This is a genomic window from Flavobacterium seoulense (genome assembly GCF_000695795.1).
Classification (GTDB): domain Bacteria; phylum Bacteroidota; class Bacteroidia; order Flavobacteriales; family Flavobacteriaceae; genus Flavobacterium; species Flavobacterium seoulense.
Genome location: NZ_JNCA01000021.1, coordinates 1 through 115,343 on the forward strand (window position 1 = coordinate 1; position 115,343 = coordinate 115,343).

The 115,343-nt window shown below is 32.9% G+C and carries 105 protein-coding genes; 72 read left to right on the forward strand and 33 right to left on the reverse strand.

Features of this window, described 5'->3' with window-relative positions; all coding sequences use genetic code 11:
• Nucleotides 1–200: 200 nt before the first annotated feature.
• Complete coding sequence (locus FEM21_RS11055) at nt 201–869, reverse strand: TrmH family RNA methyltransferase (RefSeq protein ID WP_035660432.1); 669 nt, start codon at nt 867–869, stop codon at nt 201–203.
• A gap of 180 nt (nt 870–1,049) precedes the next feature.
• Between FEM21_RS11055 and FEM21_RS11060 the strand changes: the two genes are divergently transcribed.
• The 26 genes from FEM21_RS11060 (at nt 1,050) to FEM21_RS11180 (ending at nt 25,478) form a co-directional block, all read left to right on the forward strand.
• The gene (locus FEM21_RS11060; protein WP_035660433.1) at nt 1,050–1,745 is read left to right on the forward strand and encodes an SIR2 family NAD-dependent protein deacylase; all 696 of its coding nucleotides are present in this window, start codon (nt 1,050–1,052) and stop codon (nt 1,743–1,745) included.
• Nucleotides 1,746–1,847: 102 nt separating this feature from the next.
• Complete coding sequence (gene purB, locus FEM21_RS11065; protein WP_035660434.1) at nt 1,848–3,194, forward strand: adenylosuccinate lyase; 1,347 nt, start codon at nt 1,848–1,850, stop codon at nt 3,192–3,194.
• Between the two features lie 139 nt (nt 3,195–3,333).
• Nucleotides 3,334–5,571: a cation:proton antiporter domain-containing protein gene (locus FEM21_RS11070; RefSeq protein WP_035660435.1), complete on the forward strand. Its 2,238-nt coding sequence runs from the start codon at nt 3,334–3,336 to the stop codon at nt 5,569–5,571.
• A gap of 205 nt (nt 5,572–5,776) precedes the next feature.
• Nucleotides 5,777–6,676, forward strand: a complete 900-nt coding sequence (locus FEM21_RS11075; RefSeq protein WP_035660436.1) for a DnaJ C-terminal domain-containing protein — start codon at nt 5,777–5,779, stop codon at nt 6,674–6,676.
• Nucleotides 6,673–6,966, forward strand: coding sequence for a chaperone modulator CbpM (locus FEM21_RS11080; protein ID WP_201448293.1), 294 nt, complete (start codon nt 6,673–6,675; stop codon nt 6,964–6,966). The genes FEM21_RS11075 and FEM21_RS11080 overlap by 4 nt, the downstream gene beginning before the upstream one ends.
• Nucleotides 6,967–7,052: 86 nt before the next feature.
• On the forward strand, nt 7,053–9,773 hold the full coding sequence (locus FEM21_RS11085; RefSeq protein WP_035660442.1) for a family 78 glycoside hydrolase catalytic domain: 2,721 nt from the start codon (nt 7,053–7,055) through the stop codon (nt 9,771–9,773).
• 37 nt (nt 9,774–9,810) lie between these two features.
• On the forward strand, nt 9,811–10,773 hold the full coding sequence (locus FEM21_RS11090) for an alpha/beta hydrolase (RefSeq protein ID WP_051627577.1): 963 nt from the start codon (nt 9,811–9,813) through the stop codon (nt 10,771–10,773).
• 154 nt (nt 10,774–10,927) lie between these two features.
• Nucleotides 10,928–11,383, forward strand: a complete 456-nt coding sequence (locus FEM21_RS11095) for a MarR family winged helix-turn-helix transcriptional regulator (protein WP_035660574.1) — start codon at nt 10,928–10,930, stop codon at nt 11,381–11,383.
• A 4-nt stretch (nt 11,384–11,387) separates the two neighbouring features.
• Nucleotides 11,388–12,020 carry an NAD(P)H-dependent oxidoreductase gene (locus tag FEM21_RS11100; protein ID WP_035660443.1) on the forward strand — a complete coding sequence of 211 codons (633 nt, stop codon included), beginning with the start codon at nt 11,388–11,390 and terminating at the stop codon, nt 12,018–12,020.
• Nucleotides 12,021–12,048: 28 nt separating this feature from the next.
• Nucleotides 12,049–12,615, forward strand: coding sequence for a YceI family protein (locus FEM21_RS11105; protein ID WP_035660444.1), 567 nt, complete (start codon nt 12,049–12,051; stop codon nt 12,613–12,615).
• A 316-nt stretch (nt 12,616–12,931) separates the two neighbouring features.
• Nucleotides 12,932–14,332: an anthranilate synthase component I family protein gene (locus FEM21_RS11110; protein ID WP_035660445.1), complete on the forward strand. Its 1,401-nt coding sequence runs from the start codon at nt 12,932–12,934 to the stop codon at nt 14,330–14,332.
• Nucleotides 14,333–14,536: 204 nt separating this feature from the next.
• Nucleotides 14,537–15,103 carry an anthranilate synthase component II gene (locus tag FEM21_RS11115; RefSeq protein WP_035660446.1) on the forward strand — a complete coding sequence of 189 codons (567 nt, stop codon included), beginning with the start codon at nt 14,537–14,539 and terminating at the stop codon, nt 15,101–15,103.
• A gap of 83 nt (nt 15,104–15,186) precedes the next feature.
• Nucleotides 15,187–16,179, forward strand: a complete 993-nt coding sequence (trpD, locus tag FEM21_RS11120) for an anthranilate phosphoribosyltransferase (RefSeq protein ID WP_035660447.1) — start codon at nt 15,187–15,189, stop codon at nt 16,177–16,179.
• 42 nt (nt 16,180–16,221) lie between these two features.
• A complete protein-coding gene (locus FEM21_RS11125; protein WP_035660448.1) occupies nt 16,222–16,590 on the forward strand; it encodes a four helix bundle protein in 369 nt (122 codons plus the stop codon).
• Between the two features lie 59 nt (nt 16,591–16,649).
• Nucleotides 16,650–17,441, forward strand: coding sequence for an indole-3-glycerol phosphate synthase TrpC (gene trpC, locus FEM21_RS11130; protein WP_035660449.1), 792 nt, complete (start codon nt 16,650–16,652; stop codon nt 17,439–17,441).
• Nucleotides 17,442–17,560: 119 nt separating this feature from the next.
• Nucleotides 17,561–18,187, forward strand: a complete 627-nt coding sequence (locus FEM21_RS11135) for a phosphoribosylanthranilate isomerase (protein WP_449404111.1) — start codon at nt 17,561–17,563, stop codon at nt 18,185–18,187.
• Between the two features lie 10 nt (nt 18,188–18,197).
• Entirely contained in the window at nt 18,198–19,379 is a 1,182-nt protein-coding gene (gene trpB, locus FEM21_RS11140) for a tryptophan synthase subunit beta (protein ID WP_035660451.1), read from the forward strand.
• A 53-nt stretch (nt 19,380–19,432) separates the two neighbouring features.
• Nucleotides 19,433–19,753 (forward strand): gamma-glutamylcyclotransferase family protein, encoded by a 321-nt coding sequence (locus tag FEM21_RS11145; RefSeq protein WP_035660452.1) that lies wholly within the window; start codon nt 19,433–19,435, stop codon nt 19,751–19,753.
• A 126-nt stretch (nt 19,754–19,879) separates the two neighbouring features.
• Nucleotides 19,880–20,641 carry a tryptophan synthase subunit alpha gene (trpA, locus tag FEM21_RS11150; RefSeq protein ID WP_035660454.1) on the forward strand — a complete coding sequence of 254 codons (762 nt, stop codon included), beginning with the start codon at nt 19,880–19,882 and terminating at the stop codon, nt 20,639–20,641.
• A gap of 228 nt (nt 20,642–20,869) precedes the next feature.
• The gene (locus FEM21_RS11155) at nt 20,870–22,099 is read left to right on the forward strand and encodes a PQQ-dependent sugar dehydrogenase (protein ID WP_035660455.1); all 1,230 of its coding nucleotides are present in this window, start codon (nt 20,870–20,872) and stop codon (nt 22,097–22,099) included.
• A 337-nt stretch (nt 22,100–22,436) separates the two neighbouring features.
• Nucleotides 22,437–22,961 (forward strand): hypothetical protein, encoded by a 525-nt coding sequence (locus tag FEM21_RS11160; RefSeq protein ID WP_035660456.1) that lies wholly within the window; start codon nt 22,437–22,439, stop codon nt 22,959–22,961.
• Between the two features lie 43 nt (nt 22,962–23,004).
• Nucleotides 23,005–23,397, forward strand: coding sequence for a VOC family protein (locus tag FEM21_RS11165; protein ID WP_035660457.1), 393 nt, complete (start codon nt 23,005–23,007; stop codon nt 23,395–23,397).
• A gap of 156 nt (nt 23,398–23,553) precedes the next feature.
• Entirely contained in the window at nt 23,554–23,679 is a 126-nt protein-coding gene (locus tag FEM21_RS16615) for a class I SAM-dependent methyltransferase (RefSeq protein WP_201448294.1), read from the forward strand.
• Between the two features lie 611 nt (nt 23,680–24,290).
• On the forward strand, nt 24,291–24,524 hold the full coding sequence (locus FEM21_RS11170) for a thioredoxin domain-containing protein (RefSeq protein ID WP_035660458.1): 234 nt from the start codon (nt 24,291–24,293) through the stop codon (nt 24,522–24,524).
• A 71-nt stretch (nt 24,525–24,595) separates the two neighbouring features.
• Nucleotides 24,596–24,859 (forward strand): DUF2024 family protein, encoded by a 264-nt coding sequence (locus FEM21_RS11175; protein WP_035660460.1) that lies wholly within the window; start codon nt 24,596–24,598, stop codon nt 24,857–24,859.
• 7 nt (nt 24,860–24,866) lie between these two features.
• Nucleotides 24,867–25,478 carry a MarR family winged helix-turn-helix transcriptional regulator gene (locus FEM21_RS11180; protein WP_035660462.1) on the forward strand — a complete coding sequence of 204 codons (612 nt, stop codon included), beginning with the start codon at nt 24,867–24,869 and terminating at the stop codon, nt 25,476–25,478.
• Nucleotides 25,479–25,567: 89 nt separating this feature from the next.
• On the opposite strand, the gene FEM21_RS11185 is transcribed toward FEM21_RS11180, so the two are convergent.
• From FEM21_RS11185 to FEM21_RS11205, 5 genes are all read right to left on the reverse strand, one after another.
• Nucleotides 25,568–26,101 (reverse strand): hypothetical protein, encoded by a 534-nt coding sequence (locus FEM21_RS11185; protein WP_035660463.1) that lies wholly within the window; start codon nt 26,099–26,101, stop codon nt 25,568–25,570.
• A gap of 3 nt (nt 26,102–26,104) precedes the next feature.
• Nucleotides 26,105–26,443, reverse strand: coding sequence for a hypothetical protein (locus FEM21_RS11190; RefSeq protein WP_035660464.1), 339 nt, complete (start codon nt 26,441–26,443; stop codon nt 26,105–26,107).
• Nucleotides 26,430–26,819 (reverse strand): hypothetical protein, encoded by a 390-nt coding sequence (locus FEM21_RS11195; protein ID WP_035660465.1) that lies wholly within the window; start codon nt 26,817–26,819, stop codon nt 26,430–26,432. The genes FEM21_RS11190 and FEM21_RS11195 overlap by 14 nt, the downstream gene beginning before the upstream one ends.
• Before the next feature lies 1 nt (nt 26,820).
• Nucleotides 26,821–27,132 (reverse strand): YtxH domain-containing protein, encoded by a 312-nt coding sequence (locus FEM21_RS11200; RefSeq protein WP_035660467.1) that lies wholly within the window; start codon nt 27,130–27,132, stop codon nt 26,821–26,823.
• Between the two features lie 314 nt (nt 27,133–27,446).
• Entirely contained in the window at nt 27,447–27,872 is a 426-nt protein-coding gene (locus FEM21_RS11205) for an OsmC family protein (RefSeq protein ID WP_035660468.1), read from the reverse strand.
• A 329-nt stretch (nt 27,873–28,201) separates the two neighbouring features.
• Here FEM21_RS11205 and FEM21_RS16560 point away from each other — a divergent pair, with 329 nt between their 5' ends.
• The 5 genes from FEM21_RS16560 to FEM21_RS16445 all read left to right on the forward strand — a co-directional run bounded on the left by FEM21_RS16560 (nt 28,202) and on the right by FEM21_RS16445 (nt 32,262).
• Nucleotides 28,202–28,357, forward strand: a complete 156-nt coding sequence (locus FEM21_RS16560) for a hypothetical protein (RefSeq protein WP_160171315.1) — start codon at nt 28,202–28,204, stop codon at nt 28,355–28,357.
• A 52-nt stretch (nt 28,358–28,409) separates the two neighbouring features.
• Complete coding sequence (locus tag FEM21_RS11210) at nt 28,410–29,432, forward strand: helix-turn-helix domain-containing protein (RefSeq protein ID WP_035660469.1); 1,023 nt, start codon at nt 28,410–28,412, stop codon at nt 29,430–29,432.
• Between the two features lie 123 nt (nt 29,433–29,555).
• A complete protein-coding gene (locus tag FEM21_RS11215) occupies nt 29,556–31,373 on the forward strand; it encodes an FAD/NAD(P)-binding protein (protein WP_035660470.1) in 1,818 nt (605 codons plus the stop codon).
• A 186-nt stretch (nt 31,374–31,559) separates the two neighbouring features.
• Nucleotides 31,560–32,033 carry a ferritin-like domain-containing protein gene (locus FEM21_RS11220; RefSeq protein ID WP_035660472.1) on the forward strand — a complete coding sequence of 158 codons (474 nt, stop codon included), beginning with the start codon at nt 31,560–31,562 and terminating at the stop codon, nt 32,031–32,033.
• 67 nt (nt 32,034–32,100) lie between these two features.
• On the forward strand, nt 32,101–32,262 hold the full coding sequence (locus tag FEM21_RS16445) for a DUF1328 family protein (RefSeq protein WP_081824689.1): 162 nt from the start codon (nt 32,101–32,103) through the stop codon (nt 32,260–32,262).
• Between the two features lie 131 nt (nt 32,263–32,393).
• On the opposite strand, the gene FEM21_RS11225 is transcribed toward FEM21_RS16445, so the two are convergent.
• Nucleotides 32,394–33,467, reverse strand: coding sequence for a DNA topoisomerase IB (locus FEM21_RS11225; protein WP_035660473.1), 1,074 nt, complete (start codon nt 33,465–33,467; stop codon nt 32,394–32,396).
• 365 nt (nt 33,468–33,832) lie between these two features.
• Between FEM21_RS11225 and FEM21_RS11230 the strand changes: the two genes are divergently transcribed.
• Complete coding sequence (locus FEM21_RS11230; RefSeq protein ID WP_035660474.1) at nt 33,833–35,293, forward strand: glycoside hydrolase family 130 protein; 1,461 nt, start codon at nt 33,833–33,835, stop codon at nt 35,291–35,293.
• A gap of 83 nt (nt 35,294–35,376) precedes the next feature.
• Here FEM21_RS11230 and FEM21_RS11235 read toward each other — a convergent pair whose 3' ends face one another.
• From FEM21_RS11235 to FEM21_RS11275, 9 genes are all read right to left on the reverse strand, one after another.
• Nucleotides 35,377–37,689 carry a glycosyltransferase gene (locus tag FEM21_RS11235; protein WP_081824690.1) on the reverse strand — a complete coding sequence of 771 codons (2,313 nt, stop codon included), beginning with the start codon at nt 37,687–37,689 and terminating at the stop codon, nt 35,377–35,379.
• 169 nt (nt 37,690–37,858) lie between these two features.
• Nucleotides 37,859–39,427, reverse strand: coding sequence for an AsmA family protein (locus FEM21_RS11240; protein WP_035660476.1), 1,569 nt, complete (start codon nt 39,425–39,427; stop codon nt 37,859–37,861).
• Nucleotides 39,428–39,480: 53 nt separating this feature from the next.
• Nucleotides 39,481–39,822, reverse strand: a complete 342-nt coding sequence (locus FEM21_RS11245) for a hypothetical protein (protein ID WP_035660478.1) — start codon at nt 39,820–39,822, stop codon at nt 39,481–39,483.
• 20 nt (nt 39,823–39,842) lie between these two features.
• Nucleotides 39,843–40,889: an AI-2E family transporter gene (locus tag FEM21_RS11250; protein WP_035660577.1), complete on the reverse strand. Its 1,047-nt coding sequence runs from the start codon at nt 40,887–40,889 to the stop codon at nt 39,843–39,845.
• Between the two features lie 27 nt (nt 40,890–40,916).
• On the reverse strand, nt 40,917–41,708 hold the full coding sequence (locus FEM21_RS11255) for an MlaD family protein (protein ID WP_035660479.1): 792 nt from the start codon (nt 41,706–41,708) through the stop codon (nt 40,917–40,919).
• A 6-nt stretch (nt 41,709–41,714) separates the two neighbouring features.
• The gene (locus FEM21_RS11260) at nt 41,715–42,458 is read right to left on the reverse strand and encodes an ABC transporter ATP-binding protein (RefSeq protein ID WP_035660480.1); all 744 of its coding nucleotides are present in this window, start codon (nt 42,456–42,458) and stop codon (nt 41,715–41,717) included.
• Complete coding sequence (locus FEM21_RS11265) at nt 42,458–43,180, reverse strand: MlaE family ABC transporter permease (RefSeq protein WP_152547399.1); 723 nt, start codon at nt 43,178–43,180, stop codon at nt 42,458–42,460. The genes FEM21_RS11260 and FEM21_RS11265 overlap by 1 nt, the downstream gene beginning before the upstream one ends.
• Before the next feature lie 216 nt (nt 43,181–43,396).
• Nucleotides 43,397–45,688, reverse strand: coding sequence for a translocation and assembly module lipoprotein TamL (gene tamL, locus FEM21_RS11270; protein WP_035660579.1), 2,292 nt, complete (start codon nt 45,686–45,688; stop codon nt 43,397–43,399).
• Nucleotides 45,675–50,666, reverse strand: coding sequence for a translocation/assembly module TamB domain-containing protein (locus FEM21_RS11275; protein WP_035660481.1), 4,992 nt, complete (start codon nt 50,664–50,666; stop codon nt 45,675–45,677). Before FEM21_RS11275 ends, tamL begins: the two co-directional genes overlap by 14 nt.
• A 339-nt stretch (nt 50,667–51,005) precedes the next feature.
• Between FEM21_RS11275 and FEM21_RS11280 the strand changes: the two genes are divergently transcribed.
• From FEM21_RS11280 to FEM21_RS11310, 7 genes are all read left to right on the forward strand, one after another.
• Nucleotides 51,006–51,584: a TetR/AcrR family transcriptional regulator gene (locus FEM21_RS11280; protein WP_035660482.1), complete on the forward strand. Its 579-nt coding sequence runs from the start codon at nt 51,006–51,008 to the stop codon at nt 51,582–51,584.
• A 214-nt stretch (nt 51,585–51,798) separates the two neighbouring features.
• A complete protein-coding gene (locus FEM21_RS11285; RefSeq protein ID WP_236353618.1) occupies nt 51,799–52,929 on the forward strand; it encodes an efflux RND transporter periplasmic adaptor subunit in 1,131 nt (376 codons plus the stop codon).
• 25 nt (nt 52,930–52,954) lie between these two features.
• Nucleotides 52,955–56,119, forward strand: a complete 3,165-nt coding sequence (locus FEM21_RS11290) for an efflux RND transporter permease subunit (protein ID WP_035660484.1) — start codon at nt 52,955–52,957, stop codon at nt 56,117–56,119.
• Nucleotides 56,120–56,248: 129 nt separating this feature from the next.
• Complete coding sequence (locus FEM21_RS11295; protein WP_035660485.1) at nt 56,249–57,667, forward strand: TolC family protein; 1,419 nt, start codon at nt 56,249–56,251, stop codon at nt 57,665–57,667.
• Between the two features lie 254 nt (nt 57,668–57,921).
• The gene (locus FEM21_RS11300; RefSeq protein WP_035660486.1) at nt 57,922–59,025 is read left to right on the forward strand and encodes an NADH:flavin oxidoreductase; all 1,104 of its coding nucleotides are present in this window, start codon (nt 57,922–57,924) and stop codon (nt 59,023–59,025) included.
• A 285-nt stretch (nt 59,026–59,310) separates the two neighbouring features.
• Nucleotides 59,311–60,234, forward strand: a complete 924-nt coding sequence (locus FEM21_RS11305) for a type II restriction endonuclease (protein ID WP_035660488.1) — start codon at nt 59,311–59,313, stop codon at nt 60,232–60,234.
• On the forward strand, nt 60,231–61,154 hold the full coding sequence (locus FEM21_RS11310; protein ID WP_035660489.1) for a DNA adenine methylase: 924 nt from the start codon (nt 60,231–60,233) through the stop codon (nt 61,152–61,154). The genes FEM21_RS11305 and FEM21_RS11310 overlap by 4 nt, the downstream gene beginning before the upstream one ends.
• 166 nt (nt 61,155–61,320) lie before the next feature.
• Here the strand turns inward: FEM21_RS11310 and FEM21_RS11315 are convergent, their stop codons facing one another.
• Both FEM21_RS11315 and FEM21_RS11320 read right to left on the reverse strand, forming a co-directional pair.
• Entirely contained in the window at nt 61,321–61,599 is a 279-nt protein-coding gene (locus FEM21_RS11315; RefSeq protein ID WP_051627579.1) for a putative quinol monooxygenase, read from the reverse strand.
• A 69-nt stretch (nt 61,600–61,668) separates the two neighbouring features.
• On the reverse strand, nt 61,669–62,568 hold the full coding sequence (locus FEM21_RS11320) for a carbohydrate kinase family protein (protein WP_035660491.1): 900 nt from the start codon (nt 62,566–62,568) through the stop codon (nt 61,669–61,671).
• A 240-nt stretch (nt 62,569–62,808) separates the two neighbouring features.
• Here FEM21_RS11320 and FEM21_RS11325 point away from each other — a divergent pair, with 240 nt between their 5' ends.
• A complete protein-coding gene (locus FEM21_RS11325) occupies nt 62,809–63,120 on the forward strand; it encodes a DUF3861 domain-containing protein (protein ID WP_035660492.1) in 312 nt (103 codons plus the stop codon).
• A 79-nt stretch (nt 63,121–63,199) separates the two neighbouring features.
• On the opposite strand, the gene FEM21_RS11330 is transcribed toward FEM21_RS11325, so the two are convergent.
• The 6 genes from FEM21_RS11330 to FEM21_RS11355 all read right to left on the reverse strand — a co-directional run bounded on the left by FEM21_RS11330 (nt 63,200) and on the right by FEM21_RS11355 (nt 72,221).
• Nucleotides 63,200–64,837 (reverse strand): sodium/sugar symporter, encoded by a 1,638-nt coding sequence (locus FEM21_RS11330; protein WP_035660493.1) that lies wholly within the window; start codon nt 64,835–64,837, stop codon nt 63,200–63,202.
• A 498-nt stretch (nt 64,838–65,335) separates the two neighbouring features.
• Nucleotides 65,336–66,190, reverse strand: coding sequence for a fumarylacetoacetate hydrolase family protein (locus FEM21_RS11335; protein WP_035660494.1), 855 nt, complete (start codon nt 66,188–66,190; stop codon nt 65,336–65,338).
• Between the two features lie 142 nt (nt 66,191–66,332).
• Nucleotides 66,333–67,097: an SDR family NAD(P)-dependent oxidoreductase gene (locus tag FEM21_RS11340; protein WP_035660495.1), complete on the reverse strand. Its 765-nt coding sequence runs from the start codon at nt 67,095–67,097 to the stop codon at nt 66,333–66,335.
• A 91-nt stretch (nt 67,098–67,188) separates the two neighbouring features.
• A complete protein-coding gene (locus FEM21_RS11345; protein ID WP_035660497.1) occupies nt 67,189–68,883 on the reverse strand; it encodes a GH39 family glycosyl hydrolase in 1,695 nt (564 codons plus the stop codon).
• A gap of 165 nt (nt 68,884–69,048) precedes the next feature.
• Complete coding sequence (locus tag FEM21_RS11350; protein WP_035660498.1) at nt 69,049–70,089, reverse strand: PLP-dependent cysteine synthase family protein; 1,041 nt, start codon at nt 70,087–70,089, stop codon at nt 69,049–69,051.
• 71 nt (nt 70,090–70,160) lie between these two features.
• Nucleotides 70,161–72,221: a S9 family peptidase gene (locus tag FEM21_RS11355; RefSeq protein ID WP_035660499.1), complete on the reverse strand. Its 2,061-nt coding sequence runs from the start codon at nt 72,219–72,221 to the stop codon at nt 70,161–70,163.
• Between the two features lie 147 nt (nt 72,222–72,368).
• Between FEM21_RS11355 and FEM21_RS11360 the strand changes: the two genes are divergently transcribed.
• On the forward strand, nt 72,369–72,689 hold the full coding sequence (locus FEM21_RS11360; RefSeq protein ID WP_035660580.1) for a YbaB/EbfC family nucleoid-associated protein: 321 nt from the start codon (nt 72,369–72,371) through the stop codon (nt 72,687–72,689).
• A gap of 58 nt (nt 72,690–72,747) precedes the next feature.
• On the opposite strand, the gene FEM21_RS11365 is transcribed toward FEM21_RS11360, so the two are convergent.
• On the reverse strand, nt 72,748–73,767 hold the full coding sequence (locus tag FEM21_RS11365) for a threonine aldolase family protein (RefSeq protein WP_035660500.1): 1,020 nt from the start codon (nt 73,765–73,767) through the stop codon (nt 72,748–72,750).
• Nucleotides 73,768–73,851: 84 nt separating this feature from the next.
• On the opposite strand from FEM21_RS11365, the gene prfB reads away from it, so the two are divergent.
• The 8 genes from prfB (at nt 73,852) to FEM21_RS11405 (ending at nt 82,893) form a co-directional block, all read left to right on the forward strand.
• A protein-coding gene (gene prfB, locus FEM21_RS11370) for a peptide chain release factor 2 (protein ID WP_152547398.1) occupies nt 73,852–74,950 on the forward strand; the annotation gives its coding sequence in 2 pieces (ribosomal slippage) (nt 73,852–73,914 and nt 73,916–74,950; 1,098 coding nt in all).
• Nucleotides 74,951–75,372: 422 nt separating this feature from the next.
• Complete coding sequence (locus tag FEM21_RS11375; protein ID WP_035660502.1) at nt 75,373–76,998, forward strand: DUF4139 domain-containing protein; 1,626 nt, start codon at nt 75,373–75,375, stop codon at nt 76,996–76,998.
• 155 nt (nt 76,999–77,153) lie between these two features.
• On the forward strand, nt 77,154–77,723 hold the full coding sequence (locus FEM21_RS11380) for a pentapeptide repeat-containing protein (RefSeq protein ID WP_035660504.1): 570 nt from the start codon (nt 77,154–77,156) through the stop codon (nt 77,721–77,723).
• A gap of 163 nt (nt 77,724–77,886) precedes the next feature.
• Nucleotides 77,887–78,756 carry a hypothetical protein gene (locus FEM21_RS11385; RefSeq protein WP_035660505.1) on the forward strand — a complete coding sequence of 290 codons (870 nt, stop codon included), beginning with the start codon at nt 77,887–77,889 and terminating at the stop codon, nt 78,754–78,756.
• 160 nt (nt 78,757–78,916) lie between these two features.
• Nucleotides 78,917–79,714, forward strand: a complete 798-nt coding sequence (locus FEM21_RS11390; RefSeq protein WP_035660506.1) for a hypothetical protein — start codon at nt 78,917–78,919, stop codon at nt 79,712–79,714.
• A 179-nt stretch (nt 79,715–79,893) separates the two neighbouring features.
• Entirely contained in the window at nt 79,894–80,640 is a 747-nt protein-coding gene (locus FEM21_RS11395) for a hypothetical protein (protein ID WP_035660507.1), read from the forward strand.
• A 492-nt stretch (nt 80,641–81,132) separates the two neighbouring features.
• The gene (locus FEM21_RS16300) at nt 81,133–82,029 is read left to right on the forward strand and encodes an AraC family transcriptional regulator (protein ID WP_051627581.1); all 897 of its coding nucleotides are present in this window, start codon (nt 81,133–81,135) and stop codon (nt 82,027–82,029) included.
• A gap of 123 nt (nt 82,030–82,152) precedes the next feature.
• Nucleotides 82,153–82,893, forward strand: a complete 741-nt coding sequence (locus FEM21_RS11405; protein WP_035660508.1) for an SDR family oxidoreductase — start codon at nt 82,153–82,155, stop codon at nt 82,891–82,893.
• 147 nt (nt 82,894–83,040) lie between these two features.
• Here FEM21_RS11405 and FEM21_RS11410 read toward each other — a convergent pair whose 3' ends face one another.
• Together FEM21_RS11410 and FEM21_RS11415 are read right to left on the reverse strand one after the other, a co-directional pair.
• On the reverse strand, nt 83,041–84,234 hold the full coding sequence (locus FEM21_RS11410; protein ID WP_035660509.1) for a multidrug effflux MFS transporter: 1,194 nt from the start codon (nt 84,232–84,234) through the stop codon (nt 83,041–83,043).
• Between the two features lie 309 nt (nt 84,235–84,543).
• Nucleotides 84,544–84,825, reverse strand: coding sequence for a hypothetical protein (locus FEM21_RS11415; RefSeq protein WP_035660510.1), 282 nt, complete (start codon nt 84,823–84,825; stop codon nt 84,544–84,546).
• A gap of 335 nt (nt 84,826–85,160) precedes the next feature.
• On the opposite strand from FEM21_RS11415, the gene ccsA reads away from it, so the two are divergent.
• The 11 genes from ccsA (at nt 85,161) to lpxD (ending at nt 97,325) form a co-directional block, all read left to right on the forward strand.
• Nucleotides 85,161–88,427, forward strand: coding sequence for a cytochrome c biogenesis protein CcsA (gene ccsA / locus FEM21_RS11420; protein WP_035660511.1), 3,267 nt, complete (start codon nt 85,161–85,163; stop codon nt 88,425–88,427).
• 169 nt (nt 88,428–88,596) lie between these two features.
• The gene (locus FEM21_RS11425; protein ID WP_035660512.1) at nt 88,597–89,370 is read left to right on the forward strand and encodes a Rossmann-like and DUF2520 domain-containing protein; all 774 of its coding nucleotides are present in this window, start codon (nt 88,597–88,599) and stop codon (nt 89,368–89,370) included.
• Nucleotides 89,354–89,881, forward strand: a complete 528-nt coding sequence (locus FEM21_RS11430) for a KdsC family phosphatase (RefSeq protein WP_035660513.1) — start codon at nt 89,354–89,356, stop codon at nt 89,879–89,881. The genes FEM21_RS11425 and FEM21_RS11430 overlap by 17 nt, the downstream gene beginning before the upstream one ends.
• 103 nt (nt 89,882–89,984) lie before the next feature.
• Nucleotides 89,985–90,905 carry a geranylgeranylglycerol-phosphate geranylgeranyltransferase gene (locus tag FEM21_RS11435; protein ID WP_081824692.1) on the forward strand — a complete coding sequence of 307 codons (921 nt, stop codon included), beginning with the start codon at nt 89,985–89,987 and terminating at the stop codon, nt 90,903–90,905.
• A complete protein-coding gene (locus FEM21_RS11440) occupies nt 90,898–91,482 on the forward strand; it encodes a Maf-like protein (protein WP_035660515.1) in 585 nt (194 codons plus the stop codon). Before FEM21_RS11435 ends, FEM21_RS11440 begins: the two co-directional genes overlap by 8 nt.
• A 10-nt stretch (nt 91,483–91,492) precedes the next feature.
• Complete coding sequence (locus FEM21_RS11445; protein ID WP_035660516.1) at nt 91,493–92,023, forward strand: mechanosensitive ion channel domain-containing protein; 531 nt, start codon at nt 91,493–91,495, stop codon at nt 92,021–92,023.
• 89 nt (nt 92,024–92,112) lie between these two features.
• Nucleotides 92,113–93,957, forward strand: a complete 1,845-nt coding sequence (locus FEM21_RS11450; protein WP_035660517.1) for a hypothetical protein — start codon at nt 92,113–92,115, stop codon at nt 93,955–93,957.
• Nucleotides 93,958–94,041: 84 nt separating this feature from the next.
• On the forward strand, nt 94,042–94,350 hold the full coding sequence (locus FEM21_RS11455; RefSeq protein ID WP_035660518.1) for a hypothetical protein: 309 nt from the start codon (nt 94,042–94,044) through the stop codon (nt 94,348–94,350).
• A gap of 154 nt (nt 94,351–94,504) precedes the next feature.
• Nucleotides 94,505–95,008 (forward strand): hypothetical protein, encoded by a 504-nt coding sequence (locus FEM21_RS11460; protein WP_035660520.1) that lies wholly within the window; start codon nt 94,505–94,507, stop codon nt 95,006–95,008.
• A gap of 628 nt (nt 95,009–95,636) precedes the next feature.
• Nucleotides 95,637–96,128, forward strand: a complete 492-nt coding sequence (locus FEM21_RS11465) for a hypothetical protein (protein ID WP_035660521.1) — start codon at nt 95,637–95,639, stop codon at nt 96,126–96,128.
• Nucleotides 96,129–96,326: 198 nt separating this feature from the next.
• Nucleotides 96,327–97,325, forward strand: a complete 999-nt coding sequence (gene lpxD, locus FEM21_RS11470; RefSeq protein ID WP_035660522.1) for a UDP-3-O-(3-hydroxymyristoyl)glucosamine N-acyltransferase — start codon at nt 96,327–96,329, stop codon at nt 97,323–97,325.
• A gap of 52 nt (nt 97,326–97,377) precedes the next feature.
• On the opposite strand, the gene FEM21_RS11475 is transcribed toward lpxD, so the two are convergent.
• The 4 genes from FEM21_RS11475 to FEM21_RS11490 form a co-directional block, all read right to left on the reverse strand.
• A complete protein-coding gene (locus FEM21_RS11475; RefSeq protein ID WP_035660523.1) occupies nt 97,378–97,584 on the reverse strand; it encodes a hypothetical protein in 207 nt (68 codons plus the stop codon).
• Nucleotides 97,585–97,599: 15 nt separating this feature from the next.
• A complete protein-coding gene (locus FEM21_RS11480; RefSeq protein WP_035660524.1) occupies nt 97,600–97,908 on the reverse strand; it encodes a DUF3817 domain-containing protein in 309 nt (102 codons plus the stop codon).
• 2 nt (nt 97,909–97,910) lie between these two features.
• A complete protein-coding gene (locus tag FEM21_RS11485; protein ID WP_035660525.1) occupies nt 97,911–98,369 on the reverse strand; it encodes a hypothetical protein in 459 nt (152 codons plus the stop codon).
• A gap of 69 nt (nt 98,370–98,438) precedes the next feature.
• A complete protein-coding gene (locus FEM21_RS11490; RefSeq protein ID WP_035660527.1) occupies nt 98,439–99,029 on the reverse strand; it encodes a TetR/AcrR family transcriptional regulator in 591 nt (196 codons plus the stop codon).
• 149 nt (nt 99,030–99,178) lie between these two features.
• Here FEM21_RS11490 and FEM21_RS11495 point away from each other — a divergent pair, with 149 nt between their 5' ends.
• Both FEM21_RS11495 and FEM21_RS11500 read left to right on the forward strand, forming a co-directional pair.
• Nucleotides 99,179–100,807: an acyl-CoA carboxylase subunit beta gene (locus tag FEM21_RS11495; protein ID WP_035660528.1), complete on the forward strand. Its 1,629-nt coding sequence runs from the start codon at nt 99,179–99,181 to the stop codon at nt 100,805–100,807.
• 105 nt (nt 100,808–100,912) lie between these two features.
• The gene (locus FEM21_RS11500) at nt 100,913–101,902 is read left to right on the forward strand and encodes a bile acid:sodium symporter family protein (RefSeq protein ID WP_035660530.1); all 990 of its coding nucleotides are present in this window, start codon (nt 100,913–100,915) and stop codon (nt 101,900–101,902) included.
• Between the two features lie 88 nt (nt 101,903–101,990).
• On the opposite strand, the gene FEM21_RS11505 is transcribed toward FEM21_RS11500, so the two are convergent.
• Nucleotides 101,991–102,545, reverse strand: a complete 555-nt coding sequence (locus tag FEM21_RS11505) for a DUF4494 domain-containing protein (RefSeq protein WP_035660584.1) — start codon at nt 102,543–102,545, stop codon at nt 101,991–101,993.
• A gap of 181 nt (nt 102,546–102,726) precedes the next feature.
• On the opposite strand from FEM21_RS11505, the gene FEM21_RS11510 reads away from it, so the two are divergent.
• From FEM21_RS11510 to FEM21_RS11530, 5 genes are all read left to right on the forward strand, one after another.
• Nucleotides 102,727–103,407, forward strand: coding sequence for a 2'-5' RNA ligase family protein (locus tag FEM21_RS11510; RefSeq protein ID WP_035660531.1), 681 nt, complete (start codon nt 102,727–102,729; stop codon nt 103,405–103,407).
• Nucleotides 103,408–103,619: 212 nt separating this feature from the next.
• Nucleotides 103,620–104,246: a TetR/AcrR family transcriptional regulator gene (locus FEM21_RS11515; protein WP_035660532.1), complete on the forward strand. Its 627-nt coding sequence runs from the start codon at nt 103,620–103,622 to the stop codon at nt 104,244–104,246.
• On the forward strand, nt 104,236–105,573 hold the full coding sequence (locus tag FEM21_RS11520) for a TolC family protein (RefSeq protein WP_035660533.1): 1,338 nt from the start codon (nt 104,236–104,238) through the stop codon (nt 105,571–105,573). The genes FEM21_RS11515 and FEM21_RS11520 overlap by 11 nt, the downstream gene beginning before the upstream one ends.
• Before the next feature lie 12 nt (nt 105,574–105,585).
• Complete coding sequence (locus tag FEM21_RS11525) at nt 105,586–106,665, forward strand: HlyD family secretion protein (RefSeq protein ID WP_035660534.1); 1,080 nt, start codon at nt 105,586–105,588, stop codon at nt 106,663–106,665.
• A gap of 1 nt (nt 106,666) precedes the next feature.
• The gene (locus FEM21_RS11530) at nt 106,667–108,247 is read left to right on the forward strand and encodes an MDR family MFS transporter (RefSeq protein ID WP_035660535.1); all 1,581 of its coding nucleotides are present in this window, start codon (nt 106,667–106,669) and stop codon (nt 108,245–108,247) included.
• Nucleotides 108,248–108,381: 134 nt separating this feature from the next.
• Here the strand turns inward: FEM21_RS11530 and yaaA are convergent, their stop codons facing one another.
• Nucleotides 108,382–109,140, reverse strand: a complete 759-nt coding sequence (gene yaaA / locus FEM21_RS11535; RefSeq protein WP_035660536.1) for a peroxide stress protein YaaA — start codon at nt 109,138–109,140, stop codon at nt 108,382–108,384.
• Between the two features lie 172 nt (nt 109,141–109,312).
• Between yaaA and nhaA the strand changes: the two genes are divergently transcribed.
• The 5 genes from nhaA (at nt 109,313) to FEM21_RS11560 (ending at nt 115,309) form a co-directional block, all read left to right on the forward strand.
• On the forward strand, nt 109,313–110,482 hold the full coding sequence (gene nhaA, locus FEM21_RS11540) for a Na+/H+ antiporter NhaA (RefSeq protein WP_035660538.1): 1,170 nt from the start codon (nt 109,313–109,315) through the stop codon (nt 110,480–110,482).
• Nucleotides 110,469–111,077, forward strand: coding sequence for an alpha-ketoglutarate-dependent dioxygenase AlkB family protein (locus FEM21_RS11545; RefSeq protein ID WP_035660539.1), 609 nt, complete (start codon nt 110,469–110,471; stop codon nt 111,075–111,077). The genes nhaA and FEM21_RS11545 overlap by 14 nt, the downstream gene beginning before the upstream one ends.
• A 149-nt stretch (nt 111,078–111,226) precedes the next feature.
• A complete protein-coding gene (locus tag FEM21_RS11550) occupies nt 111,227–113,191 on the forward strand; it encodes a DUF349 domain-containing protein (RefSeq protein ID WP_035660540.1) in 1,965 nt (654 codons plus the stop codon).
• Between the two features lie 243 nt (nt 113,192–113,434).
• Nucleotides 113,435–114,799 carry an oxygen-independent coproporphyrinogen III oxidase gene (gene hemN / locus FEM21_RS11555; RefSeq protein WP_035660585.1) on the forward strand — a complete coding sequence of 455 codons (1,365 nt, stop codon included), beginning with the start codon at nt 113,435–113,437 and terminating at the stop codon, nt 114,797–114,799.
• Nucleotides 114,800–114,901: 102 nt separating this feature from the next.
• The gene (locus tag FEM21_RS11560) at nt 114,902–115,309 is read left to right on the forward strand and encodes a VOC family protein (protein ID WP_035660541.1); all 408 of its coding nucleotides are present in this window, start codon (nt 114,902–114,904) and stop codon (nt 115,307–115,309) included.
• The last annotated feature ends 34 nt before the right edge of the window (nt 115,310–115,343 follow it).

A 115,343-nucleotide genomic window follows, 5' to 3' on the forward strand; every position in this document is an offset into this window, starting at 1 on the left:
TGCTTTTTAGCACAGTTCATTACGAGTCCCGACACTTCGGGACGAAGTAATCACACTAAGATTAGAGAGATAATACCAATCTTAATTCTTAATTCTTAATTCTTAATTCTTAATTCTTAATTCTTAATTCTTAATTCTTAATTCTTAATTCTTAATTCTTAATTCTTAATTCTTAATTCTTAATTCTTAATTCTTAATTCTTAATTCTTTTTAGGATTTTCTTCATAATAACGTGCTTCAATTCGTTTAATATCTTTAATCGAATTTCTAGCCCAATCCAAACGTTTTTCTAAAATTTCAGCATCGGTCAATTGCCAGTTAATATCTGATCGTCGCAATCTGTTCGTTAAATCCTGAATAATAATGGCTGCCGAAACCGAAATATTTAAACTCTCGGTAAAACCTACCATTGGAATTTTAAGAAATCCATCGGCGTTTTTCATCACTTCTTCCGACAAACCTTCTTTTTCAGTCCCAAAAAACAAAGCGCTGGGTTTAGTAATATCAAACTTTTCTACCGTACAATCCATTTCGTGCGGCGTAGTGGCTATAATTTGGTAACCCTGATTTTTTAACGAACTAATACATCCTGAAACCGAATCGTGTCTTTTAATATCAACCCATTTTTGAGCACCTAATGCAATTTGCTTGTCGATGCGTTTACCAAAACGTTCTTCGATTACATTCAATTCCTGAATTCCAAAAACCTCACAGCTACGCATCACTGCCGAGGTATTGTGCAACTGAAAAACATCTTCAACAGCTACAGTAAAATGCTTGGTTCTGTTTTTTAAAACTTCTAAAAAACGTTCTTTACGGTTATCAGTCAGTATATTTTCAAGAAATGCGAGGTAATCTAAATCAATCATTTTTATTTGTATTTGGCGCAAAAATAGTAAAAAGAAAAAAAAGCCACGAATGGACTGATTTCTTTATCGAAATTCAATCACAAATTACATGAATTAGCACTTATTAATTTGTGTGAATTTGTGTAATTTGCGGTGATTCTTTTCTTGTAATAAAAAAATCATATAATCCCTCAAATCAATATGAAGAAAAAATTAGTCGTTTTAACAGGAGCCGGAATCAGTGCCGAAAGTGGTTTAAAAACTTTTAGAGACAGCGACGGACTCTGGGAAGGACACAATGTAATGGACGTAGCTTCGCCGGAAGGATGGCGAAAAAACCCCGAATTGGTTTTGGATTTTTACAATCAAAGAAGACGCCAACTCAAAGAAGTAAAACCTAATTTGGGACATCGGGAATTAGCCCAGCTTCAAATTCATTTTGATGTGCATATTATTACACAAAATGTAGATGATTTGCATGAACGCGCCGGCAGCAAAAAAGTATTACATCTGCATGGTGAACTCTTAAAAGTAAGAAGTACGAAGAACACTAAGTTTATTCTGGAATGGGAAGGTGATTTGAATTTAGGCGATGTCGATAGTCAAAAAAATCAATTGCGTCCGCATATTGTTTGGTTTGGCGAGTCAGTTCCTGCTTTTGATGAAGCCATTACTATTACTGAAACCGCCGATTATTTTGCTGTTATTGGTACTTCCTTACAAGTGTATCCCGCTGCCGGTTTAATCGCTTTTGTACCTCAAAATATTCCTGTTTTTTATATCGATCCAAATCCTATCCAGATTCCGGATTTGAGAAATCCTTTAGAAACTATTCCGCTAAATGCCAGCGAAGGCGTTCCGTATTTAAAAAATAGCTTATTGGCCCAATTTCAATAAAAGAAGAAAAAAATAACTCAAACAAGTAAAAAACTTCTAACTTCTAACGGCTAGCTTCTAACTTCTCATTATATTTGTGCCTTTCGAAAAAATATCAAAACAATGACGACTTTAAACGAATTGAATGCTATCTCTCCTATCGATGGAAGATATAGAAATAAAACTCAAAACTTAGCTCCTTTTTTCTCAGAAGAAGCTTTAATCAAATACCGTGTATTAGTAGAAGTTGAATATTTTATCTCTTTATGCGAAGTACCTTTGCCACAGTTAAAAAACGTAGATTCTAATTTATTTGAAAGTTTACGTGCTATTTATAAAAATTTCTCTACTGAAGATGCGCTTTGGATTAAAGAAACTGAAAAAGTAACTAATCACGATGTTAAAGCCGTTGAATATTTTATCAAAGATGCTTTTGAAAAATTAGGTTTATCAGAATACAAAGAATTCATCCATTTTGGGTTGACTTCTCAGGATATCAACAATACCGCTATTCCGCTTTCGACAAAAGAAGCTTTTGAGCAGGTGTATATGCCTACACTAGTTACTTTAATTTCTAAATTAAAAGAATTAAGCGCAGAATGGAAGGATGTACCAATGCTTGCCCGCACTCACGGACAACCGGCTTCTCCTACCCGTTTAGGTAAAGAAATTGCAGTTTTTGTAGAGCGTATCGAAGAGCAAATGCGTTTGTTATTCAACACTCCGTTTGCAGCTAAATTTGGTGGAGCAACCGGAAATTACAATGCGCATCACGTGGCTTATCCACAAATTGACTGGAAACAATTCGGGACTAAATTTGTTGAAGAAAACCTTGGATTACACCATTCGTTCCCAACAACCCAAATTGAGCACTACGATCATTTTGCAGCATTTTTTGATGCTTTAAAGAGAATCAACAATATTATTATCGATTTAGACCGTGATATCTGGACGTATGTGTCGATGGAATATTTCAAACAAAAAATCAAAGCGGGAGAAATTGGTTCATCGGCTATGCCACATAAAGTAAATCCAATTGATTTTGAAAATTCAGAAGGAAACTTAGGAATTGCTAACGCTATTTTCGAGCATTTATCGGCTAAATTACCTATTTCAAGATTGCAGCGCGATTTGACTGACAGTACTGTTTTAAGAAATGTGGGGGTACCAATGGGACATACTATCATTGCATTTGAAGCTACTTTGAAAGGATTAAACAAATTGTTGTTGAACGAGTCTAAATTCCACGAAGATTTAGAAAACAACTGGGCTGTTGTTGCCGAAGCTATCCAGACAATTTTACGTCGTGAGGCTTATCCAAATCCTTATGAGGCTTTAAAAGGCTTGACCAGAACAAACGAAGCGATTACTAAAAAATCAATGCATGAGTTCATTGGAACATTAGAAGTTTCGGATGAAATTAAAGCCGAATTATTAAAAATAACACCAAGTAACTTTTTAGGAATCTAATTAGAAAAACATATTTATTTTTAAAAAGCTATCCTAATCGATAGCTTTTTTTGTAAAACCATATTAATTATACAATAAAATTGCATAACAAAAGTCGTTTTATTATATTTAGCAGAATTGTAAAAACACCGAATACTATATGAGTACAGTCTCCGCAGTTGCTGAAGCATCACATCATTTAAAACCCTTAATCAGCGATTTAGGATTAATCCTTATGACTGCAGGAATTGCAGTATTGTTGTTTAAGAAAATGAAGCAACCCTTAGTTTTAGGATACTTAATTGCCGGATTTTTAGCTGGAAACCACTTTGATTTTTTCCCTTCCATAAGAGATATGCGAAGTGTTGAAGTCTGGGCCGAAATTGGGGTTATTTTTCTTCTTTTTAGTTTGGGACTCGAATTTAGTTTTAAGAAACTGATGAAAGTGGGCGGTACCTCCTCTATCACGGCGATTACCCAAATCGTTTTTATGACCATTATAGGTTACTGTGTAGGACAATGGATGGGCTGGGACAATATGGATAGTATTTTCCTGGGTGCAACACTTTCAATTTCATCAACAACCATTATTATCAGGGCATTTGACGAACTGGGTGTTAAAGGGAAAAAATTCGTCGGAATCGTATTTGGAGCCTTAATTGTCGAAGATATTGTCGCTATTTTAATGCTAGTTTTATTGTCTACTATTGCCGTAAGTAATCAGGTTTCGGGAGGCGAATTAATACAATCGGTATTAAAATTAATTTTCTTTTTAATCATCTGGTTCTTAGGAGGAATTTTTATTATTCCAACAATCCTGAAAAAAGCAAAACACCTTTTGACCGACGAGATGCTGCTTATTATTTCGGTAGCACTTTGTTTGATGATGGTGATGTTTGCTGCCAATGTTGGTTTTTCTCCTGCTTTGGGTGCTTTTATTATGGGATCCATTATTGCTGAAACTACGCAGGCTGAAAAAATCGAACATTTAATACAGCCTGTAAAAGATTTATTTGGAGCCGTTTTCTTTGTATCTGTGGGAATGTTAATTAATCCTGACACTTTAATTACTTATGCCTTACCTGTTGCTTTAATTACCTTAGTAACTGTTTTTGGAAAAGCATTAAGTTCCTCCGCCGGAGCTTTAATTTCGGGACAACCTTTAAAACAATCTGTACAAACCGGAATGAGTCTGGCGCAAATTGGAGAGTTTTCTTTTATCATTGCAACTCTTGGAATGACCTTAAAAGTAACCAGTGAGTTTTTATATCCAATAATCGTTGCCGTATCAGCAATTACTACTTTTACGACTCCTTTTTTAATTAAATATGCCGAACCTTTCTCTGAAAAATTAGAACAAAAACTACCCCGAAGATGGGTAAGACGAATTGATCGTTATAGTGCTAATGCACAGGCTATTCAATCAGTAAGTACATGGCAGGTGGTTATTAGAGCCCATGTGGTACAAATTATACTGCATGCTATTATTATCACTTCTATCATCTTGATGTCTTCAAAATTTGTGATGCCATTAGTCGAAAATTCGAGATTTGGAAACGCTATTGCTGCATTAATCACCATGATTGCTATTTCTCCTTTTTTATGGGCGCTTTCATTACGCAGAGTCGCCGTAAAAGAAGTCGATCAGTTATTTGAAGAACGAAAATACCGAGGTCCTATTTTGATGCTTTTCTTTTTCAGAATGGGATTAGCTGTATTTTACATTGGATTTTTATTAAATATCTTTTTCTCACCTGTAACAGCCTTTTTTGCTCTGGTATTTGCTATTGTTATTTATTTGTTTTTTCCGAAAAAACTACACGAGCAATACCACAAAATTGAAAATCATTTCCTTACCAATCTCAACGACAGAGAAGAAAAGAAAATCGACCGACGCTATGCTAATTTACATCCCTGGGACGGACACATGACTACTTTTGAAATTTCAAAAGAATCTAATTTGGCAGGAAAAACATTGCGTGAAATAAAAATGAGAGAATTGGTAGGTGTTAATATTGCTTATATTAAACGTGGCGAACTTATTATTCAAATTCCTAACAAATTAGAGCGTTTGTTTCCTGGTGATGAAATATGTGTGATAGGAACTGACGCACAGGTAAAAGAATTTTCTAATTTCCTTACTCAAAATGAGGTTGCTATCCCAAGAAAAGTCACAGAACAAATTATATTACGCCAAATTGAATTAACTAACGAAGAATTCATAGGAAAATCAGTAGGACAATCTAAGTTAAGAGAACGCACACATGGCTTATTAGTAGGCGTTGAACGAAAAGGGCAGCGTATTCTTAACCCGGAATCGAATATTATTTTAGAAAAAAATGATTTGATATGGCTGGTAGGTGAGAAACGATTAATGGCTGAGATATTTAAAGAGTAATTTTCATTTTAAATACAATCAAAAATACCTGAACGATTTGTTCAGGTATTTTTGATTGTTTTCGTTCTAAAAATAAAGCCTTTAGAGCTATTTTTTCAATTGAATTTTAAGTAAATTTATAGTATCAAGATATAATTATCCTGCAATTTCCTCTAGGAAATTCTATAAGAGCACTAACTAAATACTAATTGAAAAACTATTTAAAATGGCATTTATAGATTATTACAAAGTATTAGAAGTAGACAAAAAGGCTACGGAAGCGGAGATTAAAAAAGCCTTCCGGAAATTAGCTCGTAAATACCATCCCGACATTAACCCCAATGATAAAGATGCTGAAAAGAAATTCAAAGAAATCAATGAGGCTAATGAAGTTTTAGGCAACGCTGAAAAAAGAAAAAAATACGATGCCTACGGTGAAAACTGGCAACACGCCGCCGAATTTGAAAAAGCCAATCAGCGGCAAACGTATTACGGCAAAACGGGTTCTCATGAAGAATTTAATTCTTACGGAAGAGATGGCGATGATTATTCTGATTTCTTCGAATCTTTATTTGGCAACAGTGGTCGAAATCGTGGCAGAAGCCAACAATTTAAAGGAAGTGATTTTAGTACTGAACTACATCTTGACCTAGCAGAAGTATATACTACTCAAAAAAAGACCGTTAGTGTTAACGGGAAGAATATTCGTTTTACCATTCCTGCCGGTGTTGAAAACGGACAAACCATTAAAATTTCAGGACATGGCGGAGACGGTATTGGCGGCGGACCAAAAGGTGATTTGTACATTACTTTTTCGATAGAAAACCATCCTGATTTTAAAAGAGATAAAAACAATTTATACACTACCGCAACCATCGATTTGTATAAAGCTGTTTTAGGTGGCGAGATTACTGTGCCCACTTTTGACGGGAAAGTAAAACTAAAAATTACACCGGGAACCCAAAACGGAACGCAAGTAAAATTGAAAGGAAAAGGATTCCCTGTTTACAAAAACGAAGGTCATTTTGGCGATTTATACATTACTTTTCAGGTAAAAATCCCAACAAATCTCACTAACAAAGAACTGGAATTATTTACTGAACTATCTAAATTAAGAGCATCATGAGTACCGAAAACTTTATTCCCCTAACCACATTATGCCTGCATTATAAACTCGAAATTAGTTTTTTTAATACTCTAAATGAGAATGGCTTAATCGAAATTCAATTTGTCGATAACATTCAATATGTACACAAGGAATCTATATATGAGATCGAAAAAATAGTGCGAATGCATCAGGATCTTGAAGTAAATATTGAAGGAATTGATGTGGTGCTTAATTTACTTCAAAAAATTGATGCGCTACAAACTGAACTATTACAAGTAAGAAACCGATTGTTGCTGTATGAAAACTAACTCCATGACTATAAAACAAGTAGGAAATCAATTATTTTTTATATTTTTAGCAACTTATTAAAAAATAACCAACCAAAATCCTACTGATGAACCAGATAAAACAGTTTTTAGTCTTAGTATTTTTTCTTTTTTCGTTAATAGAAATTAGCGCTGCAAATCCAAATGCGCCTTTGAATTTAAGAAGTTTTGACAAACAGAATCCTATTGGTACAAATGACAATGCTTATTTTGGCTGGCATACCAGCGATCCTGATAGTAATGAAATTCAATCGGCTTATCAAATTATTGTTTCTTCGAGTCTGGACAATCTTAAAGCAAACAAAGGAGATATCTGGGACAGCAAGAAAACCAATTCCCGAAAACAAAACTATATTTATCTTGAAGATACTTCGCTCAAAGCAGCAACAACATATTACTGGAAGGTGCGCAGCTGGGACAAAGACGGTAATGTAAGTCCATATTCAGTCACTGCAACTTTTACAACAGGTTTATTGACGAACCAAGATTGGGCATTAGCACAATGGATAAAAAGGGATTCTAAGGATAACGACGATTATACTTATTTTAGAAAAAAAGCCAGTCTTCCTAACGAAACGATCAAAAAAGCAATCACTTACATATCAGCCTGTCACAGTTATGAATTGTATGTAAACGGACAATTTGTAGGCAAAGGATTCAATCATCATTATCCACAATATAGCTACTATAATGCTTGGGATATTACTGCTTTGTTAAATAAAAATTCCGAAAATCTATTCGCTTTACTAACGCACTGGTATGGTGGTGGTCAAGGTCGCGCCACAGGAACACGAGGTGTCATTTCAAAAACCATTATCGAATATACCGATGGCACACAAAGCATTATTGGTACTGACAAATCCTGGAAACAAACACAAGCCGCTCAATGGGCTTCAAATCAAAAGCAACGTGGTGGCGAAGGTGTAGGCCGAATCGAAACTGTAGATGCCCGTAAAAATATTGCTAACTGGAATAACTTAAAACTAAACGACGCTAACTGGGCAAATGCTTTTGAAATAGGCTCACAGCCTACTACGCCTTGGACAGGAACTTTACAATCTGATTTAACCAGAGTAATCGAAAAAGAAATCAAAGCTAAAAACATTCAACATTTAGGGAACGGTAAATACCTTATTGATTTAGGCAAAATTTACACAGGAAGTTTTAAAATTGCTTTTGATGAAAAAACTGCAGGAGATACTATCAAAATGCTGGGCGGTTATGCCTTAAATTCAGAAGGAAAAATTGATATTAAATCGAATCAATCGACTAATTTGAGTTTTAATTTTGTTCCAAGTGGAAATAATTCTGTTTTCAATCCTTATGTTTATTTTGGGATGCGTTATTTAGAAATTGACAATACTCCTAATGAACTTAATCAAAATAATGTTAGTTTCATTAGCCGTCATTTCGAATTAGATCCTGCTCACATATCATTCGAATCTTCGAATACCATGCTTAATAATGTGTGGGAATTAATGACCCATACTTTAATTTTAGGAGCACAAGAAGATTTTGTTGACACTCCTACCCGAGAAAAAGGGGCTTTTTTATTAGATAGCTGGGCTCAGGCAGTTCCGTCTATGAGTATAATGAATGACCGAACGATGAATAGTCGCGCATTGAAACAATTTATGGAATCGCAAGATCAATATTGGCCTGACGGTCGATTGAATGCCGTTTATCCAAACGTTGACGGTGCCAGAGATATTCCCGATTTTACACAATCGTATTTGGTGTGGGTTTGGGATTATTATACACAAACAGCTAATATTGAATTCTTAAAATCCAATTATCCCCGTTTGAAAAAAGTGGCTGATTATGTTGACACCTATAAAAATCAACAAACAGGATTAATCCACCAACTTAAAGGCGGAAAAGGTCCTTATGAATTTGGAATTATAGACTGGCCTCCTACAATGCGTTATGGTTATGATATGACAGCCGAATCAAGAACTGTCATTGATGCTTATGCTTATGAAAATTTTAATATCATTTCTAAAATTGCCGAAGTACTAGGCAACACAGCCGATAAAACAGTTTACGCCAACAAAGCCGAAGCGATTAAAAAAGCTATCAATACCCAATTAATTAATAAAGACGGTGTTTACATTGATGGAATAAATAACAATCAAACCGTTAGTACGCATGTTTCACAGCACGCTAATATTTTTCCTTATGCCTTAAATATTGTTCCTGAAACGAATAAAAAACAAGTTATTGATGAAATCAAGAGCCAAAAAATGAGCGTAGGAATGGTAACACTACGTTGGCTACCAGAATCTCTTGGTCTTGCTGATGAAGGAAAACATTTAATCGATTTATACACAAATACAGAATGGGATGGCTGGGCAAAAACAATTGCTCTTGGTGGAACTGCAACTTGGGAATCCTGGGATGCAAATAACACTAACCAAAGTTTATCTCATCCATGGGGAACAGTAGGTTTATTAGGAATCCAAAACTATATTTTAGGTATAAAAGCTCTGACACCACAGCATGAAAAAATTCAGATAAAGCCATTGTGGTTTGGAGACAAACTGACTGCTGCTAAAGGAAATTACACTACTGATAAAGGAATAATCAGAGTCGACTGGAATTACACTAACAATAAATACCATTTAAAAATTACAGTTCCTAACAATATTACCGCTAAAGTATATTTGCCAAAATGCTATAAAACAGGAACTAAAATCAAATTAGACAATAAAGAAATAGCTGCTACCGAAGATGGAAATTATCTTTACATTGATAACATTGGCTCAGGAGAACATCATTTAGAGCGATAATTCATTTTTTGAAAAACATTAGAAAACACAACCAAAAATGAAAATTAAAGCACTTATTTTATTTATTTTCTGTTTTAATACAATACAGTCACAAGAATTTATTCCGTTATGGTCAAAAGGCAAAATGCCTAATACCAAAGGAATGAAATTAGAACATATTGAAGAAAGAGAGCGTATTACCCAGCTAGCTCAACCGGGTATGTATGCTTTTTTTACATCCAAAGAAGAAAATACAGGAAGTGCTGTCTTAATTTGTCCGCCGGGTGGTTATGCAAAACTCACTTACAATATTGCGGGATTCCAATTTGCAAAATGGCTTAATACAATGGGAATTAATGCTTTTGTGTTAATTCATCGGTTACCAACTTCTCCTGATTTGGTCGAAAGAGAAAAAGGACCTATTCAGGATGCACAAAGAGCGATGAAAATAATTCGTTCTAATGCTGTAAAATGGGAAATTAATACGTCAAAAATTGGTGTAATGGGCGCTTCGGCTGGCGGACATTTGGCTACAACCTTGGGAACTCATACTGAAGATTATTCTTCAATTAAAGATAATCTGGATCAATTTTCTTTCCAACCCAACTTTATGGTTTTAATTTCGCCAGTGATAACTATGGGTAAATTTGCACACAAAGGAAGTCTCGAAAATTTTTTAGGAAAAAATCCAACTCAAAGTCAACTTGATTCTTTTTCAAATGAAAATCGGGTAACAATTACTACTCCAGCTGCTTTTATTATTTTGGCACAAAATGATCCTGTCGTGAATCCTATTAATGGTATTCTTTTTTATCAGTCTATGATTGAAAAAAACATTTCAGGAAGTTTACATGTTTTTCCTGAAGGCGGTCATTCTATTGCTCTTATGAATAATCCAAAATCTATTAATGTATGGACTAAATTGTGTGAAGAATGGTTCTTTGATTTAGGTTTATTCGATAAAACCAAAACTGAAATTACTTCAAATAAAAATAATTTATTGAAAACCAATCGTTTTTAAATCTTTTTTTCGGGTAAAAACAAAAACACAAAAACCTAAATATCAACACATTAACCATTTTTTAAAAAATATTTCAAAAAAACATTTAAAACATTTGTATATACAAATAAAAAAAGTGTTACATTTGTACCAACAAACAACAAAAAGTACTGGAATGAAAATTGAAGATGAAATAAAAAGTACGGTTCCATTAGATCTTTCAAAAAAAGTTATTCTTAATATTATGTATACACAGAATATTTTGGGTGAAAAATTTAATGAAGTTTTAAAACCTTACGATTTATCAGGAGAACAATACAATGTGTTACGCATACTTAGAGGACAAAAAGGAAATCCGGCAAATATGTGCGTGCTTCAGGAGCGAATGATAGCTAAAACGAGTAACACTACCCGATTGGTTGATAAATTATTGTTGAAGGAATTTGTTACCCGAAATGTTTGCCCTGATAACCGAAGAAAAATAGAAGTACTAATTACTCAAAAAGGATTGAATGTTTTAAAAGAATTAGATCCTAAAGTAATTGAACATGAGAATGCATTTACAAGCAATTTAAATACTGAAGAATTAGAACAATTAAATACATTATTAGAAAAATACCGAAATCATTAATATTATGAGCAACTTTTTAGAAAATCAAAACTGGAGATACGCAACAAAGAAATTTGATGCAACAAAAAAAATAGCAACTGAAGATTTAAACACTTTAAAAGAAGCAATTCGTCTGAGTTCTTCTTCATATGGATTACAACCTTATAAAGTAATCATTGTTGAAAATCCTGAATTAAGAGCTAAAATTCAACCTGCAGCCTGGGGACAATCACAAATAGTTGATGCTTCGCACCTTATCGTTTTTGCAAATGAAACACAGCTGCAAAACGAAAATATTGACAACTATATAAATAACATCAGCAATACAAGAAATATACCTGTAGAAGCGTTATCTGGATATGCTGATTTTATGAAATCAAAATTGGTAACTTTATCAGATGAAGCTAAATCTATTTGGACGGCAAAACAAACTTATTTAGCTTTAGGAAATTTATTAAATGCAGCGGCTGAACTAAAAATTGACGTCACTCCTATGGAAGGTTTTGTACCTGAACAAGTAAATGAAATTTTAGGTCTGGATAAATTAGGACTTAACACTTCACTTATTGCAACATTAGGTTACCGTCATGAAGGAGATGACACGCAGCATTACAAAAAAGTTAGAAAATCAGAAGAAGAATTGTTTATCACTCTATAATTATTAATCAAATTTAAATTCAACAAAAATGAAAAATTTAAAAACAATTGCAATTGCATTATTCGTAGCGGCAGCTAGTATTTCAGTAAACGCTCAAACTAAAAAAATTGACGTAAAAGCATCTACTATTAAATGGGTAGGTAAAAAAGTAACCGGAGAGCACTCAGGAACTGTAAACTTCAAAGACGGAGCTGTAGTTTTAAAAGGAAAAAAATTAGTTGGTGGTACTTTTACTGTTGACATGACTTCATTAACAGCTACAGATTTAACCGGAGAATACCAAGGAAAATTGAATGGTCACTTGAAAAATGACGATTTCTTTGCTACTGACAAACACCCAACAGCTACTTTAGTTTTCAAAAAAATTGCAGCTAAAACAGCTAATGTTTATGCCGTAACTGCTGATTTAACTATCAAAGGAATTACTAAACCAGTTTCTTTTGACCTTACTGTAAACGCAAATTCCGCTACAACAGCATTTAAAGTTGACAGAACTAAATATGACATTAAATACAGCTCAGGTAACTTCTTCCAAAACTTAGGAGACAAAACTATCAATGACGAATTTGATTTAGCAGTTGCTTTAAAATTCTAATTGAACACTCATAATTACTTAGACAACCCTAGCATTCATTTGTTGGGGTTTCTTTTTTTATAGCATAAAAAATATCCCAAATAAAATTCATTTTTTTATTTTATAGTATTTGAATATTAAAATTACATTACTATATTTGCAACATGAAAACAATTACAAATAATACTTGGTGGTGGAACAATTTACGTCAATAGTCGTGAACTAAGCTCCTATGGTATTATTATCTATAAATATAAAAGGCTTGTCATCACGACAGGCCTTTTTTTTATGCCAAACAACTTAAACAAATGCTTACCAATTTTTAAATTTATTCCAATTGAAACAATTTAAATTAAATACAAAATTCAAACAAATACTAGCTGACACGATTACTCCTGTTAGTGTGTATTTTAAAATAAGAGATAAATTCCCTAATAGTCTTTTGCTGGAAAGTAGTGATTATCACGGAAACGATAATAGTTTTTCCTACATTTGCTGCAATCCTATTGCTTCGATTAAAATAGAAAACGAAACTATTTTTAAGCAATTTCCTGACGGAACTACTGAAATAATTGCTATCGATGCTCAAACGAATATTCCTGAAGTAATCCAACAATTTTCTGGACAATTCAAGTCTGAGAAAAACAATTTCAAGTTCATCAATAATGGATTGTTTGGTTACATTTCTTATGATGCTGTTCGTTATTTCGAAAAAGTAACCATTGCAAAAAAAGAAAACAGCAATACCATTCCTGATGTATATTATGCGGTTTACCAAAATATCATTGCCATTAATCATTTCAAGAATGAGGCATATATTTTCTGCCATAGTTTAGACGATCGCAACAATATTGCCGAAATTGAGCAATTAATGCAATCAAGAAATATTCCTTCGTATAAATTTTCGAAAGAAGGAGAAGGTTATTCTAACCTAACTGACGAAGAATTCAAACACAATGTAGCCTTGGCTAAAAAACATTGTTTCCGCGGAGATGTGTTCCAATTAGTACTTTCAAGAAGGTTTACCCAAGGTTTTAAAGGAGATGAATTCAATGTTTACCGCGCTTTAAGAAGCATTAACCCTTCTCCTTACCTATTCTTTTTTGACTATGGCGATTTCAAGATATTTGGTTCTTCACCTGAAGCCCAAATTATTGTAAAAGACCGTAAAGCCGAAATTCATCCTATTGCAGGAACTTTTAGACGCACCGGTGATGATGAAAAAGATGCTGATTTGGCTAAAAAATTATCCGAAGACAAAAAAGAAAACAGCGAACACGTAATGTTAGTAGATTTGGCTCGAAATGATTTAAGCCGTCATGGACACAACGTAAATGTAGAGCGTTACAGAGAAGTTCAGTTTTTCTCTCACGTAATTCACTTAGTTTCTAAAGTTACCGGACATTTACATGATAATGCTACGGCAATGCAGGTTGTTGCCGATACTTTCCCTGCAGGAACTTTAAGTGGCGCACCAAAACACAGAGCCATGCAATTAATTGAAGATTACGAAAAAACCAATCGTAATTTTTATGGTGGTGCTATTGGTTTTATGGACTTTGAAGGCAATTTTAATCACGCTATCATGATTCGTACTTTCCTGAGTAAAAATCATCAATTGCATTGTCAGGCAGGAGCCGGAATTGTAGCCAGTTCTGATGAAGAAAGCGAAATGCAGGAAGTATATAACAAATTAAGAGCTTTAAATGCCGCTTTAGATTTAGCGGAAACAATTTAAAAAGAAAAAAAGTTAAGAGTTAAATGTTAAGCGAAAACGCATAATTCATACTTTCAACTTTAAATAAAACATTAAGAGTTAAACGTTAAGCAGCAAATCGCATAACCTCTAACTCATAACACACAACTTTAAATAAAAAGTTAAGAGTTAAATGTTAAGCGAAAACGCATAACCTCTAACTTATAACACACAACTTTATATAAAATGAAAAAAATACTAGTTATAGATAATTACGATAGCTTCACTTACAATCTGGTGCATTATCTGGAAGATCTAAATTGTGAGGTTACTGTTTATAGAAATGATGAATTTGAATTAGACGAAATCGCTCATTTCGATAAAATTCTACTTTCTCCCGGACCTGGAATTCCTGATGAAGCTGGTTTATTAAAACCTGTTATCGAAAAATACGGTGCTACAAAAAGCATTTTTGGCGTTTGCCTTGGCCAGCAAGCCATTGGTGAAGTGTATGGCGGAACGCTTTCTAACTTAGATAAAGTCTATCACGGCGTTTCTTCAATGGTCAAAACATCGGTTAACGATGAGCTTTTATTTAAAGGTTTAGGAAACGAATTTGAAGTAGGCCGTTACCATTCATGGGTGGTTGACGCTACTTTGCCAGATGTTCTGGAAGCTACTTCTTTTGACGAAAACGGTCAGCTAATGTCGCTTCGTCACAAAACATTTGATGTTCGTGGAGTACAATTTCATCCTGAAAGTGTTTTAACTCCTAACGGAAAGAAAATGCTGGAAAACTGGGTGAATAGCTAGTAGGCAGTAATCAGTTTGCAGTATTCAGTAAAAAAAAACTTAGAACCTTAGTCACTTAGATTCTTAGCAACTTTAAAAAAATAATGAAAAACATATTAAATAGATTAATCAATAACGAATTGCTTTCTAAAGAAGAAGCAAAAAATGTTTTGGTTAATATTTCTAACGGAGATTATAATCCGAGTCAGATTGCCGCTTTTTTAACCGTTTACATGATGCGAAGCATTAGTATTGACGAATTAGCTGGTTTTAGAGAAGCGCTTCAGGAATTATGCGTTCGCATTGACTTAGCCGATTATAATACTATTGATTTAGTTGGTACCGGAGGAGACGGCAAAGACACTTTCAACATCTCTACTTTGGCATCATTTATAACAGCCGGAGCAGGTGTAAAAGTAACTAAACATGGTAACTACGGTGTTTCGTCTATTACAGGTTCAAGTAATGTAATGGAGAGTCTAGGAATTAAATTCAGTAATGATTCTGATTTCTTAAAAAAATGCGTCGATCAGGCGGGAATTTGTATTTTACACGCTCCGTTATTTCACCCTGCAATGAAAAATGTGGGACCTATTCGAAAAGAATTAGGAGTGAGAACCATTTTTAATATTTTGGGACCAATGATCAATCCATCGTTTCCTAAAAACCAATTACTAGGAGTTTTCAATCTGGAATTAGCCAGAATGTATGCTTATTTATATCAAAACACCGATAGTAATTTTACAATTGTACATGCCTTAGACGGATATGACGAAGTATCTTTAACCGGAGCTACAAAAGTAATTACGCACAGCACAGAAAGAATATTAAATCCGGAAGATTTTGGTGTTCAATTGATCCAGCAAAGCGAAATTGAAGGCGGAAAAACTGTTGAAGAATCGGCTCAGATGTTCTTGAATATTATTTCTGGAAAAGGTACTGAAGCCCAAAATAATGTAGTTTGTGCCAATGCGGGTCTTGCTATTGCTACCGTAACCGGATGTACACCTTTACAAGGATTTGAACAAGCCAAAGAAAGTTTATTCTCTGGAAGAGGATTGGCAGCTTTGAAAAAATTACAGGAGTTAAGTTTTTAATTGAAAGATTTAATGATTTAATGATTTAAAAATTGAAAGATTATGACAAAATCATTTGAAGAATTTGAAGTTTACCAAAAGGGAATTTTATTAACTAAATTGATTTTTAAATTATTAGAAAATAAATCTTTCGAAAAAGAATTCAGTTTTAAAGATCAAATTAAAAGAGCCGTTATTTCAATTACAAATAATATTGCAGAAGGTTCTGAATACAATAATAACAAGCAATTAATACGTTATCTCAAAATTTCTAAAGGTAGTTGTGCCGAAGTTAGAAGTATGCTGGTTTTAGCTAGAGAATTAGAATTAATATCACAATTAGAAATTGAAAAAAGTTATAATTTAAGCATTGAGATTTCTCAAAACTTATCCAACTTTATAAAATATTTAAACACTAAAATTAAAGAGTAGTTTGTTGCAACATGACAAATTTTTCAATCTTTAAATTTTTTAATCTTTAAATTAATTAAATGAACATACTAGATAGAATCATAATCGACAAGAAACAAGAAGTTATTCTTAAAAAATCAATCATTCCGGTTTCTCAATTAGAAGCTTCGGTTTTCTTTGATAAAAAGATCATTTCATTAAGTAATAATTTAAGAAACAGTAACTCTGGAATTATTGCTGAACACAAACGTCGTTCTCCTTCTAAAAAAGAAATCAATTACAGTTTTACAGTAGAAGAAGTAGCAAAAGGATACGAAAGTGCCGGTGCTTGTGGGATTTCTGTACTAACAGACGGAAAATATTTTGGTGGCTCTTTGGACGATTTACTTTTAGCAAGAGCATCGGTAAATATTCCGCTATTGCGAAAAGAATTCATTGTTGACGAATACCAAATCTTAGAAGCTAAAGCGCATGGAGCTGATTTGATTTTGCTAATCGCAGCGGTTCTAACACGTGAAGAAATTAAATCTTTATCTGAATTTGCTAAAAGTTTAGGATTAGAAGTTTTATTAGAAGTTCACAATCAGGAAGAGTTAGAAAAATCAATTATGCCAACATTAGACATGATTGGAGTAAATAACAGAAACCTGAAAACTTTCGAAGTCAGTCTGGATTTCAGTAAGCAATTAGTCGATTTAATCCCGAATGAATTTGTAAAAGTTTCTGAAAGTGGCATCAGCTCAGTTGAGGCTATCAACGAACTGAAACCTTATGGTTACAAAGGATTCTTAATTGGTGAAAACTTTATGAAAACCGATAATGCAGGAAAAGCTGCAACGGAATTTATTGAAAAGTTAGAAGTTAGGAGTTAGAAGCTGGAAGCTGGAAGAAAAAAGGCAGAAGGCAGAAAAAACTTTGCGATAAAAAAATAAAAATGAGTAAATCAGTCAAACATAACATAACGACTCCCTTCCCTTCGGGGAGGGCTGGGGTGGGGATAAAAATCTGCGGAATGAAATATCCCGATAATATTATCGAAGTAGGCTCGTTCCTGCCCGATTATATGGGATTTATATTTTGGGAAAAATCAGCCCGTTATTTTGACGGAATAATTCCTAACTTGCCAAAGTCAATTAAAAAAACAGGCGTTTTTGTTAATGAAACAATCGAAATCATTATCGAAAAAGTGCAAAAACACGATTTGCAAGCCGTACAATTACACGGAAAAGAATCTGTAGAATTTTGTTTAAATTTGAAATCTCAATTAGCTGCTGATATCGAAATTATAAAAGTTTTTTCGGTTGCTGATGATTTTGATTTCTCTGTTCTGACACCATTTGAAAATGCATGTGATTATTTTCTTTTTGATACCAAAGGAAAATTACCCGGAGGAAACGGAACTACTTTTGACTGGAAAGTTTTAGAAAATTATCCATCAACAAAGCCGTTTTTCTTAAGCGGCGGAATAGGAATTGATGAAATAGATGCTGTCAATGAAATAATAAAAACAAATTTGCCCGTTTATGCTATTGATGTAAACAGTAAATTTGAAATAGAACCAGGATTAAAAAACGTACAATTATGTAAGGATGCGCTACAACGCATTGTTGCCAATTAAAATATATAAAATGTCATACAACGTTGATGAAAAAGGCTATTACGGCCAGTTTGGAGGAGCTTACATTCCTGAGATGTTATACCCAAATGTAGAAGAATTACGCCAGCAATACCTAAAAATTACAGCTGAACCAGAATTTAAGGCTGAGTTTGACCAATTATTAAAAGATTATGTAGGCCGCCCAAGCCCTTTGTATTTTGCTAAAAGATTGTCTGAAAAATACAATACTAAAATTTATCTGAAAAGAGAAGATTTAAATCATACCGGAGCACACAAAATCAACAATACTATCGGACAGATTCTGGTTGCCAAAAAACTAGGCAAAAAACGTATTATTGCTGAAACTGGCGCCGGACAGCACGGTGTAGCTACAGCAACAGTTTGTGCTTTAATGGGACTCGAATGTATTGTATATATGGGCGAAATTGACATTCAGCGTCAGGCACCTAACGTAGCCAGAATGAAAATGCTTGGAGCTACCGTTCGTGCTGCACTTTCGGGTTCCAGAACGCTAAAAGATGCTACTAATGAAGCCATTCGTGACTGGATTAATAATCCTGTTGACACCCATTATATTATTGGTTCTGCTATTGGACCTCATCCTTATCCTGACATGGTAACACGTTTTCAGAGTGTTATTTCAGAGGAAATTAAATGGCAGTTAAAAGAAAAAGAAGGCCGTGAAAATCCTGATTATGTAATAGCTTGTATTGGCGGTGGTAGTAATGCTGCAGGTACTTATTATCATTTTTTACACGAACCTGAAGTAGGAATTATTGCTGTAGAAGCAGCAGGAAAAGGAATTCATTCCGGACACAGTGCTGCAACAAGTAAACTAGGAAAAGTAGGAATCATTCATGGTTGTAAAACCTTGTTGATGCAAACTCCTGACGGACAAATCACCGAACCTTATTCTATTTCAGCTGGTTTAGATTATCCCGGAGTTGGTCCTATGCACGCCCATTTGGCCGAAACAGGACGTGCCGAGTTTTTCTCTGTAACCGATGATGATGCTATGAAAGCCGGTCTGGAACTTTGTAAATTAGAAGGAATTATTCCAGCTATTGAATCTTCACACGCTTTAGCCGTTTTAAACGATAAAAAATTCAAACCGGAAGATGTTGTTGTCATTAGCCTTTCTGGTCGTGGTGACAAAGATTTAAATACTTATATCGATCATTTTAATTTTTAATTAAGGCGTTCACGCATAAAAATAAAGAACGTTCAATTTTCAAACCAAAACCAATGGAAAAATTATTCGCTTACGGAACTTTAAAAGACAAAGATATTCAGGAAAATATTTTTGGACGCTCTCTAAAAGGTGTTCCAGACAGACTGATAGGTTTTGTAATTAACTATATCGAAATTGAAGAAGAATTTGGAATAGAAAAATACCCAATTATCGTGGCTACCGAAAATCCAGACGATATTGTTGAAGGATTAGTCTATGATATTAGCGAACAAGACGTTTATCTTGCTGATACCTACGAAGGTTTGCATTACAGACGTATCGAAGTAACCTTAGAATCGCTTCAAACTGCCTGGGCGTATATTGTTACTAATTAAATTTCAACTATTCTACCATTAAGAAATTAAGAGAATTTAGACTTAACTAACCTTAACTTCTTAATGGTTCATAAAAAACAAGCTTAAATTGACAACTCAATTTTTGGAAAAAATCGAAACTTTACAATGAACAGAATCGAACAAAAATTACAAGAAGACAAAAAGATACTTTCCATCTACTTTTCGGCGGGATATCCTAACTTAAATGATACGGTACAAATTATCCAGGATTTAGAAAAAAGCGGTATTGACATGATCGAAATAGGATTACCTTTTAGCGATCCATTAGCCGATGGTCCTACAATTCAAGCCAGTTCTACTACAGCTTTAGAAAACGGAATGGGATCTGAAATTTTGTTTGAACAATTGAAAGACATCCGCAAAACCGTATCTATTCCATTAGTAATTATGGGATATTTTAACCCAATGTTACAATATGGTGTAGAAGCTTTTTGTGCAAAATGTGCCGAAATTGGTATCGACGGATTAATCATTCCTGATTTACCGGTAGATGTTTATGCTGATGAATACAAAGCTACTTTTGACAAATACGGTTTGATTAACGTATTTTTAATTACGCCACAAACATCTGATGAACGCATTCGTTTTATCGACAGCGTTTCTAACGGATTTATCTATATGGTGAGTTCAGCAAGTGTTACAGGATCTTCAGCAGGTTTTGGAAGTACTCAGGAGGATTATTTCAAACGCATTGCCGATTTGAATTTAAAAAACCCACAAATTGTAGGCTTCGGAATCAACAATGCCGAAACATTCAAACAAGCTACTCAATACGCTAAAGGGGCTATTATTGGTAGTGCTTTTATCACTCACTTAAAAGAAAACGGAAGTAGTAAAATTGCTGACTTTGTAAAAGCAATTCGATAGTTTTTACTTCTTATAAATTTATTTTACCGCAAATTCACAGATTAAAATTTTGTGAATTTGCGGTATTTTTTATTTTTAATAATTAATTTAAAACAAAACGATTACAAAATACAAAAAAAACACTGATTAACAACTAATTATATAAATCCTTCCGCAAATTATGTAAATGTTTTGTATTTTAAATTTTAGAGATTTGTTGTTGAAATTTAATCTTAAATAATTATTACGATGAAAATTATAAATTCCATTAGCCTATTATCTGTTTCACTCTTTTTCCTGTTGAGTTGTTCTAATGATAACAATAACGACAACAATGATCCGGGAACAATTACTAATCCTGTTGAGAACAATCCAGCCAATACAGCATACAAGCCTGCTTTTTCCGGACAAACCCGTATTAGTGGCGTACAAACAAATACCGAATACGAATCAAAAATAATTACTTCAGCGCTTTCAAATCCCTGGGGAGTAAAAATGCTACCTGATGGTCGTTTTTTAATTACGGAGAAAGGAGGAAATTTACGTATTGTTTCAGCAACAGGTCAAATTGGTAATCCTATTACAGGAGTTCCTGCGGTAAATTCATTAAATCAGGGAGGTTTGTTAGGTTTATGCCTTGATCCTGAATATACTTCAAATCGAATGATTTACTGGGTTTTCTCAGAACAGGTTGCAGGCGGAAACATTACATCAGTAGCAAAAGCAAAACTATCCAATGACGAAAAATCGCTGGAAGGTGTTAATATAATTTACCGCTCTAGTCCGGCTAATTCCAGTACGCTTCATTATGGTGGGCGTATTCTTTTTGATAAAACCGGAAACCTGATTGTTAGTACAGGAGAACGCTCGGTACTTCAAACCAGACCATTAGCACAATCAGTTACAGCGAGTCTGGGAAAAGTGGTAAGAATTACTAAAAACGGACAAGCAGCAAGCGGAAATCCATCTTTTAGTACAGCAGGAGCATTAGCTGAATTATATACTATCGGTCATAGAAATCCGCAAGGACTGGCCATACATCCAAATACTGGCGAAATTTGGTTAAGCGAACACGGACCGCGTGGCGGTGACGAAATTAACCGACTGCAAGCAGGATTGAATTACGGATGGCCAACCATAACTTACGGAATCGAATACGGCGGACAAGTTATTGGTACTGGAATCCAGCAGCAGGAAGGTATGGAGCAGCCTGTTTATTATTGGGATCCTGTTGTATCTCCAAGCGGAATGACTTTTTATACTGGTAATCGTGTTCCTGAATGGCAAAACAATCTTTTTGTAGGAGCCTTAAGCGGTAAACATATTATACGTCTTGCCATAAAAGATAATCGTGTTACAGGCGAAGAAAGGCTTCTTGCTCAGGAAAACCAACGCTTTAGAGATATCACACAAGGAACTGATGGTGCGCTGTATGCCGTAACCGATGAAGGAAGACTATACAAAATTGATAAAAAATAGTTATCTTTCTTTTAAAATAAACAAAAACCGCTCTAACTAGCGGTTTTTATTTTTTATAGCCTTTTTAATCAATTATATTTATAAACTAGTGTATTGTCAACTAAAATTAATGAAAGCTATTAGTTTTTACACTGAGATACGCAAAGCTAAGAAGGAGACACACAAAGATTAAATTAACTTAGCGCATCTCTGTGAATTATTCTGTGAATCTTGAAACAACAATTAGGTTTATTTATATTCATAAATGATATTATCCTTACATCAGAGATAAGCATTTTTTTCCTAAATTCGTTTAGTCCTGTTTTAGGGCAGAAATTCAACCTCCAAATCGTTGTTTATGAAAAACAAAATTATCTTTCTCTCACTAATATTCTTTTTAAACTTCAGTCTTCACGCCCAAAAATCAGACTGGACTAAAACAGAATTACTTAATTATAAAACTTTGGCCAATTTAGCTACCTATGTCTCAAAGCATAAAAATAATAAACTCTCTAAAGAAGTTTTATTTAAAAATTACATCTACTTTGATTATGTATTGAACGACACTGTAGTTGAAAGAAAAGAAAGCCGGATACAACATTTTGATTCGCTGTTTTCACGTTTTAAAAATATTGTAAATAGAATTGGTATCAAAAATTTAGACGCTAAACCCGTTCGGTTTTACAAAAACAACGAAGTTTACAAACCTTTTGAAAATGAACTTCAAAAAACGGAGAAAAATGTATTTGTCTATTTTGATAAACGAAAACCACATTCGCCATTAGGAACTTTATTATTCGAAGAAAAAAGCAATAAACTCATTGCATGGATTTTATTAAATCAAGGCGGATACCACTATTTTTTAACTTTTAATTTATTATAAAATCCGTTTTTCATCAACAATGTCTAATATTTAAACTTATACAATGATCAAATTTGCCTATACCATTTTATATGTCCAGAATGTAACAAAAACAGTAGATTTTTATGAAAAAGCATTTGGATTTACACGAAAATTTATAGCTCCGGGAAATGATTACGCTGAACTTTTAGTTGGTGAAACAACACTATCTTTTGCTGCAGTTGCATTAGCGAAAACAAATCTGAAAAATGGTTTTATTGAAAGTAATTTAGAAGACAAACCATTCGGAATTGAAATTGGTTTTACAACCGATAATGTAATAGAAACAATTGCTACCGCAGAAAAAGCCGGTGCTTTAATTGTTGAAAATCCAAAAACAAAACCCTGGGGACAAACCGTTGCTTATTTAAGAGATCCTGACGGTTTTCTAATTGAAATTTGTACCCCTATGAATTAAAAAATTATCATATATCAAAATGAACAAAGTTGAACTTTTTGAAAACGAAAGAGCTTTAGGTTACAATGAATTTGTTACTACCTGAATACCTAACTATCATTATTCTTAAATCATTTACCGCAATTACTTAGTGAAACTGAGCAAAAAGATTTATTAGTGGTTGGATCCCAAACCGGAAATGAGATAGAACGTTTTATTCAGGCTCCAGAACAATGGCAAATAACAGGTATAGATCCTTCTCCGGAAATGATTTTGCAAACCAATGAAAAACTTAACAATTAAGAGAATGTTACACTTATTGAAGGTTTAGTAACTGATCTTGGTATCGAAAAAAATACCATGCTGCCACCCTATTATTAGTTTTACATTTTTTGGACGACAACGGAAACAAACTCGATTTACTTAAAATATTGTCGAAAAATTAGTTTCGGGAGCTCCATTGGTATTACTAGATATAACCGGAAATGAAACCTAAATTAAACAAAATCTAAATACTCTTAGACTTCTTTTACCAGCCGGTTTAGATGAAGAACAAGTAACTAATCGTTTAAACAGAATCGAAAAAGATCTTTTTGCTGTTTCTGAAGAGCGATTGTCAGCATTATGCATTGAAGCAGGATTTGAAGCACCACATCGTTTTTTTCAATCCTCAATTTATATGCGCTGGATAACTAAAAAGAAATAGAATATCAAAATAAATTAATCACAAGATTAAGTTTTTATTTACCACAGATTGAGGGGTTTTAGGCTAATTAACAGCTGATTATCTTTCAATCTGTGGTATTTTTTTTGGACACTAATTAAAAAAATCAAATTATTTTTGTTTTAGTTAGGATAACTAACTATATTTGTTTCAGCAATTTTGCACCGAAATAATTTTAAATTTAATTACCATGAAAAAATCAGTTTTTTATCACGCAGGCTGTCCTGTTTGTATTAGTGCAGAACAGGACATTATCGAACTTATTGGAGCAAACAATGTTGATATTGTGAACATTGGAAAAGAAAAAAACAGAATTGACGAAGCCGAAAAAGCAGGCATTCAATCGGTTCCCGCATTGGTTACACCAAATGGAAATGTACTTCACATTAATTTTGGAGCCTCATTAGAAGATGTAAAAGCTTAAAAAAATTTGCCTTACATTGTTAGGATTACTAACTTTGTAAGGCGTTTTATTAATTCAAAATTATAAATAAAATGCAGGTAGCAGTTTGGGACACCTATGTAACAAAAAAAGACGGAACAATAATGCACTTTGATATTATTGCACCCGAAACGATAAAAGATGCCAACGTAATCTATGATTACGGAAACGAATATTTAAAAACGAAAGAACAGCAAGGTCAAACACTGAATTCAAAAGAATGTCAGTTTTGCCATATTGAAACAGTTCATCCTGCATGGGAGAACGAAATTAAACAAAAAGGCTATTTCGTTTACGAAATGGAAAATTGTGACTAATACAACTATGAACAAATCAGATTTTGACTTAGATTATCAAAACCAAAGCAACGAAAGTAAAATTGTGGCTTCGCTGGAACGCATTTCACAGGCTTTTCGTGTTTTGTTGTGGCAGGAAAGTAAAGAGTTTTCATTAAGCCCTATTCAGGTGCAGGTATTGATTTTTTTACTTCATCACAGTGATGAAAAAAGAAAAGTAAGCTATCTGGCAGAAGAATTTAATATGACCAAAGCCACGATTAGCGACACCATTAAAACGCTAGATCAAAAAAATCTGATTACCAAAGAATATGAAGCACACGACACCAGAAGTTATACTATTAATCTAACTGAAAAAGGCAAAGATATTGCCGGAAAAACATCTCTTTTTACCGAACAAATCAGGAAACCAATTGATAAATTAGGTACAGACGATAAAGAAAACTTGTTATTGAGTCTGATGAATATAATAAGGCATTTGAATCAGAATGAAGTAATTACTATTCAAAGAATGTGTCATTCCTGTGCTTACCATGAAGTTTCAGCATCCGGACAAAAACATTTTTGTAAACTACTCAATCAGAACTTACATGTTCGGGATTTACGAATTGACTGTCCTGAACATAAAATGAAAGTGTAAAACAATAGCTTACATTCGATAAAATAAAAAATCCCAAATAGTTCTAAAAAACTATTTAGGATTTTTTATATTTTTTAAATTAATTTCTGTTATAAATCAAATCCATAAGCTAATCGAAGCATCACTTGTGCTAAACCGTTATCAGGTACGCCGTCTTTGATCATTGGAAAATCTTTTAAAAACTCATATCGTACACTAATATCTATAGATTTTGCTGCATATCCTATACTTGGACAAAATAACATTGAGTTAGAACTATAATGTTTTTTAGTTACTGAAAATGCTCCTCCTATTTCGCCCATGGCATAAAATTCATTGCTAAAAAGGAACGTTTTATACCCTACTTTTACAGGAATGTATCCAAAACTAGGTCCATCGTCTTTCACAAATAAATTGTTGTAACCTGTTGTAAAAGTAATAGAATAAGTTTCTGAAATATTGTACTGCGCTCTCACATCGCCTCCCAAATTAAAACTATAGGGCTTATTAAGCGGTAATCCCGTGTTTAGCCCAACTCCGAATTTAAAATTACGTTCGTAATTATCTGATTTCATTTGAGCAACAGCTACAGTAGAAAAACTGAAAATACAAAATAGAGCGAAAATTTTAGTTATCTGTTTCATAATCTATGTATTAGGATGTACTTTTTTAGAAATAAAATTAGTCACTCCGTATTGTAAAAGATAGCCTGCAATTTTTTTAAAGATTGAGCTGGATTTTCCAATTAGTAATTTCTTTGACAAATAGCCACCTGCAAGACTTGTTGCAAGTTGTACAATATTCGATTTAACTTCTGGAAATTGTTTTAAATCATCCAGAGTTCCTTTTAGAATATTCATTGGCTTAAAACTCTGAACAGTTACATCGAATTGATTTTTTAAATCATCATATTTCTCTTGTCTTTCCCTTTCCAAGCGTGCAATGGCCTGGTCTAATAATGTATTTTGATCTTTATAGGACGCCATCTTCTTTACTTTTAGAGTCGTTAGACATTGATTTTGATTTTAACAATTTGGCAATGACTAAATTGGTTATTGGAGTTTTTATGATACTGTCTTTATTAGCTTTTAAAACTATAATAAATAACAAATAAATAAGAGCCACTACTCCATATCCTAAATAATCTTTACCAAAAAGTTCTCCAAGATATAAGCTTAAAGCAATATTTACTAATAAGATAAACATTACAATAAACATAAATATTACAATCCTTGATACTAGAGAGGATAGAACATCGGCAATTTTATCAATCGTATTGAGTTTGACTAATTCAATGTTTACATCTACGTATTCCTTAGCTTTCTTATATAGTAAATCTATGTTCTCTGCAATTGTATCCATACTAATTTTTTATTTTATTAATTTCTTTAATATTGTTAAGATTGTTAGTTCTTTCAGAAGCAAACTGATCTGTTTTATTCAATCCTTCGTTAACTAACTCTTCGGCTTTACTTAATAAAGAATCACATTTTTCTGAAAAGTTTTCTATAAAATCATTAACATAATTCTTTATAGAATCTTTAGTATCGTTTCCTTTATCGGCAATTTTTTTTCGGGTATTACAACCTTTGTCCGGAGCGAATAAAATTCCTAATGCTGCACCTACTGCAACTCCCCCTAATAAACCTATAACTGTTTTTGATGATGTTTTCATATTGTTAATTTTTTAAGTTGCTATTTTTTGATTTGGATCACTCATTAGTAATCTTATTTAAATTCATGTTTTAGTTTTAAGACAGTTTTAGTAGAAAAACAAATTATAAATTGGACTAAAACGTTGGACAGTCATAAATGCCATCACAAATACATGAATAACAAATGTTTCGATCTTATTTTCCATAATAATTTAATTTTATTATTTCTATGTTACAAAGATGCAATTCATTAGTATTTACTTCATTATAATATATTTTAGAAAATTTATACAATTACCATTCTTAGCAAAACTGTCTTTTTTTAAATACATTTTTAGCTTGAAATATTTTCTAAACTTGCTTCCAGACTTATTTCTAAACTTTCATAAGCTTTACTTACGGGACAATTTTGTTTCGCTCCATTTGCAATCTCCTGAAACTGCTCTTCTTTTAATTCGGCAACTTTAGCTTTTAATACTAATTGTGATTTTGTGATACGGCCGTCTTCTAACGAAATAGTGCATTTTGTTTCTAATACTTCAGGCATAAATCCTGCTTTTGTCAAATCGGCGCTTAATTGCATGGTGAAACATCCTGCGTGAGCGGCAGCCATTAATTCTTCGGGATTAGTTCCTGTGCCTTCTTCAAATCGGCTTGTATAAGAATATTTTGTGTTATCTAAAGCTTTACTTTCTGAAATTAAATGTCCGTTTCCTTCTTTTAAATTGCCACTCCAGATGGCTGTTGCATATCTTTTCATCTTTAATAAATTTTAATGATTAAATAATTATTTATAGTATCTGGCTTCATTTTATTGATTCTCTTTTTGAAAAAAGTAATGAAGTTATTGTAAAGTTGAACTTTATAAAAAGATAGACTTAACTCATACAGAATCTATTTTAACCGAATCAATTACATCAAAGCCACAAATAACGAAAATATCTTTTCCTAATCTTTGTCCTAATATTTCATAAAACTGATTTTAGTGGAATTATGTAACATAATGAATTAATTCTATAACAAATTGAGAGTAGTGTTGTTGCATATTTGTATTCATCCCAACTTTTATTAATCAAACAATATTTGACTATGAAAAATTTAAGCCTCAACACAAAGCAAAATGCAGCCATAAAACAAACTTTAAGCCTGGAAGAATTTATTAAAAAGTATATTTCTCAATCTACTGCCGAGATAAAAGAGATTATTTTCTCTTTTGATTTAAAAAAAACTTTAAAAAAAGAGTAATTGTTTAAATCTTAAGAAAAATGATTAGTAAGTAACTTTTAAAAATGCTAGTATGAAAACTATATCAATCACATCAAATTATCTGTACAGTATTTTTGAACAAATACAAGCTCAATTAGGCGGTAATCTTGATAAAAAATCTAAAGAATACCGATTAGAAATAAACAATGATACTGGAAAAGGATTCATTTCAGGAATCATGATTGAACCTGCAATATGTTATATTGAATATGAAATCATTTTTAAAGAAGATGTATCTTTTGTATATAAACAAGATAATTCAAGTTCAATTCATTTTGGTTATTGTTCAAATGGATGCCTTATGCAAAGTTTTGGCGAAGAAGGAAAAAGAAATAGATTAAACCAGTTTCAAACAGGTATTTTCTCTAATTCTTTTAACAAAAAAAATACCATCTTTAGCTTTAATAAAAATCAGCCCACAAAGGCTTCATTGATTACGGTTCACACTTTATCAGTTCATGATCAGGAATTAAAACAACAATTAATAAGTACATTTTTTCAAAACAAAGAAAACCATCCGCTTTCTTATGTAGGATCACTAAACTTAAAAATTGTTGAACAAATAAATCTTCTAAATTCAATTAATCAAAAAGGATTAGTTAGAAATTTATTAATCAATAGCTCTGTCTATTTAATTTTAGCTCTTGAAATTGAACAGCATAAATATGATTTGACTAAAGCTCAAAATTGTTTCAATTCGGCACTTACCCAAGTCGATATGGAAATTATAAAAAGAGTTTCAGAACATATTAAGATGAATCCTGAAATTCAATACAGTTTAAAATATTTATGTAAGAAGTTTGGCATTTCACCTTTTAAATTACAGGAAGGTTTTAAAGTTATGCACGACAGAACGGTAACTGATTTTATTAGAAATACCAGAGTAGAAGTTGCCGAAAATCTAATTCGAACTTCTGAACTTAATATTTCTGAAATTGTATATACTGTGGGACTTACCAGCAGAAGTTATTTTTCGAAAATTTTTAAAGAAAAATACAATTGTAGTCCAAAACATTATCAAAATCATCAAAATAAAGTGGTAATTACTGCCTAAAAAACTACTCAAAATACAAAGCCAGTTTATTACCAAACTGGCTTTTATTTTTTCAATCGGTTTTGTTTTATTTAAAATTAAATATTTCCACTTGTTCAATTTTATTTTTATCAAAATATTTCTATGAATAAAAAGCGATTAGCCATAATTGGTTCAGGACCAACAGCCTTATATCTCTTAAAACATATTTCTGATAATAGTATTCAACTTCAAAATCAAATACAGAGTATTAGTATTTTTGAAAAAGGAAAACACATGGGTATGGGAATGCCTTATAATCCTGAAACTACCGATAAATATAATTTAGCTAATATTTCATCTGAAGAAATTCCAAAACTCCCGCAAACTTTTGCCGACTGGCTTCGAACTCAAAAAAAACAAGTCTTAAAAAAATGGAATATCACTCAATTTCCTATTGAAGATTCTGAAGTGTATAGCCGTTTAGCTTTGGGCCAGTATTTTCACGAACAATATCAATTATTAATTACAAAACTAAAAGATTCGGGTTTTATCATTAATGAATTGATAGATCATAAAGTAATTGATATTGTAATCGAAGACAACAACACCGAGGTCAAAGTGATTATCGAAAATTCCAAAACTTATGAATTTGACAAAGTAGTAATTGCCACAGGACATCACTGGTCAGCAGAAGATGAACCACAAAGAGGTTATCATGCTTCACCCTGGCCAATCCAGAAAATAATTCCAAAAGAAGACGAGTACTTTAATTTTCCAATAGGAACGCTGGGTGCTTCTTTGAGCGCTTTTGATGTTGTTACCTCACTAGCACATCGTCATGGAATTTTCAAAAAAACAAAAAAAGGATTGGTTTTTCATCTTCATGAAAAGGCAAACGGATTTAAAATCATTCTTCATTCGGCACAAGGCTGGTTACCGCATTTACAATACGAGCAGGAAGAACCTATGCGGGAAATTTACCGTCATACTAATCGTGAAGAAATATTATCATTAGTTGGTTCAAATGGTTTTCTGACCATCGATACCTTTTATGATAAAATATGCCGGCCAGCTTTAATCGAAGCTTTTAAAAAAGATAGAAAAAAGGAAACGATAAAATTGCTTCAAAATCCCAAGTTTACTTTCGAAGAATTTATCACTTTAATGAGTAAAAAACACGAATACGTGAATTCGTTTGCCGGAATGGAAAAAGAAAAAAAGTTAGCATTAAATGCTTTGAAAAATAACCAACCTATTCATTGGATGGAAACGCTGGACGATTTAATGTATTGTTTAAATTACCATACCGAATTATTATCTGCCGAAGATCATTTATTTTTTCGAAAAGAAATTATGCCTTTTCAAATGAATGTTGTTGCGGCATTGCCTATCAATTCGGCTAATGTTTTGTTAGCCATGCACAAAGCAAACTGTATTGATTTGGTCGAAGGAAAAGTAACTGTAATTGATGCTGACAAAAATGATACAGAAACAAAAATCGAAATTGAAAAAGAGAATGGAACTGTAAAAACCGCTTCTTATAAAATGTTTATCAATTGCTCCGGACAAGAAAAAGTAGAAATTGAAAATTATCCTTTTCCTTCGATGAGGAAATTTGGAATTATCCAAAAAGCAAGAGCTCAGTTTAAACGAAAACCTAATTTTAAAAAACTGGATAATCCGGATATTGAGAAAGATACTTTTTATAAAAACAAAAGAACTTTTTTATTCACTGGAGGAATTGATATTGATCCCACTTACAAAGTCATTCGAAAAAACGGAACATCAGAAGACAAAATACACGATATCACTTTTACACACACTTCGGGCTGCCGGCCTTATTCTTACGGTTTACAAGCTTGTAATGCGACAAGCTCTATTGTGGTTGATTCCTGGATTATATTAGATAAAGAAAATTCAGATTCTAAAACATCTGTTGAAAATATTACAAAACTTTACGAAGAAGACGGTACTATATAATTCAAAAATCTTTTTTTTGAATTTTGCTTTGAATTATGCATTTGAGCACTTAAAATAATGATATGCGTTAATAGAAATGCTTATTATTTTGGAAATTAGTAATTGTTACAGTATTTGAATTGTAAAGAATTATACAAAAAAACAACAATTAAAAAAAGACCATTTTAATCTTAAAAATTGATAATGATGGAAAAAAAAACAGAACCTCTCAATACTAAACTAGAATATCTTTTAGAAAAAATTCACGATAGTGAACAAGGTTTTGAAAAGGCTGCCGAACATACTGAGCATGTTTTTTTAAAAAGTTATTTCGAGAAGAAATCTAAAGAAAGATATGATTTTGGAAACGAATTAAACAATGAATTCATCATGTCTGGCATACAAAACGAAAATAGTTCAGCTTACACTGAAAACACAGGTACTATTGCAGGTACAGTACGCCAAACCTGGATGGATTTAAAAGCGCTTTTTTCTTCTAATTCGGACCAGTCATCAATGTTAGAAGCAGCTATCATAGGCGAAAAAGCTGCATTAGCTGATTACAATGACATTCTTAATCAATCATCGTTGCCGTTAAGAATCCGTTCGATATTGCTTAAACAAAAAGAAGCTATTGAAAACGATCTTAAAACGATTAAAAAAATAGAAGATTTAAAATAATGGTTTTCACTATTTTTTCCTTCTCACTATAAATACAAAATAATATCAACCCAAAAAAACAAAAATTATGCTACGTTGGACAGTCACATTTATCGTACTAGCTATTATAGCTGGAGTATTAGGATTTGGTGGAATTGCCGCAGGTGCAGCAAGCATCGCTAAAATTTTATTCTTTATCTTCATCATATTATTTCTTCTATCTTTCATTAGAGGAAGAAGGGATATATAAAATTAAATCCTATCAATTAGAGGATTATTTATTAGTCCCACTTGACAGAGAATATCAATTGATTTTGATAATGTATAACTAAAGTTCACTAAAATAGATATTTTATAATTCTATTTTAGTGAACTTATTTTTTAGAATGAAGGTTCGTAGGCTTTAAAAAGCTTTAGAATTTCCTTTTCAGAAGCTGAAAAATAAGGATTTATTGTCGTACTTCTTTTCACTCGGTTAAAGGATTTTTCTAATGTTCCATCCTGATACGCATCGACAATTACAGGATGTACATAATATTTTCTACACACGTTTTTAGTATTTCCTAAAGCTATCGAAGCACATTCGTAAGCTTTTAAAATATTACTTTTAATACCTGTTTCTGAAGTTGGTTTTTCTAATTCCATCAACGCATTGAAAAATGACAACGAAGCTGACCAGGTTCTAAAATCCTTTGCGGTAAAATTATTTCCGCATATTTCTTGTAAATACTCGTTAACATGATTGCTTTTAAGCGATTTTCTTTCTCCATTTTCATCAATAAACTGAAATAAAACCCAGCCCGGTAATTCTTCACAACGGCTTACTAATCGTATCATTTTTTTATTGCGCACCGTAACGGTATGTTTTATTCCTTTTTTTCCTGTAAACTCTATTTTCATCTGGTCTTTAAAAATATTCACATGTCGTTTTCTTAAAGTGGTCAAACCGTAGGTTTTATTTTCTTTTTCATAAAAACTATTACCTATCCTTATGTGGGTTTCCTCCATTAATCGAATGACTAAAGCCACCACTTTTTCTTTTGGCCAACCTCTCCTATTCAAATCTGAATCTATTTTTTTTCTAATTAGAGGAAGGTTTTTCCCAAAAGAATACATCTTATAAAACTTAGTTGAATTTCTTATCGTATTCCAATTAGTATGATACAAATATTGCTTTCTGTTTCTGGCATCTCTTCCTACGGCTTGCAAATGGCTATTTTCAAGATTACTTATTTTTACATCTTCCCACATAGGCGGGATAACTAATTTTTTAATTCGCATTAAGGCTTTAGCTTCATTAAGCCGCTTACCATTCATTAGATAGATAAAGTTTTTACCCTGCTTTTTTCTAACAATTGTCAAATCTTCATCATAGGCATAAATCAAATTATAGTTAGACAACACCTCTTCCGGATGACACATTAATTGTTCATAATCCACTTTTCCAGTTTCCATATTTCATTTCTTTAAATACTAAAAATCAGTAGTATATTATTTCAATTTAACTACTTATTTCTTTTTTATTTAACTGAAAAGAGAAAAAAAATGATGCTGAAAAAAGAATCTTAGCCTTTTGAAATTCATTTGAGTTAAGAATTATATTTTTTCGATTAATAATCCCTCGTTTTTGTAAATATCTTTAAAGTACAGGTCATCATTTTAATGACAAAAAGTTGTCAGTTTGGTTTAGTGAATTTTGTAAAAAAAACAAAAAAATCATCATTCAATTCAGCTATAATTAGTTTTAAAAAAAAATTATTGGCTTTGTCTCTTCATCTTGACATTTTTCAACATACAATAACTTAAAATACATTATTACTATGCCAGTACAAGTAATTAGAAAAAACCTTTTTTTTAAACCCGATTCAAGTAGAGTTGTTGCTCGTTTTTTTAATAATGGCGATGCCCGGACTATAAATTTAGTTCACCGGATTATGGGCTTAGATGAAGAAATGGTCAAAAAAGAACTTCAGGTTACCTTTGATGAATTTAGAAGCAGGCATCGAAATATTTCTGAAATTTTTTTAAAACATGCTAATAATTATCGTCATCTTATTGAATCGATTGGGATTAAATATGACGAACTCAGTTTAGACAGACGGCTTTTAATTGGTTCTTATTCTACATTAGAATATTCGCTTGAAGCCGCGGCTTTGTTTAATCCATCAATAGTAGAAGATTTCGACCAATCATTTTTAGCCGAAGGTGAAAAAAGAGTCATTATATCATTTAGAGCTACCGGTGAAGGACATTTATCTTCTATTGTTTTTAGAAAAGGAATATTAGACGCTTCTAATAATCTTAAAATGGTTGAAGCACATAAACACATTGATCTTCCGCACATTATCAAAAAAAAATCATATAACAAAAAAAGATTCATGAAAAAAATGGAAGAAATGAATATTCCTAAAAAATATTCTACTCCTATCATGGACACTTTACCGAACCGATTTGAGTATTACACTATAAAAGAAGCCGTTAGAAAAATACTGGCAGAAGATATTGATGAATCTAAAAGGAGAGCCTTAAGAGAAATGACTTGGCTAGTTAATTCTTATTATGATATCGAATTCAATAAGGATTCTAAAATTTCAGGACGTGCTATTTTGCCTATTTCTTCTTCTGAAAGCCGTGGTATCGAAGATGCTCGTTTTGTACGTTTTACAGATGATGACGGCACCGAAAAAATGTATGCCACTTATACTGCTTATGATGGTTTTACAATACTTCCAAAGTTACTTTCGACCAATGATTTTATCAATTTCAGAGTCATGCCAATGCACGGAAACGGAGCGCAAAACAAAAACTTTGCTCTTTTTCCACGAAAAATCAAAGGAAAATACGCCATGCTTGCCCGTATTGATGGCGTAAATAATTATTTGTTTTATTCGAACAGAATTACCTTATGGAACGATCCTATCAAAATTCAGGAACCCAAATTTCCCTGGGAATTTACTCAAATAGGAAACTGCGGTTCGCCTATTTATACTGATGAAGGCTGGCTGGTAATCACTCATGGTGTGGGTTCTATGAGACGTTATTGTATAGGCGTTTCTTTGTTAGATTTAGAAGATCCTACAATAGAAATTGGGCGCTTAAAAGAACCTCTCTTAACGCCTTTAGAAGAAGAACGAAATGGTTATGTACCTAATGTGGTATATTCCTGCGGAAGTATCATTCACAACAATCACTTGATTTTACCGTATGCCGTATCAGATTATGCTTCGTCTTATGTAACCGTAAATATGGACGAATTATTAGCTGAACTAAAAAGTGAATAAACTATAATTTAAAAATATTTTTTCATTAAAAAAGCCTGTAAACTATGCAATTACAGGCTTTTTTGATTTGTAATTTTGTATCATTATTCGAAAGCAAATCTTGCCAGCAAATAACTCACTGTAGATTCTGCCCCCTGATTTAAATTGACATTATGCGCTTCTAAACCATCATGACAACCACCTGTACAAGGATTATAAATAATTTGTTTTAAATGATTATTTCCTAAAAACCAGTTAAAAGCCGTTTCCATTTTATCATCATATCCCTCATTAGGATATTCGATATCAAACTGTTTTAACGCAAGAATAGTATAAGCTACATCAATAGGCTGCTCACCCCCTGGAGTAATCGTATTTTCGTCGACACCTTTCATCAACCAGTTTTTGTTAGAAATTACCCTGATGGCATCATCTATGAAAATTTTCGAAATTAAAAAATCAAATGATTCTTTAGCGATTTGTTTAAACTCATACTCTCCTGTAGATTTCCATGCATATAAAAGTGCTTCCGGCAACGCACTATTTCCATAAGTAAGATACGGCTCAAACCATTTCCAGTCATTTTCATAATGCGAATGATATAAATGAGCCAGTTTGCTGGCAGCATTATGTATCGTTTCGGTAATTTCATCTTCATTTTCAATTAAATTGTAAAAATACAATCCTTTGATTGCAAAAGCCAAAGCTCTTGGAGAATGAAACTCATTCAACTGAACACTAAAATGATTAATTGACCATTTTATATTTTGGAACAATGTCGTGTCGATATCGATAGCTTCTTCTAATAAATGGTACGCATATCCTAATGCCCAAATGGCTCTACCATTCGAATCTTCAAGATTTACTTCACTATTTTGAGTCGTGAAATTTTTATATTGATCTACATAATTTAAAAACAGGCAATTGTCACGCTGGCATTTTAAAATAAAATTAATGTAGATTTTAGCTAATTCTAAATCTTCCGGATTTTTAGTTGATTTATAGCTTTCGCAAATGGTTATTAACGCTCTTGCATTGTCATCTAAAGTATATCCAGACTCTAAATCAGGTGTATCAATTTTTGAAAACTGGATAATACCAACATTAGTAGTCATCGCTTTTAGATGATCTAAATTTACATCCGGTTTTTTATACCGTAACTGTAGCGGAGTTTTTATCAGCTCCGTAAAAAGATGTCCATGAGAAATTGCTGCATTGTCCCAGGCGGTACAGGAAGAAGAATGCAAAGATTTCATTTTCATGCCTTCGAGTGCCTCATCATCATTCAGTAATCCGTTCATTTTTTCGGCTAATTGTTTCGAATTTCCAAATTCAAATAACAGTCCCTGACCTTCCTGCAATACTTCTTTTGCATGTGGAATTGGCGTCGAAATAATAGGACATCCACAGCTTATGGCATACGAAAATGTTCCACTTACAGCCTGATTAGGATCTTTTGATGTAAAAACATAGCAATCAGAAAGCTGTAAATATTCTAATAATTCCGGAAGCGGCACAAATTTATTTACAAATTGAACATGATTGCTAATTTTTAAATCATCAACCATTTTTTGTAAAGAATCCATATAAGCATTTCCTTGTTCATTGAATAAAGTAGGATGTGTTTTGCCAACTATTAAAAACAATATGTCAGGATGTTGCTCTATAACTTCAGGTAAAGCTTTTAAGGTAGTTTCGATACTTTTTCCCGGACCTAAAAATCCAAATGTCGAAATAATTTTTCGATCAAAAACATTGTATTTTTCTTTAAGAATAGATTTTTCCAGATGTTTTACTAAATGGGTTCCGTGAGAAATAATTTTGATTTTATCTGGATTTACTCCGTAAGTATTGATTAACAATTCTGCCGAAGATTTGGTCATCACCGTAACTTTTGATGCTATGGCAACAAGCTCTTTTACGTTTTTTTCCAAATCCGGATTAGGTTCAGGAAGTACGGTGTGAAATGCAATAACTATCGGTTTTGTAATAGATTTGAGGAATTTGATAAATGCTTCTTCATTACTTTTAAATAATCCAAACTCATGCTGAATCATTACAATTTCTAAATCTTTATCTTCGTTTATTTTTTTGGCAGTTGACTCATACGATTCGACATCATCAGTCGTTAAAATCATAGCTACCTCATCGGCATTATAACTGTATTTATCTTGTTTTGTTTCTAATGCACAAATTTTGACATCAAAACTATTCTCAAATTTAGTTTCCAAAGCACTTCTTAAGTCAAACGTATATGTAGCAATTCCGCACTCTCTGGGAGGATAAGTAGCCACCATTATGACTTTGGCTAAAGGAGTGTTTTGATTTTTTTGAATACTCAATTTTCTTCTGTAGTCGTTTCTTTTTTCTTTAAAAAGAACACTGACCGGGCTCGGTATATTTTGTTTCGTTTTCATAAGATTGGTTTTAATTGACTTTACATTATTATGATTTTAATAATGCCTTAGCTAATTTACCTTCTTAATACCGTTAACATTATCCTTAAAAAGATATTTGTTAACCCAATCACATTCAGAAACTTCAGTAAACTATTCGAATTGTAGTTTTTTGTATTTAAAAATAATCCTACTCTTTTTTTCCATTACCTGTAAGCGTACTTACAACGCCACTTTTTACATTAATCCACAAGTAATTAAAAAAGGATTTTGTTGCATCACGTTCGGCTTCAATTGTTCCATAACGAAAATCTTTGGGATCTTTTTTAGAGTCTTTTTTAATGAAAATATTACCAATTGCTGTTAGCAGTTTATTGACTTTTTTACTGTCTTTACGTAATATTTTAAAATTGAAATCTTCGTATTTCATTTTCATTTCACCCTTAGAAGAAACATTTGTAGCATCAAACGAAAAGTACATTTGTTCTAAGGTTCCTTCTGCCAAAGCATTCAAATTTGGCTGAAAAAAAGGATTCATCAACTGGGCTTCCAAATTACTTACCGAACCGTTAACCGCAAATACATCGGCAGTATTGTTGACATCAAAAGTCCAGTTTAAAGTTAACGGAGCAGCGCCCATCAATCTTGATTTGATTTTAATTTCGGTTTTTTTAGCTTTTTTTAAATTCGAAATCTCATATAAAGTAGCATGAATCCGGTCAAAAAATAATTTACCGGCAACTTTATCCGGATCAACTAATTCGGCATAAGAAATATAACCATTTTTAATTTTTAACTCATTCACCTTCAAATTGAAAGATAAATTGCGTAACATTTTACTGTACAAAGGTTTAATCCTTAAATCATCATCTATTAACTTATCTCTGTAAATTTCTAAATCAGGATTTCTAATTTCACCTGAAGCTGCAGTAAAACTTAATCTTGGCTGATAAATATCAAACTTGAATTTTTCTAAACTAAATTGCGGAATTTTCAATTTGATATAATCCCGTTCTTTTTTTAAATGTTTCGAAAGTTCTTTTTTAGAGTATTTAGGAATAATTTGAAGGTTGGCTAATTTTAATTTATCACTAACAATTGACACTGTGTCAATGGTAACTTTTTCGAATTTGTTATTGTCTAAAACAACTTTTTGAGCTTCAAATTCATAATTATCAAAAACGAAAGGTATTTTTTCTTTTGATTTTAAATCAAGACTAGTTCCCGAAACTGTCAAATTACAAGACGAAAGTGCCATTTTAATACTATCGGTACTTTTTTGCATAATAGCTAAACTCCCGTTTGTAATGGCAATTTTGTTTACATTAAAAAGTTTTAATCCTTTTTCCAGATTGTCTTTTACTTCTTTTTTTGAAGCAATAAATTGGTACGGATAATAATGAAACTGAGGACTTTTTAATTTAATTGTTTTTATAGTAAGCGTTTTGTTAAACAACAAATCGCGATAATTAATATCGTTTAACTGTAAACTTTCGATTTTTATAAAAGTATGGTATTTAGCATTTTGGGCTGAAACTTGTTCTTTGTTTTTAATTTTTACCAAAGCATTATTTAAGGATACATTTCCCAGTAAAATATTGATATCTAAATCAGTATATTTCAGCTTATAGTGAGGAGGAATTTTTTCGGTAATCATGTCCTTCAAATATTTTTTAGCATAAGATTGTCCTATAAATACACCTAAAATGATGAATAGAATAACCGAAATTAAAGCAATACCTTTTTTATTAATCTTCATATACTTAAAATAAAATCTAACTTAAAAAAATTTAAGTTAGATTGTTATTATGACTATTTATTATCGTCAATATCTTCTGCTTTAGAAATATTGCCTTTAGGAATTTCATTAAAAAATTCTGCTAATTCTAAATCGGCGCTTGGTCCAAAACCCAGTAAAACTGTTCCTTTATCTCCGCTTGTCGTTTCGATAACATACAATATCGACATATCCGAAGGATTGCTCATCCCTTCATAGCGGTGCTCAGCAACGATAAAAATATCAGTTGGATCGTATTCTGTTTTGGTTTCTGTGTTGAGAAATTTATTGTCTTCAAAATAAAAATTAGCAGTATAACCTTTGTCCTGATAAATTTTGATATAATCTATTTCGTGTTTGTCAAATGGATTTTTCATTTTTTTATATTTTATAATTATTATTCAATTTTTATTTGAACATCATTCGAATTTTCGATTCCTTCTTTGGCATACTCCTGCTTGTAAATGCGTACTATTAGTAAGAATAAACTAATTAGTAAGGGACCAAAAACTAAACCTATGAAACCAAACAGCGGAATCCCAATGATAACACCAATAAGCGTAATTAATGGATGTACATTATCCATCTTTTTTAATACATACAAACGAATAATATTATCCGTAGTTCCCACGATTATTACACCATACAATAGAACTCCCCAAGCCTGAAATGTATCACCATTAGTCAATGCAATTATAAATATAGGAAGAGTTCCCAGAAAATTTCCAATAAAAGGAATCATCGAACCGATAGTAACAACTACCGCCCAAAAAAACGGACTTTCGACACCAAAAATTAAAAATCCAATTAGGGCAACCACACCCTGAGCAATGGCTACTAACGGAATTCCTAATGAATTGGAATAGACCATTTCATTAATTCGGAGTCCTAAAGTTTCAAGATTTTCATTTTTTATTGGAATATATTCTATTAAAACTTTTTGAAATTGTTTTTGATGAGTAAGCATATAATACAATAAAAAGTACATAATTGAAACGGCAATAAAAGTGTTCAAAGTCGTTCCTAATATATTACTAATACTGTTTGTAATTCCTCCTGAAATGGATGCTGTATCAATTTGATCGGTTATGCTAAAACCTAAGGATTTTTCCCAATCTTTAAGTTGTGTTTCGACTGCTTTTACAAGCTTATCTGATTTTTGAGAGGACTCACCTATTTTATTTCCCAGCATTAACAAAGCTCCGGCAATAGGAATTAAAATGGTAATAAACGACAAAAACATAAGCGATCCTGCGGCAAGGCCGGAATTCCAGCCTCTTTTTACTAATTTCATCATAGGTCTTTTCATTAATACATATAAGGTTATAGCACCTAATACTCCTGAAAAATACGGTAGCATTTCCCTGAAAATTAAACTTCCCATTAAGAGAATTAATAAAAGGGTAAAAATTTGACGAATTATATTCGGACTTATAGTATTCATTTCTTTCATTTTAAAATGCCGGATGGATTATTTTTTGTTTTTTTCAGCTTGCTTTTCGGCCTGTTTCTTAGCTTCTTTTTCCTGTTTTTCTTTTTCTTTTTGTGCCTTTTCTTTAGCTTTTTGCTGTTCTTCCAGTGCTTTTTCTTTTTCCTTTTCTTTTTTCTTAAAATAACCTCTTAGCAAAAAGTTATGCTTAGCAGCTTCCATATTTTCATTTAATCCTTTGGAACTTTTTCTTAAATTTTCCATGGTTTTATCAAGATCTTTAGCCATTTCCTTATCCGTCATCAACTTACCAATTGTTCCTTCGCCATTATTAATATTATTGAATAAAAGCGCTAACTCTCCGGTAATAACCTCAGCATTTTCAGCGGTAACTTTTACAGATGATAATATATTATCAAATTCTACCGGTTCAAATGAACGAAGGGTTCCTCCCTCTTTTACTTCCGGCAAATTTGAACTTCCCTGAGAAATGGTCAATAATTTACTCCCAATAACACCTTCAGAAGTGATTGAAGCTTTACTATCGACTTTTATAAATTTTTTGACATCTTCGTCCATCAAAGCTTCAACATTTACAGTCGAATCATTAATGATGACAATATTTTCAATCGTTCCTACTGAAATTCCCGAAAAACGCACCTGACCACCTATCTGTAGCCCACTCACGTTACGAAAATTAGTATAAATTTTAAATTTGGAAGTAAATAAGTTTTGGTTACTTCCTATAAAAAAGATAATTAGAAATAATATACCAATTCCTAATGTCACAAAAATTCCTAATTTTATTTTATATGCGCGGCTAGTTGTTTTCATAATTATCTATTTAAAAAATGATTGAATATAATCGTCTTCATCGTCCATGAACTCTTCCAAAGTTCCTTCTTTATAAATTTTTCCATCTTTAATCATTACGATTCTGTCTGCTACTTTTTTTACACAGGCAATATCATGTGTAATGATAATGGAGGAATTATTAAATTTAGCTTTAGTTTCATTAATCAAATTACTTATCTCATTCGAAGTAATGGGATCTAAACCCGTTGTGGGTTCATCGTACAAAATAATCTCAGGATGTACGACTAATGTTCGGGCTAAACCAATTCTTTTTTTCATTCCACCTGATAATTCTGAGGGCATTTTATCGATCGAATCGGGCAAACCAACATCATCTAAAGCCTGAACAATTTTATCCTCTAATTCTTTTTTCGAAAGTTTCTCTTTTGATTTTGAAAGTGCAAATGCTAAATTTTCTCTTACTGTCATAGAATCATATAAGGCAGCACCCTGAAATAAGAAACCTGTTTTCTTGCGGACTTTGATTAAATCTTCGTCACTTATATCAGTCAATTCATGTTTTCCTACTGTAATTTCGCCTTTATCATGTTGCAATAAACTCACAATACATTTTATTAAAACCGACTTTCCGGAACCTGATTTTCCTAATACAACGAGATTTTCTTTTTCATAAAGCTGCAAGTTGATACCATCAAGAACCTTTAAATCGCCAAAGCTTATTTTAAGGTTTTTGACATCAATAACTACATTTTTTTTGTGCTTTTCCATTATATTAAATCGGTTATTTGTACGGCAATTAAATCTACAATGATTACTAATAATGAAGCGGTTACTACAGCAGAATTTGCTGCAACACCAACACTTTCTGTACCACGGCCTGCATTATATCCTTTGTAACATCCTACTAAACCTATTACAGCTCCAAAAAAGAATGATTTAATTACAGCAGGAATAATATCAAGAAATTCTACGCTTAAAAAAGCCTGATTTATAAAATAGCGTAAGCTCATGGTATCTTTGATATTAATACCTAACCAGCTACCAAAAATCCCAATAGCATCAGCATATAAGGTAAGTAATGGAATCATTACAGTTGCAGCTGCCACTCTTGGGATCACCAAAAAATTAATGGGATGAGTATTAGACACTTCCATAGCATCTATTTGTTCGGTTACACGCATAGAACCCAGTTCGGCTCCCATACTGGAACCTATTTTTCCGGCGCAAATAAGTGCCGTAATTACAGGTCCCATTTCTCTAATAATAGAAACAGCGACCATACCCGGCAACATGGCAACTGCACCAAATTGCACCAATGGCGGTCTGGATTGAATGGTTAAAACCAGACCAATAATAATACCTGTAATCGAAATTAAACCAAGGGATTTGTTACCTATCTGATAACATTGTTTAAGGAATTCCTGAAACTCAAATTTCTTAGTAACGAAATTTTTCAACACAGTTTTTAAATACTCAGTACCATTCGCCATATCTATAAAGAAGGCGAAACTGCTATTTTTTACCTGAGTAAAGACAGAATTTAGCGAATTTCCGTCTGATTTGTGTAATGGTTTAAGCATAACGTTATTTTTGAGATTTAAAATAAAGTTATGCTCTTTTACACTGTTTTTAATTATAACATTTTAGCTTTTTATTATATAATAACAATTCTGAAATTAACGCTAAAATCAGCTAATAAATTGATTTTAAAACGGATAACCAATAGCTAAATTGAAGATTAGATTTTCTTTTCGCCAACCGCCATCTGAAAATTTAATATCATCAATAACCCATTGCTCTCCTTTAGGTAAATAAGGTTTTCTTAATGGAAATGCTAAGTCAGTTCGAAGTACTAAAAAGTTAAAATCAAAACGCAAACCTACACCAGTTCCTACTGCTAATTGATTCATAAATTGTCCTGTAAATTCAGCACCTGGTTTTTCGGGATTCTTATTTAGCAGCCAAATATTTCCGGCATCTACAAAAACAGCTCCTTTTACCAGTTTGTACAATTGAGCACGCAATTCAGTACTAAATTCAAACTTCAAATCACCTGATTGATCCGGTAAAAAGGAATTATCGGTTACTGTGTTTCCATCAAATGTTCCGGGACCAATCGATCTTGCCCTAAATGCTCTGATACTACTGGTTCCTCCAATAAAAAATTGTTTGATAAAAGGGATTTCTTTCGAATTTCCATAAGGAATTCCGGCGCCTAAAATGATTCGGCTGGCAAGCGTAGTTTCTTTACTAAAATTGTAATAATGACGAAACTCCAATTCTAATTTTGAATATTGGCTAAACGGAACTCCAAAAATACTTTTTGGATTGTTACTATCATTCGCTCCTAATAGTAAGCCTAATGAATTTCCTGATAAATCAATTCCACCTTTGAAATAAATATTATTCTTTTTATTTTTCAACATGGTATTGGTATACGTATAGGTGTATGTTGTACCAAAAATAAGTTGTCGTTCAATTACTTTTCCTAAAGAAGGATTTTCATCAATTTGTGACTGATACAAATCAGTAACATTATTAGGCGAAGCATAAGCAATATTAATTATGCTTAAACTATGCTCTTTTTTCTCATTCTCTTTCCACAAATAACCAAACGAACTATTGAAGGTTTTTAACGAGTACAACTTAGTTCGTAATTGGTATTCATAACCTATAGAAGCTTTTGTTCTTGGTGCAAAAGCACTTCCGGAACGCATTTCGAAGGGTGAAATAAATCTTGGCCAAACTAAACTCGCTTCACCTCCAAAACGATACACATTAAAACCTCTGTTTTGTCCTGAAACCTGAACTTCAAGACCTCCAAATGCAGTAATTGTCAATAATTCGGCACCTTTAAATAAATTTCGATTACTCCAGTTTACATTTAATTCGGTACCGGAATAATTCGCCGAATTGGTTTTAGCCAATGCTTCTACCTGAATCGATTTTTTAGGTAATGGTGTTAAATAGTAATACAAATCCAGTTCATTTTTAGCGCTTTTATTTTCTCTGAATTCGTTTTTAACAAACTTGAATGTCCCTAATGTAATCAACCTGTTCAATGATAAATTATGAGTGGTTCTATTGTACAATTCTCCTTTGTCAAACAATAATGTTTTATCAAAAATAAAAGGTTTAAAAACCGTTTTATTGTCAATTATAGTCAAATCCTTGTACTTAATTGTATCCATTTTTCTATTGGCAACCGTGTCTCTTTTTAAATTGAAACTCGGATACACATAAACATCATTGACTTTGTATTGATTCTTCGCTTTTTCAGGAATGTTGTTTTTTATTTTTAAACGCAAATCTACTTCATGATTAGCAACGGTGCTGTCAACCTGAATTAAAAGATAATCTTCATTGAAATAATAAAAACCGCGTTCTTTTAGTTTTGCATCTATTCGGGCACGTTCGTTTTTAATATCTTCTAAATCATAGGGTTTACCCACTTTTAAAATACTTGTACTTTCCAGTAAACCAATTTCTTTTGCCAAAACAATTGAATCTGCCGGAAAAATAACTGATTTTATTTTGTACTGATTGTTTAAGGTAACTTCGTAATTTGCTTTTACTTTCTTGCCTTTTTGAACGGTATCAGCAGTAGAATTAGCATTAAAAAATCCTTTATTTTCTACAAAATTCTGAATCACTTTTTGGTTGTAATCCAGATCTACTTTGCTCATTAAAACAGGTTCGGCACCGAGTTTGTATTTTAACCAATATCGAAATCCTTTTTCCTTTTTAACATCACCAGCCAGATTGTAAAAAAAGATTCCCGGACGCATCCCAAAAATAGATTTATTTGGTTTTGGACGAATCATATCATCCAGTTCTGACTTTATACTTTTTCTTATCTTTTTAGGTTCTTCGCCTTTTTTTACACTAAGATTATGTCCTGTGTACAATAAATCACCTTCGGGAATTTTGCTCGTACCGCTGCATCCTAAAAGTAGACTGACTGAAAAAAGTAAAGTGATATAGCTATTTATTTTCATTGTTTTTCTGATTTTTTCTGTTGCCTCTGCCTTTCTTTTTGAACAACTCTTTAAATTTATTATAATCCATTGTGATAATAAAAGCAACGCCGGTTTCTACCACCTGACCTTGCAATGCTACCTGATAGTTGTTTTTTCGATACGCTCTAAATTTATAACGACCGTCTTTTGTAATTAAATAATCAGCCGAAACATCTCCTGCAATATTGGTAGTCTGTTCATTTTGCTGTGCAGCTCCATCAACACCAAAACTACTTCCCACCGTTACTTTCAATCTATCGTTGAATAATTGTTTAGAAAGTCCCACATTCAAATCAGTTCTTTCTCTTCTTTCGCCTGAAGTAAAATCTTCGGTATTTTGAAGATCGAAATCTAATTCGACACCTTTTATTAAATCACCAGCCAAATTATTAAGCTGTTGTGATAAAATTTTACTCACACTTTGTTTTGCTAAATAACTTCCGCTGGTTCCTCCTGCTTCACTCTGAAACGGATTTTCACCAATGAAACGGTTCAATAATAACAAAGCAAATACCTGTTTATTTAGAGCATCTTCATCGCGTCTTATTTGTTCCAATTTTGCCTCAGTTGTATTTATAATTTCAGCTGAAACATTGTTATTTCCATCTGGTAAAATAATATCGAAACTAATTACCGGTTGCAGCAATTCTCCTTTCATCATCAAATTAGCTTCAAAAGGAATTCTTTGTTTGTAAGTATTTCTTACTTCATCAGTAATTCCCGCCAGTTGATCATCAACTAAATCAAGTGGTGAAGCATCAACTTTGTAAACAGCTGTGATATTAACATTGGCATCCGTAGGTTCTCCAGTCCATAGAATATAACTTTCAGGCTGGATTTCAAATTTTCTTTTGATTAAATTAAAATTCATTTCATACGTACCACCTGTAAATTCGTATTTACCTGTCAAGGTAGTTTTTCCCGAAGGATCAATCCCACCGGTCAATTCAGCATCTCCTTGTAATTTTAAGTAATCTCCGTTAGCCTCATCAATTACAATCGAAATTTCTGCTTTTTTGTCAATCACAATATTTACCGAAGCGTCGATTCCTTTTATTTCTGTTTGTGCCAATTCTTTTGTTGCGTCAATATTATTAATTAAAACAGGCTGATCCTGATCAATAAATTCTACAATTCCTTCTCTGTCAGCAATTGACGGATCGTCTTGCGGCAAAACAATAGTAAATTTAGTATCCTCATTGATTTTAACATTACCACCAATTACCGGACTATTTAAAGTTCCTGTAATCTCAAGATTATTATCTAAATACAATTCGCCATAAAACAAATCATTGTCTTTTGCTTTCGAGTTTACTGCTCTGAAATTTCTGGCAACCACATTCAAATCAAATCCCAAATTAGTATAATCCTGGCTGTTGATTGTTCCGTCTATTGTTAGCGGATTTTTATTTTCATCTTCTAATTTGAAATTTTTGAAAATGATTTTATTATTGTCGAAAGTAATATTGTCATTATCCAATTTGAATTTAGAATTCAATTGAGTAACATTAAAAGCAACCGAATTAAATGTAATATTTCCGTTCACATTGGGAGCCGAAGCCTGTCCTTTTACCTCTAATTTTCCATTTAAAAAACCTTCACTTTCTTTTAAATTTTCTAAGGTAAAAGGCTGTACTGATTTCATTTGAAGCTTATCAATGGCAACAATAAAATCTAAATTTTGATTGCTTACATTGTAATTTCCATCAATATTGACCTGATTATCAAAACCTGTTAATTCCACATTTGCATTGTATAAATTAGCCGTTTTATTATCTACTTTGATTATTAAATTCCCAATTGTATCTTTTTTGATACTCGCATTTTCAATAGCTAAATCGGCAACAAATAAAGGATTTTCAGTGAGGTTTGAAACAGTAGCATTTCCGTTTATCGCACCGCCAGCTTCAAAATTAGATTTGGCAATACTGGTTAAAGTTTCTAATTTAAAGTTCTTGAAATCGGCAACAATAGGTGCATTTGGAACTTCTGTTTCAGACTGAATTCCAAAAGATTGTCCGTTATTTTCGAGTATAAATTTAGAAATTACAAGACCTTTTTTCTGTAACTTGATAAAATTGTTCGGATCAATATTCCAGTTTTCATAGTTTAAAAGTAATCTTTCAGGATTAAGATGTACCAGCGAAGCGCCCAAAGTATCTTTTAAATTCCCGTTGATCACATATTTTTCTTTGTTCTCTAAATCACTAACAACCAACTCATAATCAATAACATTATTTTCCAGCTTACCAATTAAAGTTGTTTTCGGAATTTCAAACGCACTAGCTTTAACTGTGCCTAATGTTAAATTGTAAAGCAAAGCATTCTCTTGCGTATTTACTTTTAAAACACCATTTGAAACTTCATTATTAGCATATTTCAATTTCGGAATTGAAGCATTCAGTACAATCGTATCGTTGGCAGAATTGTATTTTCCGTCAATTTTAATTTCAGATAATTCCTGAACCTGAGGCAATAATTTTTTAGTGATTTCGTGATCTTTAATCACAAACTGAAAATCTAAATATTGATTTTCTTCTTTTTTAGCATAAGCCTTATCTAATCGGTAATATTTAGAAATCGAATTCATTAATTGATCTCCAATAGTCGAAAGCTTATAATTTCCTGAAATTAATCCTTTAATAAACTGCGAATTCAAAATAATGGAATCCTTTTCAGCAGTAGAAATAGCTTTTAAACTGATGGTATCTAACGAAAATTGCTCTTTTTCTAAAGCAATTGTAAAATTAGTCGCATCCAGTTTTCCGTTAAGATTATCCGGATTTAGATCGTCAAAATTAGCATTGACATCACCTCTTAATTTCATAGGCCCAGCGTGCAAATTCAGTTTATTTAAATCAATAATATCCAGATTCAGTTTTAAATCTACTGTTGGTTTTTTAGGATTAGACGAACCTTTAGCCACTAAATCAAAAGTTAAATTAGGATCTTTAGCATTGGCATTGACATCAAAAATTCCATTAGCAATAGTTCCGTTAATATTGATATTATTATAATCGTAAGCGTTATAATGCGCTTTCACGATTTTAGAAGTCAGTTTTGCCGTGGCTGTTGCCGGATCTAAACTTCTGCCATTAACAGTAGCATTAGCGGTTATTTTCCCAATTTGTTTATTCTTAATCAATTTCCCTACATCAAAATTGGTAACTGTGGCATAGGCAATATATTTTTCGTTGTTTTTTCGGGTTTGATCGAATGTTGCTTTTACAACTGCATTTCCAAAAGTACTTTTTAATGCCAAATCAGTTTTAAAAGCAGCAATTTTACCTTTAAAATTCCCTTTAACATTGAATTTTTGAGGCAACTGAATTGTATTTGGAATTGTATTTTTTGGTGTCAAAGCATAAATATCTCTTGCGGTGCTTTCTAAATTTAGAATCGCAAGGTTAAAAACACTTTTATCTGCATTTGGCAAACCTTTAATCGTTCCTCTTACGTTAACTTTTGTCGCACCAATTCCACTGGCATTGAATTGGTTAATTTTTAAATCACCAATTTTGCCTTTAACATTCGCATCCAAATTAACAATTGCGTTGGGATAATTTTTAAAAACCGGATTAGTATTCAATTGTGGAGCAAGCAATAAAATGTCTTTAAAACCTAATTTACTCTCCTTTAAATTAGCGTCTAAAGCCAAGTTTTCAATATGCTTGCTTAACGATTCTATTGAAGGATAATTAACTACAATATTATCCTGTAAAGTCGTTTGAGGCGTTTTTAAATATAAATTTTTCAGTGAAGCAGTTGTTGGAGCATAATTAAATGTTGTTGTAAGTTCATCCAATTGAAAACCACTTTTATCTTTAAAGCGAAACGAATTAATAGTACCACTATACGACTCCCAAATAGCAATTGAACTTCCTTTGAAGGATAAATCTTTTAAATCTAAATGATTATAATCAATTCCACTTGCTGTTTTTACTGCATTTTCATTGTCAAATTTGAAATTAAAAGAATTAATTACAATAGTATTAACATCTATTTTCCAAAGAGTACCTGCTATTTCTTTTTCTGATTTCACAGTTTTCTGTACAACATTTTTTTCTGATTTTGTCAATGCAAGATAACCGTTTGCTTTTTTCAATTCAATCGAATTCAAATCAATAATCTGATTTTCTAAATCAATCTTCTTTACATTGGTATGTAACTTTTCGAATTTAATTTTGGTATCCAGATTAGTTTGTAAATCTTTATAAGCCAAATCAATATTTTTAAGCTGAATATCTTTCAAATTCAATTTCAACACATTCGTTTCCGCTTGTTTTTCAATCTTTTCAGCTACTTTTTTAGTCGTTTCTACTAAATCCTGATTCAAATTCAATCGTAATCCATCAAGATTAATTTTAGGAATATCAAAAGCCAATTGATTCAAGTCAATCTTATCAATTTTGGTATCAAAATGATTAATAAATACTTTAATATTGTTTTTAGCTACGGCATCTTTGTAACTAAATCTAATCGTATCAAAGTTGATTTTTTTAAGCGAAAATTCCATTGGCTTGGAATCTGTTTTTGTGGTATCTGTAGATGCAAAGGCTTTAATGATATAATCGAAATTAAAAACCGAATCTTTGTTGACCTCTATATTTGCAGTGATTTTTTGTAAATCAATAGAATTAATTTCAACTTTATTATTCAGCAATTCAAAAAGACTTATATCTACTTTTAAAGTTTTTCCGGCAAGCAAGGTATCTTTAGACTGATCTTCAAAATAAAAATCACGAAGAATAATATTTTTAGGCAAACCTATTTCAATAGTTCCGACTTCTACTTTAGTTTTTATCTTTTTTTCTAAATAAGTAACTGCTTTATCTTTGGCAAAATTTTGTACAAAAGGAATTTGAAATGCTATTACAAGTAGTAAAAAAAGTGACAACAAAAACAACAGGAATACTAAAAAATAATTAGCTACTTTTTTTAATTTTGGAGATATCATATATTTTTAGAATTCAATTTAAAAATCTGTATTACAATATTTTACAACAAAAAACAATAATAAAAAATCGAACCCACGAATTCTGTTGTTATTGATAAAAATATCTTCGTGAAGATATTACTTATAAACAAAAATGGTTTTATATAATTACACTAATTATTTTTACAATTTCAATATAATAATATATAAAAACGATTTTTTAAAGCATGGTTTTTTAGCAAAAAAACGCAATTATATCGTTCTAAATTTACTCATTTTTAAAATAAATGAAAAAAAATAGATTCTGAAACGCTTGTTTCAAAAATAGTTTTTACATTTGCAAAGTGAAAATTAAATCTTATGGCTCGCTGTGTAGAATTTAACGAGGTTGAAAAAATTGAAAAAGCAATGAATGTCTTTTGGGAAAAAGGATATAATGCTACTTCAATGCAAGACCTTGTGGATGCAATGCAGATTAACCGAAGCAGTTTATACAACACCATTGGCGACAAGCATCAATTATTCATGAAATGCATTTGTAATTATTTTGATAATGCAATGCAGGAAGTGAAAGACAAAGTTGCTAATGAAAAATCTGCTAAAGCAGCATTAATTAAGATTATTACTGACAAAGCAGACTGGATTGTAGATTGCGACAAAGGATGTCTGGGAATGAAAACAATTTTCGAAATTGCTCCTGATGATTGCACTGTTCGAAATCAAATGAGCAAAAACAATGATCTTTTTATTGAATTCATGGCTACAATTGTTCAAAAAGCAATGGATGACGGTGACATGGACAATACAGAAGATGCTTCATTAATGGCTGAATACATTGCAACTTCTTTTACAGGCTGGAAGCAATCGTATATCCTAAATGGAAATCCAATCAAAATTAAAAAAATGTCAGAATTTCTGATTAAGAATATATTTAAATAGTTTCATTTTTTTTATTTAATTCTGGAACGTTTATTTCAGATAAAATATAGAATACGCATACCAATTTTTAATTTACAGCATTGATTCTGAAATGATTGTTCCAGAATTATAACTATTCAAAACAATAACCTTTTAAATGACAAATAGCATGAATTCTGAAACGATTATTCCAAAAACAATAATTTCTAAGTCCATTTTTAACCCAATTTCAATTATGAAAAAAATTACCCTAATTAGTATAATAGCATTATTCGTTATTAGTTGTAACGATAAGAATGCAGCTCCTCCAGCAGCCGCAGCTCCGCTCCTGCCTGTTTTATCCATCACAAATAGTAATGCAGTTACTGATGTCGAATATCCGGCAGCTTTACAAGGCGCTGTAGATGTAGAAATTCGTCCGCAAGTAAGCGGAAATCTTGAAAAAATTTATGTTGATGAAGGTGCTTATGTAAACAAAGGACAAACGCTTTTTAAAATCAACGAACGTCCGTTTCGTGAGCAATTGAACAATGCTTTGGCTAATCTTCATGCCGCTGAAGCTACTTATTTAAATGCACAATTAGAAGTTGATAAACTGACTCCGTTAGTTCAAAACAAAGTAGTTTCTGATTATCAGTTAAAAACTGCTAAAGCAACACAAAAAATTGCTTTCGCCAATATCGAACAGGCAAAAGCGATGGTAGCTTCGGCTAAAATTAATTTAGGATATACTAATGTTACTGCGCCTGTAAGCGGATACATTGGTAGATTGCCTAAAAAACAAGGAAGTTTGGTTTCTGCAACAGATATTGAACCATTAACTAATTTATCTGATGTTCACGAAGTGTATGCTTATTTTTCATTAGGTGAAACTGATTTTATCAAATTCAAATCGCTTTATAACGGTACTACGCTAAATGATAAAATCAAAAAATTACCTCCTGTTACCTTAATTCTTGCAGATAATTCTGATTATGGCACATTAGGAAAAATTGATATGGTCGATGGTCAATTTGATAAAAACACCGGAGCCATTACTTTAAGAGCAACTTTCCCTAATAAAAACGGGACTTTACGTTCAGGAAATACCGGAAAAATCAAATTAGGGATCCAACATGATGATGCTATTTTAATTCCGCAATCGGCTACGGTTGAAATGCAGGATAAGGTATTTGTTTTTACGGTAAATAAAGAAAATAAAGTAACCAAAACTCCTATTAGCATCAGCGGAAAAAGCGGTACTAATTATCTAATCGCAGACGGAGTAAAATCAGGAGACCAAATTGTATTAAGCGGTATCGACAAACTTCAGGAAGGACAGCTAATTCAGCCTGAAAAATCAAAAAAACAAATTGCTCAGAAATAATTAATCAAAACTAATAGTTATACCAATGTTCAAAATATTTATACAAAGACCGGTACTCGCCACGGTAATTTCCATTTTATTGGTGATTTTAGGAGTGCTTGGACTTACAAAATTGCCTTTACAGCAATTTCCTGATATCGCACCTCCCTCGGTTTTAGTAACAGCAGTTTATCCCGGAGCCAATGCTGAAACAGTATTACGTTCGGTAGCACCATCACTGGAAGAATCTATTAATGGTGTGGAAAACATGACTTACATGAGTTCTACCGCCAGTAACGACGGAACTTTAGCCATCACCGTTTTCTTCAAATTAGGTACTGATGCTGATCAGGCCGCAGTAAACGTTCAAAACAGAGTGGCACAGGCTACAAGCCAATTGCCTGCAGAAGTAGTTCAGCAAGGTGTTATCACTGCCAAACAACAAAACAGTTTTATTATGGCAATTGGTATGTACACCGATGATGAATCAAAATACGACCAGACTTTTGTTGCTAATTATGCCCAAATCAATATTATCCCTGAAATTAAACGTATTCCGGGAGTTGGTTCTGCCAGTATTTTTGGTGGAGTAAAAGATTATTCGATGCGTGTTTGGTTAAATCCATCCCAAATGGCAACTCACAATATCACGCCAAGTGAAGTTATGGCTGCTATTCAGGATAAAAGTTTAGAAGCTGCTCCGGGAAAATTTGGAGAAAGAAGTAAAGAAGTTTTCGAATATGTTATTAAATACAAAGGGAAACTTACCAAACCTGAAGAATATGAAAAAATTGCCATTCGCTCGAATGCTGACGGTTCTATCTTAAGATTAAAAGATGTAGCGCGAGTAGAATTGGGTGCCTACTCCTATAACAGTTTAACCCGATTAAATGGTAAAAAAGGAATTGTAATTGGAGTTATTCAGTTGGCAGGATCTAATTCGAATGATATTCAGGTTGCCATTAACGAATTGATGGAAAAAGCTTCTAAAGATTTCCCAAAAGGGATCAACAAAAACATTTTTTATAGTACCAAAGTATCTTTAGACCAATCTATCGATCAGGTAAAACATACTTTGATTGAAGCTTTTATTCTGGTATTTATCGTTGTATTTCTGTTCCTACAAGATTTTAGATCGACTTTAATTCCTGCCATTGCCGTGCCTGTGGCTATTTTAGGTACGTTCTTTTTCATGCAGCTATTTGGATTTTCAATTAACCTTTTGACTTTGTTTGCTTTAATTCTGGCGATTGGTATTGTAGTCGATGATGCTATTGTGGTCGTCGAAGCCGTACATGCCAAAATGGAGCACAAACATTTGTCACCAAAAATTGCCACGCATGAAGCAATGCACGAAATTACCGGAGCAATTATTTCGATTACTTTAGTAATGGCAGCGGTATTCTTACCAGTTGGTTTCATGGAAGGTTCAACAGGAGTTTTCTACCGTCAGTTTGCTTTTACGATGGCAATTGCAATTGTAATTTCGGCTGTAAATGCATTGACATTGAGCCCTGCCCTTGCCGCTTTATTCTTAAAAGACAATCATGCTGTAAATGATGACAATAAGCCTTATGAAAAAAGAGGATTTAAAGAAAAATTCTTTGATGGATTTAACAAAAGCTTTAATTCATTAACCAATAGATATGTAGGCGGATTGCAATTTTTAATTCGCAGAAAATGGTTGAGTATCGGTGGATTAGTCCTAATTACAGCAGCTACAATTGTAATGGTAAATACTACTCCGGCAGGATTTATCCCAACAGAAGACCAAGGTTTTATTGCTATTTCGGTAAATACGCCTTCAGGAACTTCTCTTGACGGAACACAAAAAGTAATGACTGAAGCCGAAAATATTTTAAGTGAATTAGATGCATCCCGAGATGTAACTGCGGTTTCAGGTTTTAACTTATTGACAAATTCTACAAGTCCATCATCGGCAGTAATTTTTGTTTTGCTTAAGCCAAATGAAGAACGTGGCGAAGTGAAAAACATTGACGAAATCATGAATCAAGTTCGTGGTAAATTAGATGCCATTTCGGGCGGAAGTTTCTTTGTATTTAGTTTCCCAACAGTTCCCGGATTTAGTAATGTCGAAGCTTTAGATTTGGTTTTACAGGACAAAACGGGAGGAAAACTGGATAAATTCAGTGGAATTTCTCAAAATTTCATTGGCGAATTGATGAAGCGTCCTGAAATTGCGGTTGCCTTTACTTCTTTCAAAGCCGATTATCCGCAATTGCAATTGGATATCAATGATGAAAAAGCAGATCAATTGGGCGTGAATGTAAAAGACATTCTGCAAACCATGCAAGCGTATTTTGGTAGTGCACAAGCTTCTGATTTTAACCGATTTGGAAAATACTATCGTGTGGTTGTTCAGGCAGATATTGCTGACAGAGCCGAACCTTCGTCAATCGATCGTGTTTTTGTGAAAAATAAAAATGGTGAAATGGTGCCTATCAACACCTTAGTAAAATTAAGCCGTATTTATGGTTCTGAAACTGCTTCGAGATACAATTTATTTAACTCAATTTCGATTAATGCGATTCCGAAAACAGGATTTAGTTCAGGTGATGCGATTAAAGCTATTGAAGAAGTGGCAGCACAGCAATTGCCAGCCGGTTACAGCTACGAATTCTCAGGACAAACGAGAGAAGAAATTTCATCCGGAGGTCAGTCGGCAACGATTTTCCTATTGTGTTTGATCTTTATTTATTTCTTACTGGCAGCGCAATACGAAAGTTACATTTTGCCATTAGCGGTTATTTTCTCTATCCCAACAGGAATTTTCGGAGTATTTATAGCCATTGGTTTAACAGGAATCGAAAACAACATTTACGTACAGGTTGCATTGGTAATGCTTATTGGATTACTGGCTAAAAATGCGATTTTGATTGTCGAATTTGCTGTCCAAAAAAGAAAATCAGGACAAAATTTAATCAAGGCTTCGATTGAAGCAGCCAAATTACGTTTGCGTCCAATTATCATGACTTCGCTTGCCTTTGTGGTAGGATTAGTTCCGATGATGAGCGCACAAGGTCCTTCGGCACAAGGAAATCATTCGATAAGTATTGGTGCTGCGGGAGGAATGGTTTCAGGAGTAATTATCGGGTTATTTATTATCCCTGTACTCTTCATTCTATTCCAGCATTTACAGGAAAAAATTTCAGGAAAACCCATAGCGGTTATCCATAACGAAGAAAAATAAAATATGGAAAACTATATCACAATAGTACTGATAGGAGTAATTATCAGTATTGGATTCTTATCCTATAAAGTATGGGAAGAATTGGAAACTAAAAAAGATTTTTGTTCAGAAAAATAAAGAAGAACTATAATGAAACAATATATAACCAAAACAGTGACGGGTGCTTTTATACTCCTCACATTAATATCCTGCAAAATTACAAAGGATATTGAAACACCAAAAGATGCATTTCCTGAAACTTTCAGGAATGCATCGGTTTCAAAAGACAGCAGCAGTATTGCTGATTTAGACTGGAAAAATTTCTTTACAGAAAAAGATATTATCCAATTAATTGACAGCGCCGTAACCCGAAATAACGATTTACAAATTGCTACTAAAAACATCGAAATTGCGCAATATCGTTTTACACAATCTAAATGGGGGAATATTCCTCAGGTGAATTTTGCTGTAAATGCCACTACCAGCAATCCTTCAGACAATAGTTTTACTGGTATGAACTTAAATCAGGCTTTGGGCCAAAAACACATTGACGATTATTCGGCAGGAGTTTCTCTTTCGTGGGAAGCAGATATCTGGGGAAAAATCAAAAATCAAAAAAAGGGAGCTTTTGCCAGTTATCTGCAATCTGAAGAAGTGAAAAAAGCATTGCAAACTACTATTGTGGCTAATGTTGCCAAAGGTTATTACAATCTTTTAATGCTGGATGCTCAATTGAATATTGCCCGACAAAACCTGAAATTAAATGATAGTACGACTAAAATTATTCAGCTAAAATACGATTCAGGACAAGGTACTACATTAGCGATTCAGCAATCAGAAGCACAGCAGCTGAATGCCGCACAATTGATTCCGTTATTGGAACAAAACATTGCCATTCAGGAAAATGCGCTGAGTGTTTTAACGGGTTCTTTTCCTGATTCGAAAGCCAGAAATACGAGTTTGAATGCTATTGAATTGAAAAACAATACAGCTATTGGAATTCCGTCTTTATTAGTAAGCCGAAGACCTGATGTAAAAAGTGCCGAATTAGCCTTAAAAGTTGCCAATGCGAATGTTGGAATCACAAAAGCCGATTTGTATCCTTCGCTTAAAATCACCGCACAAGGAGGCGCCAACTCATTCGAAACCAGCAGTTGGTTTACCATGCCTGCTTCTTTATTTGGAACGGTTGCCGGAGGTTTAACCCAGCCTTTATTGAACGGAAAAAGACTAAGAACGCAGTACAATATTGCTTTGGCCGAAAGAGAAAAATCGGTTTTGAGTTTTAGACAAACGGTTTTAGTTGCTGTAAGCGAAATTTCGGATGCTTTAGTAAAAGTAGAAAAATTAGAACAGCAGGAATCATTCTTAAACCAAAAAGTAAAAACCCTGCAGCAAGCAATTAAAAATTCTAATTTATTATTCAAAAACGGAATGGCAGAATACCTGGAAGTCTTATCGGCACAGACTAATTTATTGCAAAGCGAATTGGAATTAGCCAATATGAAAAGAGAGCAATTAGCTGCTAATATCGAATTGTACCGCGCCTTAGGTGGTGGCTGGAAATAAAATTTTGAATTGTAATTTTCTTTTTTGCTTAATCAAAAAAGAAACAAAAAAATCAAGTCTTACGCTTTCTCGTCGGTCAAATTAATTTTCGAATACTAAAAGAAAATAACTCGCTACGCTCAAACAGATTTTCTTTTAACGCATTCTTCAAATATTTGACACTCGACTGCGAAAGCTAAGGACAATTAAAGAATTCAAAATAATGTTTTCAATATCAAAACAATAAAGAATAATAAAATTTAAATTATAAAAATATGAGTACAACTAATTTATTTACTCCCTTTAATCTAAAAACATTACAGCTTAAAAACAGAATTGTAATGGCGCCAATGACGCGTTCTTTTTCTCCAAACGGAATTCCAACGGACGAAGTCGCTGCTTATTATCAAAAAAGAGCCGAAGGTGAAGTAGGTTTAATATTATCTGAAGGAACCGTTATTGATCGTCCTTCTTCATCTAATGATGGGAATGTTCCTCATTTTCATGGTAATGAAGCTTTAAAAGGTTGGGAAAAAGTAATCCATGAAGTCCATGCTTCCGGAGGTCAAATGGGACCACAAATATGGCATATGGGGATTATGGACAATCATCATTCAGGTTGGGTTCCTCCGGTTCCGTTTGAAGGTCCGTCAGGATTGAACCGACCTGGTTTTTCTAACGGAAATACCATGACCGAAAAAGACATTGAAGATACGATTATCGCTTTTGGAAAAGCTGCTGCTGACGCCAAAAGATTAGGATTTGACACTATCGAAATTCACGGTGCACACGGTTATTTAATTGACCAGTTCTTTAATCCTGAAACCAATTTACGTACTGATATTTATGGTGGAAAAACACTGGCAGAACGCAGTCGTTTTGCTATTGAAGTAGTGAAAGAAGTGAGACGACAAGTAGGAAATGATTTTGCTGTGATTATGCGTTTCTCTCAATTCAAGCCTTCTGATTACAACTATAAACTTGCGAAAACACCTCAGGAATTAGACGCCTGGCTGACACCGTTGGTTAATGCCGGAGTCGATATTTTACATTGCTCGCAACGCCGTTTCTGGGAACCGGAATTTGAACATTCTGATTTGAATTTTGCAGGATGGGCTAAAAAAGTAACCGGAGCGCCTACCATTACCGTAGGTTCTGTTGGACTTTCCTCTGATTTCTTTGGTGCTTTTGCTGGCGAAAGTTCGCAACCGGCATCTTTAGATGAACTAACCAGACGTTTTGACAGAGGGGATTTTGATTTGGTTGCCGTGGGAAGACCATTATTGTCCGACCCAAATTGGGTTGCCAAAATAAAAGCAGGAAAAACCAAAGAATTAGTAGGATTCAGCAAAGAAGCTTTAAGCGAATTAGTTTTATAATTTTATATTTAGGTTTATTATTTGTTGACAAACCCTTAAACAGTTGGATGTTTAGGGGTTTGTTTTTTATTTTCAAATCTTAATACTTTATTACATAAAAATACTATATTTAAAAATAGACTATATAGTGTATATCTAACTATATTTTAGTGTATTTACGAAAGTTTATTGTGTATATTTGAGAGTTATACCCAATGCTATGAGCGACTGTGCTAACATCAATATCTGACAAAAAAAACAAACTTATCAACAAACTGACCAAGATTAAAATTGTAACTTTGTAATATGGATTTAAAAATAAAAAATAAATATAAAACAGAGTTCAAAAAGGCATTAGACACTTTTACTGAAAAACTCGAAAAATACGTCTCTACTGAAAACGGTGATTGGTCTGTAAAAGGATTTATCGATGTTTATAAAAATATTTATACAATTTCTTCAGATACTAAAATTGTTTCTAAAATTCTTGAAATCCATATATTTCCACAAATCTTACAATTTGCAGAAGAAAATAACTACAATATTATTTTAACCGAACACCAAAACTATTATCCCGACCTTACTTTTATTCACAAGGAAAATGAACAAGTGAAATTTGCTGTAGACTTAAAAACTACTTACCGCAAGAAAAATGGAATTTCGAGTTTTACGCTTGGAAGTCACGGAAGTTATTTCAAGGAAAGAGATAAAAAGAAAAATATTCAATTTCCATACAACCAATATTTGGGACATTTCTGTTTAGGAGTTATTTACACTCGTACTGACATCAATGCCGATGACCCTACTGATACTGAAATCTATCAAGTTCAAGAATTGCAAGAAGACTATGAAACTCCCAACACAAAAGTTGGAGAACGGAAAGTCACAACTGTTGACAACTTAAAATCAATAACTTCTGTAATTAAAGATTTCGACTTTTTTGTTGCAGAAAAATGGAAAATTGCAAGCGACAAGCAAGGCTCTGGAAATACAGCAAATATTGGTTCAACTTTGAGTATTGAGGATTTGAGAAATGAGAATGGTATTTTTAGCCAACTGGGAGAAGAATGGTTTGATGAATATTGGATAAATCACGGCTCTGCAACAATGGTAAAAGACGGAAAGCCTACTAAAATAACAACACTTAGAGACTTTTTAGAATTCAAAGGCAGAAAGGACTTATGGGATAAAATTGTATCAAGAAAACCTTATAAAAAAGATACAAAATGAAAGTAATTATTCCACCCATAAAAAGCCAGGGAATTAAAACCAAGCTTGTTCCGTGGATTATGGATCTTGCTCCGAAAGTACCAGGCAAATGGATAGAACCATTTCTTGGAACTGGCGTTGTTGCGTTTAATTCTGGTTATAAAAGAGCTATTTTAAACGATACAAATCCGCATATCATTAATTTCTATAAAGGTATTCAGCAAAAAAAAATTACCGCACCGCTGATGAAGCATTACCTTGAAAATGAAGGAGCAATTTTAAGTAAAGCTGAAAATAACGGATATGAACATTATTTGGAAGTTCGTTCACGTTTCAATTCGGGAGAATTTTCACCTTACGACTTTATCTTTCTTTCAAGAGCAGGATTTAATGGAATGATGAGATTTAACAAAAAAGGACATTGGAATATTCCTTTTTGTAAAAAACCAGACCGTTTTGCTCAAGCTTATGTAACCAAAATCACAAATCAAGTAAGTAAGGTTTCACAAATAATTCAATCCGAACCTGATTGGACATTTCATAATAAATCCTTTGCTGAAATCATTCCTTTAGCAACTGAAAATGATATTATTTATTGTGACCCACCATATTATGGCAGACACGTTGATTATTTTAATGGTTGGACAGAACAAGATGAAGAACTACTATTTAATCTTTTGAGTGAAACAAAAGCAAAATTCATTCTTTCAACTTGGCATCATAACGATTGGAGACAAAACGAAATGATTGAAAAATTTTGGAAAAAATTCAATGTATTGACAAAAGACCATTTTTATCATAATGGGGGAAGTATTGAAAACAGAAGAACTGTTGTAGAAGCTTTAGTTTGTAATTTCAACACTGACCATTTTAATCCACATAATCACGGTTTGAAAGAAAAATCAAAACTTGAACAATTAGAAATAGACTGGACAGCGTAAAAAAGCACTGAACATAAACAAGGGTTTTGCGATAGTGGGGGCGAAACTGCAAAGTTCAATGTTTTTTTTCGGTTCAACATTTGCGCAAAAATGAAAATTTTCGCTTCAATTGCCCCACCATCGCCAAGCCACGAAACGTTATTTAATTTCTTTTTAATAAATGAAACTATAAAACCTGCGTCGTTTTATAAACCTGAATAGGAGCAGCTAATAAGTCTTCACTTTCGGCAATAAAATCGATTAAATATTGTTGGCTGTTGTGAATGTCTAGTCCTGCCTGATCGGTCCATTCTTCCCAAATGATAAAAACATTTTCGGTGCAGTGTAAATCATAACGAATGCAGGCGGCTTCATTTCGGGTCTCTCTCACAATATGCTGAACCATTTCGGTAACTTTTTCAATATTTTCTTTCTTGCTTTTTATAATGGCTGTAATCGAAATCATAATCTGGTATTTTTTTTATTCAGGTTTAAAGGTAGTATTATTTTCTACTTTTCGAAGATAAATCTATCACTACAACATCATGTATTTTTTGATGGCTTCTTTAGTTAATTCAGGATTAGCACCTTCGCTTCCGGCAACCAAAGCTCCCACTGCACAAGCAAAATTCAAAGCCTTTTGAGGTGATTTTCCCTTTAACAATTTGCTAAGTAAAGAAGCTAGAAAAGAATCACCTGCGCCCACAGTATCAGCTACTTTTATGAAATAACCGCTATTATAATAAAACTTTTCTTTATGATACAAAACCGCGCCAAAAGGACCTTTGGTAACACATATTTGTTTGGTTTTGGTTTGCTCAGCGATGAATTGAATATTTTGCTCAAAAGAATGATAAGGCGAATTCATTTTCTGACTGATTTCGAGTAATTCTTCGTCGTTGAGTTTGATAAAATCGGCTTTTTGCATCAGTTCGTTTAATAAATCAAAAGTGTAATAAGGCGCTCTTAAATTGACATCAAAAACTTTATACGTATTGGTGTTTTCCAGTAAATGCAATAATGTCGCACGGGAATCTTCACCACGGGCACTTAAACTGCCAAAAACAAATACATCGGCCTTTGAAATCTTTTTTAGTAATTGTTCTTCCACCTGAATTTTATCCCAAGCTGATGGATATAAAATATCGTAAGAAGCATTTCCTTTTTCGTTAATCATTACCTGAACAATTCCGGTTTTGTATCCTTTTGACTGCTGAATAAAATCAGTATTTACACCATTTTCTGCAGCATAAGATACGATAGCATCTCCATCTTCATCCGTTCCTACACTACTTACCATAGTTACTTCAGCACCCAGCGAACTCATTCGTAACGCAACATTTAAGGGTGCGCCGCCAATTTTTTTGTGCGTAGGAAACACATCCCATAATACTTCTCCAAACGATACTGCTTTTATCTTTTTATCTTTAGCCATAACAAAAAACGATTAATGGTTTTGGCATTTTAATCTCTTTAAAAAAATGCTTATTTATAAAGTTAAACTTTTATTTGAACTAATCATCAGAATAAAAAGTGATTTTTAGCAACTTTTAGAAAAATTTAAGTCTATGGAATAGTCATTTTCATAGCTACAATTCCTGATTTGGACGATTTAACTTTATTGTTTGATTAGTATTTTTTAAATTTATAAAACACAATTATAGCAATTACAATCATGGAAAAAAGAGCTCATCAATACAAGCTAACACTCGAATATTTAAAGGATGCAAAAGGTGAAATCCAGTCTGCAGCTCCCATCGAACTTAATTTTGAAAATCACGATGATATTTTCTCTATTATCGAAAGACAGAAAAGCAAAGGATTATTTGATAATCTGGAACAAGCAACAGAATTTGCTATTGGACTAAAATTATTTAGCGAAGTAATGCTTAAAAACCGAAAAGATCCTTTGTTTGAAGAACTGGCTCCTGCTTTTGGACAATTCATGAAAAAACTAAAAGCGATTCCCGCTACAGATAAGGAGTAATTATTTCGAAAAGCAAAAAAGGATTCTACTTTAACAGTAAAATCCTTTTTCAATTTATAAACAACTAAACAATTAAAGATTACCAGAAAACGGTATATAAAGCGACTAATACACCACAGATTATAAACGATCCAATCACAAATTCGGAAGACACTTTGAACATAGCGGTATCGACTTCTATTTGGTGTTTTTCATGCTGTTCTTTAGATTCCGGACATAATAAACTAATAGCAACCATCAGAAATACAATGATGAAAAATGCAATCGTCATTCGGTCTAAGAACGGAAAGTCAGGAAAAGCGCCATTGGTCCAAACCGGTAAAAACTTTAATACTGTAGCAATAGGCACCGTTAACAAAGCTCCTGCCAGTCCAGCGGAAGCGGTTGTTTTTTTCCAGAACATTCCCAACATGAAAATGGCAAGCACTCCCGGAGAAAAGAAACCTACATATTCCTGAATAAACTGATAAGCCTGATCCAGTGTTTTTAACGAAGGCGCAACAAGAGCTCCAATAAACATGGCAACTACAACACAGGCACGGCCAACACGAACCAGTTTTTTCTCGGATGCGTTTTTATTAAAATATTTTCGATAAATATCTAAAGAAAAAATCGTCGAAATACTATTGGCTTTTCCTGCTAATGAAGCCACGATTGCAGCAGTTAAAGCCGCCAGAGCAATTCCTTTTAAACCCGGAGGCAATAAATTCATTAAGGTTGGATAAGCGCGGTCTGGTTTTAAAACTCCTGCTGCATCCAGCATTTCGCTTTGAAACATGCCGTTTTGATGCATTACATACATCGCGATTCCGGGTAAAACAGCAATAACAGGAACTAATAATTTTAAGAAAGCAGCAAATAAAATTCCTTTTCGTGCCGTTTTTAAATCGGCACCTAAAGCGCGTTGAACAATATATTGATTACATCCCCAATAGGCCAGATTATTAATAAGCATTCCTCCTATAATCACTGACATTCCAGGCAATTCGGCATAATGCGGATTGGATTTATCAAAAATCATTTGTAAATGTCCGGGCGCTTTATCGGCTATAATTGTAAGCCCTTTTAAAATATCTTTTCCGTATCCAAATTGCTCCGAAAGTAATGTTAGCGCCAAATAAGTCGTAACTAAACCTCCTAATATTAATACGATAACCTGAAACATATCAGTGTATCCAATAACTTTCATTCCTCCTAAAGTAACAATGACAGAGAACAAACTCAATCCGATGATACAAAATTCGAAACTAACCGGCGCAATAGACGAAATAGCTAAAGCTCCCAAATAAATGATTGAAGTAAGATTGACAAATACATAAATTAACAGCCAAATGACCGCCATAATTGCACTTACGGTATCATTATAGCGTTTTGCCAAAAATTGTGGCATGGTGAATATCTTGTTTTTAAGATATACCGGAAGAATAAATACAGCTACAATAATCAAAGTTGCAGCCGACATCCATTCATAAGAAGAAATAGCTAAGCCTAGTGCAAATCCTGAACCACTCATTCCTATAAAATGCTCCGCCGAAATATTAGAAGCAATCAAAGAAGCTCCAATTGCCCACCAGGTTAGCGAACCTTCGGCTAAAAAATAATCATTAGAACTGGTAATTGCGTTTTTCTTACTTCGATAAATGTACATCCCATAAGAGGTAACTATAATAAAATAAATAAGAAAAACAACGTAATCTGCGGTTTGTAAGGGGTTCATAGTTGGGTTGGTTTGGTTGGTTTTATTTTTTAGTTAATAGTAACTAACTACACAAAAATAGAATCAAAACCAAAGTTCAATATGGATATTCTGTGCTAATGCATGGATGATTTTAGCAATAATAAAAAATAATCCATTCAGCTAATACAAACACGAATTACAACTCTAACAGATTGAGACTTTTAGAATAAAACAGCTGTTGTAATACCATTTATGAATACAAATAAGCCTAATTGTTGTTTCACAGAGATTCACAGAGGAATTCACTCAGAGATGCGCTAAGGTAATTTAATCTTTGTGTGTCTCCGTGTTAGCTTTGCGTATCTTTGTGTAAAAACTAACAGCTTTCATCAATTCTAGTTGACAATATGACTAGTTTATAAATATAATTGGTATAAATGTATTTTCGAAAAAAACTCGCAGAATACTAAAAGGAAAAGGAGTATTGAATTTTTAAATCCAATACTCCTTTTTAGAAATATATTTGGTAACAATTTCTTATTTAGAATAAGCTACTGCATGTTGTTTACTAGAACCTAAACCTTCGATTCCTAATTCAATTACGTCACCTGCTTTTACATAAACTGGTTCTGGTTTAATTCCTAAACCTACTCCCGGAGGCGTTCCTGTACTGATGATATCACCAGGAAGTAACGTCATGAACTGGCTTAAATAATGTACTAAAAATGGAATTTTGAATACTAGGTTAGACGTATTACTGTCTTGGTATTTTTTACCGTTAACACTTAACCACATTCCTAAATTATTTACATCAGCAATTTCATCCTGAGTAGCTAAAACTGGTCCAAGTGGTGCAAAAGTATCACAACCTTTACCTTTAGCCCATTGTCCGCCCATTTCAATTTGGAAAGCTCTTTCGCTGTAATCGTTTAATAAAGCATATCCAGCAACGTAGTCTAAAGCATCAGCTTCTTCAACATAACTAGCTTTTTTACCTACAACGAATGCTAATTCAACTTCCCAGTCTGTTTTTTCACTTCCTTTAGGGATAATTACATTATCGTTTGGTCCACATAAAGAAGTTGTCGATTTAAAGAAAATAATTGGTTCTGTTGGGATTGGAGCACCAGTTTCGTGACAGTGATCCACATAATTCAATCCAATGCAGATAATTTTTGAAGGTCTTGCCACTGCTGAACCTAAACGAACATCATCAGCAACTTCAGGAAAAGAAGTTCCAGCATCGATAGCTGCTTTTAATTTTTCTAATCCATTATTTTCGAAAAAAGATTCGTTATAATCAGTTACAATAGAAGAAACATCATATCTTTTTTCTCCAACTAAAATTCCTGGTTTTTCGCTTCCTTCAGCTCCAAAACGTATTAATTTCATTCTTTATATTTTTTTTAAAGTTACTAAGTTACTGAGTTGCTAAGTTGCTAAGTTATTTAATCTTATCACTTAATAGCTTAGATTCTTAGCCTTTTGTTAGTTTCAATTGTAGAAACCAGCTTAGAATCTTAGCAACTCTTTTTTAATTATTTAATTTGATAAATCCTCCATCAACAGGATAATCAGAACCTGTGATAAATCCAGACTCATCACTAGCTAAAAACAATGCCAAAGTAGCAATTTCTTCCGGTTTTCCCATTCTTCCAATAGGCTGTGATTTTGATAATTTATCAAATATCTCTGCTTCATTTCCAGGATAATTTTTAGAAATAAATCCATCAACAAATGGTGTGTGTACACGCGCAGGAGAAATTGAGTTACAACGAATATTCTCATTGATATAATCTTTGGCAACTGATAAAGTCATAGACATTACCGCACCTTTAGCCGTAGAATAAGCAAAACGATCAGGAATTCCTACCCATGAAGCAATTGAAGCCATATTAACAATAGCACCTCCACCCGATTTACGGAATTGAGGAATAGATGCAAACAAACAGTTGTAAACTCCTTTTACGTTTACATCCATAATTCGGTCAAAATCAGCTTCAGGAGTTGTATCTACTTTACCTACGTGAGCAATCCCAGCATTGTTAACTAAAATGTGGATATTTCCAATTTTTTCAAAAGTAGCTACTACTTCATCATGCTTAGCAACATTGCAGGCATGAGCATAAACTTTTCCACCTTCGGCAGTAATTTCGTCAACAGTATTCTGAGCGCTTTCGACTGTTAATTCAATAATATGAACCTCAGCTCCCTGCTTAGCAAAAAGAACAGAAATAGCCTGTCCTATTCCGCTTCCACCTCCAGTAATAACTGCTTTTTTATTTTTTAATGAGAACATTTATTATGTAATTTAAAATATTAAAAATGGTATTATTTTTTATGAGATAGCAAATTTATGAAAACGTTTACAAATATCCTTGGTTTTAACGCTATTTCCAGTCTAATTTAATTAAAGCAACCGCCTGTCTTTTCAATTCAACCGGCAATGCAATTTTACCTGATTCTATCTTAATTTTTTTATTCGAAATTGTCTCTAATTTTCCTGATTTTTCTAAAGTAGTAATTTGCTCTGAAGTTGGATTTTGCGGAGACCCCATTTTTTTCCATACTTCATACGAATTACTATGATTCTGATCGATCAAATAAATGGTCACATCAGCTTTTTTCGCAGGAATATTATTGATGGTTACATTAACCGTTTCAGCGGCTAAAATTTCGTCTTTATCATGATAATTCCAAATCATAACTTCCGAAGATTTAGTATCAGCAGTCGCCAACACTCCAATATCAGATTGTTCGCCTCGAATACTTTTTTCCAAAATAGTTTTCAGAGGTAACATTCGGTTACTTTCAGCTGCAATTCGGTCGCCTTTCATCATACCAAACATTCTAAAAACATTCAAAACCGGCTTATCCACTCCGTTTGTCGCTAAATCTCTAAAACCATAAAACCATGGCTGATTTTCGAATTCGAATGACCAGGAAACCGCGCCTAAGAAATTAGCTTTGGTCTCATCGGCTAATAAATATTTACGGGCAAAAGAAGCCGCAGTATAGCTGGAATACATGGTTCCGTTTCTATAAGCATTTTCAGGATTAGTAGCCATACCACAGGCAGCACAGCCTTCAGGATCTGATTCACCTATAATAATTGGTAATTTTTTAGTTTCAGGATAAGACATTGTGATTTCAAAACCCGCTCTAATATCTCTCAATTGAGGCGCCATATCCATAACTACGGTCCCGTCAACTAATTTTGGACGGCCTTTGGCATGAAAAAGAATTGCATCTAAGGGTGAACCTGTTTTCCCTGTTGCATAATTAGTTCCCGAAATACAATGTTTGATAAAATTATTCATCCAGCTCGTCGCTCCTTTTCCTGAAGTTCCTGCCACATTCAAACCTCCAATTTTAGCTGTTGGCAAGGCTCGTTTTACTCCATCGGCAGCGTAATCATACAGTTTAAAAAATTCTTCCTGAGTTCCTTTCCAGTAATGACCATTGGCTTCATTCCATACTTCCCAATACCAACTCTCTACTTCTTTTTTTCCATAACGTTCCACCGAATGTTTTACCCATTCGTAAACTAAATTGCGCCATTTATCATAATCCTTTGGCGGATAAGCCCAGCCTGTAATAATATCAGTATAAGGATCTCCAGGTTTCCAGTAATGTCTGTACGGACTAGGATGTGTAGAAAGTGCTTCGGGCATAAAACCTATTTGCGCCAGAGGTTTCATTCCTCTTTTTACATAAGTATCAAAAATACTATCCATAATTTTCCAGTTGTAAACAGGATTTCCATTTGCATCTTCAGTATACGCATTGGTAGAGCCCCATTTTAAGGCTGCAACACCATCGCCGCTCACTAGCAAACTGTGCGTACGCACATAAACAGGCACCGGACTTAATTCGGCGATTTCTGAAAGTAGTTTTTTACCATCTTTCATGTAAGTATAATTAGGCTCATCATAACCGAACCAAGCCCAAACGGGTTGCATTGGAGCTATTTTATTTTTTAAATCGACTGTGATGGAAGCTTTTTCATTTTTTGAGTCCTGCGCTTGTACTATCAAACAGAAAAATGAAAACGCAGCTAAGAAGTAATTGGATAATTTTATCATAATAAATGGTTATTGGTTGGTAATAGAAAACTAAAATAGCACTTTTAATGTAACACTTAAAAACATTTGAATATTAATACGTTACCAAATCAATTCTCATAGAAAAAGAGCAAAAAAAAACTCTAGATTACTCTAGAGTTTTTTATATTTTGAAAACAGATAAATCTATTTTATAAGTTCGATTTTTTGTACATATTCTTCGTTTACACTATCAAAGAATCCTTGTTCATTCATCCAGTCATCGCTGAACACTTTACTCATATAGCGAGAACCGTGATCAGGGAAAATGGCAATTACATTACTATTAGCGTCAAACTCACCTTCTTCTGCATATTGTTTTATGGCCTGCAAAACTGCTCCCGAAGTATAACCTACAAACATTCCTTCTTTTCTGGTTATTTCTCTTGCTGAATGCGCACTTTCTTCATCTGTTACTTTCATAAATTTGTCAATAACATCAAAATCAGTAGCCGATGGAATTAAGTTTTTACCTAAACCTTCAATTCTGTAAGGATAAATTTCTTCAGTATCAAACTCTCTTGTTTCGTGGTACTTTTTTAATACAGAACCAAACGCATCAACACCTAAAACTTTAATATTTGGATTTTGCTCTTTTAAAAACTTAGCTGTTCCTGAGATTGTTCCTCCGGTTCCGCTACAAGCAACAAGGTGGGTAATTTTACCATTAGTCTGTTTCCAAATTTCCGGCCCTGTAGTGTTGTAATGTGCATCAATATTCAACTCATTAAAATACTGATTGATATAAACAGAACCTTTAGTTTCTTCATGCAATCTCTTAGCTACACTATAGTAAGAACGCTCATCATCGGCAGAAACGTGTGCCGGACACACATACACTTTTGCTCCTAAACTGCGAAGCATATCTATTTTATCTTTGGATGACTTAGAACTCACTGCTAATATGCAATTGTAACCTTTTATAATACTTACCATAGCTAAACTAAAACCAGTATTACCTGATGTAGTTTCTATAATAGTATCACCTGGAGATAATATACCTTTTTTTTCTGCTTCTTCAATAATGTACAAAGCAATCCTATCTTTTGAGGAATGTCCCGGATTAAAAGCTTCTACCTTAGCATAGAAATTACCTTCTAAATTTTCGGTTACTTTGTTTATCTTGATAAGTGGTGTATTACCTATCAATTCTAAAACATTATTATAAGCATTTATTTCTTCTTTCATAAAAAAATAGTTAATCAAGATTACGTATTATTTAATCTGGATACGGAGCAAATTTAACAAAAAAAAACTAATTAGATTTTAATTTTTTCCAAATCTAGTAAAAAACTGAATTCTTTGGCTAATTCTTTTAGCGCTTCAAACCTTCCCGAAGCTCCTCCGTGACCTGCATCCATATTGGTATCTAAATATAAAACGCTGCTATCTGTTTTATATTCTCTCAATTTAGCAACCCATTTAGCTGGTTCCCAATATTGTACCTGAGAATCATGTAATCCTGTAGAAACATACATGTTTGGGTATTTTTGTTTTTTAACATTATCATAAGGCGAATACGATCGCATGTATTGATAGTATTTTTTAACATTTGGATTTCCCCACTCGTCATATTCTCCAGTCGTTAATGGTATAGTATCATCTAACATTGTTGTCATTACATCTACAAAAGGAACCTGAGCAATTACACCATGATACAGCTCTGGGGCTTCATTGATAATCACGCCCATAAGCAATCCTCCTGCCGAACCGCCTTCGGCATACAAATGTTCGGCTGAAGTATATTTTTGCCTAATAATGTGCTTAGAACAGTCGATAAAATCAGTAAATGTATTTTTTTTGTGAAGCAATTTTCCATCTTCGTACCAATTCCTGCCTAAATCTTCTCCTCCGCGAATGTGCGCAATAGCATAAATAAATCCTCTGTCTAGCAACGACAAACGCGTAGATGAAAAATAGGCATCCATAGAATGACCATAAGATCCGTAAGCATACAGCAACAACGGATTTTTACCATCTTTCTTCAATTCTTTTCTGTAAACCATTGAAATAGGAACCTTAGTGCCGTCTTGTGCCGTTGCCCAAATACGCTCTTCGATGTAATTATTTTTATCGAATTTACCTCCTAAAACTTCCTGTTCTTTTTTGACTTCTTTTTCTTTGGTACGCATATTAAAATCAATCACCGATGATGGTGTTGCCATCGATTGATAACTATAGCGTAGAATTTCGGTTTCAAAATCAACATTGGTAGAAGTGTAAGCAGTATAGGTTTCGCTGCCAAAAGGTAAATAATACTCTTCCGAACCATCCCATGCCATGATTCTAATTTTATTTAAACCTCCCTGGCGTTCATCGATAACTAAATAGTTGGAAAAAATTTCAATATCTTCTAATAAAACATCTTCACGATGACCAATGATTTCTACCCAATTTTCAGCTGAAGTAGCATCTTCTGGTGTTTTCATCAACTTAAAATTATCAGCATCATCTTTATTGGTCAAAATATAAAAACTATCCTTGTAGTGATTAATGCTATACTCTATGCCTCTTTTTCTTTTTTGAAAAATCTTAAATTTTCCATCTGGAGTATCAGCATTTAAAATTCGATATTCAGAAGTCAGGGTACTTCCTGACTCGATGGCTAAATATTTTCTGGATTTTGATTTGGCAATATCAACGCTAAAAGTATCGTCTTTTTCGAAATAAACTAATACGTCATCTGCCTGTTTTGTTCCTAATTTATGTTTGAAAATTTTATCCGAACGCAAGGTGACTTCGTCCTGACTGGAATAAAAAATGGTTTTATTATCGTTAGCCCAAACTGCTGAACCCGTTACTTTTTCGATTCGGTCTTCCAGAATTTCATTCGTTTCTAAATTCTTAACCTGAATCGTGTAAATTCGTCTGCCAATAACATCAGTGCTAAAAATAGCCAGTTTATTATCGGGGCTAATGCTCATTCCGCCCAGTTTAAAATAAGACTGACCTTCGGCTAATTCATTACAGTCGAAAAGAATTTCTTCTTTTGCCGAAAGACTTCCTTTCTTTCTGGAATAAATAGGATAATTTTTGGCTGTTTCAAATCGGGTGATGTAATAATAGCCATTGTATAAATACGGAACCGACTCGTCCTGCTCTTTAATTCTTGACTTCATCTCCTCATACAAATCATTTTGAAAATCCTTCGTATGAGCCGTCATTTGCTGATAATATTCATTTTCTTTTTTAAGATAATCAATCACTTCAGGATTTTCACGGTCTTTTAACCAAAAATAATTATCCGTTCTACGGTCTCCAAATTTTTCAAATTCAGTAGGTATAATTTTAGCAACAGGCGGTTGTAATTTTTCTATCATTATAGTTAAATCTTCACATTTTTTGTAATGGTTCGGGCAAAAATAGTTGAAACCATTTCTAATACGAACACCTTTTTCATCAATTTTAACATTGTAGTCAGCGTAAAAATAGTAATTTCGTGGACTAATCAATTAAAAAAAATCAAAATGGATTTAATGGGAATGATGGGTAAATTAAAAGAGACCCAAAATAAAATTGAAGAAACTAAAAAACGTCTGGATAACGTACTTGTTGACGAACAAAGTACTGATGGTTTACTAAAAGTAACTATTACTGCCAATAGAAAAATAAAATCAATCACTATTGCCGATGAACTATTAGAAGACAAAGAACAACTGGAAGATTACATGATTTTAGTTCTTAATAAAGCCATCGAAAAAGCAACAAAAGTAAACGAAGCCGAACTTGATGCGGTTGCCAAAATGGATATGCCAATGATTCCTGGAATGGATAATCTTTTTAAGTAAAAAAGTTAGGGGTTAAGAGTTATGAGTTTTTCACAACCCATAACTCTTAAATTTTAACTCATAACTTAGACAAGCTTTCAATCACATAAGTATGCATAACCTCACGGTAATCTAAATGGGTTACCATTCTTAATTTTCTATTACCTACTGAGCTAATTGAAATATTCTTTTGTTTTAATTTTTCAATAAAAGTTTCATCATTATATTCTGGAACTAATGAAAAAATTAAAATATTAGTTTCTACCGGTTCTACTGAAGCTACCCAGGATTTTTTCTTTAAAATATTAGCTAATTCCTTCGCACGTCTATGATCTTCGGTCAATAATTTAATATTGTTTTCCAAAGCATAAATTGCTCCGGCAGCCAAATATCCTGACTGACGCATCGCACCTCCCAAGACTTTTCTAATTCGTAAAGCACGCTGAATGGTCTTTTTATCACCTAATAAAACCGAACCAACCGGAGCACCTAATCCTTTTGAAAAACAAACCGAAATAGTATCGAATATTCTCCCAAAATCTTTTGGATTCTGTCTTTTGGCTACTAAAGCATTCCAAATTCGGGCTCCATCTAAGTGTAACTTTAAATTATTGGCCTCGCAAACGGCTTTTATTTTTTCCAATTCCTCCATTTCATAACAGGCACCACCACCAATATTAGTTGTGTTTTCAAGACAAACTAAACTTGTTAACGGACTATGGTAAAAATCAGGTTTATTAATAGCACCTTCAATTTGCTCTGCAGTAATCATTCCGCGATTGCCTTCCAGCAAACAACAGGAAACACCACTATTAAAAGAAACACCACCCGCTTCAAAATGAAAAATATGCGAATATTTATCGGCTATTAATTGTTCGCCAGGTTGGGTATGCAGTTTGATTGCTGTTTGATTTGCCATTGTTCCCGAAGGGAAAAACAAAGCAGCTTCCATTCCAAAAACAGCAGCTACTCTTTCTTCCAGTTCAATTACCGAAGGATCTTCTTTATAGACATCATCCCCTACATCGGCGTTGAACATATATTGTAACATTTCGTAGGACGGTTTTGTTACCGTATCACTAACTAAGTTTATTTGCATTTTTATATTTTTAATAGAGATACAGCAGCTGTAGTCCCTACGTGATTTTTTTTACTATTTTTGCGTAACAAAATTACACAATTTATGACAACTACCGAACAAATTAAAGGTATTGTGGAGCGCCTTGGTGCGTTGAGGAGGTATCTTTGACGTCGATGCTAAACTTATCGAAATTGCTAACGAAGAAGAAAAAACCTTTGCTCCGGATTTTTGGAACAACGCCAAAGAAGCCGAACTTATTGTAAAGAATCTTCGAAACAAAAAAAAGTGGATTGAAGACTACGACAAAGCCGTTAGTTTAACTGACGAATTACAGCTGGCGTACGAGTTTTACAAAGAAGGCGAACTCACATCAGAAGAACTGGACGAACAATACCAACTGACTCAAAATCATATTGAAGGCATCGAATTTAAAAACATGCTTTCGGATGAAGGAGACAGTTTAAGTGCTGTTTTACAAATTACAGCAGGAGCCGGTGGAACCGAAAGTTGCGACTGGGCTTCTATGCTAATGCGTATGTACATGATGTGGGGCGAAAAATACGGCTTTAAAATAAAAGAGCTCAACTACCAGGAAGGCGATGTTGCGGGAATAAAAACCGTAACGCTGGAATTTGAAGGCGATTATTCTTTTGGTTACCTAAAAGGTGAAAACGGCGTACACCGTTTGGTTCGTATTTCTCCATTTGACAGTAATGCTAAACGTCATACTTCGTTTGCTTCTGTTTATGTGTATCCATTGGTGGATGATAGTATTGAAATCGACATTAATCCTGCTGATATCGAAATTACCACTTCCCGATCCAGTGGTGCCGGAGGACAAAACGTAAATAAGGTAGAGACAAAAGTTCAGCTGTATCACAAACCAACAGGAATCCAGATTCAGTGTTCTGAAACCCGTTCGCAGCAAGACAACAGACAGCGTGCTATGCAAATGCTTCGTTCTCAATTGTACGAAATCGAATTGAAAAAGAAACAGGCACAACGTGCTGATATTGAAGCCGGAAAAATGAAAATTGAATGGGGTTCACAAATTCGAAATTACGTGATGCAGCCTTACAAATTAGTCAAAGACGTTCGTACAGGAACAGAAACCAGTAATGTTGATGGCGTAATGAACGGCGAAATCGACGAATTCCTAAAAGCCTATCTAATGATGATGGGACAAAAAGAGGAAGAGTAGATTGCAGTGGTCAGTATTCAGAAGGCAGATTTTAGACAAGATTACATTGTTTACGCACTCCTACTGTCCTTAGCTTTCGCAGTTGAGTGTCAAATGTTTGAAGAATGCGTAAAAAGAAAAGCTGTTTGATCCGCCGCGGCGGAGAGTTCTTTTCTTTTAGCATTCGAAAACTAATTTGACAAACGAGAAAGCGCAAGTCTTGATTTTTTTGTTTCTTTTTTGATCAAGCAAAAAAGAAAAACAATTAAAAGTTAACATATCAGGAAGCAGAATTAAGCATTCTAATAATAAACATTCAAACCCGACAATTTAAAAAATGTCGGGTTTGTTATTTTATAAAATCAAACCTATTTCAACAACAAACATCATTGTAGTTTTTTAATTACATTTACAACTGTAAATTAATTCAAATTTTGATTTCGATGAAAAACACTTCCCTTGTACTAATTACATTATTGGTTTCGGCAATATCATTTGCACAGAAACCCATTTTTACTTCGGCAAAAATCAAAGCAGCAACCGTTTATTTTAATGCTGCCGAATTGACCCAAAACACCTCTGTAAATCTCCCGGCGGGAACAAGTGAAATTGTCATTAAAAACGTAGCTAATCATTTGAACCAAAATACAATTCAAATTGCTGCGCCAAGTTCGGTGACTGTTTTATCGGTTCAGTTTACTAATAATTATATCTCTGAATTCGAAATAGACGAAAGCAATCCTGTTATAAAACGAGTGAGAGACAGCATTACCTGGGTAAAAAAAGAAATCAAACGCATCCAAATTTTAAATAATTCAAACAAACAAGCTATCGTACTTTTAGACAACAATCAATCGGTTACAGGAGCAAATACCGGTTTAAATGTAGCCGAATTAATAAAACTTGTTGATTATTCGAAAGCCAAAAGAACCGAACTGGAAAATACAATAGTCGATTTACAGGAAAAAGAAGAAAATTGGAACAAAAAACTAACTGCTTTAAATAGTAAATTAGAATTCAATACTAAAAACGAAGAAAAAACTTCTACAGGAAAACTAATTCTACAAGTAATGACTAATACTGCAGGAATAGTACCATTGGATATTACTTACATCACTAACTCCGCAACCTGGAGACCTTTTTATGATCTTCGTGCCGAAAGTATTAAAGCCCCAATTAACATGATGTATAAAGCTCAGGTTTTCCAAAATTCAGGGATTGACTGGAAAAAAGTAAAGCTGACTTTATCAAGCGGAAACCCAAATCAAAACAATCAGGCTCCTGAATTACAGCCTTGGTTTTTAAGATATCATGAAGAGATTTTAAGTGTAGCTCCCGCTGGTTCAGGACCTAAAAATGATGCTCTGAAAGAAGTTGTTGTTGTAGGTTATGGAACTCAAAAAAAAGCTACTAAACAAGAAAGTTCCAGTATTTCAAACTACACCACAATCAACGAAAACCAACTCAATGTATCCTTTGATATTGACATTCCTTATGATATTTTATCCAACTGGAAAGCACACAGCGTATCCTTGAAAGAAATAAAATTACCGGCTACTTACAATTATTATGCTGCGCCAGGAGCTGATAAAGAAGCCTTTTTATTAGCCGAAATAGAAGATTACTCCAAATACAATTTATTACAGGGCGAAGCCAATATTATTTTTGAAGGCATGTATGTTGGAAAAACAAACATTAACCCAAATCAAACAGCCGATACTTTGAAATTAAGTATGGGAAGAGATAAAAAAATCGCCATCAAACGTGAAAAAGTAGCCGATAAATCAGGAACAAAATTCTTGTCTTCTTATAAAGAACAAACTTTTACCTATGACATAACGGTTAAAAACAATAAAAAAGAGGATATCGAAATTGAGTTAAAAGACCAATATCCATTAAGCACAGACAAAGAAATTACAGTAGAACTTACAGACAGCGGCAAAGCCAAAGTAAATCAGGAAACCGGAATGCTCAACTGGAATTTAAAACTGGCAGCCAATGAGACTAAAAAAATCAGAATTAGCTATAAAGTGAAATATCCAAAAGACAAAAACATAGATAATTTGTAGATTGCAAATTTTAGAACGCAGTGTTCAGTTCTCAGAATGCAGATTTTAAAATCTGTATTCTGAACACTAAATACTGAACACTGAACACTTCCTTCTAACTTCTAACTTCTAACTTCTAACTTCTAACTTCTAACTTCTAACTTCTAACTTAAAAAATGACCGAGTACTTCTTTGACCAGCATTACAACAACCTCCACTATGGTCTGAAAACGCTCAACCTTAAAGAATTTGAAAGCTGTACGTTTACCAATTGTAATTTTTCCGAATGCAATTTTATAGGCGTTACTTTTATCGATTGCCAGTTCAATAATTGCGTTTTTAATAATGCAAAAGTCAATCACACGGCTTTTAGAACCGTCTATTTTAATGATTGCCAAATCAAAGAAGTCAATTTTGCCATGAGTGACAAACTCATATTCGAAATACACTTTAACCACTGCATTCTGGATTTCTCAAAATTCTATGCTTTAAAAATAAAAGGCACTTCTTTTACTAATTGCAGCCTGATTGCGGTTGACTTCATGGCGACTGATTTAACAGCTGCACAATTCCACCACTGCGATTTGTACCGCGCTGAATTTGAAAAAGCCATTGCTAATAAAGTTGATTTTAGAAGCAGCTACAACTACACCATCGATCCCTCAAAAACCAAACTAAAAAAAGCGCAATTTGCTCTCGAAGGATTAAAAGGCTTGCTGTATAAACATGATATTATTGTTGAATAGTTTTGTTTTTAACAATACTTTTTTTGTAAGAATATTTTAATACTTTTGAAAATAAATAATATGCATCAATAATTAATAAAACTTGCGCATAACATGCGGTTTGGGATCAAAACATGTCAAATTTATGCGTATATAAACGAGTTACCAGCAATTTTGAATCACTATGGAGAATACTACAACATACTCATTAGCAGCAATCGATAGTCCGAACATTACAGGAATTCAATCTCTTACTCATGAAGAGTTTAAAATTTTTTTTGAGCAGATTGGAGTTTTAGATAATTTTAGAGCAGATGAGGCCTTATTCAGAATAATTGAACTCAATCATGAAGATTTAAAAAATAGAGAGAATTTTTATTTGCAACAATACCAATTAGATCCACAAATTGATTCAAACGAATTTTCAATGCAATTCCTTGATTTAAATAGATTGATTTTAAATTTGTTATCCTCAATCCGTACTTATCTAGATCATACAGAAACAAGACTAAAAAAAACTTATGGAGAGCAATCATCCGAATTTCAATTTTTTAAAAAAGCTACATCAGAAGCTTTCGATAATAATTTTGAATACAGATTTTTAGTCAAATTAAGAAATTACTCTCAACATTGCGGATTACCGACGGGTTCCATTAGTTTAACTGATGATCAAAATGGACAAAGTTTAAGTTTAATGCTAGTAAGAGATAAACTAATTGAAAATTATGATGCTTGGGGAGCTTTAGTCAAACCAGATTTACAAAAACAAGACGAACAATTTGATGTATTTCCTGTACTTGATAAGAAAATAAATCTTCTCAAAAAAATCAATTCAGATCTTAGTGAGATTTTACTGGAAAAGATTTCTGAAGAAGGAAAAAATTTACTAAGCCTCATTCTCTTAGTTCAAACAAAGACGAATGGAATAGGGATTCCATGCCTTTTAGAAGTATCTGGAACCGAACAGAAAGCATCTATGAAACTTCGTTGGTTTCCTTTTGATATAATTTCTAGAATAACAGGAGCAAATTTACAAGTTATCAATAAAAAGTAAAACTGCTGGTAACAGCGGTTTTGCGCACTTGCTGGTTTTGTACTAGAATTTCGTTTCTTTTTTCATAACTTCGTTTCGTCCAGCCGAGAGTACGCAGTTCCAGATTTCCGCAACTGTCGCAAAGCCACAGGACGTTAGCTATAATCTAAAAATAAAACCTGTGAGAATCCTAAGTAAATTAGAACAAGAAATTTGCAAAAGAATTTTAAAAAATAGTGGATCAAATAATTTCATTGCCAATATAATTGATAATGATTTAAAAGGTGTTTGTATTGAAGTTAAAAGAAATCCTAAAAAAGCAGGATTAATATTTACAATTAATTCGGATCTACCAACTAGTGAAGAGAAAAAGTATATTATTGATAAAACTGAAGAACTTTCAGTTTTCATCTTACAAGTTGTTAATTTACTAAAAATGCTTGAAAAAGATGGATATATTCTTTTACTGGAAAGAGGTTCGAATAGTAAAGAAGATAATAAATTTGGAAGATGTGTTATTAATTTACCATCTGTAGAATATAGTTTTAAAGATGATAATATTATATCATTATTATGTGAATACACAAATAAAGAAATTTACTCAACTGACGAATTTAAAAGATTTTGCGAAAACGGTTTTGTTCCAAGAGATGAGCAAAGATTCAAGAAACAAATAAAAATTACACAAACTGCATTATTTGTAGCAATTTCAGCATTATTATTCAATGTAGGTTACAACTTATTTAAAACTACACCAGATAGCATAAAAATAAATCAAGACCAACACCAAAATCTATCAATGGGTTTTTATGAAATTAAAAACAGATTAGATTCAATTATAAAAAATAGTAATATAGAAACAAATACCAAGGTATTAGAAACTATGAGTTCGAAACTTGACTCTATAAATACTCAATTGAAAAAAATAAATACCCCGCTACCGCACGAATCCTTTCGTGTGGTACATAGAAAACGATAAACAAAAAACTCCGCGTTCGCGGAGTTTTTTGTTTATACACTGATAAAGCCCATAAACACTTAGCTAATCTAAAGTTTACAAAAAACTTAATTTTTTTGAAAGATTTTTTTGACTATTAAATAAAATGTAGTATATTTCGGTAGTTTAAATAACTTACCCAAACCTTTAAAACCTACATTATGGCAAGTACATCTGAACAAGGACACAACCGCAATGCGGCTAACTTTGACAAACTCATTACCCACTGCGTATCTTATGGTACCGCTTACAACCCAAGCAAAGCAGCGATAAAAGTTGCAGCTATCCAGGCACAGGCAACAGCAGCCAGGAACAGTCTTACTGCTGTAAACACCCTCACTCCTGCTTATAAAAATGCAGTAGCAGCAAGAACCGCCGCCTTTAAACCGCTGGACAAATTGATTACTAAAGTGAGTAATGCCCTAAAAGCATCTGATACCACACCCGAAGTAAACGACGCTGCCAAAACTATAATCCGTAAACTGCAAGGTCGCCGTGCTACCCCTAAAAAAACCGATGAAGAAAAGAAAACTGCCGCCGATGCAGGAGAAGAAATCGTCGAAATATCAACCTCTCAGTTAAGCTATGACAACCGCTTAGACAACTTTGATAAATTGATAAAAATGCTGGCAGCCATTCCGCAATACGCCCCTAACGAAGCCGATTTAAAAATTACTGCCCTAACCGCAATCTACAACGATTTAAAAACTAAAAACACTGCCGTAATATCTGCCGAAATTCCGCTAAACAATGCCCGAATTACCCGAAACACGCTGTTGTATAAAGACGGCACAGGAGTGGTTGACACAGCTGCTACGATTAAAACCTATATCAAATCGGTATATAGTCCATCAAGTCCGCAATCTAAGGCGATAAGCAAGTTGGAATTTGTAAAATATTCGAATTAAACTACAAAGACCACCAAAGAAGTTACAAAAGCTATTGAGCATTGTATAAATACCTTTGAGGAAATTGCAAAAGTCTTTGAGGAAGTTGCAAAAACCTTTGAGGAAGTTACAAAAGTGCTTGAGGAATATAAAACTACCTTTGAGGAAATTGCAGAAGCCTTTGAGGAAGTTGCAAAAGTGCTTGAGGAATACAAAACTACCGTTGAGGAAACTGCAACAAGTATTGAGTAAATTACAAAAGCTTCTTACAAGATAAGAAAACTATTGATAAAAGTTGTTATAGCAATAAGGCTGTAACAACTTTCTTTTGATTAAAAAGCGAAAGTTGCTCTGCTTATAAAAAGTAATACTCGAAAAGAAAAAAATGAAATAAGATTTACAAAATGCTGTTATCTGCTTCAAAAAAACAATAGTTTGACAAAACAAAAACGAATAAAAACTAAAAAAATATTTCTTACTTTTAAACTTCTTATATCTAAATTCTTTTGAACGATGATTCTTCCTGCTACAACTGCAAAAATGAATAAAAGTACTCCGGTTATACTGCGTAAACTGGAAAGTAGCAAAGGGTTTATCGTGAAAGCATGGGATGAATTTTCAGATGATTTTAAAGACGCTCTTTATCCTCATCGACATGATCATTATACCGGTATGCTGATTGAAAACGGAGAAGTCGAAGTCCTTTTAGATTTTGAACCTTTCCGAATGCCTGCAAAAACTCTTTTTATTTCGCCACCGTGGCAAATTCATCAGGTTCACAAAGCATCACAAGCCAGCGGATGGTATTTTTCTTTTGAAAATGATCTTTTCGAAGAATCTGTCAGAGCAACTCTTGATAAATTCTTGGAAGAAATTATCTCTATAGAACTCACAAACACAGAATACAATTGGTTTAAATCAGTATTGCTGTCTATTACAGCTTTAGATGAATTGAATGAGATACCATACAAAGAGGTTTCTCATCCGTTGCTTTCTGCATTTGTTGCACAGGCAGGTCTTACCTATCAAAGCAAACCACAAATCAATACGGTCAACTTCGCATCCCGCCCTGTTATTATTACAAAGAAATTTATAAATCTTGTACGCCATAATTTTCATCGGCTGAAAAAACCTGCAGATTATGCTGAAAAATTACATATAAGCGTTAGTTATTTAAACGATACTGTAAAAAAAATAACTGGTTTATCAGCATCTTTAATTATTCAAAAAGAAATTTTGAGAGAAGCACAACGAATACTTTACTATACCGATACCAGCATAAAAGAAATATCGGATTTATTGGGTTACGAAGATGAAAAGTACTTTATGCGTCTTTTTAGAAAAAAAACCGGATTTTCTCCTACTGAATATCGAAAACACAATTCACCTCCAGACGATTACCTTTTTTAAAGATCTTTTTTTAGTAAAAGTGTTTTGTCCACCTTACACTGGGTTTTGTATATCTTTAGCTATTATCAAAATACAGAACTTTGCACATATAGTAAACTTTTTATTAACACAAAGACTTAAGACATGAAAATACTAGTAGTTGGAGGAACAGGTTTAATTGGGGCGAATGTTTCAAAAAAATTAAAAAATGAAGGGCATGAAGTTGTTATAGGCTCATCTAAAAATGGTGTTAATATTATAACGGGAGAAGGACTTTCTGAAGCTTTAAAAGACACTGAAATTGTAATTGATCTTTCAAATTCTTCATCACCGGAAGAAGAAAATGCAATCAGCTTTTTTAAAACAGCCGGACAAAACCTCGCTGAAGCAGAAAAACAGGCAGGAGTTAAACATCATATCATTTTATCTATTGTAGGTATTGACAGAGTCCTGAATATAGGATACATGCGTGCTAAGAAAATTCAGGAAGATACTATCAAAAATTCTGGTATTCCTTATACAATCATTCGCGCTACCCAATTTTACGAACACACAGATACAATTATAGCAGTACAGGCTACAGAAGATAACGTGCATGTTTCTTCAATGGATTATCAGCCCATAGCCGCTGAAGATGTTGCTCAGTTGATTGTAAAATTTGCTTTAGAATCAGCTAAAAATACTATTATTGAAATCGCAGGTCCTGAGCTTACACCAATGAATGAGTTAGTTTCGCGATATATAAAACTCACAGGACAGCACAAAACTGTAATTTCTGATAATGATAACAAATATATGTTTTATGATTTTCCTAAAAACGGTTTAGTCCCAGAAGGAGCACATACAAAAGGTAAAATTCATTTCAATGATTGGATACAAAGTTAAAGAACAGGCAAAGATTAGATTGTTATTCTAACAAAACCGTGACACCATATAAAAACAACATCAATCAGAAAATAGTAGTAAAAAAAAACCTCCACAATTGCGGAGTTTTTTTTTAATGCACCATTGCCATAGCATCATCACTGGTATTTACAATCGTGGTTTTGTTTTTCGTTTACCCAATAACAAAATAAGGAGTGCCAGAATGGTAGTCGAAGTCATAATAACCACCATAGGAGTTATCGAATCTTTTACAAAAAGACTGACTCCAAAAGAAGCCAAAGCACCAATTCCTAACTGCGTAGCGCCCATTAATGCCGATGCACTTCCGGTATTTTTAGAAAAAGGAGCTAGAGACAATCCAGCAGTATTAGGATTGGAGATTCCTAAACAAGCCAGAAACAAAAACAGCATTCCAATGGTTTCATATAATCCTAAAAGATCATTAACAGCCAAAATCAGGAAAACAAAACTGATAATGGATTGCGAAATCAAAGCTGTAAAAATCATTTGTTCACTCGAAAAACGCTTCAGTAAAACCGAATTCAATTGGCTCGAACCTATAAAACTCACCGACATCAATGCAAAAATCCATCCGTAGATTTCGGCATCAACCTTTAAAATATCCATAAAAATTAATGGCGATGCAGCCACATAAGTAAACAAACCAGAGAAGGCAATGGCTCCCGTAAAAGTATAGGTATAAAATTGCGGAACTTTTAGAATCGAAATAAAATTAGTGATAATGGGTTTTGGCTTTAACGAAATCGAAGCATCAGGTTTGTGCGTATTGGGCAAACCTAATTGTGTAGCCAAAAGTACAAAAGCGCCCATAGCAGCCAGAATCAGGAACACCGTGTGCCAGCCAAAATAAGTTGTTACATAGCCTCCGGCTGTAGGTGCTAACATTGGCGAAAGCCCTACTACCAGCATTAATTTAGATAAAACATTAGGCGTTTCTTTGGCAGGAAATAAATCCCTAACCATCGCCAGCGAAGCTACTGTCGCAGCGCAACTTCCCACGGCCTGTACAAATCTAAAACCTATAAAAGCATCAATATCTGTAACAAAAGCGCAGGCTAATGAAGCTAAAATATATACCAGTAAACCAATAAACAATGGTTTTTTTCGTCCAAAACGATCTAATAAAGGACCATACAACAATTGTCCTGCTGAAATCCCGATAAAATAACTCGATAAACTCATCGAAACCTTGGCTACTGTTGTATTCAAATCGGCTGCAATTCCTGAAAAACCAGGCAAATACATATCGATTGAAAAAGGTCCTAATGCTGTCATGGAACCTAAAATTAAAATGAGTTGAAGATGTTTAGCCTTAGTCATAAATATAGAAAATCGTGTAGGTGATTATTTTTTGTGCAAAAGTAAGCCATAAAAAAATGTTATCAGGGATTGACGATTTCAAAATCCATTATTTAACATTCTGTTATCGTTTTTAAAATCATACCGATTGTATATTCAATATAGTCCAATTGCATTGTACTATTTTCATATTACATCTGCATTATACCAGGATAAATTGGTTTAATATATAAATTGTTTGGTATCACTTCATAAAAAACGGCGCAAACTCTATAGAGACTTGCGCCGTTTTTCATTTCAGAATCTCTGAAAATTAAGTGTAATTCTTTTCTAAAATAGTTTATATATCCTGTTAATAGGAATCATAACTCCTTGTTTTAAAATAACATTTTTGTCGGTAACTGCCCAGACTGTCGTATTTACTATCTTTTTAGACTCGTTGTCTTCAAAGAAAATTTTAATTTTTGAATGCTCTAAATTACCCAATGATAAAGCACGATTTATTTCGCCAATTCTCGTTTTCATTTCTTTATCATCGTCCAACACATCTGTTGTTGGAAACTTAAGAGATCCGATCTCTTCTTTTTCAATGATTGTGAATTCTTCTGTCATAACTGTAAATTTTAATTATTACTAAACCTGATTATTGTAGTAAAACAAAAGGCTAAGCCTGATGATTGGGCTACTGAAATAATCTTAATCTAAAAATAAAACCTATCTTTTTTATAAATGCCAATTTTATATTAATTTTTTAAAATTCTGTAAAAAAAATTCCATTTCCATTTTTCCGGAAAATAATTAAACAAAAAATACATTTCAAAAAAGCACAAATCAACAGACTTTAGAATCGTGTATTTTTTGGATTTTAATTAACAATTGCACGGCTTTTAAAATCAACATTTTTAAGTACTTTTGTCGCACTTTTACAAAACACAATCCCTTATAAAATGGATAAAAAAATCTACTCTTTTTTGTTTTCTACACGCTTAATGGCTTTTCTGTTTATAGCTTTTGCTGTAGCCATGGCAACAGGAACTTTCATCGAAAGTAAATACAATACTGATACCGCCCGAATCTGGATTTACAATACCTGGTGGTTTGAAGGAATTATGGTGGTTTTTATGCTTAATTTCTTTGGAAATATTAAGAGATATCAGTTATTAAAAAAAGAAAAATGGGCTACTTTATTACTGCATTTGGCTTTTATTTTTATTCTTCTGGGTGCTTTTATCACCCGATATATCAGTTATGAAGGCGTAATGCCTATTCGCGAAGGCGCAGCTGAAAATCAATTTTATTCAGATAAAACCTTTCTGTCTGTTTTTGTAGATGGTGAATATAAGGGCGAAATGAAACGCCGTGTTTTTGAAAGACCACTATTGCTTTCGCCTGTAACCAATAATAATTTCACTGTTTCCGGACAATTTGCCGATACTCCGTTTGAAGTAAAATACAAAAACTTTATTATGGGAGCTAAGGAATATGTAAAACCTGATGCTAACGGAATTTTATACATGAAATTAGTCGAAGCCGGAAGTGGCGGACGTGAAGAACATTTCCTGAAAGAAGGCGAAGTTCAGAACATTCACAACGTTCTTTTTGCTTTAAACAAACCTACTGACGGTGCTATCAATATTAATTTTGACGGAAAAGAGTATACTATTCAAACACCATTTGAAGGTAATTTTATGCGAATGGCTGATAAGTTACAGGGTGGCGTTGAAAAAGATAAAGTACAGCCGTTAATGATGCGTTCGTTATACAGCATTGGCGATATCCGAATTGTTTTCCCTGATCCAGCCGTAAAAGGAGTTATCGAATACGAATCGAATAATGATTACAAAGCTAAAACGCATGAAGATGCTTTAGTGCTAACCGTTAAAGCCGAAGGACAGGAAAAAGAAGTGGTTCTTTTAGGTTCTAAAGGAAAAACAGGCGAACCAAAAACTGTCAAAATTGGTAACATCGAATATTCTTTATTCTACGGCAGTAAAGCTTATGTTTTGCCTTTCAAAATCCAGTTAAACGATTTTATTGCACAAAAATATCCTGGAACAGAGAAAAGTTATTCTTCATTTGAAAGTAAAGTAACAGTTCAGGATTCGGCAGAAAAACCATTCGATGCCCGAATTTATATGAATCACGTTTTGGATCATAAAGGTTATCGTTTTTTCCAGTCATCATTTGACCCTGACGAAAAAGGAACTGTACTTTCTGTAAATCATGATTTCTGGGGAACAAACATTACTTATGCAGGTTACTTTTTATTATTCTTTTCTTTAATGGCAATCATGTTTACCAAGCATTCTCGTTTTGCCGATTTAAAACGAAAATTAGAAATCGTAAAAACTAAAAAAGAAAAATTAATTCCCTTTTTAGTTTTATTGCTAAGCTTAAATGGTTTTGCACAAACACAGGAACACGACCATGATCATGAAGGTCACGACCACAACCATGAACATACAGAACAAGAACACAATCATAATCACGATCATAATCACACACACACTGCTGAACCGGCAAAAGCAGGAAAAATGCCTGCAAGAGTGGCGCCTACTGAAAAACAAATTGATTCATTAATCAACAAATACAAGATTTCTGAAAAACATGCAGCTCAGTTTGGTCGTTTAATTATTCAGGATGCCGGCGGAAGAATGAAACCTATCAATACTTTTTCGTCTGAATTGTTGCGAAAAGTAAGCCATGCCAATGAATACAAAGGCATGAATTCTGATCAGGTATTTTTATCGATTTCACAATATGCACAATTTTGGATTGAAGTTCCTTTAATTTACATCAAAAGCGGAAACGACAGTATCCGAAAAATTATTGGTATTGATTCTAAAGCAAAATATGCTCCTTTTATCTCCTTTTTTGACGGACAAGGAAACTATAAATTATCTCCTTATCTAGAAGCTGCTTATAAGGCTGCAAATCCAAATCAGTTTGAAAAAGACTTTGTGGAAACAGACAAAAAAGTCAACTTAATGGAATCGGCTTTAAGCGGAAATATTTTGAAAATTTTCCCAATTCCGGGTGACGCTAATAACAAATGGATTTCGATTAATGAACTGGCAACTTCAGGCTTAAAAGGAATGGATTCTACTTACACTAAGAGTGTTTTACCATTGTACTTTGGTTCGTTAACCAATGCTGCTGTTTCTGGAGATTATAAAAATTCAGATGAATTACTAGAAAGTATTCACGGTTTCCAAAAGAAATTTGGAGAAAAAGTATTGCCTTCAGAAGACAAAGTAGATTTAGAAATTTTATACAACAAATACGATGTTTTCCAAAAATTGCCTTATTGGTATTTAACTGCGGCAATTTTGATGCTTCTATTTACCATCCTAAAAATATTCAAAGAAGGAAAAACTTTGAATTATTTGGTTAACGGAATGCATATTGTTATCGGATTATTATTTGCATTACATACTTTGGGATTAATTGCACGTTGGTACATTTCAGGTCACGCGCCATGGAGTAATGCTTATGAATCGATTGTATATGTTTCTTGGGCAACAATGTTCTTTGGTTTGGCTTTCGATATCAAATCAAAACTAACGGTAGCATCCTCTGCTTTTGTAACGGCTATGATTTTAATGGCTGCTTACATGAACTGGATTGATCCGGAAATTGCTAATCTTCAGCCTGTTCTTAATTCGTACTGGTTAATGATTCACGTTGCGGTAATTGTAGCAAGTTACGGGCCGTTTGCATTAGGATTTATACTTGGTTTTGTATCCTTGTTGCTAATCTTTTTTACTAACGAAAAGAACAAAACTAAAATGGATTTGAATATCCAGGAAATCACTTATATCAACGAAATGTCATTAACCATTGGATTGATTATGTTGACTATTGGAAACTTCCTGGGTGGACAATGGGCTAATGAAAGCTGGGGACGTTACTGGGGTTGGGATCCAAAAGAAACCTGGGCATTAATTAGTATTATGGTCTATGCTTTTGTAATTCACGCTCGTTTTGTACCTGCTTTAAGAGGAAAATGGGTTTTCAACCTAATGAGTATGTTTGCTTTTATTTCGATTTTATTTACTTATTACGGAGTAAATTTCCACCTAGTAGGATTACATTCGTATGCAAGTGGTGAAGCACATTCATTGAACTGGATTTATTATTCACTAGGCGGAATTGCTTTACTAGGAGCCATAACTTATCCAAAATACAAAAAACATTACAAGAAAAAACAGTAAATGATGTCATTCGTTTTTTAGTCAAATGCAAATCAATCCATTTGATTATCAAACTATAATAATACATCATTATCTACCGTTACATTTGCCACAGCATACATTGATTTTCATAGATTAATTTCTTGATATCATTGTAAACTGTGGCTAATTTTTTTGTTAATTTTACGCTATGATTAAAGTAAGTATTATTGGCTCGGGAAATGTAGCGCAACAGCTGATTACTACATTTCAAAACCCTGAAAAATCAGGAAACGAAATAGAATTGGTTCAGGTTTTTTCCCGAAAAAAGGAAAGCCTCAGCCACCTACTCCGTCCAGAACAAATTATCGATAATTTAGACGATTTACAGGAAGTAGATTTATACATTATTGCCGTGTCTGATGATGCTATCGAAAGTATTTCGACTGCACTTCCGTTCAAAAACAGATTAGTTGTACATACTTCTGGAAGTACTAATCTGAGTATTTTGAATGATAATAATCGAAAAGGCGTTTTCTATCCCTTACAAACTTTTTCGAAGTCAAAAGCAGTCGATTTCAAACAGATTCCTATTTGCTTAGAAGCCGAAAATGCACCCGATTATCAGGTATTAGACAAAGTAGCCAAAACAATTTCAGATAAAGTACAGGCAATAAATTCTGAGCAGCGAAAAGCCTTGCACGTAGCGGCAGTTTTTGTCAATAATTTTACAAATCATCTGTATGCAATTGGCAACGAAATTTGTACTGAAAACCAAATTCCGTTTGACATCTTAAAGCCTTTGATGTACGAAACAATAGAGAAACTGTCAACGCTCTCTCCTACCGAAGCACAAACAGGACCGGCCATCAGGAATGATCAAAAAACCATTGCTGCTCATGAAGCTTTTTTAAAAAATGACAATCAATTACACTTATATAAAACACTAACACAATCGATTCAAGAGAATGGCAAAAAGTTATAAAGAGATAATGAACGACATTACCACATTTATTTTTGATGTGGATGGCGTATTAACAGATGGTTCTGTATTTGTAAACAATGATGGCGAAATGCTGAGAACCATGAATATTCGCGATGGTTATGCCTTAAAAACTGCCGTAGATAGCGGTTATAATGTGTGCGTTATTTCGGGAGGAAGTAATGAAGGTGTTCGTATCCGTTTAAGAAATCTCGGAATTAAAAATATCCATTTAGGAACTCCGGATAAAGTAGAAACTTTTGACGAATACATTGATATTCACCAAATCAAGCAGGAGCAAATTTTATATATGGGCGACGATATTCCTGATTATGAAGTAATGAAATTAGTTGCTTTGCCTACTTGTCCTCAAGATGCCTGTCCTGAAATCAAAGGAATTTCTAAATATATTTCGCATAAAAATGGAGGAAAAGGCGCGGTTCGTGATGTAATCGAACAGGTGATGAAAGTACAAGGAAAATGGATGGAAAATTTTAACGCAAAATACGATTAAAGTGAGAAGTTAAAAGTTAGAAGATGGAAGTTTCTTTACTTTGTGTTTAATCTAACTTACTACTCCTAACTTTTAACTTCCCACTTCTAACCTCTAACTTAAAATGCTAAACCTAATTCGTTACAAAAACCTGTTAATGCTCGCTTTTATGCAGCTATTATTCAGGTATGGCTTTTTGAAATTACAAAAAATAGATTTGGCTCTAGCCGACTGGCAGTACGGATTATTAGTTTTAAGTACCATTTTAATCGCTGCTGCAGGATATGTTATCAATGATATTTTTGATCAGCAAACAGACCAAATCAACAAGCCAAATAAAGTAATTGTAGGTAAAAGTATTTCAGAAACCAAAGCCTATAATATCTATGCGTTTTTAAACGTTAGCGGTGTAGCCATTGGATTTTATTTAGCAAATGTAATCATGCGGCCCAATTTTGCCGCCATCTTTGTTCTAATAGCTGCAATACTTTATATTTATGCTACAAGTTTAAAACAAATGCTGCTTATTGGTAATCTTGTAGTGGCATTATTATTGGCTTTAAGTGTTGTAATCATTGGGATATTCGATATTTTCCCAGCGACAGATACAGCAAATCAGGATGTAATGGCAGGATTATTTTCGATACTTTTAGACTATGCTATTTTTGCTTTTATGATTAATTTTTTACGCGAAATAGTAAAAGATTTAGAAGATTTTGATGGCGATAACAAACAAGGAATGCGAACACTCGCTATTGTTTTAGGAATCTCAAAAACTACCAAACTCGTTTTTATCCTTAATTTTGCCCCTATAATTGCATTATTGTATTATATTAATAGTTACTTGGTGCCAAATCATTTAATTGCTGCCACCATTTACAGTTTGTTATTTGTTTTAGGACCATTGCTCTATTTTAGTATAAAACTCTGGACAGCAGCAACAAAAAACAATTTTACTATTTTAAGTAAAGTCTTAAAATGGATTTTATTTTTTGGAATACTATCTATTCTAATTATCTCTTTAAATATTAAATACCATGCTTAGAAATAAATTAAAAGATTATAAAATTATATTAGCTTCGGGTTCTCCAAGAAGACAACAATTTTTCAAAGATTTAGACATCGATTTTGAAATTCGATTAAAAGAAATCGAAGAAATATTTCCAGCGGAATTAAAACGAGAAGCCATTACCAACTATTTAGCCGAATTAAAAGCCAGCGCTTTTGATGGAGAATTAAGCGAAAACGAAATTCTGGTTACGAGCGATACTTTGGTTTGGCATAATGAAAAAGCAGTTGGTAAACCAAAAGATAAAGAAGATGCTTTTGCTATTTTAAAATCATTATCGAATGCTACTCATGAAGTAATTACTTCGGTTTGTTTTAAAACTAATGTAAAGACAGAAGTATTATCCGAAATAACCAAAGTTACTTTTAATGAACTGACGGACGAAGCCATTGATTATTACATTGAAAACTACAAACCTTTTGACAAAGCTGGCGCTTATGGCATTCAGGAATGGATTGGGTTTATTGGAGTAAAAAAAATAGAAGGCTCGTATGCTAATGTTATTGGGCTTCCGGTAGATAAAGTATATCAATATTTAAGTAACTTAGCATAAAAACATAGCAATGACTTTTTTTAAAGATTTTACAAACGAAATAATTATAAGTGGCGTAGTACTTATTGTACTCATGGTTTTACGCGTGATATCTACAAAAGTGGTGCATCGCTATGCGAAAACTTCGCACAAAATTGAATACCGCACAAATTTGGTTATTAAATACCTCCATTTACTTATCAATATTTTATCATTTATTGCGTTAGTTATAATTTGGGGAGTGAAAGTTAACGATATTTTTCTTGTAGTATCATCAACTGTAACCATCATTGGTGTTGCCATGGTGGCACAATGGTCTATTTTAAGCAATATTACCGCAGGAGTTATTTTGTTTTTTTCGTTTCCATTTAAAATTGGAGACAGTATAAAAATTCACGACAAAGATTTTCCAATTATTGGAGAAATAGAAGATATTGGCGCTTTTCATGTGGTAATAAAAACTATTGAAGGCGAAGAAGTCATTTACCCAAACAATCTTTTGTTCCAGAAAGGAATTTCTATTCTTCATAACTATCATGAAGAAAAAGAATTTACTGATTAACACTTAAGAAAAAGCTGTTTATTGAGTATTTATAGTAACTTTATAAAAGAGATATAAAAAAAGAGTATTTGTTTTAAAGCCATTTTTAAATGTTATTTAGTCGTAAAATAATAGGTTTTCTTTTTGTACTCTTTTGTTATCAGTTTTCTTTTTCACAAAATAAACCTGTAGTAAAAGACAGTACTTCGCTTCCTGCTATTTACAATCAGCGACAAAATAAAACGTCCAGATTTTTTCATCGTCTGGTATTTCGACCTACAAAAAGAAGCAAGCAAGTAAAAGAAAAGCCAATTACTCCAAAACATTTAGATGTAGAAGGTAAAATTATACGAAATATCCACATTGTTACTCTTGATCCTTTTGGGTATTCTGAAATCGATTCGACTAAAGTTCCTGATCGCTGGACCGAAAAAACAGGAAACTGGTTTCATCTTAAGTCAAAGCAATTTGCTATTAAAAACATATTGCTTTTTTCAAAAAACAAGCCTTATCACTTATTAGAAATAACAGAATCCGAACGTTTATTAAGAAGCCAAAACTTTATCAATAGAGCTCATATTAGCGAAAAATTAGTTTCTGCACAATCTGATTCTGTCGATGTTTACATTCGTGTTGTAGATTCCTGGAGCTCTGTTCCTAAATTCTCCATTTCAAGTTCAAGAACAGGACTTGGACTTAGGGAACGTAATTTTTTTGGAATAGGACATCAATTAGATTATTATTATTCTAATCGAAAAAGCGATAAACAAGATGCTCATAACATCAATTACTTAATTCCAAATATCAAGAATTCATTTGTTAGAACCCAATTAAGATATAACAATGACTTCGAAAATTACTATACCAAAGGAATTACCATCGAGCGTCCTTTTTATTCTCCATTAGCCAAATGGGCAGGAGGAATAATCCTTAATCAAAATTATATTAGAGATAGTATTCAGGATCAGAATAATACAATTATTCCTCAAAATGTTCCTAATAAATTTATTCCTCATGATGTAAAATTTGACACTCAGGATTTTTGGGTAGGCCGTGCTTTTCCTGTAATAAAATCAGATGCTGTTACTGAACGAACTACTAATTTAATTACAACTCTGGGGTTTACCAATAAAAATTACAAAATCACTCCGCCAAAAGAATTAGATTCTATCGGCTTTTTTAGTTCTGAAAAAGTGATTCTTGCTGGAGTAGGTATCAATACCAGACAATTTATTGAAGACCGTTACATTTTTAGAAACGGACAAACCGAAGACGTTCCCATAGGACGAATTTACGGAATCACAGGAGGTTATCAATACAAAAATCAGATATGGCGTTCTTACATTGGAGCACAAATTTCTTTTGGGAACTATCATAAATGGGGCTTTTTAAGTACTAATTTCGAAATAGGCACTTTCTTTAATCAATCAAAAACTGAACAAAGTACGATTCATTTTCAGGCCAATTATTTTACCAATCTTTTAGAAATAGGAAAATGGAAAATTAGACAATTTATCAAACCGCAGGCAATTATTGGATTTAACAGACAAAACAGTCAGGCAGATTTATTGACTATTAATGAAATTTACGGCATCAGAGGATTTAACAGTCCTACTTATGGTACACAAAAAATATTGCTCACTTTTCAAACGCAATCCTATGCTCCTAAAGAAATTTGGGGATTTCGTTTTAACCCCTATTTCAATTATGCAATTGCAGTAATTGGTAACAGAAATAATCCAACAAATACCAATAAAACCTATTCTAAAATCGGAATTGGGTTACTCATTAATAATGATTATTTGGTTTTTAGTTCTTTTCAGCTTTCGCTGTCTTACTACCCTACTATTCCTTTTATGGGCGATAATATTTTTAAAACAAATGCGTTTGAAACTACTGATTTCGGGTTTCAAAATTTTGAATTGGCACAGCCTAAAATTGTTCCTTTCAAATAAAACCTATTACAGATTGATTAATCCATTATTAATCAGTATATTTATGTATAAAAAATCAGGTTTTTTAATTTAAATTTTAAAAATATGAGAAAATTAAGCTTTTATTTCATGATTATGATGCTATCATTAATCGCATTACCAATTAATACTTATGCAGCTGAAAAAAATCCTGCTGAAAATCCAAAAGAAGTTCCTGCCGAAGTGAGAACAATGCTCAATCGCCTGAACGAAATTAAAGAAATGGATAAGTCAAACTTATCTTCTTCTGAAAAAAAAGAACTCAGAACCGAAGTAAAAACTATTAAAAAAAATCTAAAAGCAACAGGACATGGTGTTTATTTATCTGTAGGAGCTATAATTATCATCATTCTTTTATTGATTTTATTACTTTAAAAATCAACAAGATAACTCTATCCAATAGCTCATTTACTTATTAATGAGCTATTTTTTTTAACTCAAATCAAACATTCTACTATTTTTTTGGCACAATAATTGGCTTTCCGCTAATAAGATTAAAAATTTGAAAATACCTTAAAAAATAGAAATCATGAAAACTTTAAAATTAATCGCAGCAGGAATTATATTTATAGCAGTTAGTGCCACTTCACAGGCACAAGTTTCGGTAAATGTAAACATAGGTACACCACCAGCCTGGGGACCGGCAGGATATACTAATATTGATTATTATTATATTCCGGATGTTCAGAGCTATTATGATATTCGTAATTCACAATTTATTTATTTTGGCAACGGAAAATGGATCCGTTCAAGACATTTACCTCATCACTATCGAAATTATGATTTGTACAGTGGATACAAAGTAGTTTTAAATGATTACCACGGAAGAACTCCTTATATTTATTATAAAGATCATAAAGCAAAATATTATAAAGGATACAAAGGAAAACCACAACAAACTATAGGTTATCGAAATAATGATAAACATGTTGTTTACAAACAAAAAGACAAAAAAGATAAGCATTACGACAAACACAATTCGAAGCACAATAATTCGCATCGTGGAAAAGGAAATGACGATAAAAGAAGATAATTTTTTTCAACTTTAATACTAAAAGAAACGCAATTAGCGTTTCTTTTTTTTTGCTAATCAAATAAGTTAAAAATATGTTAATTAAAATAAATTTACAATTCTATTTCGAATAAAAATAGAAAATCTACAACATGAGCATTATTCAAAATATTTTCAGTAAAAGACCATTTCTATTTCTTTTCAAATTATAAATATGTTCCTTAAAATTCAATCTTAACTATATCCTTTTATTTCTCTTATCAATTTCTGTAGCTCAAATTTGTTATTTGATTTACAAAAATAGAATTCTCTAAAAAACATTACTGAAACCATGTAAACACAAAGACAAATTAGAATATAACGCAATTTCAGAAAAAATATTTTCATCAAATTGAAAAAATTAAAACAAAAAAATAAAATACATTTTTGAAAATAAATTGATGATAAAATAAAAAATAGAACTAATACTAATCAATCTCTTTTTCATCATTAAAATTAACCTGAAAAGACATCATTAAATCATTTTTCCATATCCATTAAGTTAAAAATAAGTTAACAAACTGTTTTTTGGCACACAAATTGAAAACAGCTTAATAGAGTAAAAAATAAAATTCAAAAACCCCAACAAAAATTTTAAAATATAGAAATCATGAGAACATTAAAATTAATAGCAACAGGAATCATTTTATTTGCAGCGAGTAATTCACAAGCTCAAGTTTCAGTTAATGTAAACATAGGAAGACCAGCAGTTATAGTTGATAGCTGGGTACCACGAAATCATGTAAATGTAGATTTTTATTATTTACCAGAAATTCAGACTTATTATGATGTGCATACTTCTCATTATGTATATTTAGACAATGGAAACTGGTGTCGTACAAGATATCTTCCAACACATTACAGAAATTATGATTTAAGTCATGCACGTCGTGTGGAATTAAGAGGATATCACGGAAGTCGTCCTTACACTTACTACACTAATCACCATGTTAAACATTATAACAAACGATATGTAGCGGCTCGTCATTACTACAACAATGATCGTCATTATGACAAACACAGAAAGTATGATAACAGAAGAGATCGTGATGACCGAAGAGATTACCACAGAGATCATGATCGCGGACACAGAGGCCGTTAATAATTACAAATAATTCTAAAAGCTGTTTCGTTACTGAAACAGCTTTTTCTTTTAAATATACATTCTGGTTTTCTTTTTCAAAACAAAAAAAGTTACTTTTTAACCAACTTTAGCATAAGCATAATACAAAACATTAGGATTATCCCAATAGAATTACTTTATTTGACGTATCTATTTAAATTAATTCTAAAAAACTACATGAAATCCTACTCAATTGAAGAAATAAATGATGTACTGAAAGGTGATATTTCTGGCAATACTTCGCACAAAATTACAGCAGCCGAACAACTTGAAGTTGCCACAGAAAATGAAATTTCTTTTATTGGAAACAAAAAATATGAGAAACTTTGGATTAGCTCTAAAGCAAGTGTTGCAGTAGTGAACGAAGATATTTCAATTGAACCGGGAGAAAACAGAGCTTTTATAAAAGTAAAAAATGCCGATTTGGCTATGTCTCAAATATTAGAGCTTTTTGCACCGCCATTACCTGTTTTTCATGTTGACATTCATCCTACCGCAGTTGTTGATGCAACAGCAATTATTGGAGCTGGAACAAAAATTGGAGCAGGAAGTTATATTGGACCTAAGGTTCAAATTGGCGAAAACACTACAATTTATCCAAATACAACTATTTTAGACGAATGTACTATTGGAAAAAATACAGTTATCTGGTCTGGAACGGTAGTAAGAGAACGTTGTTTCATTGGTAATAACTGTATTATTCATCCTAATGCTACCATTGGAGCAGATGGTTTCGGATTCCGTCCTTGTGCTGAAAGAGGTTTGGTGAAAATTCCACAAATTGGAAATGTAATCATTGGGAACAATGTCGAAATTGGTGCTAATAGTTGTATTGACCGAGGAAAATTCAGTTCAACAGTTTTAGGTGATGGCTGTAAAATTGATAATTTAGTTCAAATAGGACATAACAGTAAATTAGGAAAATTTTGTATTATGGCTGGAAACAGCGGTTTAGCAGGTTCGGTTACTTTAGGAAACGGAGTAATCATTGGCGGAAGCGCTTCTATAAAAGATCATACTACTATTGGCGACGGCGCAGTTATTGGCGCAGGATCAGGAGTTACTTGTGATATTCCTGCCGGTAAAACCATGTTAGGCTACCCTGCTGTCGAAGCTCGTGATGCATTAAAACAATGGGCAATTCTAAAAAGACTCGTAAGCGAATCTAAGAAATAATAAATTTTAAAATCATATAAAAAAACAGAAGTTATGGCTTCTGTTTTTTTATTTATAGAGCTTCACATTCAAAACCAATTACTTTCAATAAAAAAATTACTTTTTCAATAATATCATCTTTACATTCAAATCGTAAAATATTATCACAATCTTCCAAATCAAAATTCCACTTTGAATTTGGAAATAAACGATTGAGTTTTGGTGTAACTTTTTTTACTTTCGAAACGCTGTCTATGTTTGTTTTAAATACAAAAACCATAATTAAAGGATTATTTTAGTTATTGATTTTACTTAAAATTTTAGAATCTATATAAAAAGTTCCAAAAGGAATTATACATGCCAAGAGCACTTTCCAGGTTGTATCTTTAAATTTCCAATTCTGTTCAACACCAACACTTATCGTATTAAAAATAAAAAGCAATAATAAAGCACCATGAATCGTTCCAACTGGTTTTGTTAAAAATGGTATATGAAAAATGTACTTTAGCGGCATGGCAATAAAAAGTAAAATCAAAAGTGAGCTTCCTTCTAAAAATCCAATAATTCGTAAGCGTCCGGTATTTGTTTGGAATAAATTTTTCATGATTATCTAAAATAAGGTCGGTTTACAAGAGGAGAAAATGGCCACGGAATGGCAATAAAAATGATAATTAAAGCTATTGAAAACCAAACAAGCATAATTTTAAATTTTTGCTCTTCAGAAAGTTTTCTTTTTGCCAAAGCTGAGCCAATTGTAATAAGAGTAATTGCAACGAACATTAATATAAAATGAATAAGCCCGAAAAAAGCAATGTCTATATTCTCAATCCCATCTTTAAAGTTCTTCCAAAAATATTTCACAATCGGACTTTGAACATAAACTAATATTCCAAACAGAAGTTGAATATGCGCAATGGTTGCTGTCCAATGTCGGACAAGATTATCTTTTTTAGTAAAAGGACGCTTATAATAATACCCTTTGTAAGCAATGTAAATCGAATAGATTAAACTTGCCAATACAAGCCATCTCATAAAAGAGTGACAAATTAAAATAGATTGATACATTGTTATTGATTTTAACAATGCAAATGTATCCAAAAAAACATACTAATCAGTATGTTTTTTTGGATATTTTTATTTCAAATTGTTTAAATACTTTTTAAAACCTTGTAAATAAACAACATAAACAGAATTATTATTTTGAAGTTTTCCAAAATTTCTAATTCCCCAATAGCCTGATAATATAAACAGAGCTACTTGCTCAGCAATAACATCTCTTCGAATTAGTCCTTCTTCTTGCCCTTTCTCAATTGCTTTAATAATCGTCAATTTCCATTGGCTTACTAGTTCTCTTAAAGCTTCTGTAAAATTATTATTCCAAGGACTCATTTCCTGTGTTAAATTCCCGACTGGACAACCATATTTTACTTGTAGAAAAGGATCGTCCATCAATAAATATGAAATCATATTGTAAAAATCATCTATTGGGTTTTGAGACTTTTCTATTGGTTCAATAAAATGTTTCATCATTGTTGGTTTTAAAATCTCTTCAATAATGGCAATTCCCATTTCATCTTTAGTCTTAAAATGATAATAAAATGCACCTTTCGTTACTTTAGTAGTCGCAATAATTTCATCAATACTTGTAGTTTGATATCCTTTTGTATAAATCAATTCGAACGCCTTATGAAGAATTGTAAGTCGTGTATTAGCTGCTTTTGACATAAAAAATACTAGTTGGTATAAAAAACAAAATAAAGAAATTAATTTGGATTAAGACTTTTAAATTACGTCCATATAATGCCTAACTACATTCGTTTATTTTGAATTGGTTTTGTATTTTAGCCTTCAATTTTCTTGCAATTACAAACACCATGGATTTAAACTTCAATAAAAACGAAGATCACAATAAACTTTTACTTTCTGATTTACGACAAAAATTCTCTAAAATTAAATTAGGAGGAGGCGAAAAACGCATTCAAAAATTACACAGCGAAGGCAAAATGACCGCTCGCGAACGCATTGATTATTTATTGGATGCCAAAGCTGAAAGTATTGAAATAGGTGCACTTGTTGCAGAAGGAATGTACAAAGAACACGGCGGATGTCCATCAGGAGGAGTTGTTGTAAAATTAGGTTATATCAAAGGAAAACAATGCATTGTTGTTGCCAATGATGCTACTGTAAAAGCGGGTGCCTGGTTCCCTATTACCGCTAAGAAAAATCTACGTGCACAGGAAATCGCTATGGAAAACAAAATTCCGATTATTTATTTGGTTGATAGTGCCGGAGTTTATTTGCCATTGCAAGACGAAATTTTTCCAGATAAAGAACATTTCGGACGTATTTTTAGAAATAACGCTATAATGAGCAGTATGGGAATTACACAGATTTCAGCTATTATGGGCAGTTGTGTTGCTGGTGGTGCCTATTTACCAATTATGAGCGACGAAGCCATTATTGTAGATAAAACGGCTAGTATTTTCCTTGCCGGAAGTTATTTAGTTAAAGCCGCCATTGGTGAAGCTATTGATAATGAAACTCTGGGCGGAGCTACTACTCATTGCGAAATTTCAGGTGTAACCGATTATAAAGCCAAAGATGATAAAGATGCTTTGGACAAAATAAAAAACATAGTTGACAAAATAGGTGATTATGAAAAAGCAGGTTTTAATCGAATCAAAGCGCAAAAACCCGCTTTAGACGAAAAAGAAATTTACGGTATTTTACCAAAATCCCGCGCCGAACAATACGATATGATGGAAATCATCAGTCGCATGGTCGATAATTCAGAATTTGAAGCTTATAAAGATGGTTATGGACAAACAATCATTACAGGTTATGCCCGAATTGATGGCTGGGCTGTGGGAATTGTGGCCAATCAGCGAAAAGTAATCAAAACTAAAAAAGGCGAAATGCAGTTTGGTGGCGTAATCTATTCTGACAGTGCCGACAAAGCCACTCGCTTTATTGCTAATTGTAACCAGAAAAAAATTCCTCTAGTATTCCTACAGGATGTTACCGGATTTATGGTAGGTTCCAAATCAGAGCAAGGCGGAATCATCAAAGACGGTGCTAAAATGGTGAATGCAGTAAGTAATTCGGTAGTTCCTAAATTTACCGTGATTGTTGGAAATTCTTATGGTGCTGGAAACTATGCCATGTGTGGAAAAGCTTATGATCCGAGATTAATATTCGCCTGGCCAAGTGCAGAATTGGCCGTTATGGGTGGAACGCAGGCAGCCAAAGTTTTGGCGCAAATAGAAGCTTCGTCTTTAAAAGCAAAAGGCGAAACGGTTGACGAAGCCAAAGAAGCTGAATTATTTGCAAAAATAAAAGCCCGTTACGACGAGCAAACTTCTCCCTATTATGCTGCTTCCCGCTTATGGACAGACGCTATTATTGATCCATTAGAAACCAGAAAATGGATTTCGATGGGAATTGAAGCTGCTAACCACGCTCCTATCGAAAAAGCTTTTAATCTTGGTGTAATTCAGGTTTAAACAGTTAAAAAACATCCTAAATTTAGCCGCTCTTTTAATAATGTATTTTTTATAAGTTGTTACCTTTGCTGGCTTATAAAAAAATACAAATCAGATTAATTTATAATGAAATTCAAAATAGATAAATTTATTCTTTCCATAATTATTGTTGTACTTGCTGCTTATCTTTTTCCTCAATTAGGAGGAAATTCAAGTCCGTTACCATTAGCCAAAATCGGAAGTATTGGTGTTTCGCTAATCTTCTTTTTTTATGGTCTTAAGCTAAGTCCCGAAAAAATAAAAACCGGTTTAAGAAACTGGAGATTACATCTTTTAGTGCAAACTTGTACTTTCTTGCTATTCCCTCTTATTATTTTGTGTTTTTACCCATTAATCCATTCTGAATACGATAAAAATATCTGGCTTGCCTTTTTGTTTTTGGCAGCTTTGCCTTCTACCGTTTCTTCATCTGTCGTAATGGTATCTATGGCCAAAGGAAATATTCCGGCAGCAATTTTTAACGCCAGTATTTCAGGATTAATAGGAATTGTTGTTACACCGCTTTGGCTGGGACTTTTCCTGAATGATACAGCTGCTAGTTACGATTTAGGCGAAATTTATACTAAACTGATTATTGAAGTCGTTGTTCCGGTTATTTTAGGTTTGCTTTTACATCGTTTTTGGGGCAGTTTGGCCCAAAAATACAACAGTTACCTAACTCTATTTGATAAATCAATCATTCTATTAATTATCTATAAAAGTTTTTGTAGTTCGTTTGAAGATAAGGTTTTTAGTGGTATTGACACTTTAAACTTTGTCTTTATTGCAGTTGCTGTTTTGGGATTATTTTATGTTGTTTATTTTATTACTGGTTTCGTTAGTAACAAACTTGGATTCAGTACCGAAGATAAAATTACAGCTCAATTTTGCGGAACTAAAAAATCATTAGTTCACGGAACTGTTTTCGCTAAAATATTATTCCCAAACCCAAGTACAATGGGAATTATTATACTTCCAATTATGCTTTTTCATGCATTTCAAATTTTCGTTATTAGCTTTATTGCTGCCCATGCCGGTAATCGTAAGGAATTAGAATTTAATTCAATTACAGATTAAACCGTTTTCAACATAAAAAAATCGCTAATTATAACTCAAAATAAATGTTATAATTAGCGATTTTTATTTTTTTAGAAATTCTTCTTCTTTAAGAAACCGTTTCTTCCTCTTCCGTAACAAATTCCATATGATCTTCTATCTCAGCTACAACTTCTGGTTTAGAAGCTTTCAAAGCATTGAATTTTTCTAATTGCTCTAATTCGTCTTCATCACCACTAAAATAAGGAAAAACATCAATAATAGGCGATTCAGAAATAGCAGGAATCGTATAATCTCCCATAGTTCCTTTCATCGTAGCAACCGTATTATCATAAGCCTCTTTTACATCATTGGCCTGAACTAAAAAGTACATATTGGTCTTGCGTTCTTTTCCACTTTCTTCATCATAAGCTAAGAGTGAAATCTTTGATTTAAACCAGCGATCGGCATTTTCAAAAGGATGAATTTCAGCATAATTAGCCACTTTTATATTAGTAATTTTGAATTCTTCACTAATATAAGCATTCATTTCTTCATTAATTCTACTTTCGGCTTCTGTAAAGGAAATGGCGTCAATCAAATACGGTTCGGTCGTTACTTTTTGATTTCCGGTTTCGTCAGTTTTTCTATATTTTACTTTGCATTCGTACCAAATTGCGCTCATAATTTCTTTTTTTAAGGATGCCAAAGATAGATTTTAGAGCAAAATAAATACCATTTTTAACAAAATAGATATTCACAATTTTAAATAAAAAATGCTATTACATTCATCATTACTATTTTAGGAAATTTACAAAATGGACAGCTGAAAATTCGCTAATTTTACATTTTACAACATTTTTATTATGGATTTAGCATCTCATTACAACCAATTATTCTCTGATTCGAAACAGGCTATTTCGACAAATAATTATGTTATTGATTTTGAAATTGATAGTAAATCAGATCATCGTTTCGGAATTACGCTGCTCATTCGACCTTCCGAAGCTATAAAAAATAAGATGCAATCGTTTTTAAATGAACTCAAAGAATTAGAGCCTTCGCAATATTATTATCCTAATTCAGATATTCATATTACCGTTTTATCAATTATTTCCTGTCATGATGGTTTTTCCTTAAACCAAATCAATCCTGAACAATACATAGCTGTTATCAAGGAAAATATGGCCATTTTGAATAATTTAGAAATTGAGTTCAGCGGAATTACAGCTTCCAATTCGACAATTATGATTCAGGGATTTCCATCGAATGATAGTTTAAATACTTTTCGAAATTCACTTCGAGAAGCATTTAGAAAAACAAATCTGCAACAAAGTATCGATAATCGTTACACCTTATTTACGGCACATACCAGCGTTTGCCGATTTAGAAAACCTCTTGCTAATACCACAAAATTGATTTCAGTTTTAGAAAAATTCCGCAATCACGATTTTGGAAAATTTGAAGTTAACCAACTCGAATTAGTCTTCAATGACTGGTACCAAAGAAAAGAAAAAACGCAAATTTTACAGCAATTTAAAATCTAAAAATGAAGTTATTTTTTAGATTCATTTTTTGCTTCTGAATATAATTTTATTAGCAGAAGCACTTATTAAGTCAACAAAAACAATACTTTACAACTAAAAAAATCAAAAAACAGAATCATTTCGTTTTGTTAATATTACGTTAAATAAAAATTAAACAGCTGTTTAAATTAAACACTTGTTTAATTTTGTACTGTAATTAAAAACAAATCCAATTGAAAACTGATTTTAACGAAAAGCAAATTCAAATTCTCTTAATAGCCGAAACGCTATTTGCCGAGAATGGATTCGAGAGAACTTCGATTAGAACAATTGCAAAAGCAGCCGAAATTAATGTGGCAATGGTTTCCTATTATTTTGGTTCGAAAGAAAAACTATTAGAAGCTCTAATTCTGTATCGTACTTCTGACCTAAAAATTCAAATAGAAAATCTTTCGCATGAAGAATTAGATCCTATTGAAAAGATTGACAAACTAATCGAATTGTATATTAACCGTATTCGATGTAATAAAGGAATTTACAGAATTTTACATTTTGAATTTTCATCAGAAGAAGAGGAAGATAAATTAAAAATTTTGAATCAATTAAGAGATCGAAATTTAAAATCCTTAGAAACTATTATTCACGAAGGACAGCAAAAAGGAATTTTTAGAAAAGATATTATCATTCCGTTAATATCGCCTACTATTCTGGGGACCTTTTTTCACTTTAGCATGAATAAGCCGTATTTCAAAAAGCTTTTGGCGCTGGAAACTGACGAAGCATTCGAAAATTATATTCAAACAAAACTTAAAACTCACATTCAACAAACAATCAAAGCACTTCTCATTTATGAAAGCTAATTATTTAATCCTCTTTGGGGTATTATTTCTAGGAATAACATCCGTTGAAGCACAGGAAAAAAGGAGTCTGACTCTTGACGAAGCCATTCATCTGGCTTGGGAAAAGAGCAACGAAGTGAATTTGGCAAATGCCAAAGTAACTACTAAAAAATACGAACTACAATCGGTCAAAAATAACCGTTATCCTGATTTGAAAGCCTCGGCGCAATACCAACGATTGACAAATGCTAATGTTGATATGAAAATCAATAACAGTAGTGAAAACAATGAATCAGAGTCAAAAACACCCAAGGTAAATCAATTAGTATTGGGACAAATTAATGCTACTCTGCCTATTTTCTCAGGTTTTAAACTAAAAAATAGTATTAAAGTTTCAGACAATTTGTATCAGGCAGAAACAGCTAATGCTTTGCAAACGAAAGAAGAAACAGCGATGAAAGTAATCAATTATTATGTCGCTTTATACAAAGCTCAAAAAACGGTTGATTTACTGAACGAAAATTACAAAAGCGCTGAACAACGTGTAAAAGATTTTACGGAATTAGAAAAAAACGAAATTGTTCCTAAAAATGATTTACTAAAAACACAATTACAATTATCTAAAGTACAATTGTCTTTAGATCAGGCAAAGAGTGATTTGAATGTTATCAACTATGAATTGAATAATTTGCTAAAGCTAAATCCTGACACAAAAATAGCAGTTTCGGAAAGTGATTTTTACAATTTTGAACCCAATAACATTCCTGTTGATGAAAATCCGGCATTAGAAAACCGTAAAGATTTAGAAGCACTTCGTTTTCAGGAAAAAGCAAGTCTGGCTAACATTAAAGTAGCTAGAAGCGGTTATTATCCTTCGTTATCACTTATTGGAGGTTATACTACTTTAGATTTAAAAAATGTGGTCACGGTACAAAACGCAATGAATTTTGGGGTGGGAATCTCTTATAATCTAAGCGGAATTTTAAAAAACGGAACCGAAGTAAAAGTAGCCAAAAGTCATGCTGAAGAAGTACAAACTTCACAAATGATGCTTACTGATCATATTAAAGTTCAGGTGCAAAAAGCCATCGAAGATTATGATTTAGCAGTAAAACAAAAAGTAGTTTACAATGAAGCTGTTGTTCAAGCTACTGAAAATTACCGAATCTTAAAAGACAAATACGACAATGGTCTTGCTGATACAAATGACTTGTTAGAAGCCGATGTCGAACAATTAAGTTCAAAAATTAATGATGCCGTGGCTAAAGCCAATGTTACTCAAAAATATTACAGTTTACTTTCAGTAACCGGACAATTAAACCAAACTTTCAACCTTACTAAAATATAATAGTTACCTAAAATGGAAAAGAAAAAAACAAATAAAAAATTTATCGTTATAATAGGTTCATTAATCCTATTAGGCGTTGTGTATGGTTCTTACAAATACATTCATTCATTATCTCACGAAGGTACTGATGATGCACAAGTGGAGAAATACATGAATCCAATTATTCCAAGAGTTTCGGGATATGTGAGCAAAGTGTATATTAAAGACAATGATTATGTAAAAAAAGGAGATACTTTGTTTACCATTGATCAAAAAGATTATCAGTTAAAAATTGACGAAGCTACAGCAGCATTGGCGGCAGCCGAAGGAAATTTTGAAGTATCAAAAGCAGATATTGGAAGTATTCTGGCTAATATTTCAGTATCGGAAGCTAATGTACAATCGGCAGGTGGAAATATTCAAAATGCTAAAATCAAATTAGGTTTGGCAACGAATGATTTCAACCGTTACAGTAATTTATATGCTAATCATACAATTACAAAACAACAATACGAGCAAGCTTTAGCAGCAAAACAAGAAGCTGAAAATCAGGTACGTATTTTACAACAACAAGAAAAAGCAAGTGCTTTTCAAAAATCGGTAGTTCAGGCAAAATCAGTTGTTTCAAATAAAGAAACTGATGTGGCTGCAGCCAATATTAAAAGAGCTCAGGCTTTATTAGAATCGGCTAAACTGAACTTAAGTTACACCGTAATTACAGCAGCGATTGATGGTCAGGTTTCTAAAATTGATATTCAGCCAGGACAATTAGTACAGCCGGGACAATCTTTGTTTTACATTATCAACAACAACGAAGCCTGGGTAATTGCGAACTTTAAAGAAACGCAATTGAACAAAATGGTTGCTGGCCAAAAAGTAGCTTTGAAAGTAGATGCTTATCCTGATTATGAATTTTCAGGAACGGTAACTTCATTTTCTCCTGCTACAGGATCTCGTTTTTCGATTTTGCCTCCTGATAATGCAACTGGAAACTTTGTGAAAACAATTCAACGTTTGCCTGTAAAAATCAGTATCGATACGACTAATGATATTGAAAAAGTAAAATTATTACGTCCGGGAATGAATGTAGACGTAGATGTACATATAAAATAAAATGGTAATAGCTGACGACGATTTAGTAGAATATGGCTTTAGAAGAGTTATCATAACAATAACGGCAGTACTTTGTGCACTGCTCGAAATTGTAGATACCACTATTGTCAATGTGGCTTTGACCAATATGCGAGGAAGCCTTGGAGCTACACTAACGGATGTTGCCTGGGTAATTACTGCCTATGCTATTGCAAACGTTATTGTAATCCCTATGACGAGTTGGCTTTCGCAACAATTTGGAAGACGTAATTATTTTGCTGTTTCGATTGTAATATTTACAGTAGCTTCTTTTTTGTGTGGAAATGCAACGAATATATGGGAACTGGTAGCCTTTCGATTTGTTCAGGGTCTTGGAGGTGGCGCTTTGCTGGTAACAGCACAAACCATCATTACCGAAAGTTACCCTATTGCAAAACGAGGAATGGCGCAGGCTATTTACGGAATGGGTGTAATTGTAGGTCCTACTCTTGGTCCTCCTTTAGGAGGTTATTTAGTAGATAATTTTTCATGGCCTTATATTTTTTATATCAATATTCCACTGGGAATTATTGCTACACTTTTAACACTTACGTTTGTTAGAAGTCCGAAATATGGTGAAAAATTAAAATCGAATCAGGTGGATTGGTACGGAATTATCCTCTTAGCCACTTTCATTGGTTCCTTACAATTTGTTTTAGAACACGGACAACAGGACGATTGGTTTAATGATCATCTAATTGTAACACTAAGTATTGTTTCATTATTTGGATTAATACTCTTTATCTGGAGACAATTAGTGTACAAATACCCGATTGTGAATTTAAGTGTACTAAAAGACGGGAATTTAAGAATTGGAACCGTAATGAGTTTTATCATGGGATTCGGATTGTACGGTTCAACCTTAATCATTCCTATCTATACCCAATCCATTTTGGGCTGGACTGCCACCGATGCTGGTTTACTGTTAATTCCGGGGTCGATCACAACGGCTATTATGATGCCATTTGTGGGCAAAATGATTCAAAAAGGAGTTCCGCAAGGCTATATGGTAGCTGTAGGTTTCTTTGTGTTCTTTATTTTTACTTTACTGATGTATTTTAATATGACACCCGATACTGGTGTCGAACATATGTACTGGCCTTTAATTTTGAGAGGAATTGGATTAGGACTTTTATTTGTACCTATTACGACTTTGTCACTTTCTACATTAAAAGGAAAAAATATTGGCGAAGGTGCAGCCTTTACCGGAATGATGCGACAATTAGGAGGTTCTTTTGGTATTGCCATTATAACCACATTTATTACCCGATTAACGCAAACACATCGTGTGAATCTAGTAGCTAATTTAGATGGCAGTAAATTAGAAGTACAACAACGTCTTCAGCAGTTACAGCAAGGTTTTATGGCTAAAGGTTATTCGATTAACGAATCTTTGAAAAAAGCTTATGAAGTGCTTGATTTTTCAGTAATGAAACAAAGTACGGTATTAGCTTATATGGATATTTTCCTGTATTTGGGATTATTATTTTTATGCTGTATTCCTTTTATTTTATTAATTAAAAAAGGAAACAATAAAATCAATCCTGCCGATGCAATGCATTAAAATTTTAGATTTCAGAATTTAGAATACAGATTTCAGATTACTAAAAATGCCCTTTCGTTTTTCAGAACGAGAGGGCATTTTTTCTTATATGATCTTTTCTATTTCCTTATCTGTCCAGCCAAAATTTAAAAAAATTACCTCGTAAAAACCAAATGATTTCCTTTGGATAAATTAGCATCAAACTGATAACCTTCATAATTAAATCCTTTTAAATCATCAATGGTTTCGGCATTAGTATCAATAATATAACGAACCATCATTCCGCGGGCTTTTTTAGCAAAAAAACTAATCATTTTTAGTTTCCCATCTTTATAATCCTTGAAATCCGGAGTGATTACAGGAACTTTTAAAGCTTTAGCATCAATTGCCGAGAAATATTCGTTACTTGCTAAATTGATAAACAATTCCTCTTTTTTTAATTCTTTATTCAATGCATTCGTTAAAGTTGTTTTCCAAAAATCATATAGATTTTTTTTGTCATCAATAGGCAATTTTGTTCCCATTTCCAGTCGGTAAGCCTGCATTAAATCTAATGGATGGAGAATTCCGTACAAACCAGATAAAATTCTTAATTTATCCTGAAGCACATCTAATTTTTCAACCGGAATTGTGTAAGCATCTAAACCAGTATAAACATCACCGTCAAAAGTATAAACCGCAGGACGGGCATTTTCGGGCGTAAAAGGCGTTTTCCATTCTTTATTACGCTGCCAGTTTAAATCGGCTAACTTATCTGAAATATGCATTAATTCAGCTAAATCTTTAGGCGATTGTTGCTTGAGTACTTTATGAACTTGTCTGGATTCTTTTAAAAATTTAGGCTGAGTAAATTGCGTCGTAGGCAATTCTTTCTCATAATTCAGTGATTTGGCAGGAGATATTACTATTTTCATAAAGTACTTTTGGCATTTTTTTTTTCAATTCAAAAATACTAATTGAAAACAGAATAAAACTTAAACCATTGAATAAATCACCAAAAAAATTATGGTATTTTTTTATTTCGCTATTTTTGTATTTAACTGCTTCATTTTAATTTCAAAAAGCCAGTCTAAATTATTCCCATAAATGAAAAATACTATTCAGCGCCTTTACAAATCAGATTTATTCAAAGATTTTTTCGAAAATGAAAAATCCAGCGGATTGGTTTTAATTGCTTGTACAATCATCTCTTTGTTTCTTGCTAACTCGTTTTTTTCCGAGCAATATCTTCATATTTGGCATATCAAAATAGCTAACGAAAGTTTTGAATATTGGATTAATGATGGTTTAATGACTATTTTCTTTTTACTTATTGGGCTGGAATTAGAGAGAGAAATCTACCTTGGGGAATTATCAAATATAAAAGAAGCGCTTTTGCCTATTTTTGGCGCATTAGGCGGAATGTTTGTTCCCGCAGGGCTTTATCTACTGTTCAATTATGGAACAATAACACATTCTGGTGCCGGAATTCCTATGGCGACTGATATCGCTTTTGCCTTAGGTGTTTTATCTTTATTAGGAAACAGAGTACCATTATCTTTAAAAATTTTCTTAACTGCACTAGCTGTCATTGATGACTTAGGAGCTATTTTAGTAATTGCTATTTTTTACACTAATACTATTTTTTGGGGAAATCTTGCAATAGCTCTTGGAATCTTATTATTTCTATTTGTTTTAAACCGAATGAAAGTGCATAAGTTTACTCCATATATTATTGGCGGTATAATCATGTGGTATTTTATGCTAAACTCAGGAATTCATGCAACGATCACAGGTGTTTTATTGGCTTTTGTAATCCCTTTTGGCGACGGAAGTAAAAAAACAATTTCGTACAAACTACAACATTATCTGCACAAACCCGTAGCCTTTATTATACTTCCTGTTTTTGCTTTGGCTAATACTGCCATTGTTTTAGGTTCAGATATTATTGATTCCTTAAGTTTGAATTATAGTATAGGAATTATGCTGGGGCTGATTATTGGAAAGCCTTTAGGTATAGCACTATTTAGTTTTATAGCCGTCTCAATTGGTTTATGTAAACTTCCCAATGACTTAAATTGGAAAACTATAATAAGCGTTGGTTTTCTGGGAGGAATTGGTTTCACGATGTCTATATTTGTAACCTTACTCGCTTTTGATGACCACCATATTATAAACAATGCTAAATTTATTATTTTAATATCTTCATTAGTTGCTGGCTGTACAGGCTTTTTATTTTTAAAACAAAATTTAAAACCTAACGATGGATCTATTTAGTACAACTTCTGACGAAAATACCAATCTTTTACCAAAAGACGGGACAGTATTGTACTATGGAAAAATCATGGATAATTCTCAGGCACAGCACTTTTATAATCGCTTGTTAGAAAGTATAGAATGGAAAAATGATGAGGCCATAATCTTTGGGCAACTTATTACTACTAAACGAAAAGTAGCCTGGTACGGCGAAACTAATTTTAAATACAGTTATTCGAAAATTACTAAAGAAGCACTGTTGTGGACTCTGGAATTACAGCAATTAAAAGCATTAGTAGAAGAAAAAACAGGCGAAACTTACAATTCCTGCCTACTCAATTTATATCATGATGGCAACGAAGGAATGGCCTGGCACAGCGATGCCGAAAAAGATTTGAAAAAAAACGGAGCAATTGCTTCACTCAGCTTTGGTGCCGAAAGAAAATTTGCTTTCAAACATAAAACGACCAAAGAAACCGTTTCTTTAATCCTTGAAAACGGAAGCCTTTTAGTGATGAAAGACGAAACACAAACAAATTGGCTACACCGCCTTCCTCCTACTAAAAAAATATTCAAACCCAGAATTAACCTTACTTTTAGAACTATTGTTAAATAGTTTTTTTGCTTTCTACATTTTTAAAAACGGTAATCGTTTTTCCTTTAAAAACTAATAAATAAAGGAATTATTTTGATTTTCAACAGACCTTTAGTATCTTTCCCAAATCGATTTAACCAATTTAACAGAACCCTTAAACATTTAAAAAAATGTTAGAAGAAACGAATGATAACCTGTCGCAACCAACTAGCGAGGCAGATGGAGGAAATTTAGCCAATGATAATCAAGCTAAAACAAACACTGAAACGGATACCAACCAAGCCGAAAATCAGTCAGTTGAAAATGCCGTAATTTCTAAAAAGCAACAAGCTTTAAATGAAATTGAAGCGTCAAACGCAGAAGAAAATGAAGACGAAACTTTAAAAGAACGTCATGAAATTCCGATGCTGGATTATGATACTTTATCGATGGAAGTATTAGTCAATGAATTGCAAAAATTAGTTTCGAATGAAAAAGTCATGTCTATAAAAGATCATGTCGAAGAAATTAAAAAAGCTTTTTTGTCTAAATACAATCATTTTATCGAAGAGAAAAAAGAAGAATTCCATGCTGAAAATCCAGAAAGCACCGAAGAATTTCAATATCATTTTCCTTTAAAATCAAAATTTGATCAGGTTTATACTTTATACAAAGACAATAAAAACACTCATTTTAAGAGTTTACAAAACAACTTAAAAAACAATTTAGAAACAAGACTGGCAATTGTTGAAGAACTAAAAGAGTTGATTAATCCTAATGAAAACATTAAGGATACGTTAAAACACTTCAACGAATTAAGAGAGCGTTGGAACAATGCAGGAGCTATTCCTAAAGACAAATACAACCACGTTTGGAACAATTATCATTTTCATGTTGAAAATTTCTACGATTATTTGCACCTGGATCGTGAAGCGAGAGACTTAGATTTCAAACACAATTTAGAGCAAAAACAAAAAATAATTGCGCGTGTTGAAGAATTGCTTCAGGAGCAGGATATCAATAAAGCTTTTAGAGAATTACAGGATTTACACCGTATCTGGAAAGAAGAAATAGGTCCTGTTTCAAGAGAATTTCGTGATGATATCTGGAATCAGTTTAGTGATTTGACAAAAAAAATGCACGATAAACGTGAAATTTTATTCGAAAAAATAAGAGGAACAGAACAGGAAAATCTGGAAAAAAAGAATGCTATTATTGCTCAAATTGAAGAATTAGCTACAATTAAAGTAAATGCTCATTCGCAATGGCTGATTCAAATAGAAAAAGTAGAAGCCTTGAGAGAATCGTTTTTCTCAACAGGAAAAGTTCCTTCCGATGTAAACGAAGCGACCTGGGCAGCGTTTAAAAATGCGGTTAGAAATTTTAATACTTTCAAGAATTCTTTTTACAAAGACATCAAGAAAGAACAAAACGAAAATTTAAACAAGAAAAATGCCTTAGTTGCCAAAGCAAATGAGCTGAAAGAAAGTAACGATTTTGCTGCAACTACACCAATCATGAAGCAAATTCAGGAAGATTGGAAAAAAATAGGTCATGTTCCAAGAAAATATTCTGATAAGGTCTGGTCTGATTTTAAAGCGGCCTGCAATCATTATTTTGATCGTTTAAAAGAGCAAAAATCAGAAAGTAATGCCGAAGAAATGGAGGCTTTCGATAAAAAGAAAGCTTATTTAGAAAGCATTAAAGAATTTCAATTAGTTGGAGAACACAAAACCGATCTGGATGCTATAAAACAGCATATTGAAAACTGGAAAAGCTTTGGAAAAGTTCCTTTTACCCGAAGACATATCGAAGGTAAATTCAATAAAATATTAGACGCTCTTTTTGACAAATTAAGTTTGAGTAAAAAAGATTCTGATATGATGCGCTTTACTAACAAAATCGAAAATCTTTCAGAAGGCGGCGATAATAGAAAAATTGAAAACGAAAAGATTTTTATTATTCGAAAAATTGAAGATCTTCAAAACGAAATTTTCCAATTAGAGAATAACATTCAGTTTTTTACTAATACTAAAAATGCTAAAAAAGAAAATTCAATTGTATTAGAAGTGCGCAAAAACATTGCTATTCACAAAGAAAGTTTAGATACCTGGAAAGAAAAACTAAAACAACTTAGAAACCTGAATCAAGAGTAACCGGAAAAGTTAGAAGTTAGAGGTGGGAAGTTAGAAGTTAAAAAAAACTGACACCAAAAACTAGATAAAAAAACAGCGATTTTCAAATTGAGAATCGCTGTTTTTTTTTTACAAAATGTTTGACTACTTACTTCTCCCAACTTCCCACCTCTAACTTCTAACCTCCTTCTTTCACAAGTATGATAATTGTCATTTTAATTGGTTCCAAATCAAAGTAATTTTGAATTATTAAAAAGAGCTATCATGATAAATTCTTTAATTCAAAAATACAATGTTCCCGGTCCCAGATATACCAGTTATCCCACAGTTCCGTACTGGAATGAAGCTGATTTTTCATATAAGAACTGGATTTCATCTTTTAAAAAATCGTTTATAGAAAGTAATTCTGAAGAAGGAATTAGTCTTTACATTCATCTTCCTTTTTGTGAAAGTTTATGTACTTTTTGTGGCTGTAACAAGCGAATTACAAAAAATCACAATGTAGAATCTCCTTATATTCAGGCGGTTTTAAAAGAATGGCATTTGTACAGCAAGCTATTCGATGAAAAACCTGTTATCAAAGAAATCCATCTTGGTGGTGGAACTCCTACTTTTTTTTCGACAAAAAATTTAGAAGATTTAATCAATGGTATTTTTGCTTATGCGGTGAAAGCAGCTGATTACGAATTTAGTTTTGAAGGACACCCTAACAATACAACTTATGCTCATTTGCAAAAACTTTACGAATTAGGTTTTAGGAGAGTGAGTTTTGGCGTTCAGGATTATTCTGAAAAAGTGCAAAAAGCTATTCATCGCGAGCAGCCTTTTCATAATGTTGCCAAAGTTACTTTTTGGGCAAGAGAAATTGGCTATACTTCTATTAGTCACGATATTATTTTTGGTTTACCATTTCAAAAAATTGAAGATGTCGTAGATACTATCGAAAAAACAAAATCACTCCAGCCTGACCGATTGGCTTTTTACAGCTACGCTCATGTGCCCTGGATAAAAGGCAATGGACAGCGCGGTTTTAAAGACGAAGATATTCCTAAAGACACTGAAAAAAGAATTTTGTACCAAGTGGGAAAAGAATTATTACTAAAAAATGGCTATCACGAAATAGGAATGGATCATTTTGCATTGCCTACAGATAGCTTGTATCAATCGTTTCAAAACGGTGAATTGCATCGGAATTTTATGGGTTACAGTTCTTCTAAAACTAAATTGATGATTGGTTTAGGTGTTTCATCAATTAGTGACAGCTGGTATAGCTTTGCGCAAAATGAGAAAAATATTGATGATTATTACCAAATTTTAGAATGGGATAAATTACCTATTTCCAGAGGGCATTTATTAACCTATGAAGATTTAATTATTAGAAAACATATTCTGAATTTAATGTGCCAATTTGAAACTTATTGGGATGAAACCACAACTTATTTCAAAGAACTTCCCGAAGTTGTAAAACAATTGCAGGAAATGGAAAACGATAAAATTCTAGTTATTAAAGAAAATGGAATTCAGGTAACGGATAAAGGAAAACCTTACGTACGTAATGTTTGTATGGCATTCGATTTACATTTAAAACGAAAAGCTCCTGAAACAGCTTTATTTTCTATGACTATATAAATAATTATTAAGTTGAAATTTTGTTTATCTTTATAAATCTCATTTTTGAGTTATTTTATTCCAGAAGCTAAAAACAAAATTTAAACCTAAAATCATAAAAAAATGGCAAAACAAGTTTTCATCAATTTAGCAGTTACCGATTTACAAAAATCTATGGATTTTTATACTGCATTAGGTTTTACAAATAATCCGCAATTCTCCGATGATACTGCAAAATGCATGCTATGGAGTGACACTATTTATGTAATGCTTTTGACTCACGAAAAGTTCTTAAACTTTACAAATAAACCAATTGCTGATACTAAAACAAATATTGCCGGACTTTTTTCATTATCGACTGACAGTATTGACGAAGTAAACAATATTGTAAATAATGGTTTGAATGTCGGTGGAACTGAACCTAATGAAATGAGAGATTATGGCTTTATGCAACAGCGAACTATTGAAGATTTTGACGGACATACCTGGGAAGTTTTCTATATGGATATGTCAAAAATGCCAACAGAATAAATTCTAATAAACAGATTATATTTTCAACCTCGTT

Coding starts and splice junctions, on each gene's coding strand:
- FEM21_RS11055 (WP_035660432.1), bottom strand. CDS start 869: ATGATTGATTTAGATTACCTCGCATTTCTTGAAAATATACTGACTGAT.
- FEM21_RS11060 (WP_035660433.1), top strand. CDS start 1,050: ATGAAGAAAAAATTAGTCGTTTTAACAGGAGCCGGAATCAGTGCCGAA.
- purB (WP_035660434.1), top strand. CDS start 1,848: ATGACGACTTTAAACGAATTGAATGCTATCTCTCCTATCGATGGAAGA.
- FEM21_RS11070 (WP_035660435.1), top strand. CDS start 3,334: ATGAGTACAGTCTCCGCAGTTGCTGAAGCATCACATCATTTAAAACCC.
- FEM21_RS11075 (WP_035660436.1), top strand. CDS start 5,777: ATGGCATTTATAGATTATTACAAAGTATTAGAAGTAGACAAAAAGGCT.
- FEM21_RS11080 (WP_201448293.1), top strand. CDS start 6,673: ATGAGTACCGAAAACTTTATTCCCCTAACCACATTATGCCTGCATTAT.
- FEM21_RS11085 (WP_035660442.1), top strand. CDS start 7,053: ATGAACCAGATAAAACAGTTTTTAGTCTTAGTATTTTTTCTTTTTTCG.
- FEM21_RS11090 (WP_051627577.1), top strand. CDS start 9,811: ATGAAAATTAAAGCACTTATTTTATTTATTTTCTGTTTTAATACAATA.
- FEM21_RS11095 (WP_035660574.1), top strand. CDS start 10,928: ATGAAAATTGAAGATGAAATAAAAAGTACGGTTCCATTAGATCTTTCA.
- FEM21_RS11100 (WP_035660443.1), top strand. CDS start 11,388: ATGAGCAACTTTTTAGAAAATCAAAACTGGAGATACGCAACAAAGAAA.
- FEM21_RS11105 (WP_035660444.1), top strand. CDS start 12,049: ATGAAAAATTTAAAAACAATTGCAATTGCATTATTCGTAGCGGCAGCT.
- FEM21_RS11115 (WP_035660446.1), top strand. CDS start 14,537: ATGAAAAAAATACTAGTTATAGATAATTACGATAGCTTCACTTACAAT.
- trpD (WP_035660447.1), top strand. CDS start 15,187: ATGAAAAACATATTAAATAGATTAATCAATAACGAATTGCTTTCTAAA.
- FEM21_RS11125 (WP_035660448.1), top strand. CDS start 16,222: ATGACAAAATCATTTGAAGAATTTGAAGTTTACCAAAAGGGAATTTTA.
- trpC (WP_035660449.1), top strand. CDS start 16,650: ATGAACATACTAGATAGAATCATAATCGACAAGAAACAAGAAGTTATT.
- trpB (WP_035660451.1), top strand. CDS start 18,198: ATGTCATACAACGTTGATGAAAAAGGCTATTACGGCCAGTTTGGAGGA.
- FEM21_RS11145 (WP_035660452.1), top strand. CDS start 19,433: ATGGAAAAATTATTCGCTTACGGAACTTTAAAAGACAAAGATATTCAG.
- trpA (WP_035660454.1), top strand. CDS start 19,880: ATGAACAGAATCGAACAAAAATTACAAGAAGACAAAAAGATACTTTCC.
- FEM21_RS11155 (WP_035660455.1), top strand. CDS start 20,870: ATGAAAATTATAAATTCCATTAGCCTATTATCTGTTTCACTCTTTTTC.
- FEM21_RS11160 (WP_035660456.1), top strand. CDS start 22,437: ATGAAAAACAAAATTATCTTTCTCTCACTAATATTCTTTTTAAACTTC.
- FEM21_RS11165 (WP_035660457.1), top strand. CDS start 23,005: ATGATCAAATTTGCCTATACCATTTTATATGTCCAGAATGTAACAAAA.
- FEM21_RS11170 (WP_035660458.1), top strand. CDS start 24,291: ATGAAAAAATCAGTTTTTTATCACGCAGGCTGTCCTGTTTGTATTAGT.
- FEM21_RS11175 (WP_035660460.1), top strand. CDS start 24,596: ATGCAGGTAGCAGTTTGGGACACCTATGTAACAAAAAAAGACGGAACA.
- FEM21_RS11180 (WP_035660462.1), top strand. CDS start 24,867: ATGAACAAATCAGATTTTGACTTAGATTATCAAAACCAAAGCAACGAA.
- FEM21_RS11185 (WP_035660463.1), bottom strand. CDS start 26,101: ATGAAACAGATAACTAAAATTTTCGCTCTATTTTGTATTTTCAGTTTT.
- FEM21_RS11190 (WP_035660464.1), bottom strand. CDS start 26,443: ATGGCGTCCTATAAAGATCAAAATACATTATTAGACCAGGCCATTGCA.
- FEM21_RS11195 (WP_035660465.1), bottom strand. CDS start 26,819: ATGGATACAATTGCAGAGAACATAGATTTACTATATAAGAAAGCTAAG.
- FEM21_RS11200 (WP_035660467.1), bottom strand. CDS start 27,132: ATGAAAACATCATCAAAAACAGTTATAGGTTTATTAGGGGGAGTTGCA.
- FEM21_RS11205 (WP_035660468.1), bottom strand. CDS start 27,872: ATGAAAAGATATGCAACAGCCATCTGGAGTGGCAATTTAAAAGAAGGA.
- FEM21_RS16560 (WP_160171315.1), top strand. CDS start 28,202: ATGAAAAATTTAAGCCTCAACACAAAGCAAAATGCAGCCATAAAACAA.
- FEM21_RS11210 (WP_035660469.1), top strand. CDS start 28,410: ATGAAAACTATATCAATCACATCAAATTATCTGTACAGTATTTTTGAA.
- FEM21_RS11215 (WP_035660470.1), top strand. CDS start 29,556: ATGAATAAAAAGCGATTAGCCATAATTGGTTCAGGACCAACAGCCTTA.
- FEM21_RS11220 (WP_035660472.1), top strand. CDS start 31,560: ATGGAAAAAAAAACAGAACCTCTCAATACTAAACTAGAATATCTTTTA.
- FEM21_RS16445 (WP_081824689.1), top strand. CDS start 32,101: ATGCTACGTTGGACAGTCACATTTATCGTACTAGCTATTATAGCTGGA.
- FEM21_RS11225 (WP_035660473.1), bottom strand. CDS start 33,467: ATGGAAACTGGAAAAGTGGATTATGAACAATTAATGTGTCATCCGGAA.
- FEM21_RS11230 (WP_035660474.1), top strand. CDS start 33,833: ATGCCAGTACAAGTAATTAGAAAAAACCTTTTTTTTAAACCCGATTCA.
- FEM21_RS11235 (WP_081824690.1), bottom strand. CDS start 37,689: ATGAAAACGAAACAAAATATACCGAGCCCGGTCAGTGTTCTTTTTAAA.
- FEM21_RS11240 (WP_035660476.1), bottom strand. CDS start 39,427: ATGAAGATTAATAAAAAAGGTATTGCTTTAATTTCGGTTATTCTATTC.
- FEM21_RS11245 (WP_035660478.1), bottom strand. CDS start 39,822: ATGAAAAATCCATTTGACAAACACGAAATAGATTATATCAAAATTTAT.
- FEM21_RS11250 (WP_035660577.1), bottom strand. CDS start 40,889: ATGAATACTATAAGTCCGAATATAATTCGTCAAATTTTTACCCTTTTA.
- FEM21_RS11255 (WP_035660479.1), bottom strand. CDS start 41,708: ATGAAAACAACTAGCCGCGCATATAAAATAAAATTAGGAATTTTTGTG.
- FEM21_RS11260 (WP_035660480.1), bottom strand. CDS start 42,458: ATGGAAAAGCACAAAAAAAATGTAGTTATTGATGTCAAAAACCTTAAA.
- FEM21_RS11265 (WP_152547399.1), bottom strand. CDS start 43,180: ATGGCGAATGGTACTGAGTATTTAAAAACTGTGTTGAAAAATTTCGTT.
- tamL (WP_035660579.1), bottom strand. CDS start 45,688: ATGAAAATAAATAGCTATATCACTTTACTTTTTTCAGTCAGTCTACTT.
- FEM21_RS11275 (WP_035660481.1), bottom strand. CDS start 50,666: ATGATATCTCCAAAATTAAAAAAAGTAGCTAATTATTTTTTAGTATTC.
- FEM21_RS11280 (WP_035660482.1), top strand. CDS start 51,006: ATGGCTCGCTGTGTAGAATTTAACGAGGTTGAAAAAATTGAAAAAGCA.
- FEM21_RS11285 (WP_236353618.1), top strand. CDS start 51,799: ATGAAAAAAATTACCCTAATTAGTATAATAGCATTATTCGTTATTAGT.
- FEM21_RS11290 (WP_035660484.1), top strand. CDS start 52,955: ATGTTCAAAATATTTATACAAAGACCGGTACTCGCCACGGTAATTTCC.
- FEM21_RS11295 (WP_035660485.1), top strand. CDS start 56,249: ATGAAACAATATATAACCAAAACAGTGACGGGTGCTTTTATACTCCTC.
- FEM21_RS11300 (WP_035660486.1), top strand. CDS start 57,922: ATGAGTACAACTAATTTATTTACTCCCTTTAATCTAAAAACATTACAG.
- FEM21_RS11305 (WP_035660488.1), top strand. CDS start 59,311: ATGGATTTAAAAATAAAAAATAAATATAAAACAGAGTTCAAAAAGGCA.
- FEM21_RS11310 (WP_035660489.1), top strand. CDS start 60,231: ATGAAAGTAATTATTCCACCCATAAAAAGCCAGGGAATTAAAACCAAG.
- FEM21_RS11315 (WP_051627579.1), bottom strand. CDS start 61,599: ATGATTTCGATTACAGCCATTATAAAAAGCAAGAAAGAAAATATTGAA.
- FEM21_RS11320 (WP_035660491.1), bottom strand. CDS start 62,568: ATGGCTAAAGATAAAAAGATAAAAGCAGTATCGTTTGGAGAAGTATTA.
- FEM21_RS11325 (WP_035660492.1), top strand. CDS start 62,809: ATGGAAAAAAGAGCTCATCAATACAAGCTAACACTCGAATATTTAAAG.
- FEM21_RS11330 (WP_035660493.1), bottom strand. CDS start 64,837: ATGAACCCCTTACAAACCGCAGATTACGTTGTTTTTCTTATTTATTTT.
- FEM21_RS11335 (WP_035660494.1), bottom strand. CDS start 66,190: ATGAAATTAATACGTTTTGGAGCTGAAGGAAGCGAAAAACCAGGAATT.
- FEM21_RS11340 (WP_035660495.1), bottom strand. CDS start 67,097: ATGTTCTCATTAAAAAATAAAAAAGCAGTTATTACTGGAGGTGGAAGC.
- FEM21_RS11345 (WP_035660497.1), bottom strand. CDS start 68,883: ATGATAAAATTATCCAATTACTTCTTAGCTGCGTTTTCATTTTTCTGT.
- FEM21_RS11350 (WP_035660498.1), bottom strand. CDS start 70,089: ATGAAAGAAGAAATAAATGCTTATAATAATGTTTTAGAATTGATAGGT.
- FEM21_RS11355 (WP_035660499.1), bottom strand. CDS start 72,221: ATGATAGAAAAATTACAACCGCCTGTTGCTAAAATTATACCTACTGAA.
- FEM21_RS11360 (WP_035660580.1), top strand. CDS start 72,369: ATGGATTTAATGGGAATGATGGGTAAATTAAAAGAGACCCAAAATAAA.
- FEM21_RS11365 (WP_035660500.1), bottom strand. CDS start 73,767: ATGCAAATAAACTTAGTTAGTGATACGGTAACAAAACCGTCCTACGAA.
- FEM21_RS11375 (WP_035660502.1), top strand. CDS start 75,373: ATGAAAAACACTTCCCTTGTACTAATTACATTATTGGTTTCGGCAATA.
- FEM21_RS11380 (WP_035660504.1), top strand. CDS start 77,154: ATGACCGAGTACTTCTTTGACCAGCATTACAACAACCTCCACTATGGT.
- FEM21_RS11385 (WP_035660505.1), top strand. CDS start 77,887: ATGGAGAATACTACAACATACTCATTAGCAGCAATCGATAGTCCGAAC.
- FEM21_RS11395 (WP_035660507.1), top strand. CDS start 79,894: ATGGCAAGTACATCTGAACAAGGACACAACCGCAATGCGGCTAACTTT.
- FEM21_RS16300 (WP_051627581.1), top strand. CDS start 81,133: ATGATTCTTCCTGCTACAACTGCAAAAATGAATAAAAGTACTCCGGTT.
- FEM21_RS11405 (WP_035660508.1), top strand. CDS start 82,153: ATGAAAATACTAGTAGTTGGAGGAACAGGTTTAATTGGGGCGAATGTT.
- FEM21_RS11410 (WP_035660509.1), bottom strand. CDS start 84,234: ATGACTAAGGCTAAACATCTTCAACTCATTTTAATTTTAGGTTCCATG.
- FEM21_RS11415 (WP_035660510.1), bottom strand. CDS start 84,825: ATGACAGAAGAATTCACAATCATTGAAAAAGAAGAGATCGGATCTCTT.
- ccsA (WP_035660511.1), top strand. CDS start 85,161: ATGGATAAAAAAATCTACTCTTTTTTGTTTTCTACACGCTTAATGGCT.
- FEM21_RS11425 (WP_035660512.1), top strand. CDS start 88,597: ATGATTAAAGTAAGTATTATTGGCTCGGGAAATGTAGCGCAACAGCTG.
- FEM21_RS11430 (WP_035660513.1), top strand. CDS start 89,354: ATGGCAAAAAGTTATAAAGAGATAATGAACGACATTACCACATTTATT.
- FEM21_RS11435 (WP_081824692.1), top strand. CDS start 89,985: ATGCTAAACCTAATTCGTTACAAAAACCTGTTAATGCTCGCTTTTATG.
- FEM21_RS11440 (WP_035660515.1), top strand. CDS start 90,898: ATGCTTAGAAATAAATTAAAAGATTATAAAATTATATTAGCTTCGGGT.
- FEM21_RS11445 (WP_035660516.1), top strand. CDS start 91,493: ATGACTTTTTTTAAAGATTTTACAAACGAAATAATTATAAGTGGCGTA.
- FEM21_RS11450 (WP_035660517.1), top strand. CDS start 92,113: ATGTTATTTAGTCGTAAAATAATAGGTTTTCTTTTTGTACTCTTTTGT.
- FEM21_RS11455 (WP_035660518.1), top strand. CDS start 94,042: ATGAGAAAATTAAGCTTTTATTTCATGATTATGATGCTATCATTAATC.
- FEM21_RS11460 (WP_035660520.1), top strand. CDS start 94,505: ATGAAAACTTTAAAATTAATCGCAGCAGGAATTATATTTATAGCAGTT.
- FEM21_RS11465 (WP_035660521.1), top strand. CDS start 95,637: ATGAGAACATTAAAATTAATAGCAACAGGAATCATTTTATTTGCAGCG.
- lpxD (WP_035660522.1), top strand. CDS start 96,327: ATGAAATCCTACTCAATTGAAGAAATAAATGATGTACTGAAAGGTGAT.
- FEM21_RS11475 (WP_035660523.1), bottom strand. CDS start 97,584: ATGGTTTTTGTATTTAAAACAAACATAGACAGCGTTTCGAAAGTAAAA.
- FEM21_RS11480 (WP_035660524.1), bottom strand. CDS start 97,908: ATGAAAAATTTATTCCAAACAAATACCGGACGCTTACGAATTATTGGA.
- FEM21_RS11485 (WP_035660525.1), bottom strand. CDS start 98,369: ATGTATCAATCTATTTTAATTTGTCACTCTTTTATGAGATGGCTTGTA.
- FEM21_RS11490 (WP_035660527.1), bottom strand. CDS start 99,029: ATGTCAAAAGCAGCTAATACACGACTTACAATTCTTCATAAGGCGTTC.
- FEM21_RS11495 (WP_035660528.1), top strand. CDS start 99,179: ATGGATTTAAACTTCAATAAAAACGAAGATCACAATAAACTTTTACTT.
- FEM21_RS11500 (WP_035660530.1), top strand. CDS start 100,913: ATGAAATTCAAAATAGATAAATTTATTCTTTCCATAATTATTGTTGTA.
- FEM21_RS11505 (WP_035660584.1), bottom strand. CDS start 102,545: ATGAGCGCAATTTGGTACGAATGCAAAGTAAAATATAGAAAAACTGAC.
- FEM21_RS11510 (WP_035660531.1), top strand. CDS start 102,727: ATGGATTTAGCATCTCATTACAACCAATTATTCTCTGATTCGAAACAG.
- FEM21_RS11520 (WP_035660533.1), top strand. CDS start 104,236: ATGAAAGCTAATTATTTAATCCTCTTTGGGGTATTATTTCTAGGAATA.
- FEM21_RS11525 (WP_035660534.1), top strand. CDS start 105,586: ATGGAAAAGAAAAAAACAAATAAAAAATTTATCGTTATAATAGGTTCA.
- FEM21_RS11530 (WP_035660535.1), top strand. CDS start 106,667: ATGGTAATAGCTGACGACGATTTAGTAGAATATGGCTTTAGAAGAGTT.
- yaaA (WP_035660536.1), bottom strand. CDS start 109,140: ATGAAAATAGTAATATCTCCTGCCAAATCACTGAATTATGAGAAAGAA.
- nhaA (WP_035660538.1), top strand. CDS start 109,313: ATGAAAAATACTATTCAGCGCCTTTACAAATCAGATTTATTCAAAGAT.
- FEM21_RS11545 (WP_035660539.1), top strand. CDS start 110,469: ATGGATCTATTTAGTACAACTTCTGACGAAAATACCAATCTTTTACCA.
- FEM21_RS11550 (WP_035660540.1), top strand. CDS start 111,227: ATGTTAGAAGAAACGAATGATAACCTGTCGCAACCAACTAGCGAGGCA.
- hemN (WP_035660585.1), top strand. CDS start 113,435: ATGATAAATTCTTTAATTCAAAAATACAATGTTCCCGGTCCCAGATAT.
- FEM21_RS11560 (WP_035660541.1), top strand. CDS start 114,902: ATGGCAAAACAAGTTTTCATCAATTTAGCAGTTACCGATTTACAAAAA.